Below are 85,911 nucleotides of genomic sequence, written 5' to 3'. Positions count from 1 at the left end.
TATCGCCAATAATTGAAAAACATGAAAAAATCATCGATGAAACTCTCAATGAATTTTCAGAAAGTGAATTCCTAAAAAAGGTAAATCAAGTATTGCCTGATGAAAGAATTGACACTATTTTCTCAAAAAAGACAAACGGCTTCAGCTTTGAAAATCAACAAATGGGCGAAGAACCTTCAATGGAAGAAATATTAAGAGAAGCACAGGAACTTGGAATCGACACTAAGGATCTAATGAAAGATCTAAAAGGTAGCGGTGCAACAAAAACAAAAACCGGAGGCTCAATATTTGCACCAATAACGCTATACGTTCTGGGCTTTGCCTGGCTTATATTTGCTATATTCTTTTTGATCAATAACATGGGAATGCTTCCCACAAACAATCCAATTTCTCCATTATTTAATATTTTGAGAACTGGATTTATGGGAGTTATATTCTACATTGTAATGATGGTTACCGGTATACCGCCAATACTCTTTGGAATGAAAGCAAGGACACCTTCAGGCACAAGGGGGAGTGACAACGGGGTTCTCTATATAGTCGGAACATTGTGGCTTATTTCAGGCATGTTGTTCTTAGTTTTCAAAGGACTTCCAGGACTTCCTTTACCTGACCTTGGAATATTTCTTGACTTAATACTTTCACTGATACTGATATTCTCTTCAGCTCTAGCCATAGTTATGGGAACAGAGTTCTCAAGAAAGAAAATACTGATGTAATCTTTGAGGTATTCGCAAATCAAAGGATAAATATTAAATAATCTTTTATTATTTTTAAATATATACTCAAGGGTAGTCCAATGGGGTATAAGCTATTGAGGAAAAGAGGGCCAGTATCAAGAAAGGCCCAAGTGGAAGTAATTACAGTAATGTTAATTCTAGCCATTACTGTTGCAGCTGTTTTTGTTGCATACCAGTTTGCCGCACCTCAAATTGAGAGATCAAGAGACGTTTCGAGAATTAATTCTATGCAGAATGCACTTTTAGAACTTGATAAAAAGATTAGAGAAGTGCGGTTTGAAGGGGAAGGAGCTCAGCGTTATATTGATATTAATTTTGATAAAGGGAATATACGTACGAATCAGAATGAAGATACAATTTGGTTTTACATGTCTGCGCCAGGGATTGAATCTGCACCTCAACAAACAGGCATGGAGACTTATTTTAGCGATAGAACACTTAACATCAAACTTCAATATGGGGGAGAAATAGACATCCTATCTCGATTTGAAGTTTTAAACGCTGGCCAATACAGAATATATATAAAAAATGAAGGTGCTAATGATATCCTTTTGAGTCTTTCTCCAGAAATACCTATTACAGGGGATACTTGGACTTTGCAAGGATATGTATACGATAATACTGAGGGCCAAACTGAGGGGAACGCAATAATGAATACCACAGGAGAGACAATTGACCCTCCACTCGCAAATGCAGAGATAGTTTTTATTAATGATAAATTAGAAACAATTGCTATCACAAAAACTAATTCTCAGGGTAGATATGCTGTAAAACTTCCCAAATCAGATGGCGTTAACGATTTAAAATTATATATTCGGGTTAATCTAACCTCTTATGTGATGAAGGAAAATGAAGGATCAGTTGCAATTTATACGAAGACTGACCAATATAAAGAAGGGTTTAAGAAAAATTTAGGCCCGTGGATCGTTAACATTGACGCCGGGAAAAATTACTTTGAAAATTATTATGACGCTAATGATTTTTTAAACATACCCATGTATAAACTAACTAAACAGGATATTTTTGAATCTGTTCCGATTGCCGTTGTATTATATGCAGGTGGCTCAACTATTGGAGGATATAGTATTAATTCTGGAAATGAATTAGGGCACCTGCTTTATGATGTTATGGATGCTTTTGATAGCTCTCCAAGTAATTACAACTGTAACTATTTTGTAGTATATGGCAGTGTTGGCCCTAATCCAGTCGGCCTGAAGGATAAAAATAATAATCCCATTAACTATCCTAACACTACTATTAATATTCAAATGTATCCAATCGAATGGTTACTAGATACTACTGAAAGAAGAAGCCCTTCTGATTATAGCACGCTCAATCCAATATTTCCAGATATTGCAGCCATTGACGGGAATCCGAACATATTAAATTATCGGGATTTTTCTCTAATTGTTGTAGGTTCTGGTGCAACTAATGATTCAAATTTATTACCAAAACTTAATGCCTATAGAGGAGATTTGACAAATTTCTTAACCCTTAATAGATTATCTTTCAAAGGTGTTGATTACTCAAGAGGCCTTATTACTTTAGGACAATTCTCAATAGTCGATGATATTGACCCTGATAGTGATAATTATTTTCCTTATCCTTCCTTATTCAATGACCTTGATCCACCAAAAATAAAAAATCCAAATATCGTTCCAGATGGCCAAAATCCGGCAGCAGTCCAACATCCTTATGTTTGGATAAATCAAAACGGAGGGAAGGTGAATTTTTATTGTAATATTAAAGACGTGAGTGGCATCAATCATGTTGGAGCAAATGTTTACAAACAAGATGGAACTTTAATTGGGGGTACATTTTTGTTTGATGATGGCCGAGTTCCCGATAGGCTTGCAGGTGACAGTACTTACTCGGCTGAATGGACTGTACCTGATGGCCTTTTAGATGGGCCTTATAATGTCATATTTGAATCTACGGATGAATATGGTAACTTTGTAGAACGTATTACATTTTATCCTACAGACCCTCTTTCAAACTTTGAATTTGATGTAAGAAATGATATAGTTCTACCAGACACTTCGGCGCTTATCTCTTCAAGTATAGGCAATATAACTACAAGCCCCTATACAAAAATTTCTTCTTCTGTTTCAGACGCATTAAGCGGGATTGACAGATCAACTTACGGAACACAAACTTTACAATTCTTAAGTAATCCATTACCAACTCAACCCCACACTTACTATCATTACTTGTCTCTTTCAGAAGGTAATCTAAATTATTCTGTATTAACTTATGATAAAGCTCAAAATCAAGGTACGGCCCAAGTAACTACAATATTGAAGGATACTACCCCCCCATTAATTTCAAACAAGTACCCTACTGGACTCGCCGCAAATAATACTCCAATTATTATATCAGAGTATGGGGATGCTGGCGCAGGAATCAAAATTGCAAGACTTTATTTAGACGGGGATTATAAAATTTCAAGTATTACAAATAGTGTAACATATACTCCTGGAGTTGCTTTAAACGATGGAACACATATCTCGACAGTTTATGTTGAAGATACTCTTGGAAATTTTGCAGTCGATTATTGGAGTTTTTATGTTAATAATCTTGGCCCAGCTGTTAATATAACTCAGCCTCAAAACTTTTTGACATTTACAAATAGCCCAACTGTAAGCATATCTGGTTCTACTTCAACAACAGGTAGTGTTACTTTAGAAAGAAATTCTACTTTTATCGATACAGTAACATCCCAATCATTTAATTTCCCCACAGTTAATTTAATCTCAGGATTAAACATAATGAGAATAGAAGCAGATGGAGATCCTTTTCCCATTGATCAAAATAATACTATAGTTACTAGATGGATAATTCGTGATAACGACCTTCCATCTATCACTATAAATGATCCTACTGTAATATCTCCTCAAATTGTAAAGCCATTAACTAAAGCTTATATAACTTTTACTTACGATGAAAAATACCCTGCTTCATACATAATTAAAATATATGATGGGGCAACTCTTATTGCTCAAACACCTACTAGAATAATCAATGCCCAAAATCTTAATTATATTAAAGCTGGTGGCATCCATCAAATAATGGACACAATCGATATCCCGACTAATGTATCTGACGGTGGGCTATATGATATTAACATAACAATGCAAGACCTTGCCGGAAATTCAGTTAATGTAACTGGAAATGATATTCTTAAAATAAAAAGTACTGGTCCATTACTACAGGGAGAATTGCCTTTACAAGGAAATATTGCATCAACAACTGATCCAATTGAAATATCAATAGTGGATGCTCTTGTGGGAGTTGATAAAAATTCAATTAAAATGTCCATAATAGGACAATCTTATGACAATGTAAGTGTTATTAACCTTGATGTAACAAATAATTTAAACATTACCCAAGTAGGGGCCCAGGGCTATAAGGCAATTTTCAAACCAACTTGGCCTTGGGAGAATACCTATAAAATAAATGTTTCTGTAGAGGCATCTGATAAACTTGGCAATAAATCGACTAAGAGCTGGTATTACATCACAACATCTCAATCGCCTGTAATAAAGGATTTATCTATGGAGCATAGGGTTCAAGAAGGAACCGATGTCTCTATGAATTTTAACGTAGAGCAATGTATTACAAAAATTAAAGAAGTAGATATTAGTATAGGAAAGTTGGGTAAAATAAGCTATGTAGAAACTGCTCCTGGCTCTTTAACGCTCCAAAGGTCTGCTGATTCTTTACCTGGCACCCCTGCTACTATTACAGGAGTTAATGCAGGTGCTTGTACTGGAGGAACTTTGTATAGATATAGTTTTAATAACATTACATTTCCTGTTCCTGACTATGCTGGAGACCTAAATAATAGAGTACTTATTACTTCAATTAATGAGGCAGATTGGGAATCATATTATGAATCTTATTTATTAACTTCTAAACAAAAATATACCTCGGCTCCAAATACTTACTATTTTGGAAAGTATTCTTGGCTTCCAACATTCCAAGGTTTGGATTTGTCAATTGGAAGGGTATCAAATGAGCCTGTCGGATCTAACTATAAGATTTATGGGCAGGTGAATGATGCCCATCGTAATATCCCTGTTATTTACACAGCATGGAGAAAAAGTAGGGGTCCCCCCGGAAATCCTAATGTTGTTAATTCTGAACAATGGTCAGGAGCTCTTTACATAGATGAAGTTGGAAACAAAATTGAATGGGATCATGGACATATACCCAACGCATTTTTATTTGATATTGATGCTCCGATAGGATCAACTTGGCCACCAGGAAGGCCGTTTCAAGCACAAGATTGGCTTGATTCTTTTAATCTAGATTTAGTATTAACTGACCGACAAAATAATTTACAAAAAACATCATTAGATAATCCGATTGTAAGCGTACTTCCAAATGAATTTGCAATGTGTTCTCATGATTACTTTGATATAACTGGAACTGGTTGGGGAAATACAAATATTATCATTAACCTAAGGACATTCCAAAAAATTTACGAGGTAAGAGGAGATCCTGAAGATATACCTGTTGGAGGGCCATTTACACGTACCGGCGGATCTATTCTTGTACCACAAGCTCCAGGTGGCCCAGTCTTAATGATAAAAGAGCGAAGAAATATTTTTAATAATCTCGAATCAACAATTGTGGTAACAACTTTGGATTTAGATAGGTATAAAAATAATAGAAATGTTACATATGGTAAAAATATGCACCTTAATGAGGCTTATTCTGGCGATGCAAGAAAATTAGAACAAAATATTATTGTTTATGCATGTGGTCATGAAATATTAATAGATTGAGATGTTTAAATGAAAAAAATATGTATATCCAATAATAGATTTATCTACTCTAAAAAATCTCAAATGAATGTAGTCATGGCCATCATGTTAATTGCCATCTTGTTGGCAACAACCGTATTTTTCTGGAGAACATCAGAAAACTTTTCTAAAAGTTATTCAACTAGTATAGATGAAAAAAGTTTTCAAAATATTGCCACATATGTTGAAAATACTGTTGCCCATAATGAAATTGCTTGGATTGAAAGAACTTTAGTACAGACTAATATGATTATCCCCTTAAATTTTGATGGGATAAATTATATTGGAGAAAATGAATTATTTAGGATAATTCTTCTTGATTCAAATAAGATAAAAGTGTATGCAAAGAATAAAAATGGGGCAATCAAGGAAGACTATGGAAAAGAGGTATTATTGAATACTAGATTTTATGTTGACATTGATAATAATGGAGACTATAATATTTACTCAAATCCAGTAATTCCTGCATTAAAAGACAAAAACATAATTGGTGATTTCTTTTTATATAAGATTGAACCAATGGTTACTGGAAGAGGTCAAGAATATGTAGTTTATTTGACTCCCACCTTTAAATCTGCAGTAATTGGAGATGCAGGACAACCACCTGAAGCTTTAGCAAAAACATGTTTTCTATTAGAATATCCTAAAAGTTATTGGAGTGAATATTATGATAGTAGAGATAATACTTACTCAGTCTACCCATCAAACTATTTTATAATTAACTCTGAAAAACATGGAGTTGATAGCAGATATATAAATTATTGCACCAATGTTTTCATCCCCTCCAATTCTGACATGATTGATTCCTTAAACTTAAGCCCTACTAAAGATACTCTAAACAATTACATAAAAAGTGGAGGATCTTTAATTATGCTTTCACAAAATCCAACTACAAAAAAGAAATACGAGTTTCTCCCAGTGAACATTACTTTTGATTCTGGAAACTATGATACTATCGGAGTTTCAAAACAACACAATATAACACAAAATATTGAACCGTACGAAATAGCAGGAAGTTATTTCTCTGCCGAAGGAACAATTATAGATCCTTTTTTTGACGGTCCAGCAAATGAAGTTCTATTGAGAGAGATACCCTATGGGCCTTATCTTAATAATAATCCTTCCCTAATTGTTTCAACTTGGGGAACCGGCAAAGTAGTCACAACAACAATTCCTATGGATATGTATTCAATTGTGGACAATACATTTAGCGTATGCCCGTGGTGGGATCCAAATCAAATTGGTGGCCCTCCAGATTGGCATTTTAGAAAACACTTGGAAATAGATTCTGGAAATATACTTAGAATTAATGAACCAGTTGAAATTATTATAGATCCAACAGCCGATATAAATAGGTTAGCAAAACAAGGCTTCTTAGATCTTGAAAATACTACCTTGGATTTTGATTCAATTAGGGTGGTGGAGTTAATAGGGGGTGATTGTTCAGAAACTATCGAAATTCCAAGTCAAACATACCCATATAGACCAAATATGCAAGCAGCAGGCTATAGAAATTCTCCCTTGGAATTTCATGAACATACAATATTCTTTGAACTAGATTCGCCAGCAGATATTCTACTCGAAATGGAAGTTCCTATAGGTTCGCAGTATAAAGATGAGAGCCCATCCATTAATACAGATTTTCACGTTTTTATTAATGATGTGCTTGTTACAGATGTAATAGAAGGGGGAAACACGCCACTAGCTGGGTACTGGGATCCTTTTGACGGAGGGCAAAGTGATGGCCCAAGAAGGTTTAGTTGTACTTTACCTTCAAAATATTTTAATAAAGGAGATAACAAGATTAGACTTTCAATGGAAACGCCTAACGATAAAGTTTTGACCTGGTACCAAAATGTTTTGTTTAGATTGTATGAAAAAACATCTTCTGGAAATAATCTTTTTTATAGGGAATATCCCCCTGTTTATGTATACTTTTCAATGGGCGCAACCCCTTCCAATAGTCAATCGAGAACTTTTCCGGGATCAAAAAGAACATATGACATATATTTTGATATAGAAGAAAATGAAAAGAAAGATGTTCCAACTTATAGGGTTGCAGATAATTCTTGTACTGAACAATGGTCTGTTCCAGTTGATAGTCCGATATTTTTCCCACCTTGGGTTGATGGGAGTAATAGTATTCTTTCTAGCGAGTTCCCAGTACTGCTAAATAATTCTTCACCGTCCACTGCAGATCTAAATAATAATAGCATAATTGATGTAGTCGTAGGCATGAGAAATGGAAATGTAAGGGCAATAAATGGGGCAAACGGCGCAACAATATGGGAAAAAAATGTCATTAATACCTTACCTGTAATTAGTTCAAGTAATACTAGATATCTTTTTGCCCCCACTGCAATATCTTCACCAGCAATATGCGACCTAAATAAAGACGGAGTTTTAGAAATAGTAGTTGGTGGCGGAAACTTCAGAGCACAATTTGATCGTCGTTTAAGTCAAAGAACCATTATTATTAGTACATCACCTTCTAATGTTTCTGTACTGGACGCAGCAACAGGAACAACACTGTGGAAATTTCCAATTGATGGGGCGATGCTTTCAGCACCTGTAATCGCCGATATTGATAATGATGGGTATGAGGACATTATAATTATAGATACATATTTCAATAATCTTCAATATAAACAAGGCCAAAGTAATTTTGAAAATGTAAACATTGCTTTGATAAATACTATTTATGCATATAGCGGAAGAACCCGTCAAAGACTATTTAGAATCTCTGGAACACAAATTATTGTATCTCCAAGGTTATTTGCTTACCGTCTTTCCAATTCTCCTTATACTCCATATATAATGATTCCTTCTAACTCTCCAGCAATTGAGGATTTAAATGGGGATGGACACTTGGATATAGTTTGGACTTCAGTAGATGGGAATGTATATTTAATTGAAGACGGAGCTTGGAATAATCAAGTTCTTAGAAATTTTTCAATCCCCAATATCACTCCATCTAGTCCCTTGGGATATATAGTATCTTCACCGGTGATAGCTCAAACTGACTATTTAAAAGACTATAAAGATATCTTGGTATCTGTAATAGTCAACGATAGATTGAGATCCTATCTTGTAGATAGTTCTAATGGTGCAATAACACAGTTAAACATTCAATCTAATTCTAATGATTTAATTTCTGGTAATCCAGTTGCGCACTCTCCAAACGGATTTCACTTAAGGGGGCCTCAAATGATTGTTCCAGGAGGGCAATACTTAATGATACAGCATCTTGATCTTACGCATCAAGTTAGAGGGCGTATTACTCAAACCTCTTCTCTTACATCCTCATATGGAACGCCAGCAATAGTGGAGGTTAATAATTACAGTACGTATCAAAAAAAATATGATGCTTTCTTTTTCGATTGTGTGTTAGGGGCAGAAGACGGTAAACTATATGCGTTAGCATATAGGGATACAACACAAGGAGATGACAATGATAATAACTCCCCCCCTCCCAATGATTCTAATAAAGTCGATAAATTATGGGAGTATCCTACGGGAAGTCCAATAAGAGGTTCTGTGGCAGTTGATGATATTGATAACGATGGAAAATCCGAAATAATTTTCATGACACATGATGGAAGGGTAATATCTTTAAATGTAGGATATCACTATACTCGTTGGAATTTTTCAAGGCATGACCTACATGGAACTGCAAATACTATAACGGACCTTAATCCAATCTCTTATAGTTTTTCTGAACCAGAAGCAATAGAATTTGGCGATCCTACTGATCCTTATGATGATAAATTTAGATTAATATCAAATTTTGTATTAGGATATTCAAATAATTTCCAATCCTATATGTCTGAAGATTGGATCATGATAGACACAAATAGAAATAATATATTTTCCGATGAAAGAGTTCTTTATGAAAAAGACCTTACCCGACTTAGTCTTAATACATATGAAGGGCGGCCAATAGAGTCTACTTATAGCGTAGAATCAATTTACGGAGATATAATCGATAATAATTTTATAATTACTTTTGTTGACAGAGGAATGATAAGATTGTTTAATAACATTATGGCTTACACATCAGCACCGACAAAAAATATACAAATAGAAGAAGGTATATGGGTAAATCTTGATATACCGAACACCATTGGAACAAGAGAATATGTAATCCAAGGACTAGGCGATAGACTAAGAATTTATGATCCCCAAAATCCTAATGTGGAATATATAAAAGAGCTAAGAGGAATGAATATATATGGTACTTTGTCAAGTTCTTCAGCTAACAAATACGTTGTTATAACAAGCTATGGGGCTTATTTGTCACCAAATCCACAGGAGGCTTAAAAATAAAAATTCTAATTAAATTCAAAAATTCAAGAAAAGGGCAAGATATAATAGACAATATGATTGCTCTGGGAATATTTACTATAGCTTTCCTCTATGTGGTTTACATTGCGGCAAATTCTTTAAATCCTTACCTTGAAAAAACTGAATATGTTGATGTCCAACTTACGGCAATCACTTCCATTGAAAAAATTATGTCTGATCCTACATATGGACTTGTTTCAAGAAATCATGTTCTATCTTATGATAAGTTAGTTGATTTTGTATCAAATGAAGATACTTCGAGGTATCCTTTTTGCCCTTTAGAATCCTCAACAAATAGTTACATCTCTCTTTTGAGAAAACTTGGATTGTTAAATTACTCGGATAAACAATCTATTTATGATCTTCAAATAATAATTTCTTCTACAAATACAGAAGTTAAAACTATTGCAATAATGAAGCAAAGTGACATTGATGACTACAACTATACCTTACCAAATGGTTCTTCACCAGGTAGCACTTACCCTCCACATTTTAATACAGAAACAGTATACTTAGGCGATAAATACTATGAGTTTTTAATCGTAGATAAAGATCAAAATGGAGATTATGACAGTATTTTTATCGATATAAATATGAATAAAGATTTTCAAGATGAAGTTACAAATGAAATATATGGCCGTGAAGAAAACGGCAATCCTAAATCTGGATTTGCTCAAGGAGACAACTTTATCCTTGAATCCAGAAGTTATATTGTAACAGATATATATTCGTCAGGTGAAGGCGCACAAATTTTGAATATTGATGCAGCAGATATTATATTAGGCAGGCGTAGAAGTTATTCAGATATAGTTTTAGTTATCTCTAGACTTGTATTGGTTGAAGAATTTGGAAATTTAAATGAAAAAAGACTTACTGTGATTATGTGGGAGGGAAATAGATTATGTTCATGAATAATAAATCTGTGATGAGAACATTTGAAGCCATAATCGCAGCTGTAATAATGATATTGGGAGTTTCTTTCATACTAAGTGAGTTTGGATCAACATTTTCTTCTAACCCCTCATGGGAAGTAATAAATGCAAAAAATTCTGCAGAAGATGTTTTAGTAATCTTGGAGAAAGGAGTAATCAATGACCAAAGTGAATTAGGGTATTATATTACTAATAGAGAATTCAACGCCCTTAGATTGAAATTAGGATCGTTGATAGCTCCAGAATATGCTTATAAATTTAATATATTTGAAATTGCAAATGTAGTTTTTATAAATACGCAGGGCGAGGCCGGAGAAGATACAAGCAGAGCCGGATTTCTCACAAATGGCTACAAAGTGGATACTCTAAAGAATAATAATTATATTTGGAAATTCCATGAAACTCAAACTGGATGGCCAGGAGATTATACAATATATTTTCCTGATGGAGGCAGCGTAACAATATATGGATTATTAATCGTTGACCTATTAGATGATGTTCCAGGGTATGACACTGTATATTTAAAGCTTGAAAGAGGAAATCCTTCCGCACCTTTAGATTTTTCTACTTCAACAACCAAACTTTCAAGTAATACACCTTTAAGAGTTGGAGATTTAGTTTCTTTTTCTACTTCTTCGGGAGGCGTTGAATATGAATATACTTACCAGATATCCAACATTGCAAGAGATGGAAATTCCATATCCTTTGCATTACTTGACCAAAATATGTTTATTGATTTTATCGGAACTAATATCAAAACTGTCAATATTTTTAAAGATACTTTTAGATTTACGGTTCATGACAATGGCAGCGTAGATACTCTCGATATAGAAAAAAAAATAGGTGATCCAGAGCAGTTTGCAACATATATAAAAGACTTAAAGCAAGGAGCATGGACAGTTTTTGGAGATTATTCTGGAAATATTAAAACTTTATCGTATAATGGAAATGGGCATATAATAATCAATGTTATCCCTTATAAGAAAGATATTATTAATATCGAAAATCCTGGAGAAATGGACTCAATTATTTCTGCAAAAAGGATTGTTTCTACTATAGATGCCAGTAGTAATGTAAGGGCTTATTATGTGTCTTTAGTTATGGGGAGGAAGAAACTATGAATAACAAATCTCAATTTTTCATATTTGCCGCAATTCTAGTTATACTTTCTCTTCTAGCTATCCAGTATTCTTTGCTATCCTATAGGCAGGTATCCCAGTCAGTTGAAGATATACGATATTCAGATATTCCTTTTATCTCAAGTTATATTGAAAGTTCTTTTAGAGATACCTCTAAAAATGCCTTTGAAGAAATATATAGGACGGGAAAACTAAATTCTATTCATAATGCTTTTGCTGGTATATATTCCGCACATTATGCGATAGAAGAAAAAGAATTAAACTATTATTTATCTAGACTTGATGTAGGTATCGAAGTAACTAAATCAAGCAATATAACTTTTGATGACGATGTTTTATTTATAGGGCCTTCAATCTTTGAAGTTGGAAATTTTAACAGGAAAATACTTATCGACACAAAAAAAATTTCAGATTTCCCAAAAACATATTTAATGAGCTCAGATATCGGTGAATTCGAAGTTGCGCCATTGAATAAAATATCAGATGCTACACCATCAAATCCTTACGTTATCCACAGAAATGATCAGAAAATATATAGGGAAGGCAATTATTCTTCAGGGTCAAGGATTGTATATAATAATAGAGCCTATACTATTGGAGAATATAGGGTCACGTATGCTGGTATAAATAATATTGAAAACAGAGCTCCTTTTTTAGAAAGTTACTCCTTAAATTTAGGTAATGACGGGAGAAATTATGTAAATGTTTTAAATCAAAATGGCGCACAAATAACTATTGACGGCGTGTCTAAATTTTATGAGGGTGATGTTTTCTTTTTAGAGAACTATTTGGTAAAAGTAACTGAAATTAAATATATTTCTAATGGCCAGAAAGATGACTACGTTAAGTATACAATATTCAACATACAGATATCTCTTCAAGAAACTGAAAGAAGACGACAGTGGTTTGATCCCAATGAAACACCAGGATTGAGATATGGCTTAATTGACATATTGGCAATTAAAGAAAATGGACTTAAAACAACTCAAATTATAAATGGAGATACTGTTATCATCTCTTCCTCAATTCATAATGATCTTGAAAATTCAATATCTGATAAGGATATTACTGGAGAAAAAAACCTTGGAAGTTCAATAAGGATATGGGAGATAATAAATGTATATTTAGTTCTTGACGAAGGAATTTATGAGTCTGAAGACTCAAGGTATAAAGTTAAAATTAATACTTTAACTAACAAAATAGTTGGAATTTATGAATTGAGTGGTACCGAAGAGATACTTATCGATATCCAAAGATGTTCAAGGGATTCCTTAGGAAATTTAATCTGTGAATCAGCCTATCCAATTGAGGAAGGATTTCAATTTAACTTGAAAGGCGAAGAGTATGTAGTTAGAAGTATATCTAATACTTTAGTAAGTTTTCTTAGAAAAAGTCCTGATACCTTAGATGTCAAGATTGATATTCCTGAGAATCCAGATTATGGAGAATTTAAATTAGGCAGTAACACATATCAACTTCGCTTAGTTAGGGATGGATTGGGAAATGTAGATCCTTACCAGATAATTCTTGAAGATCTTTTGGGAAATGATATAAATTTAGAGATAGGGGATCCTTTAGTATTGGATAATTATATTCTTACTTTGGAAGGTGTTAATTTCTTAAGTAAAGATGAGAAATGGCATATATATTTTAAATTTTTTGACATGTCCTCAGAAATGAAACAATTTCCTATTGGGAAAACAAGATTATTTTATGGGTGGAAGGATGGAGAATACCAAATTATAAATAAATGGACCTATGGGTATAATGAAACAACAGAAAAGATTACTATTGATTCTACTAATCCTTCTTATTCAACTGATACCAACGGTGCTGTAATAACTGAGGATGGAATACTTGCATGTTTTTCATCAATTAACACTGAAAACTTCATTGAACATGACATGTACTACCCCCAACAAGGACAATCAATTTGGCTGAGTGATAGTTTAACATTATTTGAAGAAGTAAATACATTTAACAGATATATTAAAATTAGAATAGATGAAAATAGAAATGGAACAATAGATAGTAATGAAAGCTATATTTACCACAATGGCACCAATAAACTTCGAGAAAGGGATATTTTCTACTGTGGAGGCATAGGATTTGAAATAGTTTCCATAGTTCCTTACCACCAAGATGAACCTGCAAGAGCATTGCTGAAAAAAGTTCCTTTTTACCAATATACCCCTGTATTGGAAAGATCGGGCAGATCGAATATTGAAGAGTTTACTACTTTAATATCTACTTACAAATACTATGTTAAAAGGCCAGGGGATTATTTGATAGTTTTTACATATTCATTTGAAATAGACGGAATAAAAAAGGAAACTAGTCAATATTATAACTTCAAGGTATATCAGTAGCTTTATTTGTTTTCCAATACCGATAAGTATTTATATACATTAATAGAAACTAATCTTAGAGGAATGAAATATGAGAAAAAAAGGAGCTCTCAAATTAATAAAAAAACTGAAAGAATCGGACATTGTACTAGATAGTGAACCAAAATCTAGTTATGAGAAGCTCAAAAAAAAGAGTGAAGTAGAATTTTTAGTGAAAGAAGGCGTATCAATAGGCGGAACAGCAGGCGTTATTTCGTCCTCACAACATATATCCACTGAAGCAAAAAAAGAAATATCGGAAGAAATTTCTGAAAAAATAAAAAGTGACGTTGCAGATCATGTTACAAAAGAAGTTGCATCTACAGTCGGCAGTGCAACTTTTGTTATATCAGGGCCTGTTACTATACAGGGCGGAAGACTTCCTTCACTAGAGGAAGAAAAAAAAGTAATAATGAAGGATCAGGATATCCTTGTCATACCTCAGAAATGGAAGACACAAGACTATACTGGTTTTGAGGAAAGATATCCATTAATTGAACCATATGCATATGCAAGGATAAAATGGGATGAAAAAATATCAAAATTAACTTATTTGGTAGAGGAACCTGAACTCTCTGAACAAGAAAAGAAGAGGCTCTTAACTATACAAGGAATTATCCAAGAAGAACTTGAAGTAGATTTCAAAAGCCTTCAGGAAAAAAGTGAATTAATCGATTACTTAGAAAATAAAGCCTTGGAAGTCGTTGATGAATTAAATCTAAAATTAACTCCTGATGCTTTTGAAAAGATAATGTATTACTTGAGAAGGAATTATATAGGCCTTGGTTCAATAGAACCTTTGTTTAACGATCCTTTAATTGAAGATATAAGTTGTGATGGAACGGGAATACCAATTTATGTTTATCATGCCAAATATGGATCTCTACCTTCCAATATCGTATTTAGGACAGATGATGAAGCTAACAGCATTATAATTAAAATGGCACAAAGATGTAATAGGCATATCTCAGTTGCGGAACCTTTGCTTGACGGTAGATTGCCAAATAACTCTAGGGTTCAGGCCACATTTGGAAGAGAAGTTACCCAACATGGGCCCACTTTTACCCTAAGAAGATTTAAAACTGACCCCATGACGCCTATACAGTTGATTAACTACAAATCTTGTCCTCCCAGGATATTTGCATATATGTGGCTAGCCCTTGAGCACTCTTATACTGCATCTACCCTTATTTCAGGTGGAACTGCAACAGGTAAAACTTCAATGCTAAATGCACTTGCGATATTTTTACCTCCAGAAGCAAAGATCGTAACAATTGAGGATACTCAAGAGTTAAATCTGCCACAAGAGCACTGGCTTCCTGCAGTCACAAGATCGGGATTTGGAGGCTCCACGGCCGAAGGAAAGAAGCAAGGGGAAGTAGACATGTTTGACTTACTAAGAGCCGCACTAAGGCAAAGGCCGGATTACTTAGTAGTTGGTGAAATTAGGGGTGCTGAAGCAAATGTTATGTTTACGGGTATGGCAACAGGACACCCTGGGATGGGGACAATACATGCTGATTCAATGGAAGCTTTGATTAACAGACTTACAACTAGGCCAATTAATCTTTCTCCAGCACTTCTTCAATCATTAAATATTTGCTTCTTACTAACTCATGCAAAAATAGAAGGAAAGGCTATCAGAAGGGTAAAAGAAGTAGTAGAAATAACAGGAATGGATTTGAAAAAAGGAGAGCCCATCTACCAAACTGTTTTTAGATGGGATCCTGGGTCGGATGAATTTCTTTTTGATGCAAAAGAGAGCAGTATAGTTAAGAGGATATCTATATCTCGTGGTATGACACAAGAGGAAGTATGGGAAGAAATAAACAGAAGATCTCTTGTTTTAGGATGGATGGCAGAAAATAATATAGTTAACTATAGGGATGTAGGAAATGTAATAAAAGAGTATACAAGGGATCCTGATTCAATCTTAAAAAAGATACAAAGTTGAAGTCATGTTAGGCAGAAAGAAAGAAAAGGACCTAGCAGTCCAAGAGATAGAAAGGTACGAGAAAAGGGGCTTCTTCATGAATTATGGGAAGATGGCCCATAAAAGATTTGGCTTTTTGGTAGATAAAAGACTAAAAAATTTTGAAGAACTTCACGCACCTTTAAGAAAAGGTGACATACCACTAAATTTAGGTGCTTATGCAAGTGCAATGATTTTAACTACAATTATTGCCGGGATTGCTTCTTTTTTAGTATCCTTAATACTTGTACCCTTATTTTTAGGAAATTTTGTCAATAAGCTAATCTCTCCGGAAAGTCCCCCCGTTGATTTTACTTTTAACTTGATATTGATTCTTCTAATTACTATCTTAACTGCTGTTAGCACTTTCTTAGTATTCTGGATTTATCCCTCTTTTAAAGCAGGAGAAAGGTCAAGAAAAATAAATCTTGCACTTACTAATGCTGTTAATACAATGGCAACAATAGCAGGAACAGGCGTTCCACCTGCTGTTATTTTTTGGTCACTTGTAGAGTTTAGACGATATGGTGAAGTATCAAGAGAGTCTGAAAAGATTTTGAACGATATTGAAAATTTTGGACTTGATTTGGTCCAAGCGCTCCAGAGGGCAGCCAATAGATCTCCCTCGCCCCTCTTTAGTGAACTTTTGTGGAAGATGATTGCAACAATTAGAACAGGTGGAAATCTAAAGGAATATTTGTATCTTGAAGGGAACAGATTGATGGAAATTGAGAGGATGAAGACTGAAGCTGCAATAGAAACTATTGGATTAATTGCAGAAGCTTATGTTACAGCTTTAGTTGTAGGTCCAGTTTTTGTAATTATCATGACCACAATCATGGGTATAATGGGGACCCCAATGTCCCAGGTTAATTTAATTAATAATTTAGTTGTTTATTTTGGGCTGCCGATTGGATATGCTTTATTCATAATAGCTGTTGATCAGGTGGCGCCAAAGAGATAATGTAGGTGAAAATTTGAGAAAAAGAAATTATAACATGTACATAATAATTGGCAGTATTGCCTCAGGAATAATCTTGGGGCTAATTGGATTTTTCATCTTAAATTTGAGTGAGCTAGCTATAGCAGGAATTGCTATAGCGGTGGCCCCCTACCTTATCATAAAAATGAGAGAACAAGCATGGATTACAGAAATTGAAGACCAGTTCCCTGAGTTTTTGAGAGCTTTAGCAGATTCACAAGCTGCAGGGATGACTTTACCTCAAGCTATAAAAATGGCCCAGGACGATGACTATGGAAGACTCAGTGATGAAATAAAGATTATGGCGTCAAAAATATCTTGGGGAGTGCCATTCGATGAAGTATTAACTTCGTTTGCAGACAAGGTAAAAAGTGAAAATGTTCAAGGGACAGTATCGCTTATAGTTATAGCCCATCATGCTGGAGGAAATATCATAAAGATATTGGAATCTGCAGCAGAAAGTGCTAGAATGATGAGGGGTCTTGCAAAGGAGCAGGCTTCTAAACTTGGGCAGTATACCGGCATTATTTACATTTCTTATCTAGTTTTTTTATCTGTAGTATTCTTGCTTCAAACTCAGTTCGTTGATGTATTCTCTGAGATTACACTCCCAACAGCTAAAGAAACAATTAGTAAAGAGGCATTTAAAGTTACATTCCAAAATATGCTTATTATACACGGGGCATTAGCAGGTTTAATGATCGGAAAAATGACAACAAACTCTTTATTCTCTGGAGTTAAGCACAGCATTGTACTTACAGCTATAGGTTATCTAACATTTAGGTTCATTATTGGATCTAATCTTCTATCTGGTCTTCTTGGATAGTATTTTTTTCTATCCCCCATCTTGTCCTAACAGCCATTCCCCTTTCAAAGGCTTTTACTTCTCTTGGTGAAAGCATTAAAGTTCCAGTTCCCAAAAGATTGTCTTTTGAATCCACAATTATTACTTCTTCATAAGCCCTAAGATTAGTATCAATTTTTAAAACAAATTTAGAGAATACGTTAGCACCGTCTTTTATGAAAGGTGCAGCCTCATCATCAACAACGACCCGATATCGAGGTTTAGGAATTATATCTTTTAATCTTCTTAATCCTTCGATATTTGGTGTGAATAATCCATCTCTTGCCCTTAAAGTTGCAAGCATAGTTCCATTTTTATCAAAAACATAACGTATCATGCCTGTTTTTGATCTTTTGACAACAACATCATGAAACAATTTTTCTCCAACATTAGGGCCAAACTGATAGTCAGCAATTTTTTTTACTATATCTTCATCTTTAAGTTCTGGATCTCCTTTATCTTTTCTCTCTTCTTCCATCTCACATTGACCAAAAGGATATGTAAACTCAAGCTCCTTCGGAAATTTTCCAAAAAAGAGATGCTCATCATATTTTTTAGATTTTATGTCTTTTATTCTTTCTTTAGTCCTCTTTACTACTGGCCTTAAGTTTGATTCTTCTCCGGTATAAAAAATTGAAGATCTTTTCGTGAAAGGATCATATTCTTCTAGGACATCGTAATAGTCTTTGATTCGTCTATATGCGAGTAATAATCTTGGATGCCCCCTGATTCGGCTTTCAACTAGTTCAAACAATGTCCCCTCATGAATGGCTTCCTTGATTATTTTTATTTCTTCAAATGTTGCATATAAGTTATGACTTGACAGTAGCTCTAATCTCTTCACTTCATTTTCATTAATTAGTTCCTGTGCAGTATATTTTCTGCAGACTGGACAGTTACATGGCAAATATTTCATTTCATTTAGTTTTTTTGTACCGTAGGATGTTAGATATCTTGAGTCTTGTGCATAGAGAACGTATGCAGCAGAATCAAAAAGATCACAACCCAATAAAACTGAAAGAGATAGTAACATTGGATGGCCAGCACCGAATAGATGTACAGGTCTTGAAGGCAGAAGATTTCCTTTGACTGTAAGGATTATATCTACCAATTCACTGAATCTGTACTCCATCATTAATGGCACAACTCCTCCAATGGGATTTACTGTAAATGGTAGATTGCTCATAGCTTCTGCTGATTTTTTTCTTAGATCTAGATGAGTTCCTCCCTGAATTGTGCCATTTAGATTTAGATCAAATTCAATCGCTTCTTCTGCTCTTTCTAAAGTTATTTCTAGATCTGAAAGAGTTTTCTTGCGCGATTCATCAGGGTGTGTTGGTATATCAAGAAATGTTCCAATGTCAACTCCAATGTCTTTTTGGAATTGAAGTATCTCTTTATTTTCTATTTCTATATCCCCATAGGCTGACATCTGAAAAGATCCAGAATCAGTTTCAATAATTCCATTAAAATCAAGCATTTTATGGACGCCTTTTTCAAGAGCAGTTTCTTTTAGTTTTTGAGTTCTGTAAATAATATAAGAATTTGTGATTATCATCTCTGCCCCATAATCTGGCATATCTTTTGGGGCAATTACAATCTTGTTGGGATTAATAACAGGCATTAATGTTGGAGTTTCAACCTTTTTTTTGCCTATTGGTAGTTTTCCTATCCTTCCTAATCCGTCTTTTGCTTTTATTTCAAACATTTATCCACCACCTACAGGAGAAAAAAGAGCTATCTCACATCCCTTTGAAATTAAAGTTTCATCTCCACCTGTAAAAGAATAGTCTTTCCCATTTACTATAATCCTTATCTCATCCTTTAAAAATGATTCCTCTAAAAGTGGATATTTTTCTGATAGAAGATTCTTTAGGTCTTTTATTTTAATTGATTCAATTTCGATATTTTCTTCTCTTTTCAAGGTAATATCCTTTAAATCTCCAAAATAAAGAATCTTCATGTACCAAATAAAACATGTGATTTTATAATTTTAACTCAAAAGCCATCTTTTCCGTTATAATTTTTCTCTTAAGCTCGTCTATTATTTCTACGCCATCTTTTTTTGCTAATATACAAAGACCCGATAAATCTTCTCTAGAGCAAAGTAGGTGTTGGTCTGGATGTGTTCCTGCTTCAATACAGGAATCAAGAAGTATCTTATCTCCGCATCCGTATAATAATTTTAGTCTCTTTGATGCAGGGTGCCCCTTATTTAATATTACAAGCGGAAATGAAAGTTCTCTTATTGAGTATAGTGCTGAAATCATTATGCTCTTCATTTTTATGTCATTTACTAATGATGAAACGGCTAATATATCTTCATTTCCTGTTCCAAGAACTATTTCTTCTTCGTCAGTTTCTAGAAAAAAAGATTTTCCTAAAGTTTTTACTAATCCTAAAAAAAAATCATTACGAGATATAAATAATATCTCTTCACTGCCTAAAGGAACAAATAAGCTATCCAATTTTAATAACCTTATCCGAAGAGCATTTTGGGCATTTTAGATCTTTCCCGATTCCTTTAAATTGTGCGCCGCACTCTGTACAAACATATCCTTCTGGGCCTTCAGCCATATCTACATCAAAACTTCCGCCAACACTGCAAATAATATCACCATCAAGTCTAAAATTTTTGTTTTTATATGTATTTTGATTCTATTAATTCTTACCTATTCTCAATATTACAGTCACAATAATGAATTTAGGCCTAAATTTATTTATTATTAATAATTATATGTAAATTTTATCTTATTTATTTATTATGATATCCTTATTTATTTAAATTATACTTTTATTCATATGTATTGTATCCTTATAATTGTAGTATCTTAGTGTCTATTACCCCTTTATTTCTACTGGAAATTTGTCCAATGCTTATTATAAAGCAGGGTTTGTTAATTGCATTGTTTTTTATTTGATCTATTAACGTAAAATTCTTTATCAAGGTAGTCTAAATAGATATCTTTTTCTCTTCCTTCTAGCTCATCCTCAGTTATATATAAATTTTTATTTTTCCTTATATCAACTCTAACAAATTTTAATCTCTCTTTTTTATAGAATCTTCTTTTACCAATTTCATCAAATATCTTTTCATTTATTTCCATAGAGGTACTTTCTTTATGGAATGTCATATTCTGGTAACTATTAATTGTGTATATTACGAGGAATATTATTGGGGGAAATAACATAAGCAATACTATGTTAATAAAATTTGATATTGGAACAAACAATGTTAGAACAATAATGACGGCAGCTAGAGACCCTAGGAGTAACCATCGTAAGAATCCAAATTTGTCCCTACCAAGTGAATTAAGCTTTCTTGTTAATTCATTAATTTCATTTATCTTATCATAGAATATTCTATAGTTTGTTAAATCTTTTTGATCGATTATTTTAATTTCATCTAAAAGGCAATATAGATTTCTATAGTATGGCTCTTCTATGTAACCTTCAGACCAGCTGCACAGCTCATCTATGACTGCAATGTCGTTAAGTTTTTCATATAATTTTTTTAAGAGACTCTTATTTTCTGAAAATGATTGGGCAATATCTATAAGAGAAATACACCTTGAATGCCTTGAAAGATGGTGTTCTCTTATAGAAATATATCTTTCATACCTTGAATTAAAATAGTGCCCTACAAGGAATGAGAATAAAAGAGTAGTCACCGTTAGGATGTAACCTTGGGAAGTACTCTCATGATAAGTTAAGGGAATATTTACCTTGATGTATATGAAAAATACCCAAGATACTAAAAACAATGCCAACACAACTATCGAATTTAGATGATATTTAACTCGAATAAGTTTCATTATTAATTAAGCATCTCATTGATTTAAAAATATATTAGTATTTTTATAACTAATCTTTTTTATTCCATGTAACGCTGTATAAGTCGTGTCTCCTATCCTTTAGATTTTGTACAGTTCCAGCGTTTCTAGATTCAAAGAGATTTTGAAGGCTTATATCAGATATTGCTATTGTTTCTACATTTGGAGTTGTATCAGAAGCTATTCCATCCCTTGCAAATGGAAAATCACACGGCGTTATAATACAGCTTTGTGCATAGTTTATATCCATGTTGTGGACTCTAGGCAAATTCCCAACATTCCCTGACATAATGACATAGCATTGATTTTCGATTGCTCTTGCTTGAGCACAGTACCTTATCCTATTATAACCTTGTCTTTCTTCAGTCATATATGGGACGAAAAGTATATTGGCACCTTGATCTACCAAATGTCTTGCCAACTCAGGAAATTGAATATCATAGCAGATTAATACCCCTATATTCCCACAATCAGTTTCAATTACACTTAATTTTTCACCACCACTTATGTTCCACCAATATTTTTCGTTGGGAGTCGCATGTATTTTCATTTGTTCGTAGATTGAACCATCTCTTAGGCAAATAAATGAAATATTCTTAACTTCCTCTTCAATCTTTACAGGATGTGAACCCGCTATGATATTCACATTATATTTAATTGCCATTTCACTAAAAAAGGTCTTCAACGTATCTGTATAATTAGTTAAACGTTCAATTGATTCGTGAGGGGACAACGGTTCATTTTCAATTGATAAAAGTTGCATCGTGAATAATTCGGGGAAGAGTACAAAGTCGCAATGATAGTCGGATGCTACGTCAACAAAATATCTAAATATTTGATTAAACTCATCTAATGAATTTATTCTTCTTTGAAGATACTGTACTGTTGCAACTCTTACACTTTGAGGTATTCTGGAAGGCGAAAGCGCCGATGATACGGGGGAATCTGCATATTCTGGATTTTTCCATAACATATGTGCGGCATATCCCAATGATTCTCTATCGATAGGTAAATATCCTTTAAGTATTCCTATAATTTCAAATCCATTCCTGATTTGAAAAGAAATAACCGGATCCCTAATTTTTTTATTTTTAACTTGTTCAATGTAATTTTCAACAGTTCCAACTTTTTTAATACGTTTAGAAAGCAAAGGCATTCGGCCAGCGAAAACAATCCCTTTTAGCCTATAATATTTGCATAATTTTTTTCGTTCTCTATAAAACCGCTCTCCAATTTTAAGTCCCCGATAATCGCTGTCCACAAAAATATCGATGCCATATAGATATGTTCCCTTGGGGTCATGAGTAGATCCATATCCCCCACCAGTCACTTCTTTCCAACTGTGGTGGCCCAGAGCTAACTTCTCAGGAACTCTTATAGTAGAACAATAACCCACAATTTTTCCCTCATAAACCGCAACGAAATGCCCTTCCGGAAAATTATTAATCTGTGCCCTTATAATATCAAGAGAGTACGGGGGCATCTCTTTGTATGTTTTAATTGATAGTTTATGAATTTCCTTAACATCTTTCATTGATGCATTTCTAATTACAAGTTTAGAAGATGGATTTTTGGCCATATAAAATCTCCATATGTTTTTCAATATACTGGTGAATAATGTATTGTGTTTTTCTATGTATTAAAAGTTTTTTATTAATAAAAAAACTTATTTTAAGCATATGAGCATATAGATTAGTTTTATATATTTTCCCAAGTGCCTAATCATAGATGAAGAAAGTCATTATAAGAATTAGAAAAGAAGAATTAGAAAAAATCTTACCAATTATATCCAAAAAACACCATTACATAAGAGAAGGCGATGAATTATATATAGTAACTCTCATTCTACCAAATTTTGAACTTGATGAAATTATGGACAATTTAAATAAAAATATTAATTTTAGGCATAAAAAAAATTTAATAGAAGTATACTCTCCTGATTTTGTTGTTTCACCAACTTTGAATAAACTAGAAGAAAAGAAGTCACACACGGAAAAGGAAGTTATTGAAAAATTGATATCTAACACTACACCTTATCTAAGATTTGACATAAATAAATTGGCTATGGTTTCTATTGCAGGATTAATTGCATTAGCTGGACTTTTCATGAATAACGTGGCTATAATCATAGGTGCAATGTTACTCTCTCCTCTACTTGGCCCAATTTATGCATTTGCTATTAATTCGGCAGTAGGAAAAACAAAAGATGTAATTAAAAGTTTTGTAAATCTATTGGCGATGTTAGGTGCAGTTATAATTTTTTCTTCTGCTTTTACATTAATTTTATTTATTATTAATGATCCTATTTTGACCGAAGAAATTCTAACGCGAATTGAACCTAATTATATTTACGTATTTATTTCATTTGCACTAGGATTTGCATCTATGTTAGCACTTACAAAAGGAATATCTGAGAGCATCGCGGGCGTGGCAATTGCAGCTGCGCTTGTACCGCCGGCAGCAGTTAGCGGAATTTTCTTAATTATTTCCCCAGTTAAATTTATTGGACCTCTTACCATCGTATTTCAAAATATCTTTGGATTAATGGTGGGAAGCTTATTTGGCGCAATACTATTGGATGTAGGCCCAAGAGAATACTATAAAAAATCACTTTCTAAAAAAATTATAACAAGAGTTTTCGTTATACTCTTTTTGTTAGTAATCGCTTTGATAGTTCTAACAATATAATTTGATAAATTTAAATTAATATTTTTTATTTATCGATTACTACATTCTTCCTTTAGGAGTAATTTCTGCCATTCTTTATCTATTTTTGTTTGCACTTCATTGATGAAATCTTCAGATAAGTGCCTGAATCTTCCTTGTAATTTGTAGTATTCAATAACTTGTTTTGTTTTTTTCTTATAACTAATTTTATATTTCCCATCTTCAAATTCATATAATGGGAATATTCCAGTTTCTGTTGCAAGTCTTCCTATTTCTAGGCCAAGTTCTGGCTGATATCTCCATCCCGTTGGACAGACCGAATAAGCATGAATATAAACTGGTCCATTAACTTCTTTTGCCTTTTCTATTTTTTTAATAAAGTCCATTGGATACGAAGGATTGACTGTAGCAGCATAGGGTATATCATGTGCTGCTACTATATCTATCATATTTTTCTTGTTTCTAGTTCTCCACCCACCCTTTTTACCAACGGGATTAGTTGTAGTTGAAGCTCCCATTGGGGTGAGACTAGAAGTCTGCATTCCAGTATTCATGTAAGCTTCATTATCATAACAGACGTAGATAATATCATGACCTCTTTCTATGGCACCAGATAAAGCTTGAATTCCTATATCCGCAGTACCTCCATCGCCTGCAAAGCCTACCACGTTAATTTTTTCCTTTCTTCCTTTTATTTTCAAGGCGGCTTCAACACCAGAAGCTGTTGCTGCAGTTGTTTCAAAAGCATTGTACAACAATGGTATGCCTAAACAAGTTTCTGGAAATGTTCCAGGTATAGCTGCAAAACAACAGGCAGGTATATTCATTATCGTATTCTTTCCTAACACTTTTAGAAGATATCTGGAAACTAGCATGGCCCCACATCCGGGGCATGCAGTATGGCCAGAATAAATAAATTCTTCAGTTGGTATGCCTGCTCTTTTCATGATTACACCTTAATATCAACCCATTCTACATGGGCATCAATTTTATTATTTTTTAAACAATTGAAACAATTATCAAATATTTTTTTAATTGTATCTGTTGTAATGTCCCGCCCTCCAATTCCAACAATATAATTTTTTATTGCGGGGGAAAATTTTGTTCCATATAACGATGCTTTTATTTCTGAGAACATAGCACCTTCATGACCAAATGAGAAAGATCTATCGATTACTCCAACAAATGAAACATTTGATAAAGCTTTAACTAATTCCTTTTTGGGAAATGGTCTGAACATCCTTAGCCTTATAGCCCCTACTTTAACTCCATTTTTCCTGAGTATATCTACAGTTTCTTTGACAGTTCCAGCAGCTGCGCCTGAAATAATAAGGACGACTTCTGCATCTTCAGTATTATAAAGCTCAAGGGGGCCAGTGTATCTTCTTCCAAATTGTTTATAAAAATCTTCTTCTATTTGATATAATCTAGGAATTACTCTTTCCATTGCTTCATATATTTTGTATCTAAATTCAGGATACCACTGATGGGGCATTGAAAGAGACCCCAAGCTTAGAGGATTTTCAGTATCTATCGGGTATTGAGCTTCATATTTTGGCAAGAATTTATCAACTAATTCTTGGTCAGGGATATCAACTATCTCTGAAGTATGAGATAAATAAAAAGCATCTAATCCTACCATAGCCGGCAGTTGTATTTCTTTATCTTCACATAATTTGTAGCAGATTAATATAGTATCAAGAACTTCTTGATTACTTTCGGCATAGAATTGGATCCATCCAGTATCCCTTTGAGATATCATGTCTGTATGCTCTACCCATACACTCCAAGGGGGGGCTAAAGCTCTATTGACATTTGCCATAACTATAGGGGTTCTTGCTCCAGAAGCCCAATGAAGAAGTTCATGCATCAATAATAATCCTTGTGAAGATGTTGCCGTAAAAGCTCTGGCCCCTATTTGAGATGCTGCAATACATGCGGCCATAGCAGAATGTTCAGATTCAACATGAAGATATTCAGCTTTAAGATCTCCATCTGAAACGAACTGTGCTAGTTTTTCAACAATAATCGTTTGTGGAGTTATGGGATATGCAGCTATTACTTCTGTTCTTGAGAGTCTTGCCCCCCAAGCAGCAGCTATATTCCCAGTCATTATCTTCTTCACCATTACTTTCCCTCCCTTTCCATCCTAATTGCATTTTTTGGGCATTCATGAGCACATATTCCACAACCTTTACAATAATCATAATTTATAATGGGAAACCCATCTTCATCTACATCAATTGAGATATCGGGGCAACATCTCCAACAAATACTGCATTTAATACACTTTTCTTTATCTACCTCTGGCCTAAAAACTCTCCATGTCCCAGTCTTCTGATTAAGGGAAGGCACATTTGAAACTGGGGCCTCTGGTAAATCTTTTATTGATACTAATTTTTCTAACTTTTTCATGGGATCATTACATTGTTGTTTTATCATAAGCCTCTTTTGCGGCTTTAACATTCTCTTCTTTTTTAGAAGGCGCATTTTCTTTTATTGCTAAAATTATAGATTCAAGCATTATCTCTCCTGATATCTTAGCAAAAGCACCAAGGATAGAAGTATTTACAATCGGTGACATTTTTGAGCCCAATTTATTTTCAATTGCAATAGAAGTAGCATCAACAGTTGCAGTCTTAAAGGAAAGATTGTAGTATTTTGGATCTTTATCAGAATTTATTAGAACTACTCCATCTTTATCTAGGCCAGAAGTTACGTCAGTTACATCCATCAATGTTGGGTCCAGGACGATAATATAATTTGGTGTATAAACCTGGCTTTTTATTTTAATAGGATTTTTGTCTATTCTTGTAAAGGATGTAACAGGAGCACCTCTTCTTTCCACGCCAAAGTAAGGAAAAGCCTGAACATATTTTCCCTCTCTAAAAGCTGCATCAGCTAGTAAATTTGATGCAACTACAGCACCCTGTCCCCCTCTACCGTGAAATCTTATCTCTATCAAAAAATCCCTCTAGACTATAATGATTTTGTATTTTTAAAAAGCTTTTTACTATTAAAGCAAAAAATTGAAAGTTGATCTTAAATAGAATTTATCTTCATACCAATGCTTTTTCATAATCTTGGACAATGAATTTTTTTCCTTTTTGTATTACTTTGTGACCCTCTCTTTCCAAAAGTTGTTTCTGATAATTAATGCCACCGGGATACTTTTCATTAACTATGCCTCCCGTTTTTAGAGTCCTCCAATAAGGGGTAATGTCTTTTTTACCTTCTAAAGCAGTCTCATTTGCAGCATGTGCACTTACCCAGGCAAAAATGCCTGTTGTCAAGGGGCACCCTATAGTTGCTCTATGTTTTTCTGCTAGCTTTTTCCTGATTTGATCAATTGTAATTAGTTTTCCTTCTGGAACAGTTTTCATTATGTCATTTACTTCAATTGGTGCCGGGATAACAACTGTTCCCTCGCCCCATCTTTTAGACATCTTATCTGTTATAGGTTCAACTTTGGGCAATCCTTTGCTATCTTCCAACTTTTCTTTCCAAGATTTACTTTTTGTACCCATCGAATCAAGATAATATTATGTTTTCAATATAAATATTTTATTGATTTGAATTATGTTTTTTTATTTCGTAATAGAGTGGGGAAACAAGCTGTTCAATAATATAGTATACAACAGGGAAAAATACAACTTCAGGCTCAAAAAACGAAACTACAATTATTGCGAGACTAATATTCTTAAAAAAAGAAGGGATAAAGATTGATTCTTTTTCTTCTTCTTTAAACTTCAGGAGATTAGAAATTATTCTTAAAAATCCCAGTGTAAAAATAATTAGAATTAAGGATAAGATTATTGAGACAAAAAGGTAGCCTTTTACCAAATTAAGTCTTTCAACGCTTTTAGAAACTGCAATGTATATAATCATCCCCATAACAAAAAAAGAAAGATTAGGGCTCAGACTCCTTTTCAACTTTTTTTTAAAAATAAATGATAATAAAACGGGCACAAATATTATGATTGCCATCTCTAAAAACATCTTTTGGGCATTAACGTTTATACTATCTCTTAAGAATAGATAGATATAAGAAGGCGTAATTAGGGGTGATGCCAAGATTGTCGTAATAATAAGGAGTAATGTAATTTCAAGCTTACCCCCTAATTCTTTAGACCACACTAGACTTGATCCAGCTGCCAGAGGTACACTCCCAGTTATTATGATTCCAACAAATAATGGAAAGTTGATTATACCCATTTTAAGTAGCAATATCCCTGATAGGAAAAAGATTATTGGAATAAATATATAGCAAGTGAAGAATCCTAATAAAAAAGGCTTTAGAAGTCCCATGTATTTTTTGTAGATATTAAAATCGACTTTAATTGTAGATAAAAAAATCAATATACTTTGTAGGAGTGGAACTATTTGGGATAACTCTTTTCCGAATATGGGAAAATAAACGCCAAGAAGTATTGAAGAGATAATTATTAATAAAGGGATTCCAATCATCAGAGATAATAAAATAGATTGATATTAAAGTTTATTGTAATATACACCTTTAATATCGGAACTTTTTATTTATTAGATTTCTAGCATATAGAATTCTCTCGTCCATTCTTTTTACCATGTGATCCCTTAGGAATGGGCGGAGTCTTTTTTTCATTTTAACATAATCTCCTTCTATTTCTTGGAAGGTACTTATTACTTTAGGATCCTGAACCCCTCTTGAGTTTTCAAGATATTTTATAAAGTTCTCAACCCTGTCTTCATAGGAGTCCCAGATCATTTTCATCCCAAGTAGTTCATCCTCGACTATTACTTCACCTTCTGTGTAATAGGGAACTGAAGGAACCTCTTCTCGTGGGATTGGTCTTTTAACAGGCTCTTTTGGGATCCCTTCTTTCTTTGGGCCATAAAAGAAATATATTACAAAAAGAATGGCTATTAAAACGACTGCACCTATTAAAACCTCGTAAATCATGCAATTAATTTATTTTATCCATATTTAAATATATTTAGTCAATTTCCTTTAATTCAACCTTTACTTCATTTAGATTAAGTTTGACTATCCCATAATAACCATCTTTCAATGGTCCGGGATTCAATAAGGCAGTTTTGCCCAGGTAGTCAATGGCCCTAGATTCATGAACGTGTCCTGAGATCGCCACCAAAGGCTGCTTTTTTTCTATAATAGTTCTAACTGAGTTACTTCCTATAGATTTATTATTTCCAATTCTATCTAGTTTAGTTCCATATGGAGGAACGTGAGTTACCAGTACCATGTTTTTATATGAGAGTTTTGACAATCCTGCCATAATATGATCTTCTTCGTATTCGGAAGGTGTCCCAAAAGGAGATTTATTTGAACCCCCAAAACCCCCGATAGTGTAGTCTGAGATCTTTAATTCTCTTTCATGAAGTGAAATTCCTTTTGAGGAAATATAGTCACTAACACCACTTTTATCACAGTTTCCAAAAACTGTATAAAAAGGCATATTTGGTATTAGATCTAATATTTCTTTTGCTTCAATTTCCCCCCCAAAGGAGGTTATATCTCCACAGCAGAGTAATAAGTCAAATTGCTTGATATCAATCGAATCAAAAAAATTTCTTAAAGAACTTTTTTTGCCATGTATATCTGTTATTACACAAATATTCATAAATTAAGAAATAATAATTTCTATTTAAAGATTTTGAAGGAGAAGGTAATAAGAAAGCATACTGGCGATATGGCTGAAATAATACCTTCTCCCAATTTATTCTCTGCCAATCTATTTTTAAACCTTATGTAATCTTTGCAATCTTTAATATTCTGCTATTATTAACATTTCGTAATCTTCAGTTGTTAATTTGTCATCTCTACTAAATGCGCCTAATTTACATCCATATATGTCAACTTTTTTAAACCCTAGGGATTTTAATAACCACATCATTTCTGAGGGAACGTAGTACCTTTCATTAGCCTTTATTTTTTTAGTATTTCCATCGTCATCGGTAATCTCTATTATTGATTTATCTCTAAATGTCATTAAGTCAAAAGTATTATCTTGGCTTTTTCCATCAACGGAGTTGGAATTAATAAAATCTTTAACAGAATGGTATAAAGGAAAAAGTCCATTTAAAGTAGTAAGGATCAATTTCCCATTATCTTTTAGAGATCTACTTGCACTTTGTAGAATCATATAGTTCATTTCATCTGTTTCCATTAAGGAGAATCCACCTTCACATAGTATAAGGGCAAGATCAAATTCTTTTTCAAATTTTAAGTATCTAGCATCTGCCTTAATGAATTCAACTTTAACTTTAGCTACTTTGGCTTTTTGTTTTGCCATTTCTAGCATGCACTCGGATAGATCAATACCAGTTACATTATGCCCTCTTTTTGCAAGCTCAATTGAGTGTCTTCCTGTTCCGCATCCAATATCCAAGATTTTTTTTGATTTATCTTTTTTTATTTCCTTTTCGATAAAATCTATCTCGCCTATCGTACCTTTAGTAAATACTTCAGTTTCATAAGTTTGGGCATAATTCTCAAATAATTCTTCATACCACTTTGCCATAAAATACTCATCATTGAATTCTTTATATTATTATTGTCAATTTAGTATACTCCAAATTATACAATAAAAATTTAAATAATAATGCCCTTATTATAGTTCATGACAAATACAAATGAAGCTCCATGTTGCCCAAAGTTTGATCCTAAAGAATGGGATGAGAAAACGCATAAATGGAAGGATAAACTGTTCATTCAGGATAATGTTAGGCAGATTTTGCATAAGCCTCTTAACATTAGTGATGTCATAACAAGTATGTGGAACAAAGCACAAGAGGCTCAAGCAGGACCTGAAATTAAGGATTTCTTGTTGTTGGCTTATGACCCTTCTCCATGGATTTCGGAGCTTTACATGACTGTTACGAAAGAAGTTCCAAATGTAAAAAATGTTAGATTAAGTGGAACTTTCATAAGCAAAGTTTTCGATGGCCCATATAAAGATGTTCCTAAATGGATAAAAGAAATGAATAGATACCTTGAGAACAAAGGAAAAAAAGCTAAGAAATATTACTTTTATTTTACCACATGCCCAAAATGTGCGGAATACTATGGCCACAATTACGTTGTTACTTTTGCAGAAGTTTAATCAATATTTAAATAAAAAAAATAATTTAAATTATTTTTCTTTCCTAAAACAAATAAACCAGTCAAGACAGTATTTCCCTTCTTCCTTTTTTTCTACTCTTTCCTTTGCCATTCCGCATGAACCAGGAGGAGGAATTATTACATCGTCACCCGGTTGCCAGTTGGCAGGTGTTGCTATTTGTTCCTTGTCTGACTTCTGCATTGCTATAAGTAACCTCTTAATTTCTTGCATGTTTCTTCCATTTGATAGTGGATAGTAAAGAATTGCCCTTATTTTTGCTTTTGTATCTATCAAAAATACTGCTCTAACTGCCTGTGTAGTAGACGCATTTGGTTGGACCATCCCAAATTTCTTTGCAACATCCATACGTATGTCTTCTATTACGGGAAATGTCACTTCTATGTTTTTCATTCCTTTATACTCAATCTTTTCTTTTATAGTTCTTAGCCAGGCTATATGTGCATAAATGCTATCAATTGACAATCCTATTAATTCACAATTTAAATCCTGAAACTCTTTTTGCATTGATGCAAAAGTCATAAATTCAGTTGTGCATACAGGTGTAAAATCTGCTGGATGGCTGAAAAGTATTACCCACTTGCCTTTGTAATCTTCTGGGAAATTAATTTCCCCCATTGTTGTTTTTGCTTTAAACTTAGGGGCGTCATCCCCTATTAATGGCATGCTTATCGGTTCTTTACCTTCTTCTTCCATATATTCACCAACTCAACATATTTTTTATGTTGCTATACCTTTTGGGAATCAAATATATATAACTTTATACATTTTGAAATATAGCTATAGTCAGAAATAGTATAAATAATATTATTTTTTATGTAATAATAAGTATTAATTAAAGAATTTTAGATTTATGCTAATTTACTTAGAAAAGAAAAAATATTAATTATCTAATTTATATAACATTAGTAAAATTATAAAGTTGTATAAAAGAAAGACTTTTTAATCAATATAATATGGTAAAATCATGTGTCTAGCAGTTCCAGGTAAAGTTTTAGAAATTAAAAACACCGTTGGAATAGTTGATTTTAACGGGGTTAAAAGAGAAGTTAGATTGGATCTTGTAGATGTAAAAATTGGCGATTATGTTATTGTTCACACAGGTTTTGCCATTGAGAAGATGGATGAGAAAGATGCTCTTGAATCTCTTAATATCTGGAAAGAACTCCTTAAAAGTGAGGAGGATTATTAGTGGATTTATATAAGGATCGAAGTGCTTCAGATACGATAATAAGAAAAATATCTGAAATATCCAAAGATGTAGGGGATGTAAATCTCTGCCATGTATGTGGGACACATGAGCATGTGATTACCCATTATGGCATAAGAGCTTTATTACCAGAAAATGTTCAAGTTGTTTCGGGACCAGGATGCCCAGTTTGCGTCACGACACAAGGAGAAATAGAGGCCGCAGTAAAAATAGCTGAAAAAGGTGCAATTGTAACTACTTATGGCGATATGATACGGGTGCCTTCTAAGAGATCACTTTCAGATGCAAAAGCTGCTGGGCTTGATATTAGATTAGTCTATAGCATTAACGATTCAATTAATCTTGCCATATCAAATCCTAATAAAAAAATAGTTCATTTTGCTATCGGATTTGAAACAACTTGCCCTACAACTGCAGTTGCGGTTCTTAATTCTCCAGATAATTTTTTTGTTTTATCTGCACACAGAGTTATCCCTCCTGCAATGGATTTATTGTTAAGTAGCGGTAAAATTAATCTTTCAGGGTTTATCGATCCGGGTCATGTTTCTACAATAATTGGAACTAAACCTTATGAACCTATATCTAAAAAATTTAATGTTCCCCAGGTGATATGTGGCTTTGAACCAAATGATATCCTTATGGGAATCTACCTTTTATTAAAACAAATTAAAGAAAAAAGAGCAGAAGTTGAAAATGAATATATTCGTGGAGTTAGAACAGAAGGTAACACTAAAGCACAAAAATTGATGGAAAAAGTATTTGAACCTTGTGACATTCGATGGAGGGGATTTCCAGTAATACCCGGTTCTGGTCTATCCTTAAAAAATGAATTTTCTAACAAAGATGCGTACAAAGAATTTAATATTGGAATAGAAGACATACCTGAAGAAAAAGGCTGTAGTTGTCCGGAAGTTTTAAGAGCAGAAAAAACCCCCAAGGAATGTAAATTATTTGGAAATATATGTACGCCTCAAACTCCAAAAGGCCCATGTATGGTTTCAAGAGAAGGGGCATGTTATATATCTTTTAAATATGAAAAATCTTTCAGGTGAAAAATATGACAATAAAAGAAAATCCATCTTGTTCTTTTAATAAGGAATGTAGATATCCAAATATAGATAAAGAAAGTTTCTGTGATGAGATGTCCTCAGTTATAGGGGATGTCAGAATAGGAAAAGGAGTATATGTTGCACCTTTTGTTTCATTAAGAGCAGATGAAGGAACTCCTATAGTTATCGGAGATGAAAGCAATTTACAAGATGGAGTCATCGTTCATGCTTTAGAGCATACTTCCGTTGAAATTGGGAAGAAAACTTCAATAGCACATGGTGCAGTTATCCACGGGCCTACTAAAATTGGGGATAATTCTTTTGTTGGATTTAGGGCAGTAATTCATAGTTCACAAATTGGAAAAGAATGCTTCATTGGGCACGGTGCAATAGTCGTTGGAGTAAAAATTGGAGATAATAAATTAGTTCCTCATGGGGCCGTAATAACTGAACAAGAAAAAGCTGACAAACTACAAAATTCAAATAAAGACTTATTCAAATTTAATGAAGGAGTACTAAGTGTAAATGGTGAATTCGCAAGGGGGTACAGACTTTAATGGATGTTTGCCAAATACTGGGAGAGAAAGGTCTTGAAAAAGCTTTAGAATACTACAATGAAGATGAATTAACCAGCATTATAGAAAAACTAGAGCTTGAAAAATTATTGAAAATTCCAGGATTTGGTAAAAAGAAGGTATTGCAAATACAAAAAGAAACATTTGAAGCAAAGACCGGCAAAAAGTATGAAGATATACTTTTTGGTGATGCTTGGGAAATATATGAAGAAATAATTTCCATATTGGTGTCTTACCCAAAAACTGAGAGGTCAAGGAATAGATTTTATCTTTACATGCCCTTAAGGGATAAAGAATTAATATTAAAAAGATTAAACTATTGTAACAAAGCAAAAAACTTTGTTCAGAGTTTAACTAAAGAAGAAATTGACAATATTTTAGTATTTCTTGAAGGTATCTCTGATTTAAAGATCCCTTCTCTAAAAAAATTCAGAGACAGAGTTTTAATAACTGACGATGAGGAAATTTCATCTAAGACTAAATCAGAATATTACGATTCTATCTATGTTTCTTCACCCCATGAAACAAGGGGCGTTAGAGAAGATTACCCTTTGATATTTTATCTATACGGAAAAGATTCCAAACTTTATGACACACTTTCGGAAATATCTGATTTCTCAATAAATATCGATGATTTTTCTATCCGAGATATTGTTCCTGAAATATACATTGAACGCTTTATTGAAAATGCCCATAAAATAAAAATGATACTTGAAATGTACAAAGTACTCTACCAAATCAAAAACAGTAGGGGGATAGCTGCTGACGATGGTGCACAATTAGATGATTATGTTCAAAAACTTCAAAAGATTTCCGATACTGTTGAATCGTTTTCTAAAGGTAATTTTCCAGACGAGAGACTAACCAAACTAAAGGGAGCATTGAATCTTGAGGAAATGGTAAAAACAAAAGAGAAGGAAATCAACGAGAGATTCTCTAAAATTATTGAAAATCAGGATATCGGTATAGCAGGCAAAGATATATTGTCAATGCTTTCTGATATAAAACATTCCGACCCTCTGAAAGCTTTTCAGAGTTATATCCCAAAACAACTTGAGGACGCATATAGAAAAATCCTAAAGGAATCAATTGACGAGCTGAATAATAAAACCGGGCTAGATGTTTCAGAGCTTTTCCCGGAAGAGGTATCATTTCCGATAGAGGCAAACAGAAATGAGCTATTTGAAATTAAAGAAAATATTCGCAAGGAAATATCTAAGAGAGAATTTGAAATTAAGAAAGAAATGATGGATATAGCAGAACTTTGGGAGTTTTTAATTCAGAGAGTTGAAGAATGTTATGATATTGATTTTTTTGTAGCAATGGGAAGATTTGCAGTTGAAAATAATCTCTCGATGCCCAAAATATCTGATAAAGGCCTAAGTTTTAGAAATGGTAAAAATGTGCTAATTCAAAATTCCATCCCCATTACATATAAGGTTGGTACAACGGAAGATTCCATTGGCGGAAATGAAAATGTGATAATACTAACAGGTGCCAACTCAGGAGGCAAAACTACCCTTTTGAAACTTATACTTACTATCCAGATTCTTTTTCAAATGGGATTTTTAGTGCCTGCCGATAATTCATATACTTCTATTTTTGATGAGGTCGGATTCTTATCAAAACATAGGGGTGAATCAAGAGGGGCATTTGAAACTAGCCTTAAAAGACTAGTACCATTAGCAATTGAGGAAAAAAAGAGATTATTATTGATTGATGAACTCGAAGCAATTACTGAACCCGGTTCTGCGGCTAGAATAATCGGTACATTTCTAAATTTCTTAAGAAGTTCGAATACTTTGTGTGTTATCGTTACACATCTTGGGGAAGATATTTTATCCTCTATCAAATCAATAGAGGGAAAGTTACCTGAAGATATGAGGGTAGATGGTATAGAAGCAAAAGGATTGGATGAATCCTTAGAGCTAATTGTGGATAGACAACCAGTATTCTATAAAGCTGGAAAAAGTACCCCTGAATTAATTGTTGAAAGACTTTCCAAAACAACCGAGGGAAAAGAAAAAGAAATATATCAAAAAATGGTCGAGGTTCTAAGACAAAAACCATAACCTTTTTAATTAAATAAGTTCGTGTTTTTTCATGGGAGTTTATCAGCCTCAAGACTATGTTATCTATATAGGAATTCTTTTAGTCTTATTGGCTTTTGCATTAAAGTTTCTTTTCAACAAAATAAAAATCGATAAGACTTTCATAATTGCGATTTCACCTTATATGATAATGGCAGTAGCCCTTAGGGTATTGGCAGATGTCGGATTTTACGAAAGATCAAAATTCTGGAATATTACTCCTGGAGTGTATATAGTAACCTTCATTCTTGCATTTTCCATGATATTAGTTGGATTTGAACTTGAAAAGAGAAATATTGTGGCCTATTGGAAACTTCCTTTCACAGTTGGAATTATTGGAATGATCTATTTTTTAGTAAACTTAGTTCCTTTTTTTAACTATCCTTTGAGAATATTAGTTCCTATATCTATGGCTTTAGGGATAACATTAGCAGTATACTTTTTATCGACTTTATTTTATAAACCTCTTAAAGAGTTTGAGAACACTGCAATACTATTTGGCCATTTGCTTGACGGGTGTGCTACATTTATTGCAATTGATTATTATGGCTTTGGAGAAGAACACTTGTTGCCTCTTTTTTTAATTAATCTTTCCGGTACCGCTTTAGTTATGATACCCTTAAAATTAATATTGATCCTTGTTGTAATTTACTTACTTGATACCTTATACAAAGAAGAAAGAAAAAACTTTAAGGAAAAAGAAGTTTCAATTTTTAAATATAAATTTAAGCTTACAAATTTGATGATGAATAACTTTTACTTATCTATTAAAGTATTAATCTTCATACTTGGATTTGGCCCTGGATTTAGAAATGCTCTTTTACCATCCCTTTTTTGATTCAAAAGACTTATTAATAGTATCAAAGAGTTATTCTTATGGAAAATCCTATTCACATAATTAATCTTTCAAGAATGGTTGTAATGGGCTCAGACCTTTGGAGTTCAGTTAAAACAACTGTTGAGAAATTAGGATATAAAAATCCTGTCGTCCTTGATGATTCAATTACAAGAGGGATTGTTGGGAAAAAAGTATCTGACGACTTAAATTGTGACCACCACGAAGTGAAAACTGCTACAATGGCAGAAGTAGATTTAGTTGCTGATCTTTTGAAAAAAGGAAAATACGATATAGTTGTTTCAATAGGTGGCGGGTCAGTTATAGATGTTGGGAAGTTGGCATCATTTAATATTTCTATACCGTTTATTAGCTATCCAACTGTAGCTTCTCATGATGGAATAGCTTCCTCTAGAGCATCAATTAGAGATGGCGAAAAGAAATTATCAATTGAAGCGCAACCTCCTATTGCAATAATAGCAGACACAAAGATAGTATCTCAAGCCCCCTATCGTTTCATTGCTTCAGGGTGTGCAGATCTCATATCAAATTATACTGCTGTTTTGGACTGGCAACTTGCACATAAACTGAAAGGTGAATATTATAGCGAACATGCAGCATCATTATCCTCTATGAGCGCAAAGGTGACAATTGACAATGCCGATGTTATAAAAGAGGGATTGGAAGAATCGGCAAGAAAAGTTCTGAAAGGACTTATATCTTCTGGTGTAGCTATGAGTATTGCAGGCTCCTCCAGACCTGCATCCGGAGCAGAACATGCATTTGCACATGCACTTGACATGGTTGCAGAAAAGCCTGCAATGCATGGCGAGCAATGCGGAGTTGGATCTATAATGACAATGTACCTTCATAGAGAGGACAAATACAAAACAATCAAGGAAGCTTTAGAAAAAATAAAGGCACCAACAAATGCTCAAGAACTTGGGATTTCTGATAAGGAAATTATAAAAGCTTTAACAATGGCGCATAAAATTAGAGACAGGTACACAATACTTGGGGAAAGTGGGCTTACTGAAAGAGCAGCTACTAAACTTGCCAAAGTAACGGGGGTTATAGATTGATACTTACCCTCCTGCCCAAAAATCTTGCAAAGCCAGGATTTTCTTTTGTAGCTGGGAAGGGGGGTGATGAATGCAAAGAGTGCAGATTTTTCAAGACATGTGTTGAAAATTTGAAGCCTGGAAGGATATATACTGTTTTTTCAGTAAGAAATATTGAACACCCTTGTAAAATTCACGATTCAGGCGTTAAAATAGTTGAAGTAAAAGAATCTCAAATTGAAGCGGCAATCCCTAAAAAGTTTGCAATTGAAGGTGCAACAGGAATATTCTCATTCTCTTGTGATGAAAGATGCCAATACCATGATTTATGTATCCCAGATGGTATAAACATTGGCGATAAATTTCACATTATTGCAATCAAAGAGAAACTTGAATGTCCTATAGGCAATAATATCCAAAGAGTAATCCTGAAAAGAAAAGATTAGTAACTAGATCTAGATTTTTCTCCTCTAAATAGGATATCTAATACTATTATTGGGATCATTATTGCTATTGGCATAACAGATTTAGTTTTCTTTTTCATTTTTACCACTCTTAATTATTATTGTAAAGCAATAGTATATAAATTTTTCTATTTGTTGAATTATAATATTTTAATATATTTTTTTAATTATGAATATTAATGTTCATAACCAACATGGTTGAACTTTAACTTGTATTATTAGAGGGAATACTATAATCAAATAAGAATTTATTAGTTAATAAAATTAATAATAGTATATACTTAATTCACCTTGAATTTAATTCTTATTTATCATTAACATAACAAATAAAATTCAATGGTCTGGTATATTTTTATTATTGCTTTAAAATTATTCTCTTTTTTTGAATACTGATAGTAGTAACATTTATATATATTAACGTTAGAGATAATGATGGTGAGCATCAATGGAAGAAAATGCCGAAGAGGCCATTATAGAGTATCTTAAAGGTGTGAAAATAGGTGCTACTCCTTCAGAGATTGCTGATAATCTTAATATGTCTAGGGCCACCGCTGTAAAGTATCTTGAAATAATGAGGGCAATAGGATTAGTTGACTATAGAAGAATTGGTATGGCAAAAGTTTATTTTGTTGCAACAAAGCTCTCATATGCACAGCATGTTCTTCTCCGAAAAACTAGAGACTTGATAGAATCAATTAAAACTGCAGATGAGCACATTAAAGTGTTGGAGAAAATTCTCACTATACATATTAGTATAATGCAAACCTATAATGCCGAAGATAGAGAAAAGTTCATTAAACTATTCAACGATACAATCGACAAGATAAAAAAAGGGGAAAATACGGTAGGTAAATAAACTTTTTCTTGCAAGAAATCTGCTCCAATTTTATTTATAACAATAAAATTTATAATCCCTTTATATTCATTCAGAAATGGTGGAGTCGTTGAATTATACTAAATATGAAAAAGTCAGAATTATTGGGGCCAGAGCCCTTCAAATATCCTTAGGTGCACCCATATTAATTGAAACATCTATTCTTGACCCTATTAGAATAGCACAAGAAGAAATGAAGAATGGAGTAATTCCGATAACAGTTGTAAGGGATTAGCCTTATGGGCGTAAATCTGGGCGAAATAGTTCCCAAGAAGAAAATTGATATCTCTGATTTAAAGGGTAAAAGTGTGGCAATTGATGCCTATAATGCACTTTACCAATTTTTAGCAATAATAAGGCAAAGGGATGGTACCCCTCTGAAGAATTCAAAAGGAGACGTAACATCTCATTTATCAGGACTTTTCTACAGAAGCGTTAATTTTATTGAACAGGGAATTAGACCAATTTATGTTTTCGATGGAAAACCTCCTGAACTTAAATTTCAAACAATTGAAAAAAGAAAAGAAATTAAAGAAGAAGCGAGAGAAAAATATATTGATGCTAAATCAAGAGGGGATTTTAAAGAAGCGAAAAAATATTCCCAGATGACCTCCTCTTTGAAAGGAGATATGATTACTAGTTCTAAAGAATTATTAACTTCAATGGGGATACCTTATATTGAAGCACCCTCAGAAGGAGAAGCTCAGGCCGCATATGTAGTATTAAAAGGAGATGCCGATCTCTCTGCATCGCAAGATTACGATTCAATTCTCTTTGGAGCTCCTACATTGGTAAGAAATCTAACGATATCTGGAAAAAGAAAGATTCCTGGAAAGGATCTATTTGTAGATGTCGTTCCTGAAATTATAGATAACCAAGGTGTTTTAAATAATCTAAATCTTTCGAGAAAGCAATTGATTGAAGTTGCAATACTTATTGGAACGGATTATAACCCTGGAGGGGTAAAAGGAATTGGGCCTAAAAAAGCAATTGAAATTGTAAAAGATGGGAAATTTGGTGAATATGGAGAATTTGACCAAATTATTAATCTATTTTTAAACCCAGAAGTCACGGATAACTATAATATTTCATTTGAAAAATCAGATAAAGATAGAATTATAAAATTATTATGCGACAAATATGAGTTTTCTGAACTTAGGGTAGAAAAAGGGATAGAAAGAATTGATTTTTCTCTAGAAAATACTTTGAAGCAGAAAACTCTTGATATGTATTTCTAAATCTTAAATCTCTTTAATATATTTTTGATCTCTAGAGGTTCGCTGATAGTATAATCAACTATTGTTTTCAATTCATTTTTTCTCTTAGATTCACTTTCTAGTATTAAGAAACTCACATCGGCTTCTTCAAAAGCACCTTTATCATTAATATCGTCGCCGACCATTATAACCTGTTCATAAGTCTTTTTTAGATTTGATATAATCTTCTTCTTTCCGTCGGGATCCACCTGAGGGAAAACAAAGTTATCAACTATTCCAAGCCTTTTTGCTAGTGGGTAAACAGAACAAGGATTATCTCCAGTCGCAAGATATACATCCATACCTTCTGATTGAAGAAAATCAAATAATTCAAAGACTCCGTCCTTAATTTTTCCAGATGAAGCGACTATATATGTTATCATTTCTTTTTTTGAATCAACAACAACTCCGCATCCAACTAAGGTACAAATATCAAATTCTTTTTTTAATTTTTTTATAGTTTCATTAACTTCTTCGATAGTTATCTTTTCTGACCATTCAAGTATTTTATTTTTATCAATAACGGCAGTCGATCCCTTAAAAACAACTTCAAAGCCTAATTTTTGTTCTCTTATTGATTGGCCAAGGTTTTTTTTAGGGTCTTCTTGTAAAAAAGTAAGTCTTGGGTCTGTGGCTATAGTTACAAGGAAAAGATTTGGATCATCTTCAATTAGTTCTATACAAGATTTGTGGTAAATAAACTCGTTTTTTTCCAAATCTTTTGATACTCTCTTCGTATCAACAAGTGTTCCCGATTTATCAAATACTATTGCTATCATGGTGAACGTTTATTTTTACTTTTGAAATAATTTCATCAAGTTTTTCTTGAGGGCAGCTTTGCCCTCTAATTATTCCACTAACTATATCTACTACTCTTCCCTTTGTAGTTCCATTTTCATTGTTAACAGTCTTTACACCTATCTTTTCAAAATCTTCAAACGTAACAGGGGCTTGACATGCAACTATTGCATCAATTGGAACAAGATCTAGAATAAATTTGGATTTGTAAACAACATGAGTTCTAATATTCCCAAGATGAATTATTGCTAATTTAAATTCGTGTAATATTTCAACTTCTTTTTCTTCGATTCCAAATAAAACACTAACTCCAGAAGATGGAGCTTCAGGAGGAACACCATTGCCCGCATTTAACACCATAACACTTGTCTTAATTCCTGCTTCTCTCATTGCATATGTTATCTCGCATATTGGTTTTGTAATATGCCTCCTTCCAGGGCTCATTGCTATTGCTATAATATCTCTACCTGCATCCGCAAAAGTTCCCCTTTGGGCAAGTCCACCTCCAAGGCCCATGCCCCCGCCCATCCTACATTGGACCATATGGGTATTCCTTCCGATCATAGAATCAACTATACAACAGTTTAATTTATTATTTTAAAACTTTACTGTCAATACTCTATTTTTTGAATTATTATTAGAAAAGATTTATAAACGACTAATCGTCCTTTATGCAGATTAGAAGGTGGTTTTTTGCCTGAAGAATGTAAAGATGAGAGGAAAAAAATAGATGCTGTAATGACTGTAATGAATGCATGGGTTTATGGAATCGAAAAAACGGCAAACAGTTTTTTTGGAAAACCTGAAGCATTTTATAGGCAATGGATTATTATTTCTCTTCGACCTTTTATAGCCAAATGGAAAGAACTCGGAGCAGAGTTTAAATATGATCTTGAAGGTTTTGATGCTGCTAAAATGTATGTAGAAGAAGTTTCTAAAACTGGTTTCATGGAAAGAAAAGATCATGAAATCAAAGGTGACAGTGAGAATTTTATATACACTGTTCAAAAATGTCCTTACAATGAACATTGTAATATGCTTGTTACTGATGATAAAATAGAAAAACTAGCTTGTTTAAGAGCAATGGCCATTATCGGAGCAATAGAAAACTCAAAGCCAGGGGAATCAAAAAAGTGGGAATATAAACCACAATTCAAAAACGGTGGCCCATGTGTTATTGAGTTTAAGAAGATTAAGAAGTGAATTCGATGCTTTCAAAGCAAGAGAAGATTATTCTAAAGACACTCGGTAGTTTAAAAGGAGAATCAAACCCAGAAGAAATAGCAAGTATTTCAAATCTGCCTGAAGTTGCAGTTATGAGAACGCTCCTTTATTTATCAAGTAAAAATCTAGTTATTGTCGATGAAAAAGCTGTTTCTAATTTAGTCTTGTCAAAAGAAGGGAAGAAAAGTATTGAAAAAGGACTTATTGAAAAAATATTTGTCAGGAGTATAAACGATAAAATCTCATTAAATGAAATTGGGCTTTCCGAAGAAGAAAGAAATATTGCAATAGGGATGGCTAGAAGAAATGGCTGGATATCCATTGAGAAAATTAATGATTCCCTGTCATTTTCTCTAACAGACAAAGGAAAAATCGCTTTAAATGAAAAAACTCCCGAAGAGAATGCTTTAGAAGATATATCAAATAATAAAAAAGTTAATGATAATCTAGTAAATATTCTAATTAAAAGAAAACTTGTCGAGAAGAAAATAGATACTATCAGGAAAGTACATCTTACCGAATTGGGCAAAAGTGAAGTATCTAAGGGTATAGAGATAACTGAAGAAGTTTCAGAATTAACTCCTGAAATGCTAAAAAATCAAAGTTGGAGAGACATAGCTTTAAAGAGATTCGATGTTACTTCAAATGTCAAAGTAGTTTATCCTTCGAGAAAGCATTTTGTAAATCAAGCAATAGAATATATTAGGAAGATATGGCTAGAAATGGGATTCAAAGAAATGTCTGGGCCAATGATCGATACCTCTTTTTGGGTTTTTGACGCATTATTTCAACCTCAAGACCATCCCGCTAGAGATATGCAAGATACCTTCTTTATAGATTCTCCAAGGTATGGTGCAATTGATCCAAAATTATTAGATAAAATTTGTTCAATGCATGAACATGGAGGCAACATAGGTTCAAAAGGTTGGGGTTATGACTGGAACAAAAGAATTAGCGAAGAATACGTCTTAAGAACTCATACCACTTCCTTATCTGTAAGGACTCTTAGTAGTTTAAAACCTGAAGATTTACCTGCAAAATTTTTCTCAGTCGGCAAGGTTTTTAGAAATGAAAAACTTGACTGGAAGCACCTCTTTGAATTTTATCAGACTGATGGAATAGTTGTTGATGAAGATGCAAACTTTAAGCATTTACTTGGTTACCTTAAACGCTTCTTAAATAAAATGGGACACTCTAAAATAAGATTTAGACCTGCATACTTCCCTTACACAGAACCAAGTATAGAAGTTGATATTTATAATAAAGACAAAGGTGAGTGGGTAGAACTTTTAGGCGCAGGAATTTTCAGACCTGAAGTAGTAGTTCCTCTCTTGGGTAAGGACATACCAGTGCTTGCATGGGGCCCAGGATTTGGAAGACTCATAATGGACTATTACGGATTGACAGATATCAGGCAAAAATATATGAATGATCTTGAAATGATGAAAAAATTACCTATTTGGATAAAAGGATGATAAGATGCCAACTGTTAATTTTGATAAGAATGAATTCATATCATTGCTCGGAAAAGCTGTTGATGATAAAACTCTGAGCGATAGAATCTCAATGATTGGTACAGATTTAGAGAAAGTAAATCCTGAAATTGTTGTTGAAATTTTTCCAGATAGGCCAGATATGTTGTCTATCGAAGGATTTACTAGTGCTTTGAAGGGCTTCATGGGATTAGAGAAAGGGCCTATTGAATTCAAAGTTCATAAGTCAAATTACGAAGGGTCTGTTGACCCAAAAGTAAAATCTGTAAGGCCTTTTGCAGTTGGCGCAATTGTTAAAGGAATAAAATTTGACGATGACACAATTAAATCTTTAATGCAGATTCAAGAAAAATTACATATCACTCACGGGAGGAATCGAAAGAAAGTTGCAATAGGGGTACATGACTTAGATACGATTAAATTTCCGATTACATACACTACAATGCCCAGAGATTTCTCATTTATACCTTTAGAATTTGATAAAAATCTAACTATAGATGAAATATTGAAGACACATCCTAAAGGAATAGCTTATGCACATCTATTATCAGAATTTAAAGAATGCCCAATTTGGATAGATAGCAGTGGCAAAGTATTATCAATGCCACCTATTATTAATGGAGATCATACAAAAGTAACTGAGAAAACAAAAAATCTTTTTATTGATATAACAGGCACGCATAAAAAGAGCATTGAATACGCGTTGAATATAATTTTGATGGGGCTTTTCATTAGAGGGGGAGAGATACATTCTTTTAAACTAACGGATGAAGGAAAAGAGTTGATTTATCCGGAACTTACTCGAGAAAAAATGGAACTGGATTTATCATATTCAAATAAAATCCTTGGACTAAATTTATCTGAAAATGAAACTGCAGATTTGTTATTGAAAATGCGATATGGAATATCTTCAAAGTCTAAAGGTAAAATTGTCGTAGAAATCCCCGCATATAGGGCAGATATCTTACACCCTATAGATATAGTTGAGGATATCTCTATTTCTTATGGATTTGAAAACTTCATCCCCGAAATACCTGAAATAGCGACAATTGGGCAAGAAAATCCTATTGAAATATTTGTAAGAAAAGTAGAAGAAGTGATGGTAGGATTTAATTTCTTTGAAGTCAAAAATTATATCCTTTCAAATGAAGATGTCCTGATTACCAAAATGCTTGATAATAAAAGAAAACTTGTAAAGACAATAAATGCAGTAAATACAGAATTTGATACAGTAAGATGTAGCTTGCTACCTTTATTACTAAAAGCATTAGTTTCAAATTCACATTATGAGTACCCTCAGAATATATTTGAAGTAGGAATAGTTGTACCTGATCAAAATTTAGTAGAAAAACAATATCTTTCTTGTGCAATTTGTCACCCAAATGCAAACTTCTCTGAGATAAAGGGGATAATTAATGGCCTTATTTCTTCATTTGGACTTCAGTATTCAGTTAAAGAAGAAGATTATCCTTACTTCATTGAAGGAAGGTCTTGTTCCTTAGATATTGGGGGCATTCTTATAGGAAAAATGGGAGAGTTGCATCCTGAAGTGTTGTATAATTTCAAATTAGAAATGCCAGTTTCTGCATTTGAAATAGATCTTTCAGCAATATTTGAAATTTTCAAAGAAAAGATACAAGGGTAAGTACTATTCCAGATATTATCGGTATAGATAAATTATCATTTACCTTTATTAAATATCCTTCTGCAAATGTTGCCGCAAGGGCACCAATAATTGCTAAAAATGGATTTAATATCAATAATCCAATAAGAAAACATGAAATAAAACAAGCAAAACTACCCTCTAAAGATTTCCTTCCGCCCATATACTTTGTATTCCCAAATTTTTTACCGACCATAGCTGAAAAAAAATCTCCAATAGAATTATAAGTAATCGCAGCAATAGCGATGTATTTATCAAATAAAAGAACTGCAAAAAATGAAGAAATAATAAAATAAGTTGCAGCCGACAAATCAACTTCTTCATAATCTCTTACAGTTTTTCCTACAACTTTTGGAATAAATTCAATCCCAAAATTGTATCGTAATCTTAAAAATTCTATAAATACAAAAAGTAATACTAAAATTGACATCCCAAATATTGCGTCTTTTTTATCAAAAAATATATAATAATTTATTGGAATTAATAATCCTATTTCATGGAATATTTTTCTTCTTAGTTCAGAATCCATGTAAATCCTCATTAAATATATAAATACTATAGGCAGGGGTATTTTAATGTTTGGGGTAACTAGATGAAGCTAATAATAAGTTCAGAATTAGATAAAGCAGGAGAAAATATTAGGGAAAACTTACTTCAAAAATATCCCTTTGAAAAACTTGAAAATAATTATTTTTATGATAAGAATAAAGATGCTTTAATAGTAAGAATTAAAAATGAAACTATTTACACTGATTTTCCAGAAATTATTATTCAAAAAGAAGTGGCCGATTATGAACTGACAAAAATAGATTCAATTTTTTTTGCAACAAGACATAAATCCGTTGCTAAAATTCCAACATTGACTTGCCATACCCCGGGAAATTTTGGCAAGGCCGATTATGGTGGAAAAGATGATCTAGTTTCTCCTTCCAATCCAGTATTCCAAAAAATAGTGTTAAACGAAATTATGAATTTGTCAAAAAAATTGGATATATCTTTTGAAGTATCCCTTGAAGCCACACACCATGGCCCTTTGACCGGACTTCCTACAACATTCATCGAGATAGGAAGTGATGAAACCTATTGGGGAATAAAAGAAGCTGGAGAAGTAATAGCTTCCGCAATTTATACTTCTCTTTCATATAATCAAAAACAAAAGTCTTATAGAATTGCCGCAGGTGTTGGCGGAGGCCATTATTGCCCTAAATTTACCGAGATGATGTTGAATACAGATATTGCTATAGGCCATGTTATTGCAAAGTATAACACTCCTGTAACAGATTCCATGCTTCATGAATTAATTAAAAAAAGTGAACGCCTAGACGTTATCCTTTTAGACTGGAAGGGTATTAAAGAACGGTCAGATTTAAAAGATAAACTAACTAATCTAGGTATATCATTTGCAAAAACAAGTGATATTGAAAAAGAATAAGGATTACCACTAAAGAGAAGCATTGTAATTATCATTATTAAGCAAAAGCTTTATATACTATTAACATATATAGATTACAAATAGGAGTTTTATGTTACCAATATTAAGTAGCTACATTAATAATAAGGGGGAGTTATATGAGGTCTGTTATTGAAGATGCCATTGAGAGGGCGGTAACAGAAAAAGAGATAGTTAAAGATCATCGCTATACTTCTGTAGATGAGGAACTTGAAAGAGTACTCAGAGACTCAAGGGCTAAAATTAAAGTAGTAGGAACTGGTGGAGCAGGGTCTAATGCTATCGACCGATTAATGGAAATTGGAGTTATTGGAGTTGAGGCAGTAGCCGTCAATACAGATGCCCAAGATTTATTGGACACAAGAGCCGATAAAAAGATTTTGATAGGGAAAGAAGTCACAAGAGGCTTGGGAGCAGGCAACGACCCAAAAATAGGGGAAGAATCCGCAAGAGAAGACGAGAGGACTATAAAAGATGTCCTCGAAGGAAGTGACATGGTTTTTGTTACTTGTGGACTTGGCGGTGGAACTGGAACAGGCTCTGCACCAGTAATAGCCGAAATAGCTAAAAAACTTGGGGCACTTACTGTCGCAGTAGTTACATTACCTTTTACTGTCGAAGGTCTAAGGAGACAAAGAAATGCAGAAAAAGGACTTGAAAAATTAAGAAAAGTTACAGATACGGTTATTGTTATACCAAATGATAAATTACTAGATATAGCCCCTGGCTTACCTATAAATGCAGCATTTAAAGTTTCTGATGATATTTTAATAAGGGCTGTTGGTGGGATAGCTGAATTAATTACAAAGCCCGGACTAGTTAATGTTGATTTCGCTGATGTTAGATCAGTAATGAGAGAGGGAGATGTTGCAATGATCGGAATGGGAGAATCCGATACAGAAAATAGGGCAAAAGAAGCTATTACTGAAGCATTAAGCAGTCCTCTAATAGATGTAGATGTAACAGGTGCAAAGGGAGCATTAATTAATATTACCGGAAGTTCAAACATGAAACTCGAGGAAGCAGAGAAAATCGTTGAGCATGTAACAAATGAACTTGAACCAGATGCCCAAATAATTTGGGGTGCAATGATAAACGAAGATATTAAAAACGGACTTAGAGTTATGGTAGTTCTTTCAGGGGTCAAATCACCTTACATATTCGGAAGAAAAGAAACTGAGATGCTCATTGAAAGCGAAGCGCCTGTTAGAGGAATAGATCTTGGAATAGAATACATTTAAAAAGGATTCTTATTAATTAGCCTCATGGCAGAGGCTAATCTAAAGAAAAAAGAAAGAGCAAGAAGTTGGGTTTCCGAGTACACGAGAGTACTTAAACTTGCTAAGAAGCCTGGAAGAAAAGAGTATTCACTCACCTCCAAAGTTACTGGAATAGGAATAGTATTGATTGGAATAATTGGGTATCTAATAAAATTTGTTTCAGTCATAATTCAAAATTTTGGGGCATAAATTTCTTTTCCAAAGGCTAAACTTTTTAAATCTTTGAGTACCTTTGATTTTGCTATTATTGTGGGAGAGAATGTGATGGATGATGACGAGAATCCAATCTTTGCATTAAAGGTAGCTGTTAATCAAGAACAGAATGTAGCAAAGATGATAGAGGGAAAAGTAAAAACTAACAACCTTAAAGTTTATGCAATCTTAGCACCAGAAACCTTAAAAGGGTATGTTTTCATTGAGGCGAGTGATAAAGGGGCTGTAGAAGAAGCCATTCAAGGCCTTCGAAATGTAAGAGGGATTCTTGAAGGTAAAATTGCTTTCGATGAAATTAGTCATTTCTTAGAGGCAAAGCCATCCGTATCCGGTCTTGCAAAAGGAGACATTGTTGAGTTAATAGCTGGTCCGTTTAAGGGCGAAAAAGCTAAGATAATAAGAGTGGATAAAGGTAAAGAAGAACTTACAGTTGAACTTCTTGAAGCAATGGTACCAATACCGGTTACTGTTAAAGGAGATTACGTCAGGATTATAGAGAAAAAGAGCTAGTGGTGATATAATGGGAAAAGAGAGATCTGTTACCTCACTTGTTGATGGAGGAAAAGCTACTGCCGGTCCACCTTTAGGGCCCGCTTTAGGTCCTCTTGGTATTAATGTGGGAAAGGTTGTTGCCGAAATAAATGAGAAAACTAAAGATTTTCAGGGAATGAAAGTACCCGTGAAAATATTTGTCGATGAAAAAAAGAATTTTAGAGTCGAGGTCGGCGTTCCCCCTGCTTCCGCATTAATTCTTAAAGATCTTAAATTGGAAAAAGGATCTTCTACACCATCTTCAAGCAAAGTTGGGGACATAAGTATAGATGCACTGGTTAAAATTGCCAAGATGAAGGAACCTTCTTCTTTATCTCCTACTATCGCAGGCGTAGTAAAAGAGATCCTCGGAACATGTGTTTCCATGGGGGTAACCTGCGAAGGAAAAGATCCAAGAGTAGTACAAAATGAGATAAATGAAGGAAAATACGATAATTTAATTAAATAAGGAGGAATAGTTTTGAAAGATGCCGTATTACGAGCGGTGAAGAAGGCGAAGGAAACTTCAAAGCCGAGAAACTTCACACAGTCAGTGGAGATGAGCATTAATCTCCAAGGGCTAGACATGAAAAAAACACAAAATCGTATCAAAGAAGACTTTGTTTTACCTAACGGAAGGGGCAAAGATGTTAAAATTGGTGTCTTTGCTTCGGGCGACATGGCTTTAAGGGCCAAAAAGGAAAACTTGTCAGTATTTGATCAAGAAGACATAGAAAAATTCGCAAAGGACAAAAAAATTGCAAAAAAAGTTGCAAATAGTCATGATTTTTTCATAGCGCAAACAGATTTCATGACCTTAGTTGGAAAATCTTTAGGTCCAATCTTTGCGCCAAGAGGAAAAACACCTGCACCTTTGCCTCCAACTGCTCCGCTCGAACCTATACTAAATAAATTGAAAAAGACAGTTAAAATAAAAAGTACTAATCAGTCTGTGATTCATACTTTTGTTGGCTCCGAAAAAATGGACGATGAAATGTTAGCTGAAAACATTTCAGAAGTTATTAAGTTTTTTGAAAAGAAACTTGAAAAAGGATTTGACAATATAAAGTCTATTTATATAAAGACCACCATGGGGCCTTCGGTAAAACTGGAGGATTTTAAATGAAGGGAAGAGTAGCAGTAAAAGGACAAGTAGCGGAATGGAAATCCGAAGAGGTAGATTCCCTTAGAGACATGATTAAATCTTCTCCTGTTGTAGGGGTAGTTGATCTTCAAAATATTCCTGCAAAACAGTTGCAAAACATAAGGGAAGAGCTGAGGGGCAAAGTTACTTTTAGAATGTCTAAAAATAATTTAATGAAGATCGCTCTCGAAAAAACTGAAAAAGAGCAACTTAAAGATCACATTAACGCCGGAGCAGCATTCATTTTTTCCAATGAAAATCCATTCAGAATTTATAAACTTTTACAAAAATCTAAAGCACCTGCTCCAGCAAAACCAGGTGACGTTGCAAAGGCGGATATAGTAATCTCTCAAGGAAGTACTGGATTACCACCAGGTCCACTTGTAAGTGAGCTTCAATCTCTTGGAGTTCCTGCTAAAATTGATAAAGGGACGATATCCATTGAAAGAGATACTGTATTTGTTAAACATGGAGAAACAATATCTAAAAAAGTTAGCGAGATACTTTCTCAACTTAAGATTGAACCAATGGAAGTTGGAGCAGATTTAGCAGCTGCTTATGAAGAAGGATTAATATTCAAGCGAAATGTTCTAAGTATAGACGATGTTGAAACTAGAAACAACATAATAAAAGCATTCACTAAAGCTTTAGCATTATCCTTTGATAGAAGAATATTCACAAAAGAAAGCGTAAAACTATTAATACAGCAAGCTACAATTAAATCAAAGTCCTTGGCAATTGGCGCAAATATAGTTTCCCCAGAAACAATAGGCCCAATTATGTCAAAGAGCGTTGCTCAGGCTCTAAGTCTATCTAGATTGTTAAACGGTGCAGCATTGGACGATGAACTAAAAAATAAGTTGAACGTAGTTCAATCAGCTGCTCCTGCTGAAAAAAAAGTAACTGAAAAAAAAGTTGAAGAAACTAAAGATGATAAAGATAAAGATGGGGACGCCGGATTAGAAGGTCTAGGGGCCCTATTTGGTTAATTAATGGAGGTGTGATTATGGAATATGTATATGCTGCGATGATCCTTCATGAGGCTAAGAAGGAAATAAATGAAGCGAATTTAAACAATGTTTTAAAGGCTGCCGGTGTGACAGTCGATGAGGCCAGAATTAAAGCTCTTGTATCTTCATTAGAAGGTGTAGATATTGAGGAAGCTATAAGCTCTGCTTCAATGCCAGTTGCACATGCACCTGCAGCTGCACCAGCAGCAGGCGCTTCAGAACAAAAGCCTTCTGGAGAATCAAAGAAGGAAGAAAAGAAAGAAGAAGCAGAAGAATCAGCACTTGAAGGTTTAGGCGCTCTCTTCGGTTAATTCTTTTTCAATTATTTTTAATTTTCTCTTTTTAAAACCTTTACATATGACATATGTTTCTCTACTAGCAGACCTTGAAGACTCAGGTTTTGATATTTTAACATAATGAAATTCATTTTTGAGGTCATCTATCAATTCTTTTGTACCTTCTCCTTGAAATATTTTTATCAATAGATTTCCTTTGTATTGTAATAAATTTAGAGATAATTCCAAGGCCCTGTAACAAAGGTCAATCGACTTCTGATGGTCAAGAGACCTAATGCCAGAAGTATTTGGGGCCATATCTGAAATAATCGTATTAAACTCTTCTTTAATCTCTTTAACTTTATTTATTGTTTCATCTTCAAATATATCGCCTTGGACAAAAAAAGAATTTGGAAATTTTTCTTTAACTATTTTTAAATCAACACCCACTACAAGACCTGTTTCTCCAACAAATGTAGATGCTATTTGCATCCACCCTCCTGGCGCAGCTCCGAGATCTAGAACGCTATACCCCTTTTTTATTAAATTGAATTTTTTATTGAGTTGGATTAGTTTAAATGAGGCCCTAGATTTATACCCCTCTTTCTTTGCCATCCTATGGTAACCATCTTTTTGTTGGTACATAATTAATATTCTATAAAAACTCTTTTAAATGTATATTTTCCCCTAGAAACGTGCCGAATCTTATTGAATCTTCTTCTTACTGGAATTCAAAAGGAATACTACTTGACAGAATGGGAAAACACAAGGACGCATTAGAATGTTTTGAAAAAGCTAAATCTATTGACCCTCAAGACATTGACGTTATTACTAATATTGGCATATCTTTTGATAAACTAGGAAAACCAGAAGAGGCATTAAAATTTTATGACATAGCTCTTAAAAAACAAGAAGATACTAAAACTCTTTACAATAAAGGCATTTCCTTATCAAAAATTGGGAAGTATTCTGATGCTGCAAATTGTTTTAAGAAAGTTTTGAGTGAAGAAAAAAATAATAAAAATGCAATTATTAATCTAGCAATAGCACTTCAAAAAATGGAAAGATTAGAAGAAGCCATTCAACTCCTTAAAGAATGGGGTGAATTTGACTATGTATATACAAGAGCACAATTAATGCTTGAAAATGGTAAAAAACAGATTGAAGATTCAATAAATCTATTACAAATGTGCCTCAACGAAAATCCTGAAAGTATACCTTCTCTTGAGAATATTGCTTATGCCTTAAAAATGTTGGGCATGGAGGGAGAGTCATTACGGTACTTAGAAAACGTCAGACATCTTTATTCTGAAAGAAGAAAAGTAGAAGAAAAAATTAAAACATTAAAGGATCTTTTGGTAAATTGTTTATCAAATTATGAAAAAATCGGCCTAAATTTAATGGCAAAAAAAGATTTGGGCAAAAATTATAATTTTTATAAAGATATTTTTGAAGGTCTTTACAAAGACATCTTGCAAATTGATGAAGATTATTCGTCTTTCTTAGATAATTATGGTAAAAGGTCTATATCTTCTTCTAATGTATATATTAAAGAGCTTCTTGTTCGAGTTAATAGTTTAAGTGAGAGCCTTGAAACTCTTAATGTGAAAATAGATGAAGACATTGGAAGACCAAGTCTAAGGTATATTTTTTATATTTTAGACTCATTAGAAAGAAAAAAAGAATCTGAAATTCAATTGTATTTAGTTAATAATGGGGACATGGAAGCTTTTGAGATATCTATTTTTATAGAAAAGAACAAAGATTTGAATATCTCAAAAGTTGAAGATAGAATAGATTCTCTCAAACCTATGGAGTATAGGTCATATACAATTCCAATTAAATCAAAGAATGAGGGATCTTTTGATATTAAAATATATTGTAACTATAAGGGAAAAGAGATTTATGAAACTAGTACATTATACCCCTTAGAGATCCCCTATTCTCTTGATAATGATTCTTTATATTTGATATCCTATTTGAAAGTTTTAAGATTAGATATGGATGCAACAGCAGAGGAAATTAAACGTAGATGGAAAGAGCTTTCAAAGTACTATCATCCTGATACAACTCAAGATGAAAAAGAAAAAATAATTAAAGAAAAAATATTAAAAGAAATAAATGAAGCTTACGAAGGACTAAAAAATTACTATTAACTTTCTTTGTTTACTCATCTCTATTTAAATAAAATAGCAAGACATAAAAATTAAATAACTAATTAGAATACATGAGAACTAAAATGGCTTTTATTTTTTCATTAATATTGACTTTTCAACTCTTTTTAATTTTTCCAGTTTTATCTACAGATATCCCAAGATCCTTTTTTGTCGATACGAGTAACGGGCAACCTCACTCCATAATTGTAGTTGGTAAAAACGCTGCTTCCATGGACCTAATCTCTGGTAATTTAATTATAACAAAAATTCAAAGTGAAGCTTATTATGAGAATTTTGTTTATGTTACAATATCGGGTTCAAAAATAATGGAAGCTTCAAATGATCAATTAATCACCTTAGATCCCTCTACTATGAACCTAACATGGGCAGACAATGCAGGAAATACTGGCACCTTCACATATGGCCAGTCTATTCTAGTAACAAATCTTAGATTCATTACAACAGATACAAATAATCTAAAGATATATATTGCCCAAAATCAAAATCCATTAAACATTATTAATCCAGAATTTAATAGAAATGTTACAATTTCTCCAGATTTCTCTATCGAAATATTGGACAATAATGACAACTCACTTGGATTGTACAACTCTGGAGGAAATCTAAGATTTAATACTATATTCAGAACGGAACAACCCGGCGCATTCCAACAAGTCAAAGTAAATATATGGGAACCTGAGAAACTGATAACAAATGATGAAACATTATTAGAAAATGTTGCCAAAAATAATAATATTGTACTTGTAGGGGGACCAGTTGCAAATAATATTGTTGCAGGACTTGTGCAACGAGGAAAATCAAAAATTGATTGGTATAGCTCTCAAGGAGATATTGAATTTATACAAGATGGCCTATACCCTGGACGCGATGTAATTATTGTTGCAGGGGCAGATAGGGAAAAGACAAGGGATGCAGTATTAAGATTGATTAACTCTTAAATTAATTTATTTTAATTAGCACTCTATATATAATTTTTTAAATCTCCATAGGAAATGAAGGGGTTATAATGAAAGAGGTATTAGTACTATATACGGGACAAAAATATAAATGTAGACAATGTGGAGAATGTTGCAGAGTTAGGGGAGTTCCACTTACCTTATTTGATATAGAAAGAATTGAAAAGAATACTGATAAGGAGTTTGCTTTATATGATATCACAAGAAATAAATTCGTCATTGAAAAAAGAATTTGGGATAATGGCTGTGTATTTTTGGATGATACAAGTTGTACAATACATGAGTATAAGCCTCTGATTTGTAGACTTTTTCCATTGGGAGTTTTCTATAATCCCATATCAGAATCAGACACACCACATATTTTAAATAATGGCGAAAAAGTTTACATATATGTAGATGTTTCCTGTCCCGGAATTGGGGATGAAGGGGAACCATTTGATATTGAGAAAATATTGGAATTATGCCAGAAGATTAAGATTGAAATGGCTTACACTTTAAATTTATAGGGATACTATGAAAATTGCAGATGGAAAAAAATTAGACACCATTAAAAAGACAATAGAAATGTATGGGGGAACATTTGAATTACCAGAAAATACTCTATTATCAATAATTGGAGATGAAGTATTTCTTTATAATAAACTTATTTTAGAAAAAGTTCATAATGAAAAAATAAATGAAAATCTGGTGTCACTTGGAACTCAAATTGGAAAATTTTCAAAAGGTAATTTCTTATTAGGTTTGGAAAGCTATTTAATAATGGGGATATCTACAAAAAAATCAAAACTGAATGAAAAAGGAACTTCTTTATTTTTATATGGGCGTGACGTCTTTATAAAAAATATGATAAATTCTCCCAAAAAAGGATATGTTATAGTCTCCAATATAAGGAATGAAGTAATTGGACTTGGAAAATTTGATGGAAAAATGCTTAGTAATATAATTGACAGAGGATCCTACCTTAGGACACTTGAATAATGTTTAGTTTAAAACATTGAATGTTGAATTTGTTACACCAAGGTCATCAGATTTAAAAGGCATTTTTATTTTCTTCATTCGGTGATACTTAATGGTAGTTAATATGAAAGGCAAGCATCTTGCTTCTTTGCATGATCTTACGAAAGAGGAGATATGGCAAATTTTGAAAACTGCTGAAACATTAAAAATTAGACAGAAAACTGGAGAAAAGCACGAATTATTATATGGCAAAACCTTAGCAATGATATTCCAAAAACCATCCACAAGAACAAGGGTTTCTTTTGAAGTAGGAATGAAACAATTGGGGGGGCATGCTTTGTACCTATCTTCTACTGACCTTCAATTAGGGAGGGGTGAAACAGTTGGAGATACGGGAGCAGTTCTCGCTCGTTATTGTGATGGTATAATGGCAAGGGTATTCTCACATGATAATATTATAGAATTATGCAAACATTCAACTGTACCAGTTATAAATGGTCTATCTGATCTTTTACACCCATGTCAATGCTTGGCTGATTTAGAAACAATTCTTGAGAAGAAACAGGAATTCAAAGGACTTAAATTAGCATTTGTTGGCGATGGAAACAATGTTTGTCACTCATTAATGTTTGGTTCTGCAAAAGTAGGGATGGAAATGACTGTTGTATGTCCAAAGGGATATGAGCCAGATAAACAAATAGAGAAATTGGCATTAGAAGATGGGCTTAAGCTTGAGATAACAAATGATCCAAAAGGCGTTAATGGTGCTGATGTAATATATACTGATGTATGGGCAAGCATGGGAAAAGATACAGAGCATGATGACAGGGTAAAGATATTCAAACCTTATCAGGTCAACGAAAAATTAGTTGCACAAGCTCAAGACGACTGTATAGTTATGCACTGTTTACCTGCACACAGGGGAGAAGAAATAACTGACGAAGTTGTCGACGGACCACATTCAGTAGTACTTGATCAGGCTGAAAATAGAAATCATGCACAAAAAGCAGTAATGGCACTTTTAATGTAATAGATTCATAATCTATTATATTCTTTTTTATATTAAAGTTTAATTAAACTATATATTATTCTATATAACTAAAATTAAATATATAGAAAAATATATAAACTCATATATTAAAATCCATAAAAGGGATATTCATGAGGATTTCTAAATTATATGGGCTCGAATTGTATAATACAAAGGGCGAGTACATAGGCATTATTAATGATATTATTCTTGAAGTAAAAGAAGGGGTAGTCTTTGGACTTGCAGTAGGCCAAGAAAAAGGAATAGATAACATTGCCGTCCCATTCAAAGATGTTTCTGCCATCGGGGACATTGTTATCGTAAGAGCTAAAAAAGAAGACTCAGTAAAACTTGGAATGTAAAGGTGTACTTAAAATGACAGGCAAAGTAGAAAAATATCTTTTAGATAAATTACAGAGGGAAAAACTTCATTTTTCTTTAGTTGATCCAGATAGCTTCTCTATAGACGAAGCTAAGAGCGCCGCCACAATATCTGAAGAAGCGGGGAGCGATGCAATATTGATAGGTGGTTCTACTCATACTTTAGGGAATTATCTTGATCTCTTGATAGAATCAATTAAAGCTAATACTAAACTTCCAGTAATAATTTTTCCTGGAGGTGTTGCGCAAGTGTCTCCCAAAGCCGATGCAATTTTATTCATGTCTTATATGAATTCAAGGAATCCATATTTTATTACTAAATCTCAAGCGTTAGGCAGCTTCTTAGTAAAAAAAACAGGAATTGAACCAATACCAACAGGTTACTTAGTAGTCGAACCAGGAGAAACTGTAGGCTGGATGGGCGAAGCTGATCTAATTCCAAGAAAAAAACCACAAATTGCCGCTGCTTATTCTTTAGCAGCACAATACCTAGGTATGAGGTTAGTTTATCTTGAAGCTGGATCGGGTTCCCCAGATACAGTCACACCAGAAATGGTAGGGCTTGTAAAAAAAGTCATAGATATACCGCTAATAGTAGGTGGGGGAATAAGATCTCCTGAAGCTGCAAAGAAGCTCGCAATGGCGGGAGCAGATATATTCGTAACTGGAACTATAATTGAGAAAGAAAAAGAAAAACTTTATGACATAATAAAAGCCATAAAAAGTTAAAGTGGACGGACTATAGCCCATCTTTTGTAATATTGGCATTGAACTAAGCGACCTACCACAAACCTCAGGCCAAGTTTCATCGGTTTTAGTTTGGTCTTGCACCATGTGGGAAGGTATTCCACCGTTTCCTATGTCTTCTCAGTAGTTTTAGAATATGTTGCCATATTCTGTCTACATCATCTTCATCAGACAAAGGTCGTTTTTTTCTGTTCCTTTACCTTGGATTTACCCAAGCATCTTTTGATGCCACATCTTGGCCGGGTGGATGGAGCTTCCTCCCCGAAGGGAAGCCAATAATCCGCCCACACAATAACTTAAAAAAGTTTAAGATATAAATTTTTTCATGAATATCTTGATGATTGGAGAATATCCTCCCAAAATTGGTGGCATTTCAACCCATATATATCAACTTAAAAAAGAATTAGAGAAACTTGACCAAGATGTTTATGTGCTAACTTATTCAAATTCTTTAGAAGAAAAAGTCTACTCATCTAAATTACCTAAAAAATTTAGAGGCTTTTTTTTTGTTCTCTTTGGGATTTTCAAGGGAGTTAGTGTTATTAGAAAGAATAAAATTGAAGTCATACATTCTCATTTTGCAACAACTCCTGGATTATTGGGATTTTTTTTATCAATATTTACAAGAAAGAAAAGGATTCTAACTGTTCATGGAAGCGATATTAATGTATACTTAGAAAAAGGAATAATGGGAAAGTTAGTCAAGTTTATATTATCCAATTATCCTACAATCATAGCCGTTTCTCCAGATCTAGCAGAAAAAATTGAAACTTTATCAAAAGGAAAAATTTTTTCCATACCCAACGGAGTTGAGCATTCTAAATTTTTACCAGAAAACTCAGAAAAAAAAGGTATTGGGTTCATTGGAGCATTAGTCAATGAAAAAAATCCTAGAGAATTTATTGAATTAGTAAAAGAACTTAGAAGAAAAGGAATTCTTGAACCAGCTTATATTATTGGAGATGGATATCTAAGAACGGAACTTGAGAAAATTTCAGAAGGACAAAATATTTTTTTCTTGGGAGAAATAATTGAAACTGAGAAATATTTGAAAAAACTTCTTTGCGTTGTATCTACATCAAAAACAGAAGGATTTGGACTTTCTATTTTGGAATCCATGGCGTGTGGCATCCCTGTCGTAGCTTTAGAAAGCCCTGGGTCTAATTATTTATTGGGCGATTTAGATCTGGCAGTTCCAGATAAAAGTCAACTAATTGAGTTAGTAGAGAAAATAATAAAAATTCCAGAATTTAGGGAAAATATCTCGAATAAAGTCATTGGCAAATCAAATCTATTTTCATGGGAAAAATGTGCAAAGGCAAATTTGGAGGTTTATAAAAATACTTTATCTAAATAATGGTATGTAAGGATTAATTCTTATTAGAACAAGAAATGAAAAACCAATCCCAAGAACATAAGCTAATATGTCATGGGCAATAAGCCAGGTGTAACCTTGTTCGAAAAGATATATTGTTATTATCAATCTTAATATATTAAGGAATAATAGACTTATAAGGAATAGTGATAAGTATATGATCTTTTTGACTAGTTTAAAAGAAGATAAAATAAATAAAGCAGTAAATATAGCCCCTGAAGCCAATCCAATACATCGTTTAGATATCTCATAATTTCCAACGGCCACAAATTTACCAGATATAATTAGTGGCTTTTGTATATCAAAAAAAGTTATCCCTTCTTTAACAGCCTGCGCAGTAAATATTCTAATGGGGGTATAATCACTTATAACATAAAGAAATATAGATATTAACGCCCCTTTGATAAAAAATAATAACTTGATATAATTTTCTTCGCCATATTTTTGAATTATATTATTTTTTATCATTGATTTTTCAATATTAAAGTCTGTTTTAAGTTTTTCCTTATCTTTTTTGTAGATTTCGTAATAATCAGGGATAATTTTATATATTAATTTACTTTTTACTTTATAAACAATGGAGGAGTTTTATTGGGAGAATCACTAGTCATATCCTCAGGAAAGGGCGGAGTAGGTAAAACAACAATAGCCGCCAATTTAGGAATTGCTCTTTCTGAGGTTGGGCTTAACGTTCTAATTTTTGATGCAGATATAACTATGGCCAATCTTGAGCTAATATTTGGAATGGAGGGATTGCCCAAAACAATACAGGATGTATTGGAAGATAAAGCAAGACCTGAAGATATAGTATATGATGGCCCTGGAGGAGTTAAAGTTGTTCCAGCTGGTTTATCATTAAGAAGACTAAAAAAATCAGATCCCGATAAAATTAATCAAATATTCAAAGTATTTGTTGAAAAAGTTGATTTGTTGATAATTGATGGGCCTCCTGGACTTGAAGTAGATGCAGTTACTTCTATAGCAGCTTCACAAAACATGCTTTTAATAGTAAATCCTGAAATTACTTCCTTGTCCGATGCATTAAAGATAAAATTGGTAGCTGAAAAATTGGGCACAAGGATTCTTGGAGTTATTGTAAATAGAGTTAGAGGAGATCCAACAGAAGTTTCAGGTCCGGAAATAGAAGCAATACTTGAACTCAGGATAATTGGTAACATCCCAGAGGATCAAATAGTAAAGAAATCAACAACACTAGGCAAACCTTTCGTGTTATTGGATCCAAAATCTCCTGCTTCACTAGCTATTAGAGATATTGCTAAAAAAATTGCAGGAAAGAAGTCAGAATTTGATTCTTCTACCAAATCCATGAATAAATTAATGGGAGGACTATTTGGGAGATGATATTATGGCACTAGTAGATGTAATGATTAATAGCTGGATAATAATTTTTATTATAGCCATAATTAGTATAATAATTAATGTTATCTTAGGAGTTAGAGTGTACCTGCAAAAAGAAGAACTTGAAAGATTACGTGGTGGGAGATTGTCAAGAGAAGAACTTGAGATATTAAGGGCACGTCTTGCCAGAATTAAAAAACTTTCTAAATAATACAATATTCTTCTCAAAAATATATTTTTCTATTTTATTATTACAAGAGTTATTTACTAATTCTAAAAATTAAAAATATCTATTGTTAATCAATAATACCAAAAGCTTTATATAGTTATTAAATCATAATTGGTAGTGGATATTCACAACTAGGTGGAACAATGCAAAAATCCAATTATTTATACTTACTAAATATATTTTTATTATCGATATTCATGGTCAGCGTTGTTGCAACTCCAGTTTTGGCGCAAGGCGTAATTTCTGGTCGAATAACAGATACTAATGCAACTCCACAAGGAATCAGCGGTGCAATCGTTGATGCCCATTATGCTAACGATAATAATGCTTGCCCCACCATAAAAGGGATGACAACAACAGATGTAAATGGTACATTTTATATATATCCATTAGAACATGGTAAGTATATAATAAGGGCATATGCTCCGGGCTATACTTCGAATTCTACATTGGCAGATACATGCATCACATCTTGTGGGCCCGATTATAATTTAACGCTCCAAGATACAAATGGCAGTGTCGTGGGACATGTTTTCCAGCCCGATGGCATAACACCAATTGAAGGTGCAACTGTAAATGCTTACTATCCTGGAACGGAAAATGTTTTAGCAACTTCTATAACGTCTACTGATGGTAATTACTCACTTTCCGGTCTTGGGGGGCTCTACGATATTGAAGCTTCTGGAGTAGGATGGCTTCCTAAAAAAATAAGTGTCAACGTGCCTTATCCTTCTGGAACTATTACTCAAGACTTTGTCCTTTTACCGGGGCCCTATTATGATCCCGATGCCGTATTCATGGGATGGATAGAGATTGGAGATCTCACAGTTGTAGGAGATTATACAATATTGCTTAAAGATCTCCAAAGAAGGCATCCTGTAATGCCTCCAGAAAGAGGTATTCTAGAAGTTTATCGAAAGGGTACCTTGGTAATCCAGCAGGTGGTAGTTCCGGGAGATACATTATACATAGATGAAATTCTTAAAATTAAAGTAAATGAAATTAATGATCACGAAAATGCCAATTACTTTGGTAGATATAAACTCAACATAACAGTAACTAAAAGAAAAGAACCCGAACTATCAATTAATTCAACAACACTATATAGGGGAGAAATAGATGATACCAACAGAACTTTCTTGAGAGGAAGTAAGGAAGGGATTAAAACTGTTCTTTTAGGAGATGTAGATATTAATGCAAGCTCCGGCTCTGTCGAGTTCGATGAAAAAACTTACAATTTCAATGTTTCCATGATAAATGGAAATATCCAATATGTCTATAACTTTGAAGAGACAAATGGATCATTTGTTCAACTTGGTGAATTGCGCCAGGGAGATATTGTTACTATCGGAAAAGATAGTACCTGTAAAAATATTAGACAACTAACAATTTATGAGATGGGTGGAGGTACAGTAATTTGGACTCCAATAATACATTCAATAATGAGGCCTGAAGATTTTGAATTTGAAACTGAAAATGAAATTGAAAAGCCTCAATCAGATACAACATTTTGGTATGTAACTGAAATTCAAAATACTGGGGATATACCTGCAAAAAATGTAAAAATACATATAACAGCTAAAGATTTCACTTTTTTAACAGGTAACAATTGTTATTGTGGTTCAGACAATGAAGCATGCCTTGAAATAAAATCTATGGAACCTGATGAAACAAGATTGATTGTATTTAAATTTAAATCTCCAAAAACTGACTATCTAAAGGTATCACCAATCCAAATTGATTTATCCTACCAAATGGGATACTTTAATGAAAAAGAACAGGAAGTAATTCAAGATTATTCAAAAAGTGATAAAACATTAGTTACAATTGTACCAAAACAACCAGAATTTCAAATTACAAGAAATATTGTAAAAGAAAAACTTTTTGTAGGAGAAACTACTGACGTTGAAGTTAGAATTAAAAATATAGGAGATATAACTGCCACAAAAGTAAATCTAATTGATTATATTCCTGACGGATTCGAGTTAATTGATGGCAGTGCAACAACAAATATTCCAAAAATGGCAAAAAATGAAACATTTACATTAATCTACAAAGTTAAAGCTTTAGAAATGGGAGAATTTGAATTTAAAACTCAACTACTTTTTGAAGATGAAGCTGGGAAAAAATACAAAACAACTTCTAAAATTGAGCCTGTTACCGTAAGCAAGGAATTTCCTAGACTTGAAATTCTTAAAAAATTGGATAGAGTTACCATATCTAGGGGAGATTCTGTTATAGTCGTGCTAGTTGTAAGAAATACTGGAAATAAAATTGCAAGAGATGTGCAGGTTCTTGATTATGTCCCTGAAGGATTTAGATTGATTGACAATCCTAAAATAAAAAGAATAGAATATACAATTCCTGAACTAAAACCAGAACAGGAAAAAATGTATAATTATATCATAACAGCGTCGTATCCAGGCGAATATAAAATTGGGGATACTAAATTATTATATTATGATCTAGAAGGGCATAGTTTTGAACATATAGCATCAGGTACATCAGTAAGAGTAAACGGAGAACCTAAGATTACAATTTCCAATATCCAATATTTCAATGAAGATTATTCTTTTGCAGATTATAAGTATGTCGATGTTGTCCTAACTTTAACTAACACAGGAGATGGTCTTGCAAAGAAAATAAGCTATATCAACTCTATTTCTGGGGATATAGAGCTTGTAGACGGAGAACTTGGAGGGTTTGTTGATAGTTTAAAACAAGGAGATTCCAAAACAACTAAATTCACAGTCAGAGTTCTTCAAGAGAATAAGGATAAGATATTCACTATCAATACTTCATCAGAATTTGAAGATATTGCTGCGAAGAAGGCTAAATCTGAAGCATCTACAAATATAACTGTTGGTGGAAGGACTCCAAATATACAGTTGATTAGACAAGAATCTGAATATGAATCGGATATTGTTAGAATTGGGCATATCATCCCTGTTACAACAATAATAACTAATACTGGCGATGGCGATGCTAAAAATGTAAGAATCGAGGACAGGATACCTTCAAATCTTCAATTGACAACAGGTATTAATTATTGGGGAGGCCAACTGAAACCAGAAGAGCGAGTTACTTTAAGATACACATTAGTTCCTTCTCAAGGCGGAGAATACCAGATTGGCCAAACAGCTTCTACTTATGAAGACGAGTGGGGCGTCAAAGGAACTAAATCTCTATCCCCTACATTAGTTACAGTTTGGGGACCTTCAATTTCTAGAACTATCTCTACTAATGAAATTGAAGAAGGAGAAGTATTGAAAATTATATATAATATCAAAAACTGGGGCAAGGACGATATATACGAAGTTAAAATAGCTGAAGCACTTCCTTCAGAATTTGAAATAATTTCTGGAGATAAAGAAATTATAATTGAAGAAATTAAAGGTGGGGCTGAGGTATCAAAAGAAATACAAATAAAAGCTACAAAGTCTGGCTCCTTTATCTTAGAAGACTCAAAGTTCTACTGGATGAACGCCTTTGAGGAGTTAAAATCTTTTGATATTGAAAGAACAGCAATCAGTGTTAAAGCAAAAGTAGCTCCTCAATCTAGCGTACCAAGTGTCCCTCAAGCCGTAACTCAAACAATAGAGGATATTAAGTCTTCCCCATATGCGCCATATATTATAATTGCAATTATTGCACTACTTTTGTCCGTAGTAGGATACTCGGTCTATAGATCAACCAGATCGAAAGGGCCATCTACTAAATCTATGATCCAAAAAGGTGGAACACCTCCTCCCGGCCCAGAGATAGTTAAGAAAAAAACAACTAAATCCGAAAAAGGATTTGGAGTTTTCTCAAGACAAAAAGAAAAATCTGTTAAATCTGAACAACAGGCTCCAATAGCTCCCTTCGGAACTCAATCTAAATCACTAGATGGAGGCATTAAAAAAGAGAAGAAAAGTTTTGACCTGTTTTCTAAGAAGGAAAAAATACCCTCCAAAGAAAGAATGCAACCACCTCCCTCTCCAAGTCTTGAAATTGAAAATAAGTTTAAAGAGTTTGCAACACGTGAAGATAATATACTAACTAAAGATCAGATTGGTCATGAATTACTCGGTAAAAAAGTTGCGCCTCCTGCAATTAAACAGAAACAAAAGAGTAAATTTTCATTATTTTCAAAGAAGAAAGAAGGCATACCTCAAGAAAAGAAACCTTTTTCCCTATCCCATTTATATGAATCTCAAGAATCCAAAGGTCTAAAAAATGAATCTTTAAGAAAAGAATTGGAATCTGCAGGGGTCATTAATAAAGAACTACCTTCACAAAAAGAGGGAATTAAAATTAACAATGCAAAGGCCGAAATGAAATATTCTCCACAGGTCATGCCAATAGCAGAAGAGGATATTAATATAAGGCCCCCAAGGATAGAATTTGGCCCTCCGGAAGAGATTAGAAAAGATATAGAAGAATTAAAATCAACTTTACAGGATCAAGATAAGCTGGCCTCTCTTGATTCTTTTGAAATAGAATCATTAAGATCTGAAATTACTAAAACTTTAGAAGAAATTGAAAAAAGAAAAGAGAATATAGCAATAGCAGAGCAGAGAATTGAATCAGAGGATGTTAGTCATATAGAGTTAATGGATAGAAAGGAACTTGACGAATTTCAGACTAAAATATTAAATGAAATTAACGAAATTGAAAATAAAAAACATGTTGAGTTTGAAGAAGAGCAATTGAAAGAAATAAAAGGAAGAGTGGTTCCCAAAAATATCGACCTAGATCTTCCTCCATCGGTAGAAAGGGCATACAAAGACTTCAAACAAAAGAAGAATAACGGTGCTCCAGAGAATCCCTTTAAAGAAGGCGACAATGGATCAAGTAAAAAGGGAAGCTCTTGGACAAACAACTTTAGATACAACAACACCTCCCCCGAAATACCCTCTTCAATTAAAGAATTATTAGAGAAAAGGCCTTCTAGTTCAAATGATTCATATGTTCCTGTACCAGATATAAAGGAAGTTATTAAAGGCAAAAAGGAAGAAAATATTCGTCGATTCTCCTCTAATAACTCTAATTCCGTGCCTGATCCAAAAGAAGTAATAAAGGGAAAGAAGAAGGATTCAATATAAGTATTTAATAAACTTATACGAAAATCTTTTATAACTATTTTTATAAACTTATACGTGTTTTAATGTCCCGCTTCATATCCAGTGATATATCATCTATTAAGCAAGTAATTGAATCAATATCTGAACTTACGGGAGAATGTCTTTTTACAATAAAAAATAATGGGATCTACATCGAGGGGACAGATCCTTCTCTTATATCAAAAGTTGAATTTTTCATGCCTGCTAAAACTTTTGATACTTTTCAAATAGATGTTGAAGAGTCTATTGGGATTAATATAGATTCCTTTGCGAGAATATGTAAACGAGCAAGTGCTGGTGAATCATTGATAATTGATGTCAATTCTAAAGCTGGCAAGATTGAAATTGTTTTAGAAAGTGATTTTAAAAGAAATTTTGAATTTACTTTACTTTCAACAAGTAATTTTAACATACCAACATTAAATCCAAAATACTCAACTTTCATTGAAATTGATAGTAAGATTTTTAGAGATATTATAAAAGATATGGCCATAATTGGAGGCACTATCCTTTTTTCAGTACATAAAAATAATATTTCTATTCTATCTGAGGATTACACATCAAAAGCTTTGGCTGAAATCTCTTCAGATTCAAGTTCTATAAGAAAATTTGAAACAAAAACTACTCAGCGTTCAAAATATAATCTAAACTATATTTTAAGTTTTTTAAATGCATATGCTCTCTCAGATTACCTTAAAATATCTGTTGGAGGAACAAAACTTCCCTTAAAACTTGAGTATCCTACAAAAGACGAAGGTCGATTTACTTTGTACCTTGCTCCAATGGAGATATAGATGAAATTACTATTTTTTTTGTCTGGGGGCAACACTTTATTTGCTAAAGAAGAAGTTGTTTCATTGCTAGATTCTTATGGTGCAATCTATAAGATAGAGCATTCTGAGGGGCAACTGCTACTAGTTAACATTAATAAAAAAAATATTGAGTTCCTTTATAGATTGGGCCTGACCCATTTTGTTTTGGAAATTATTTCTGATTCAATTATTGATGAAAAAATGGATAGAATTTTATCCGGAATACAATGGGATTCTGTACTTGACTTTAATAGAACTTTTAAGGTTAGAGTTAAGAATAAAGATGTTAAAGATTATGGGGACCTCGAAAGTATCATTGGAAAATCGATATCTAATTTTTTTCAAAATAAAATAAAGGTAGATTTAACGAATCCAATGGATGAAATAGTTGGGGTCATTTTAAATGATAGATTAGTTATTGGGAAAAAAATATTCGAAAGAAACAAGAGTGACTTTAACAAAAGAAAACCACAGCTTAGACCCTTTTTTTCTCCAACATCAATTGATCCACGTATAGCAAGAGCTATGATCAATATTTCTCAGGCACAATCAGAAATCTTGGATCCCTTTGCTGGAACAGGGGGGATTTTAATTGAAGCAGGATTAATAGGCCTGGAAACTTATGGTCTAGATATAGAAGAAAAAAGCGTATTGGGAACAAAAATGAATCTTTCAAATTATGGAATACATAATTTTGATATTCGTGTGGGCGATGCAAGAAAGATATATGGGACCTTTGGTAGAAAGTTTGAGTCTATCGTTACCGATGCACCTTATGGCCGTTCAACTAAAATAGATAAAGATAAAGAGAAGATGTATAAAGATTGTTTCTTTTCAATGTTAGAATCTTTCAAAAAAAGATGTGTAGTAGGCTTGGATAAAGAATATCCTTTTGAAGAAATAGGATTTAGAATTGAAAGTATCTATAGTTTTAGAGTTCATAAAAGCCTTACTCGATATCTTCATATCCTATCCCATCGATAACATGATTGCTAATTTTAGAATAAATTAATTTCAATAATTAATCAATTATTGTTATTAATGAAAATAATATATAATATTATTGTTAATCAATAGTTTAATATTATTGCTTTTCAAAACTTTGTATTTTGAAATATTAATAATGTAAATAAATAAAATATATTAGAGAAAAATTAGCTATTCATTTTCAGGTTCTTTAATAGATATCATTCGTTCTTTTATTTCTTCAGGCTCCCCTATAAGAACTACTTTTCCATCTTTCATGTAACATGCCCTATCGCAAACATCCACGATAAAATCAGAGTCGTGCGTGACTATTAAAAATGTTTCACCCAATACTTCCCTAGCTTTTCTTATAGACTTTGCAACAATTTTTCTTGTGAATGGGTCCATAGTACCTGTAGGTTCATCAAGAATAACTATCCTTGGCTCCTTGATTAATACTTGGGCCAATGCAATCCTATGTTTTTCTCCAACAGAAAGAGCATCTGGCATTTTAAGTAGTATTTCATCAAGTTCAGTTGGGTCCTCAAAGCCAACACCTTCAAGGACAGAAATAACTTTCATTTTTCCTAATTCCTTTGGAAGTTTGATTCCTATAGAGTCAGTTAAATTTTGTAGTACGTTTTTATCAGGATACAAAGTATATTCTTGGTGAAGCATTCCCATGTAGAGCATTGCCTTACCTTTACCTAAGAATCCGGGTTCTTTCATATCTATCCATTCATCACCGATTCTTATGTTTAGTTCGCCATCAGTAAACGGAGTAATCCCAGCAATAATTCTTGAAACTGTAGTTTTGCCAGCTCCGCTCTTGCCCACTAATCCAAAAATCTCTTTTTCATTAACGGCAAAAGTAACCCCATCAACAGCTTTAACAACTCCACGAGATATAGAATAGTAGTGTTTTTTCACATCCCATAGTTCAATTATACTACTTCCAATGCCTGGGAATCTTATCTTCTCTTCAGGCATTAGTTTTTGCATAAAGGATTTAACAACTTCTTTTGAATCTCCAGATTGGATTACTTTTCCATTTTCAAGCCAAACAGCTTTTTGAGTCAACAACTCAATAGCTTCAGGCCAGTGTGATGTGACTATTAGGGACATCCCTTGTTTTACCGAATCTAGAAGGACATTATGAACCGTACTTGCAGTTAAAGGATCCAATGTTCCTGTAGGCTCATCAGCTAGAAGTAACATAGGATTTATGGCAAGTTGTCTTGCAAGAACTATTCTTTGTTTTTCTCCACCCGATAAATCCCTTGCAATATGTGTCATCCTTTGGACCATATTCACTTTTTGTAGAAGTTCTATAATCCTTGGTATGACCATGTTTCTTGGGATTTCAGTTCCAGTAAAAGCATCCTGCATATTCTCCATTACCGTTTTTTCACCATAAAGTGAAAATGTACGCTGTAACATAATAGCAGTTCTTTTTCTTATTTGATTAAAGAGCGTTTTATCTTCCCAGAAATCAACTTTTTTTAGAATCATTTCTTCATTGCATTTAGTGCATTTAGTGCCCTTTTTGCTTGGAAGGTCAACTTTCAGACACTTTGGGCAATAAGAAACATTGTAGAAGATTTTACCTTCTGTTGGCCTATATTCTTTAGTTCCCCTCAATATGTTGATAAGGACAGATTTACCGCTACCACTTTTACCCAATAAACCTAAAGATTCCCCTTCTTTCAATTTGAAGGATACATTATCAAGAATTTTTCTGCCATCAAAAGTTATTGTTATATTTTCAACTTCCAAAAGATATTCGCTCAATTTAATCCCCTTTGTTGTTTATGTTGATGTTAAATCATCTAACTATATTTAAGTTTTTGGATTACGAATATAAATTCATACGATTGTTTACATCAAAAATTGATTTAAATCTATATCGTTAGAATATTTTAAGGAGTTGCACATGAAGATTCTTGACTCTAAAAATAGAGAATTACTTTCTATTTTTCTCATTTTTCTTAAGATATCCGGATTTACTATTGGGGGCGGATATGCAATGGCCCCTGCAATAGAGAGAAATTTGATTAATAAAAAATTGATATCAGAAAAAGAATTTTTTAATTTACTCTCAATAGCACAATCTATGCCGGGACCAATTGCATTTAATTTGTCAATATTATTAGGAAGCAAAATAAAGGGATTTTGGGGATCTTTATTTGCTTCACTAGGAGTCTTAATACCGCCTTTTTTTGGGATATTAATCGTTTCAACTATTATCCAAACCTATTCTGATAGCATCTATATACAAAAATTTTTTATACGATAAATATTTACATTTTTATATAAATATTGACACTTTAAAAGGAAATTTGATAAATACAAAAGACATTGATAGCATTGACGTGTACCGTTATTATCCTAATTATGAAAAACGCACATTCAGTATAGCTTATGAGAATATATATAATTCCTCCAAAATAAATAATGATAAAATTGTATTTGATAATTCATCAATACATATAAAATTAAATCAAGATATATTTAATCCCAATAATTATTCTTACCTTTATATTAAGATAAAATTTAAGAGAAATATGAATTTTGATTTAGAAAAAGATTATCTTTTGAGGGCATTTTCGTATCATTATCCTTATAGTATTTTATGGGACTCTGATTTTGAATTGAGAAATAAATCAAATGATATAGAATCTTTAATTGGTGGGGCCAAAATAGCTGATTATGAAAATTTTCAAACTACTGACATATCTCTATATAATAAGAATAGAGATCGAATTAACTTATTTTTAGGAATTTTATTTTCGGCTTTTATTGGTACCTTAAGTTCTATTTTTATTGTTTCATTAGTAGGAGATAAAATAAATTTCTTTAAAAAATAATTATACTTATTTTTCTTCAAATAGGGAAATATTTTTTCATTGAGAAATTCACCAAAATAAACTCGCATTATATATACATTTATATATTCCAACTTGAGATTTCTAATAATGGAAATTAATTATAAGACTCCTTTATTTATTGGATTATTCACGATTATTTCTTTTATAATTTTGTTTAGATATGCGCCATACTATTTTTTTGTTAATAGATTGAGCATATTAGATACTCAAATGACCATAGCCCAAATAATTGCAACTTCTCTCATAACCATTTCATGAAGGTACTTGTCGTATGTGGAAGCCCTATAGAACCAGTCATATCTAGCGGACCAGCGTGAGAGAAGCGACTTGCTTTTCTTGAGATTCTTTGACAACTTTGATAGGCTTCTATTTGGGCCCAACTCACAATAGGAGAGAAATGCATCGTAGGCCTTAGGAGTTTCGTATTCCATTTTATCCCAGACACGCCTTACATTGGTAGTCATCGTCCTTATATATTGGCGTTTTATTTAAATACCTTCTTCTAACTAAAATAGGATTATTATACGTAAATGATTTTGTGGCTGTTTAGGGCGGGGTAGTTAGGGAAAATAATGGGGATTTAGAGGAGTTAGTAATTAATTTTCTCTACTAGGGTCTATATTCATGCTGTTGACGAAGTTCAAAAAGTGAATTATAAAAAAAATATTGTTTTTCGTTATCTAATCTTAAAGAATCAGACAAATAATCTTTTAAAAAATGAGATTATGGTTTTAAAAAATCTAAGTATCTTATATCTGTTCTTTTTCCATTTGGCACTGCCATGGCCGTAATGATCTGAAAGTTTACAATCTTCTTTTTTAATAATTTTCTCTGTTTTTATATCTTTTATAACTTCTAAATAATGATCATTTTCTCTATCAATAATTCTAGTCAGATAGTTCCACTTGTTATCTTTTTTAAAAAGATCATGCCCTCCTTCCAATTCTAAAATAGGTCTTTTTTTATTTATTCTTTTTTGTTTTACTTTTACTTTTGCATGAAGTCCTATTCCCAATATAATTCCTTCTATCATTTTTATAATTATTTTGTTTATTTATTTAAATAGTTTAATAATTCTTCTCTCTACTCTTTCGAGTAATACTGTAGTCCCTCGCACTTGTTAAGGAGCCAAGCGCATACAGATAAAGAATTCATTAAAGGCGTCAAAAGATGATTTTTAGGTCTTTTTATAGGCCATTAAAAAAATAAAGTCAATAAATAAACGTGCCCCTAGGCCTAAAAGATGTAAATAAAAGGAGAGTCTTTTAATCTTTTTACACTCCTTTATTTAACCTTATTGACTTTATTTTTGGATAATTATATTTTTACTAATTAAACTAAAATCTTAACCATTATTATTTTTTTCCTAGTAGATACTTCCCTGCAGAAACAATTACAACTGAAAATGCAAGAGCATTTGCTAGAAATTGGATATATAGGTTCCAATCATTTTTTGTTTTGTCTCTAATTATGGTAGTTTCTATTTTTGTATTCATTGGTGAAATATTTGTTGGTGAATAATAAATAACATTGTTGTTCGTTCTCCCAACATTTGAACTAATATAAACAAACTCATCAGCATTCCACCCAAAATAATAATTTATATCCCGTATACAATTCTGAATTATTATTTCATTTGTTTTTATTGGCATAGGTTCCATAAGTATTTCTATTGTATATTCGTCGAATTCTGAATTAAACATTTCATGATCTAATTTTAGATTACCATTTGTAAACCATTTATCTACTAAATCTTCTTTGTCATATGTTTTTTCTTTCCCTTCTTTATTTTTTATTTTTATAGATTTTATTTCATCTATTCCAAAAAAATAATATGAGTAGTAATTGTTTATATATAAATAAAGCCATTTGTCCTTTACTTTTCTCAATGTATGAAATTCAAGAATAAGTGATGTTTCAGTTTTACCAAAATTCACGCGAAGAGATTTATAACTGATTATACTAGAATTAAAGATATTTTTATTATATGGATCCTTTTGATAATAGTCATAATCGAAACTTAAATCTTCTGAATATGAATCGTTATTAATACTATAAAAACTATTTATTTTTACTAAGTCTTTTTCTAAGTTCTGGTTATAATTATTAACCTGAACAATAAATAAAGTGCCGATAATTAAAAAAAATGGTAATACTATTAATATTATCTTATTATTTTCCATCGACAGTCAATAATTTGTTTAATAGATAAATCATTCTATTTTATAGTCGATTTCTATTTCTTTGAAAATATCCAGATATAACAACATATATCCTGGGCGATACTATTCGAACTTCTCCATTTTAGCCCCTTAAATCAGCCAAAACTCAATTAAAATTTCCTCTATCACCAATTTTTAAAAACATGAAAAAATTCAAAAATTCAATTTTGTAACAATATATATTATATATGATATATATTATAATAATTATTGCAATTATTTTTATGCTCTAAAATGGAATTTGGTAACGAATTACCAGCATTTGAATTTAATGAATTCGACAATAGAATTTAGTAACGAATTACCAATATTTTGATTTAATGTATTAATATTCATTAAAATATAATTTTTTTCAAAATAATTTAATAAACGAAACACTTAAATATGCCAATTTTATATAATTTATATGGTAAATCTGCCAATAATACTAATTATTATAGGCGTACTTTTATTAGCTCTTGCGCTTTTTGTGGCATTTACTGGCCCAAAAAGATCTTCGGCCCAGAATAAAGGGAATATCCATAAGAAAAGGGCGGCTATCCAGTTCATAATAGGGCTTTTCTTGTCATTGATAGGGGCTTTCTTGATGATTAATGGCGCTTTGCTTGGGGAGAATACTGTATCAATTGCGAGAGTGATTGGGATAATCGGGATTGCATTAATAGCGACCTCATATACTACTTTGCCCTTCATGATGAATAGGGAAAATAAAAACAAAGAAGAATTGCAATAATTTTATAAAAATATATTTTGCATAATATTATATTGAAAGATAATTGCAATTTATCTTTTGCAAATATTATTTAAAATTATATACTCAATAATATAATAATGTAAATTTATTGCAATTTATCTTAAGTTTGGAAGTGGAATCGATATTCAATTCCCAAAGTTTTAACGGGTAGATATAAATAGTTAAGATTCTTATATGATGGGGCGATCTTAGGGGATTGGATTCCTATATCGATGAGAAAGGGAAGAAGTTAAATGTGTGGGATATCGGCTTAGTTAAGTTTGCTGCAATGTTTTTTGGGATTATTGTCGGTGCTTACATATCTCCCTTTGTGAGGCAGTATCTGATAGTATTCATAATACTTACTTTGCTATTTTCAATAAAACCCGTCTATGATGCATTTCGCTAAAACATACTTTATTTTTATCTAAGCTACCCTAAACAAATAAAAAAGCGCTTTTTAGTAATACTAAGATTTTTATAGTTAAACGGTAATATCTTGTTTATAGTCGAAATGGGTAGAAATATGGAAAAAGGCTCTTTTTGGCCTACTTTCGACCCACTTTTGACCTACTTTTTGTGCTTGAGTTATATCCAAATATTGCGTATAATGTATATTATACGTAGTAATGACGGTTTTCGCGTAAATTTCGCTAAAAAAGGACGATATTAGGACCTTTTTAGGGATAATTAGGACTCAAACTAAAGGCGGTTTTAGACATAAGATCGCGCAGTTATTTTCAGCGTTATTCAATTAGGATATACTCTAGTTTACTTATTATTAAGGTATCTAAAGTCCTTCTTTTTATTCAAATAAGCCCGGGGTAATAGGATAAAAAAGTATTTCCGTGAATTTATTTGAAAGCAGCATAAACAGGTTTCGCGGAAAATAGTATAAAAAGCACTATAAGCAGTACAACGTATTGTTTTATTAAAACTGGGAAGTAAGCTCCAATAATAAGGCCAAAGATCATTGCGCCAATTTTAACAAATGCAATATCCCAGGCGCTTAATTTTCCTGATTTTTTATCTATCCAAGACATTAATCCCATATTCTCACCTTATTACTTAGGGCGGCAAAGTATTTATTTTTATCCCCTATAAAAAGTTGGTAAATGAATTCCGATTCCATTTTCATTTTAAAAATTCTGTAAAAAATTTTTGGTAATCCAATTTCAATAATAATCTTTAACTTAATGTTAATTGGTAATTGCAATTATTATTCATTATTATATTCTATATTATATAATTTTATAAAATTATTGCAATTTATGCTAATTGTTATTATATGAATATAAAGCAGAGTGTTTGCATTTTTCTCACGTTACTCGATTATTCAAAGAAACTAGGGTACTTTGCACAAGTAAAATACGACTAGGAAACAGTGAGTTCAATGGAGTAGCTTTGCAAGAAGAAACTACAAAAAAACATGGTAATTGGGTTTCAATCTCAAGATCCTTAGATAATTTAAAATTAGGAATATCTAAAATTTTAATTAGTGCAATAATTATTCAAAAATATATTATATGGCATATATATTGTTATTTTCATGATTTTTTGAAATTTTTATGGCTCGGCTTCAGGCAATTTTTAAGCTGATTTTTCAAAAATAGCAATTTTAGTATAGCCTAAAATTTTTAAAAATAAATGCAATAATTATTTAATCATATATAATAAATAATATATATTGTTACAAAATTGAATTTTTGAATTTTTTGAGGTTTTTAAAAATAGAGTGATGAGGGTTTCTAGAATAGAGTATTTTAGTTGAATAGCCCGCCCTAATTGAGTTAAAAGCCGGTATAAGAGCAGGACGGATCTTCAGCAAGTATGTTTTTTGAGTTAATATAGGCTCTAGCCCTGCATCCGCCACAAACTATTTTGTATTTGCAAGTTCCACACTTGCCTTCCCATCTTTTTCTGTCTCTCATTTGAGTCAATGCAATGTTATCTCTCCATATTGAATCAAGATCCACTTCTAGAACATTGCCCAAATCCATTCTAAGAAAAGGGCAGGGCATAATAGCTCCTTCATTAGATACTGCCAAAAGAAATCTTCCTGCAGAGCATCCCCCAACATATTCTATAAATCTGCCCCATCCGGGTTTATCAAATTTAGTAAATCCAATCTGCATGAGTTCTTTATTATTTTGTTTTTCAAAATGGAGCTGAGAAATTTCTGGGGCTTGTAGCACTACAATTTTTCTAAAGTATTGATCATATTCATTGCGCTTGTTTAATATTTCAATTAGAACTTTTTCTTTGTCCCCATTATTTAGGGCCAGAGGGTCATTTCCATTTCCATGTGGGACATAATTTAGGAATATACACACATCAGTGCCCGTATTTTTTGCAAGTTCTAAAAAGCTTGATACCTCATCTTTTACGAGGCTAGTAAGAGTCAGAGATAAGCCAACTGTAATACCTTGTTCTTTACAGAATTTAATAGCATTTATAGATTTCATAAAAGAATCATTTTTCCTGTGGGCATCATTTGTTTCTTCAATAGAACTAAATATGCTTATTTCTACATAGCTTATTCCAGATTCTTTGATATTCTTAGCCATATCCTCATCTAATAGCGTTCCATTTGTTGCAAGAGACGTCGCAAAACCCAGTTTATTGGAATAACTAGCAATTGTAAAAAAGTCATCTCTAATTAATGGTTCGCCTCCTGAAAAAACAAGAGAAGCTACTCCTGTTTCTTTTAGAATATCTATTGCCTTAAACCATTCCTCAGTTGATAAATCTAAGTTATATTTTTGCTTATTTAAATCAGAATTAAAAGTGTTGACATAACAGTAGTTACAATTAAGATTGCATAATCTAGTTAATTCTAAAACAACAGATATTGGCGAATTAAATATCAACGGTTTCCTGTACCCAAAAGATGACACTCCTTTTAAGAAAGAATGGGCACCCAAGGAATATGACTTAAGTGAATATCCTTCATTAAAAGTCGGAACATTTTCAAAAGACTCCCTGCTAACTGCAAAACCAAAAAGATGTAAAATAGGAATCCATGGCACGTAAAGTCGAAATAAAAGAGAGCATCTATTGCACAATTTAGGATCTTCTCCAGTTTCTATACTGTTTATTATTTGTTCTAAAACTGTTTTATTACATTTGGCGCACTTAGTTGTTATTTGATTAATAGAATATTTAATTATGGGATTTAAGGTAAGAGAGTATAACCCAATATCCATTAATTTATTTCTTATCATCCAATCTATCTAGGAACTTTTACTATATATATTTAATTTAAAAATTAAAAATTAATAAATTTATGGAATTACTAGATCCATGATTATTGTATCAAGTATTCCATTTTGAGAATAAGCGATCAGAGATATCTTGTATGTACCTGAAGGTACATTTGGTTCAACGGTAAAAGTAGTTTCATAGGTGCCAATATTATGTGCTTTAATCTTTTGTAATTCTGGCATTGTGCTGGCTTCTATCCCTTCTGGCAATCCGACAAACTTAATGTAAACGTTGTTTTGGGTAAAGAATCCTCTGTTCTCAACACCTATAGTTGTATTTTGAACTCCAGGCGCAACAGTAAATGAGGAGATTATCTTCCCATCTTTTACAATTGCATCTCCGTTAGTTAATGTAAAGCTTTCTATGTCAACTTTTGGATAAAGGATAGTTGCAGGAAGTGAAGGTTTTGGATTACAGTGCCAGCAGCATTCTCTGTAAAGAAATACATTTGTAGTAGGCTGACCTTCCCATTTATCGTATGTAATATTGATACTTGAAGGGATTTCGTTATAGGCATAAACTCCAGATAAATCGAATGGACCCGAGGGATAATTTGCTAGAAAATCATCAATTAAAGCTTTGTCCCAACCTGAATAGAAATATAATATGTATGTATAGTAACTACTAGTTTCATCTTCCAGTGGCTTTATTCCATTTCCGTTAAGGATTAGGTTTGGAGATTCTGAAGTAATAACCAAAAGATAATCTTCTTTTAGTTGGCATTTGCTATTGGGTGGAAGATTTTGATTTTTAAAGGAAGTTGGAATACACCCATTCTCTGTTATGGGTATATCTATGTATTCAAGGGCATACGGTAAGAATGATGTATAAGGTAAAGAATATATGCTAAGGCCAGAATCATTGATATTCATAGTTAATTCAGGACATTTTCTGATGTCCATACCTAAATCGGCATTATTAAGGCGATAATGCTGAGAAGGTGAGCACCTATCAATGTTATAAGAAAATGGTAGGGTTACTCTCTTACCTAATAGCCCCGGTATCCATACATCTGCTAATCCCATAAAAGTTTCTATCTTTGCATCAGCTTCACAGTTGCAGGTAGGGCATTCTTGCTGGCATTCAGCAAGGTATCCTTCATATATTTGATTTAGCCCGTTTTGCAGTTCTTCATCCATTACAACAGGCTCTTGAACGCAGCCGTAGAATTCACTATTATTGACAAAGACCTCAGAAGTCGTACATCCTGATATAAAAGAAACAACAATTAATAAAGAAATTAATATAGCAATTTTTCCTTTCATAATTGACACCATTATTACAAATTAATGATAGTAATCGATATTTAAAACTATCGGATTCTTTCAAATTGAATAAAATCTCTTAAATAACCTGCAAATTGCCAGGGTAATCCATAAATCGTTTTCATCGTCCTTTGGAAGCCCATAATATACTTTCCATGTCCCATCAGGTCTTTGATTTTCAATTAAATAATCTAGCCCCCTCTTGACGTCGTAGTCTTCTTTAGTAAATTTGAGTTTGGAAAGGGAATCAAGAGAGGAAACAATATCTGTCCACCAGAAAGGGTAAGCTAGCTTCCCCCAGTACTCGGGTGAGCCGTGATCATTATAGTTGTCTTTCTTAAAAAATTGTGATTTGAGAAACGCTCCGGCTTTTCTTATTTCATTTGTTTTTCTGTAGTGCCCATGTGCTGCAAAGGCCCTTAAAACTATCCCAGTTACTAAATGAGAAGACGGCTTAGTTGGATCATTTTTGATTGGTTCAATTCTCTCATCTTTATAGAATACTTCAGATATCTTGCACTTTGTAGTCCTAAAAGGTATGGCCCATCCCCCATCATTTTGCCTCATCGACAAAAGCCAATTGATGCCAAGATCAATCCTGTCATCTTTTCCATAGCCTGCCTTTATCAACATCTCCATTATGCCTGCAGAGTAATTTGGGGTGTATTCGTTCCCGTATATGCCTCTAAAATCCCCTTCGTCAGTTTGGAATGAAAATAGAAATTCACAGGCTCTTGAAATTGCATTATTTGTGCTGTTTAGGCCGTACTTTTCGATTAAAACTCGCATTATTCGATAGGTTTCAAGCTGATTGTAATTCATCTGTGAGCGGATCTCCTCTTTACCTCCAGAATATTTCCACGATCCATCTTCCTGTTGTTTGTTCAATAGGGATACTGCACCTGGAAGTTCCCATAACGCTTCAATAGTTCCAGGATCTTCATCAAACAACTCTATCCTTGTGAAATAGTTTATCGCTTTACTATTTGATAGGATAAGATTGCTAACTGGGCTAAATTTTAGACATACCTTCCAGTTGTTAGAATAGCTCGGCATAATATCAATTAAAGTAATTTTATTATACAGTCAACAAAGTCAGATGTGAATTTCCTGAAAGGAAATATGTATAACACTACCCACAGCACTTCAGTTATCCCAAGGGCGTATAGATATTTGATTTTATTTTTATTTTTTACAAGGGATGAATAAACAATTAGAAGCAAAACAAAATTGGCTATTGCAATATACAGGTACACAATAGATGCCATTTTTCTCCCAATATAATGTTTGGAACAACTAATATATAAATTAATCGATTAGTAAAGACTTTTATAATTAGGAACAATTTTTCAACTGGTGAGTACTTGACTATAGTCCTTGAGGCCAAAAATCTTGAAAAGAAATTCAGTGATGTTATAGCTGTCAATAAGATCAATTTCAAGGTAAATGAAGGGCAGGTTTTTGGCTTTTTAGGACCAAATGGGGCAGGTAAAACGACAACAATGAAGATGATCCAGTGTGTTTCGCCGAAGACGGGTGGAGAATTAAAGGTATTTGGCCTTGATGTTGAACGCAATCAAAAAGAAATAAAGAAGCTTATGGGCGTCGTTCCTCAGATGGATAATCTTGACCCGGATTTCTCAGTTATTGGAAACCTTATCCAGTATTCCAGGTATTTTGACATACCCATAGATGAAGCAAAGAAACGTGCTAATGAACTTATCGAGTATGTGCAACTAACAGAAAAAAAGGATAGTTCTGTTGAAAAGCTTTCTGGGGGGATGAAGAGAAGGCTTGTACTCGCAAGAGCAATGATCAATGAGCCCAAGCTATTGATTTTGGATGAGCCAACTACAGGCCTTGACCCTCAGGCAAGGCATCTGATCTGGGAAAAACTAAAGGATCTTTCCTCAAAAGGGATAACTGTTATCATAACAACTCACTACATGGAAGAGGCTGCACGTCTCTGCGATAGGCTTGTTATTATGGACAATGGAGAAATACTAGTTGAAGGTGCCCCAAAGGATCTTGTTAAGAAATATGTTGGGGAACACATCGTAGAGGCAGAAAATACTCTAGAGATAAAAACATGCCTAGAAAAAAATAATATTAAATATGAAGTTGCAAATGAAAGTGTAGAGGTATACAGTGAAAATGTATCAGATATAACTAATCTAATACTTAAAGAATGTGTGGATAGTGGCGTCACGGCAAGACCTGCAACACTTGAAGATGTATTTTTGAAACTAACAGGGAGAAAACTAAGGGAATAGATATGTTTGGATTAAGCTATAGACTTCTAAAACCTTGGAGGAGGAACATCATAACATTCTTCAAAACCTGGAAGCTAAACTTTGTTCCACCTTTCTTAGAACCAATCCTATACCTAGTGGCATTAGGATTTGGATTGGGTGGATTCATAGAAAGTGTTGATGGAGTCCCATATGCAAAATTCATTGCCCCTGCACTTGTGTCTATATCTGTAATGACCGCATCCTTTTTTGAGTGTACGTATACCTCATTTGTCAGGATGTATTACCTAAAGACATTTGATGCCATGATAGCCACCCCAATATCAATAGAAGAAGTTATTGCAGGAGAATTATTCTGGGGGGCAACTAGAAGCACCATATATGCTACAATAATGCTTCCTGTACTCTTGGCATTTGGTGTTGTAGAAATGCCTTCATCTCTACTTATTATTCCATTTGCATTTCTTGGAGGGCTATTGTTTTCCTGTATTGCCATGTGCTTTACTGCATTAAGCCCGACAATTGATGCTTTAAGCTATCCAAATTTCCTATTTATTACGCCAATGTTTTTGTTCAGTGGCACTTTCTTTCCTATGACAGTTTTACCAGAAGCAATACAATACGTAGCTTTAGCCATACTACCCTTGGCCCATATAGTCATAATAAATAGGTCATTAACATTGGGTGTTTACAGTTTTTCTATAGTAACAAGTCTACTCTGGATTTTAGCAACAACAACAATATTCTTCTTTGTTTCAATAAAACTGATGAAAAGAAGACTAATCGTTTGATTCTAGAGAGTTTAATTCTTTTAGTAACTTTCTAACTTCTTTGTACGATTCAACATTGTACTTAGCTTGAGAAGGCTCAATACCAACTTTTATAGAATATGCATTTTCCGGAACTACTTTGAAGATATCTTCATCTGTGAAATCGTCTCCAATTGCAACTATAAAGTCCCATTTATTTTTATTAAGCCAGTTTGAAGTTGCATGCCCTTTATTTATATTTATGTTCTTAACTTCAATAATTTTATTACCTTCAAAGACCCCTACATTTAGATTAGAAGTTAGGTGCATTAAAGCGGCTTTTAGTTCTCTAGATCGTATAGCTGCTAACTCTGGATCTACTTTTCTATAGTGCCAAACAAGAGAAAGTTCCTTACTTTCAATTAATGATCCCGGCGTTCTATCAACATACAGTTCTAATAAAGGCAATATTTTTCCTTTCCATTCTACTTCCTCTGGTTCAGTCAAAATCCAATTGTTTCCTTTTTCCTTAATTTGCCCACCATGCTCAGCTATAAGACTCAAATTAATATCTTTAAACCAATTCTCAAGAGTATTTTTATCTCGCCCACTTATTATGACAACATTATTTTTATTATCATTTGATAGATTTTTTAGAACAGAGATTAATTCAGCATCTGGCAATGCTTTATGGGGGGCATTTGAAAAAGGAACTAAAGTCCCATCATAATCGAGTAAGAATAAACGATTTTCACTGTTTTTGTAGCTATTTATCATGCTAAGTTTAGTTGAAGGTAGGATAAGTTTTACTTCAAGCGTTTTCTGTTCATTTTTTACTTCATCGAGTTTTTCTATAAAATCTTCTGCCCATCTGGTCACATTATATTTTTTTAATCTTTTTTGCATGATTCTATTTCTTTCAATCTGTTCATCAATTGGCATTTCCAATGCTTTTTTAATTGCATCTGCAATTTCTTCTACATTATTTGGATTAACTATCAATGCTTCTCCAAGTTCAACTGAAGCACCGGCCATTTCACTAAGAATGAGTACTCCTTTTCCATCACTTTTTGAAGCGATTAACTCCTTAGCAATTAAATTCATACCATCTCTTATGGGCGTTATTAATCCCACATCAGAAAGATTGTACAGTGAAAGAAGAGAATAATATGAGATATAACGATATAGATACCTAATCGGAGTCCAGTTTACTCTACTATATTTCCCATTTATTTTTCCGACAGTTTCATCAATCTTGTTTTTAAGTTTTTCATAATGTTCAACTTTAGTTCTTGATGGAACCGTTACAAGGATTAGTTCGACCTTTCCCCTATACGCGGGGTATTTATCTAGAAAATAGTCATATGCTTCAAGTCTTTGGAGAATTCCTTTTGTATAGTCAAGCCTATCTATAGAAAAAATAGTTTTATATTCCCCTATTTTCTCCCTTATCTCATTTATTTTTTTCTGAACATTTTCATCTTTTATCATACTTGAGAATTTATCATACTCTATCCCCATAGGAAATGCATCGACTTCAGAATAATGTTTCCCTGTGAAGACCTTGCCTGCAACGTTTTCATATCCCAATATCCTTAATACCCCAGATAAGAAATGCCTTGAATAATCAGATATATGAAACCCAATCAAATCGGCTTCAAGTATCCCTTCAAGGATTTCTCTTCTCCATGGCAGTAGCCTATAGATCTCAAAAGAAGGGAAAGGAATATGTAAGAAGAACCCTATTGAAGTATGTGGCAATTTCTCCCTAATTAGTTTTGGAAGTAGCATTAAATGGTAATCATGGACCCAAATTATATCCTCATTATTTGCAATCTCACATATGGCTTCACAGAACTTCTCATTTACGTTTTTATAAGCCTCCCAATTCTTCTTTATATATTCTGTATACTGTGTGAATCCATGAAAAAGTGGCCATAAAGTACTGTTACAGAATCCATTATAATATTGTTCAATATCTTTTTTTGACAAGAAAACAGGGTAATTTTGGTATTCTTCCAATAACTTTGACTTTATATATTTATTTTCATCGATATTTATTTTATCTGAAGAAAGTCCACACCAGCCTATCCAAGCACTATCATAATTTTTATAGAAAGATGAAAGCCCTGTAGCAAGACCCCCCACGCTGTGCTTAAAATTTAAATCTTCATTGTTTTTTTCTATAGTAATAGGCAGTCTGTTTGAAACTATTAATAATCTTTTCATTTTACCAAGTCATTTACTATATGGGCTTTTAGTTTAAATTATTAATCATAAAATTACTAAGCTATTTAAACGTAAAAATTAATATATAATTTAAAGAATTTTTTGGGTGGTAAGTTGGTAAATGAAAAAGGAATAGAATACATTTCAAAAAATGATCTTTTTTATAATAAACATGTTCTTGTCGCTGACATTGGAGGGACCAACGCCACTATAGGTATTTGCGGGATAAGTGAAAATATCCCTTATTTACTTTTTTATAAACGCTATAATAGCAAAAAAATTAACTCAATAATATCACCTATGAAAGAAATACTAAAATTTGGGAAAGAGAATCATGATATCGAAATAAATGTTTCATGCTTCGGGTGTGCGGGGGTAAATTTTAAAGAGAATATAATAAATTTAACAAATTTAAACTGGAAAATCGATATAAATGAGATTAAAAAAGAAACTGGTTTAGGTATAGTACATATAATAAATGATTTCCAAGCAATAGGTTACGGAATAAATTACCTTACTAAATACAGACCAGAGGATATTTTGATTATTAAGCCGGGGGTTAATGAAAAAAATATTGAAAAAACTAAAGCAATTATCGGTGCAGGAACTGGGCTTGGAAAGTCAATACTTTACTTCAACAGTCATAAATGCATATATGAGTCACTCCCTAGTGAAGGAGGCCATTCAGATTTTCCCATTAAAGATATTTTTGAATTTGAATTAATTAATTATGTAAAAGAAAAAAAGAATCTTGAAGTCCCCGTAAGATACGAAGATATACTGTCCGGACAGGGCATAGAAAGTATATACTCATTCTTAAAAAATACTAGAAATTATGAAAAAACAAAATACGATGAAATAATAGAAAAATCCAATGATAGACCTTCCGCTATATCAAAATACAAAAATATAGATCCTAAATGTAGAGAAACTTTTAGACTATTCAGTAAGTTTTATGGCAGATGCGCAAAAAACTTTGCTTTAGATTCTCTTTCATTAGGTGGTGTTTATATTGCGGGGGGTATAGCAATGAAAAATAAGGATATACTTGAAAATAAAGAGTTTTTAGATGAATTTATCGATTGTCAGACTCAGAAAGAAGTTCTTAATTCTATCCCAGTATATTTAATCCGTGACTATAACGTTAGTTTATATGGGGCTGCATTCTACTCAGTTGTAAATTCTAAGTAACATATTATATCAAAATACCGATAAAGTTATATTAGATAAAAAGAAAATATTATTGGGTAGTTTGGGCAATAGATTCATATTTTTATCTCAATGATAGTTTTGGTGCTATTTTTGTTATATTTTTGATAATGGAGGTATAAAATATGGATATTTTAAGTAATTTGGACCTAGCTTTAGGAAAAAGAGTTAGATTGTATAGATTATTATGCAGTCATGGATTGAGAAACGGAACAATGAATCTATTGCCCATTGATCACGGTTTAGAACATGGGCCACGTGACTTCTTTTCAAATCCTGGAAGTCTAGATCCTGAATATGTTATTAATCTAGCCGTAAGTCTTGGAGTCTCCGGGATTGTAATGCATATTGGACTTGCAGAAAAATATATGAAAAAATATGCTGGCGTCATCCCTCTAGTTTTAAAATTAAATGGGAAAACTTCAATACCTGATGATGAGGCGCCAGTTTCTCCATTGACAGCTAGTTTAGAAGATGCCATTAGACTGGGTGCAGATGCTGTTGGATATACTCTATATGTTGGGACTCCCAATCAAAAGGAAGATATTGCCCAATTTAGGAAAGTAAAAAGAGAAGCAGATAGATATGGAATGCCAATAATAGTTTGGTCTTATCCTATGGGAAAAGCCATAGAAGAAAAGGGAGGAAAAGAATCTCTGTACGCTGTAGACTACGCTGCACGTGTAGGGTGTGAATTGGGCGCAGATATTATAAAGATTAATTTTCCTGTAATCGACAATTCAAA

General features: G+C 32.9%; 83 protein-coding genes and 1 other RNA gene. 53 read left to right on the top strand and 31 right to left on the bottom strand.

The window, feature by feature from the left end:
* From HPY60_05680 to HPY60_05640, 9 genes are all read left to right on the top strand, one after another.
* The coding region (locus HPY60_05680) for a hypothetical protein (GenBank protein NPV50671.1) at positions 1–719 on the top strand (719 nt) is incomplete at its 5' end.
* A gap of 80 nt (positions 720–799) precedes the next feature.
* The gene (locus HPY60_05675; GenBank protein ID NPV50670.1) at positions 800–5,530 is read left to right on the top strand and encodes a hypothetical protein; all 4,731 of its coding nucleotides are present in this window, start codon (positions 800–802) and stop codon (positions 5,528–5,530) included.
* 9 nt (positions 5,531–5,539) lie between these two features.
* Positions 5,540–9,868, top strand: a complete 4,329-nt coding sequence (locus HPY60_05670; GenBank protein NPV50669.1) for a PQQ-like beta-propeller repeat protein — start codon at positions 5,540–5,542, stop codon at positions 9,866–9,868.
* Between the two features lie 59 nt (positions 9,869–9,927).
* Positions 9,928–10,803 carry a hypothetical protein gene (locus HPY60_05665; protein NPV50668.1) on the top strand — a complete coding sequence of 292 codons (876 nt, stop codon included), beginning with the start codon at positions 9,928–9,930 and terminating at the stop codon, positions 10,801–10,803.
* On the top strand, positions 10,794–11,945 hold the full coding sequence (locus HPY60_05660) for a hypothetical protein (protein ID NPV50667.1): 1,152 nt from the start codon (positions 10,794–10,796) through the stop codon (positions 11,943–11,945). Before HPY60_05665 ends, HPY60_05660 begins: the two co-directional genes overlap by 10 nt.
* Positions 11,942–14,332 carry a hypothetical protein gene (locus HPY60_05655; GenBank protein NPV50666.1) on the top strand — a complete coding sequence of 797 codons (2,391 nt, stop codon included), beginning with the start codon at positions 11,942–11,944 and terminating at the stop codon, positions 14,330–14,332. The genes HPY60_05660 and HPY60_05655 overlap by 4 nt, the downstream gene beginning before the upstream one ends.
* A 70-nt stretch (positions 14,333–14,402) precedes the next feature.
* Entirely contained in the window at positions 14,403–16,304 is a 1,902-nt protein-coding gene (locus HPY60_05650) for a type II/IV secretion system ATPase subunit (GenBank protein NPV50665.1), read from the top strand.
* A 4-nt stretch (positions 16,305–16,308) separates the two neighbouring features.
* Positions 16,309–17,286, top strand: coding sequence for a hypothetical protein (locus tag HPY60_05645; GenBank protein NPV50664.1), 978 nt, complete (start codon positions 16,309–16,311; stop codon positions 17,284–17,286).
* A 13-nt stretch (positions 17,287–17,299) separates the two neighbouring features.
* On the top strand, positions 17,300–18,130 hold the full coding sequence (locus tag HPY60_05640) for a type II secretion system F family protein (protein NPV50663.1): 831 nt from the start codon (positions 17,300–17,302) through the stop codon (positions 18,128–18,130).
* Here the strand turns inward: HPY60_05640 and tgtA are convergent.
* The 5 genes from tgtA to HPY60_05615 all read right to left on the bottom strand — a co-directional run bounded on the left by tgtA (position 18,102) and on the right by HPY60_05615 (position 23,560).
* Entirely contained in the window at positions 18,102–19,856 is a 1,755-nt protein-coding gene (gene tgtA, locus HPY60_05635; protein NPV50662.1) for a tRNA guanosine(15) transglycosylase TgtA, read from the bottom strand. The genes HPY60_05640 and tgtA overlap by 29 nt on opposite strands.
* The gene (locus HPY60_05630) at positions 19,857–20,111 is read right to left on the bottom strand and encodes a MoaD/ThiS family protein (GenBank protein NPV50661.1); all 255 of its coding nucleotides are present in this window, start codon (positions 20,109–20,111) and stop codon (positions 19,857–19,859) included.
* A 22-nt stretch (positions 20,112–20,133) separates the two neighbouring features.
* Positions 20,134–20,616, bottom strand: a complete 483-nt coding sequence (locus tag HPY60_05625; protein NPV50660.1) for a hypothetical protein — start codon at positions 20,614–20,616, stop codon at positions 20,134–20,136.
* Between the two features lie 429 nt (positions 20,617–21,045).
* On the bottom strand, positions 21,046–21,963 hold the full coding sequence (locus HPY60_05620; GenBank protein ID NPV50659.1) for a hypothetical protein: 918 nt from the start codon (positions 21,961–21,963) through the stop codon (positions 21,046–21,048).
* A 49-nt stretch (positions 21,964–22,012) separates the two neighbouring features.
* The gene (locus tag HPY60_05615; protein ID NPV50658.1) at positions 22,013–23,560 is read right to left on the bottom strand and encodes a GNAT family N-acetyltransferase; all 1,548 of its coding nucleotides are present in this window, start codon (positions 23,558–23,560) and stop codon (positions 22,013–22,015) included.
* 149 nt (positions 23,561–23,709) lie between these two features.
* Between HPY60_05615 and HPY60_05610 the strand changes: the two genes are divergently transcribed.
* Positions 23,710–24,669, top strand: a complete 960-nt coding sequence (locus HPY60_05610) for a TIGR00341 family protein (GenBank protein ID NPV50657.1) — start codon at positions 23,710–23,712, stop codon at positions 24,667–24,669.
* A gap of 29 nt (positions 24,670–24,698) precedes the next feature.
* On the opposite strand, the gene HPY60_05605 is transcribed toward HPY60_05610, so the two are convergent.
* The 9 genes from HPY60_05605 to HPY60_05565 all read right to left on the bottom strand — a co-directional run bounded on the left by HPY60_05605 (position 24,699) and on the right by HPY60_05565 (position 31,166).
* Complete coding sequence (locus tag HPY60_05605) at positions 24,699–25,595, bottom strand: pyruvate synthase subunit beta (protein ID NPV50656.1); 897 nt, start codon at positions 25,593–25,595, stop codon at positions 24,699–24,701.
* 2 nt (positions 25,596–25,597) lie between these two features.
* A complete protein-coding gene (porA, locus tag HPY60_05600) occupies positions 25,598–26,776 on the bottom strand; it encodes a pyruvate ferredoxin oxidoreductase (protein ID NPV50655.1) in 1,179 nt (392 codons plus the stop codon).
* A complete protein-coding gene (locus tag HPY60_05595) occupies positions 26,776–27,090 on the bottom strand; it encodes a 4Fe-4S binding protein (protein ID NPV50654.1) in 315 nt (104 codons plus the stop codon). The genes porA and HPY60_05595 overlap by 1 nt, the downstream gene beginning before the upstream one ends.
* Positions 27,071–27,613 (bottom strand): pyruvate ferredoxin oxidoreductase subunit gamma, encoded by a 543-nt coding sequence (locus HPY60_05590; GenBank protein NPV50653.1) that lies wholly within the window; start codon positions 27,611–27,613, stop codon positions 27,071–27,073. Before HPY60_05590 ends, HPY60_05595 begins: the two co-directional genes overlap by 20 nt.
* Positions 27,614–27,707: 94 nt before the next feature.
* Positions 27,708–28,175 (bottom strand): MGMT family protein, encoded by a 468-nt coding sequence (locus tag HPY60_05585; GenBank protein ID NPV50652.1) that lies wholly within the window; start codon positions 28,173–28,175, stop codon positions 27,708–27,710.
* Between the two features lie 37 nt (positions 28,176–28,212).
* Positions 28,213–29,115, bottom strand: coding sequence for a hypothetical protein (locus tag HPY60_05580; GenBank protein ID NPV50651.1), 903 nt, complete (start codon positions 29,113–29,115; stop codon positions 28,213–28,215).
* 49 nt (positions 29,116–29,164) lie between these two features.
* Positions 29,165–29,587: a hypothetical protein gene (locus tag HPY60_05575; GenBank protein NPV50650.1), complete on the bottom strand. Its 423-nt coding sequence runs from the start codon at positions 29,585–29,587 to the stop codon at positions 29,165–29,167.
* A gap of 34 nt (positions 29,588–29,621) precedes the next feature.
* Entirely contained in the window at positions 29,622–30,266 is a 645-nt protein-coding gene (locus HPY60_05570) for a YfcE family phosphodiesterase (GenBank protein NPV50649.1), read from the bottom strand.
* A gap of 144 nt (positions 30,267–30,410) precedes the next feature.
* Entirely contained in the window at positions 30,411–31,166 is a 756-nt protein-coding gene (locus HPY60_05565) for a methyltransferase domain-containing protein (GenBank protein ID NPV50648.1), read from the bottom strand.
* Positions 31,167–31,265: 99 nt separating this feature from the next.
* On the opposite strand from HPY60_05565, the gene HPY60_05560 reads away from it, so the two are divergent.
* A complete protein-coding gene (locus HPY60_05560) occupies positions 31,266–31,748 on the top strand; it encodes a hypothetical protein (GenBank protein NPV50647.1) in 483 nt (160 codons plus the stop codon).
* A 30-nt stretch (positions 31,749–31,778) separates the two neighbouring features.
* Here HPY60_05560 and HPY60_05555 read toward each other — a convergent pair whose 3' ends face one another.
* A complete protein-coding gene (locus tag HPY60_05555) occupies positions 31,779–32,462 on the bottom strand; it encodes a peroxiredoxin (GenBank protein ID NPV50646.1) in 684 nt (227 codons plus the stop codon).
* Between the two features lie 271 nt (positions 32,463–32,733).
* Between HPY60_05555 and HPY60_05550 the strand changes: the two genes are divergently transcribed.
* The 10 genes from HPY60_05550 (at position 32,734) to HPY60_05505 (ending at position 41,162) form a co-directional block, all read left to right on the top strand.
* Entirely contained in the window at positions 32,734–32,958 is a 225-nt protein-coding gene (locus HPY60_05550) for a HypC/HybG/HupF family hydrogenase formation chaperone (GenBank protein ID NPV50645.1), read from the top strand.
* Positions 32,958–34,028: a hydrogenase formation protein HypD gene (gene hypD / locus HPY60_05545; protein ID NPV50644.1), complete on the top strand. Its 1,071-nt coding sequence runs from the start codon at positions 32,958–32,960 to the stop codon at positions 34,026–34,028. The genes HPY60_05550 and hypD overlap by 1 nt, the downstream gene beginning before the upstream one ends.
* Positions 34,029–34,033: 5 nt before the next feature.
* Positions 34,034–34,582: a carbonate dehydratase gene (locus HPY60_05540; protein ID NPV50643.1), complete on the top strand. Its 549-nt coding sequence runs from the start codon at positions 34,034–34,036 to the stop codon at positions 34,580–34,582.
* Positions 34,582–36,672, top strand: a complete 2,091-nt coding sequence (locus tag HPY60_05535; GenBank protein ID NPV50642.1) for a hypothetical protein — start codon at positions 34,582–34,584, stop codon at positions 36,670–36,672. Before HPY60_05540 ends, HPY60_05535 begins: the two co-directional genes overlap by 1 nt.
* 31 nt (positions 36,673–36,703) lie before the next feature.
* A complete protein-coding gene (locus HPY60_05530) occupies positions 36,704–37,528 on the top strand; it encodes a DUF63 family protein (GenBank protein NPV50641.1) in 825 nt (274 codons plus the stop codon).
* Between the two features lie 50 nt (positions 37,529–37,578).
* Complete coding sequence (locus tag HPY60_05525; protein ID NPV50640.1) at positions 37,579–38,607, top strand: NAD(P)-dependent glycerol-1-phosphate dehydrogenase; 1,029 nt, start codon at positions 37,579–37,581, stop codon at positions 38,605–38,607.
* Complete coding sequence (locus tag HPY60_05520; protein NPV50639.1) at positions 38,604–39,032, top strand: UPF0179 family protein; 429 nt, start codon at positions 38,604–38,606, stop codon at positions 39,030–39,032. The genes HPY60_05525 and HPY60_05520 overlap by 4 nt, the downstream gene beginning before the upstream one ends.
* A gap of 463 nt (positions 39,033–39,495) precedes the next feature.
* Positions 39,496–39,906, top strand: a complete 411-nt coding sequence (locus HPY60_05515; protein ID NPV50638.1) for a helix-turn-helix transcriptional regulator — start codon at positions 39,496–39,498, stop codon at positions 39,904–39,906.
* A gap of 76 nt (positions 39,907–39,982) precedes the next feature.
* The gene (locus HPY60_05510) at positions 39,983–40,159 is read left to right on the top strand and encodes a DNA-directed RNA polymerase subunit K (protein ID NPV50637.1); all 177 of its coding nucleotides are present in this window, start codon (positions 39,983–39,985) and stop codon (positions 40,157–40,159) included.
* 4 nt (positions 40,160–40,163) lie between these two features.
* Entirely contained in the window at positions 40,164–41,162 is a 999-nt protein-coding gene (locus HPY60_05505) for a flap endonuclease-1 (protein NPV50636.1), read from the top strand.
* Here the strand turns inward: HPY60_05505 and HPY60_05500 are convergent.
* A complete protein-coding gene (locus HPY60_05500) occupies positions 41,159–41,959 on the bottom strand; it encodes a cation-translocating P-type ATPase (GenBank protein NPV50635.1) in 801 nt (266 codons plus the stop codon). The genes HPY60_05505 and HPY60_05500 overlap by 4 nt on opposite strands.
* Positions 41,940–42,542: a methyl-coenzyme M reductase I operon protein C gene (gene mcrC, locus HPY60_05495; protein NPV50634.1), complete on the bottom strand. Its 603-nt coding sequence runs from the start codon at positions 42,540–42,542 to the stop codon at positions 41,940–41,942. Before mcrC ends, HPY60_05500 begins: the two co-directional genes overlap by 20 nt.
* Before the next feature lie 129 nt (positions 42,543–42,671).
* Between mcrC and HPY60_05490 the strand changes: the two genes are divergently transcribed.
* The 3 genes from HPY60_05490 to HPY60_05480 are packed head-to-tail and all read left to right on the top strand — an operon-like array spanning position 42,672 to position 46,340.
* Entirely contained in the window at positions 42,672–43,181 is a 510-nt protein-coding gene (locus HPY60_05490; protein ID NPV50633.1) for a hypothetical protein, read from the top strand.
* Positions 43,182–43,186: 5 nt separating this feature from the next.
* On the top strand, positions 43,187–44,677 hold the full coding sequence (locus HPY60_05485) for a phenylalanine--tRNA ligase subunit alpha (GenBank protein NPV50632.1): 1,491 nt from the start codon (positions 43,187–43,189) through the stop codon (positions 44,675–44,677).
* A 4-nt stretch (positions 44,678–44,681) separates the two neighbouring features.
* Entirely contained in the window at positions 44,682–46,340 is a 1,659-nt protein-coding gene (locus tag HPY60_05480; GenBank protein NPV50631.1) for a phenylalanine--tRNA ligase subunit beta, read from the top strand.
* On the opposite strand, the gene HPY60_05475 is transcribed toward HPY60_05480, so the two are convergent.
* Complete coding sequence (locus HPY60_05475) at positions 46,318–46,887, bottom strand: phosphatidate cytidylyltransferase (protein ID NPV50630.1); 570 nt, start codon at positions 46,885–46,887, stop codon at positions 46,318–46,320. The two genes, HPY60_05480 and HPY60_05475, sit on opposite strands and share 23 nt — an antisense overlap.
* A gap of 63 nt (positions 46,888–46,950) precedes the next feature.
* Between HPY60_05475 and HPY60_05470 the strand changes: the two genes are divergently transcribed.
* From HPY60_05470 to rpl12p, 8 genes are all read left to right on the top strand, one after another.
* Positions 46,951–47,790, top strand: a complete 840-nt coding sequence (locus tag HPY60_05470; protein NPV50629.1) for a hypothetical protein — start codon at positions 46,951–46,953, stop codon at positions 47,788–47,790.
* Positions 47,791–47,927: 137 nt separating this feature from the next.
* Complete coding sequence (ftsZ, locus tag HPY60_05465) at positions 47,928–49,049, top strand: cell division protein FtsZ (protein NPV50628.1); 1,122 nt, start codon at positions 47,928–47,930, stop codon at positions 49,047–49,049.
* Between the two features lie 24 nt (positions 49,050–49,073).
* Positions 49,074–49,277, top strand: a complete 204-nt coding sequence (locus HPY60_05460; protein NPV50627.1) for a protein translocase SEC61 complex subunit gamma — start codon at positions 49,074–49,076, stop codon at positions 49,275–49,277.
* Positions 49,278–49,352: 75 nt separating this feature from the next.
* Positions 49,353–49,811, top strand: coding sequence for a transcription elongation factor Spt5 (locus tag HPY60_05455; protein ID NPV50626.1), 459 nt, complete (start codon positions 49,353–49,355; stop codon positions 49,809–49,811).
* Positions 49,812–49,821: 10 nt separating this feature from the next.
* Positions 49,822–50,301, top strand: coding sequence for a 50S ribosomal protein L11 (locus HPY60_05450; GenBank protein NPV50625.1), 480 nt, complete (start codon positions 49,822–49,824; stop codon positions 50,299–50,301).
* A gap of 12 nt (positions 50,302–50,313) precedes the next feature.
* Positions 50,314–50,958 (top strand): 50S ribosomal protein L1, encoded by a 645-nt coding sequence (locus HPY60_05445; GenBank protein NPV50624.1) that lies wholly within the window; start codon positions 50,314–50,316, stop codon positions 50,956–50,958.
* Positions 50,955–51,965: a 50S ribosomal protein L10 gene (locus HPY60_05440; protein NPV50623.1), complete on the top strand. Its 1,011-nt coding sequence runs from the start codon at positions 50,955–50,957 to the stop codon at positions 51,963–51,965. The genes HPY60_05445 and HPY60_05440 overlap by 4 nt, the downstream gene beginning before the upstream one ends.
* Positions 51,966–51,982: 17 nt before the next feature.
* Positions 51,983–52,297 (top strand): 50S ribosomal protein P1, encoded by a 315-nt coding sequence (gene rpl12p, locus HPY60_05435; GenBank protein NPV50622.1) that lies wholly within the window; start codon positions 51,983–51,985, stop codon positions 52,295–52,297.
* Here the strand turns inward: rpl12p and HPY60_05430 are convergent.
* Positions 52,277–52,906, bottom strand: a complete 630-nt coding sequence (locus HPY60_05430) for an RlmE family RNA methyltransferase (protein NPV50621.1) — start codon at positions 52,904–52,906, stop codon at positions 52,277–52,279. The genes rpl12p and HPY60_05430 overlap by 21 nt on opposite strands.
* A gap of 50 nt (positions 52,907–52,956) precedes the next feature.
* Here HPY60_05430 and HPY60_05425 point away from each other — a divergent pair, with 50 nt between their 5' ends.
* The 7 genes from HPY60_05425 (at position 52,957) to HPY60_05395 (ending at position 58,491) form a co-directional block, all read left to right on the top strand.
* Complete coding sequence (locus HPY60_05425; GenBank protein ID NPV50620.1) at positions 52,957–54,417, top strand: tetratricopeptide repeat protein; 1,461 nt, start codon at positions 52,957–52,959, stop codon at positions 54,415–54,417.
* Positions 54,418–54,488: 71 nt separating this feature from the next.
* Positions 54,489–55,376, top strand: coding sequence for an S-layer protein (locus HPY60_05420; protein ID NPV50619.1), 888 nt, complete (start codon positions 54,489–54,491; stop codon positions 55,374–55,376).
* A 68-nt stretch (positions 55,377–55,444) separates the two neighbouring features.
* Positions 55,445–55,900 (top strand): YkgJ family cysteine cluster protein, encoded by a 456-nt coding sequence (locus HPY60_05415; GenBank protein ID NPV50618.1) that lies wholly within the window; start codon positions 55,445–55,447, stop codon positions 55,898–55,900.
* Between the two features lie 7 nt (positions 55,901–55,907).
* Entirely contained in the window at positions 55,908–56,372 is a 465-nt protein-coding gene (locus tag HPY60_05410; GenBank protein NPV50617.1) for a hypothetical protein, read from the top strand.
* A gap of 91 nt (positions 56,373–56,463) precedes the next feature.
* A complete protein-coding gene (gene argF / locus HPY60_05405) occupies positions 56,464–57,381 on the top strand; it encodes an ornithine carbamoyltransferase (protein NPV50616.1) in 918 nt (305 codons plus the stop codon).
* A gap of 131 nt (positions 57,382–57,512) precedes the next feature.
* Entirely contained in the window at positions 57,513–57,743 is a 231-nt protein-coding gene (locus HPY60_05400; GenBank protein NPV50615.1) for a hypothetical protein, read from the top strand.
* A 13-nt stretch (positions 57,744–57,756) separates the two neighbouring features.
* Positions 57,757–58,491, top strand: a complete 735-nt coding sequence (locus tag HPY60_05395) for a geranylgeranylglyceryl/heptaprenylglyceryl phosphate synthase (protein ID NPV50614.1) — start codon at positions 57,757–57,759, stop codon at positions 58,489–58,491.
* 1 nt (position 58,492) lies between these two features.
* Here the strand turns inward: HPY60_05395 and rnpB are convergent.
* An RNA gene (gene rnpB, locus HPY60_05390) (RNase P RNA component) lies at positions 58,493–58,797 on the bottom strand.
* Between the two features lie 37 nt (positions 58,798–58,834).
* On the opposite strand from rnpB, the gene HPY60_05385 reads away from it, so the two are divergent.
* The gene (locus HPY60_05385; GenBank protein ID NPV50613.1) at positions 58,835–59,866 is read left to right on the top strand and encodes a glycosyltransferase family 4 protein; all 1,032 of its coding nucleotides are present in this window, start codon (positions 58,835–58,837) and stop codon (positions 59,864–59,866) included.
* On the opposite strand, the gene HPY60_05380 is transcribed toward HPY60_05385, so the two are convergent.
* Positions 59,855–60,352: an archaeosortase/exosortase family protein gene (locus HPY60_05380; GenBank protein NPV50612.1), complete on the bottom strand. Its 498-nt coding sequence runs from the start codon at positions 60,350–60,352 to the stop codon at positions 59,855–59,857. The two genes, HPY60_05385 and HPY60_05380, sit on opposite strands and share 12 nt — an antisense overlap.
* A gap of 123 nt (positions 60,353–60,475) precedes the next feature.
* Between HPY60_05380 and HPY60_05375 the strand changes: the two genes are divergently transcribed.
* The 5 genes from HPY60_05375 (at position 60,476) to HPY60_05355 (ending at position 68,373) form a co-directional block, all read left to right on the top strand.
* The gene (locus HPY60_05375) at positions 60,476–61,246 is read left to right on the top strand and encodes a P-loop NTPase (protein NPV50611.1); all 771 of its coding nucleotides are present in this window, start codon (positions 60,476–60,478) and stop codon (positions 61,244–61,246) included.
* Positions 61,236–61,454: a hypothetical protein gene (locus tag HPY60_05370; protein NPV50610.1), complete on the top strand. Its 219-nt coding sequence runs from the start codon at positions 61,236–61,238 to the stop codon at positions 61,452–61,454. The genes HPY60_05375 and HPY60_05370 overlap by 11 nt, the downstream gene beginning before the upstream one ends.
* A 161-nt stretch (positions 61,455–61,615) precedes the next feature.
* On the top strand, positions 61,616–66,559 hold the full coding sequence (locus tag HPY60_05365; GenBank protein ID NPV50609.1) for a hypothetical protein: 4,944 nt from the start codon (positions 61,616–61,618) through the stop codon (positions 66,557–66,559).
* Between the two features lie 62 nt (positions 66,560–66,621).
* Positions 66,622–67,371 carry a proliferating cell nuclear antigen (pcna) gene (gene pcn, locus HPY60_05360; protein NPV50608.1) on the top strand — a complete coding sequence of 250 codons (750 nt, stop codon included), beginning with the start codon at positions 66,622–66,624 and terminating at the stop codon, positions 67,369–67,371.
* Positions 67,372–68,373 (top strand): N-6 DNA methylase, encoded by a 1,002-nt coding sequence (locus HPY60_05355; GenBank protein NPV50607.1) that lies wholly within the window; start codon positions 67,372–67,374, stop codon positions 68,371–68,373.
* A gap of 174 nt (positions 68,374–68,547) precedes the next feature.
* On the opposite strand, the gene atwA is transcribed toward HPY60_05355, so the two are convergent.
* Positions 68,548–70,146 carry a methyl coenzyme M reductase system, component A2 gene (atwA, locus tag HPY60_05350; GenBank protein NPV50606.1) on the bottom strand — a complete coding sequence of 533 codons (1,599 nt, stop codon included), beginning with the start codon at positions 70,144–70,146 and terminating at the stop codon, positions 68,548–68,550.
* 142 nt (positions 70,147–70,288) lie between these two features.
* On the opposite strand from atwA, the gene HPY60_05345 reads away from it, so the two are divergent.
* Entirely contained in the window at positions 70,289–70,651 is a 363-nt protein-coding gene (locus HPY60_05345) for a chromate transporter (GenBank protein NPV50605.1), read from the top strand.
* 43 nt (positions 70,652–70,694) lie between these two features.
* Complete coding sequence (locus tag HPY60_05340) at positions 70,695–71,222, top strand: hypothetical protein (protein NPV50604.1); 528 nt, start codon at positions 70,695–70,697, stop codon at positions 71,220–71,222.
* A 227-nt stretch (positions 71,223–71,449) separates the two neighbouring features.
* On the opposite strand, the gene HPY60_05335 is transcribed toward HPY60_05340, so the two are convergent.
* From HPY60_05335 to HPY60_05325, 3 genes are all read right to left on the bottom strand, one after another.
* Positions 71,450–71,674: a hypothetical protein gene (locus HPY60_05335; GenBank protein NPV50603.1), complete on the bottom strand. Its 225-nt coding sequence runs from the start codon at positions 71,672–71,674 to the stop codon at positions 71,450–71,452.
* Between the two features lie 263 nt (positions 71,675–71,937).
* On the bottom strand, positions 71,938–72,276 hold the full coding sequence (locus HPY60_05330) for a zinc ribbon domain-containing protein (protein ID NPV50602.1): 339 nt from the start codon (positions 72,274–72,276) through the stop codon (positions 71,938–71,940).
* A gap of 322 nt (positions 72,277–72,598) precedes the next feature.
* The gene (locus HPY60_05325) at positions 72,599–73,426 is read right to left on the bottom strand and encodes a hypothetical protein (protein NPV50601.1); all 828 of its coding nucleotides are present in this window, start codon (positions 73,424–73,426) and stop codon (positions 72,599–72,601) included.
* 445 nt (positions 73,427–73,871) lie between these two features.
* Between HPY60_05325 and HPY60_05320 the strand changes: the two genes are divergently transcribed.
* Both HPY60_05320 and HPY60_05315 read left to right on the top strand, forming a co-directional pair.
* Positions 73,872–74,198, top strand: coding sequence for a hypothetical protein (locus HPY60_05320; protein NPV50600.1), 327 nt, complete (start codon positions 73,872–73,874; stop codon positions 74,196–74,198).
* 217 nt (positions 74,199–74,415) lie between these two features.
* Complete coding sequence (locus tag HPY60_05315) at positions 74,416–74,607, top strand: hypothetical protein (protein ID NPV50599.1); 192 nt, start codon at positions 74,416–74,418, stop codon at positions 74,605–74,607.
* Positions 74,608–75,052: 445 nt separating this feature from the next.
* On the opposite strand, the gene HPY60_05310 is transcribed toward HPY60_05315, so the two are convergent.
* The 5 genes from HPY60_05310 to HPY60_05290 all read right to left on the bottom strand — a co-directional run bounded on the left by HPY60_05310 (position 75,053) and on the right by HPY60_05290 (position 79,995).
* Positions 75,053–75,250 (bottom strand): hypothetical protein, encoded by a 198-nt coding sequence (locus HPY60_05310; GenBank protein ID NPV50598.1) that lies wholly within the window; start codon positions 75,248–75,250, stop codon positions 75,053–75,055.
* A gap of 738 nt (positions 75,251–75,988) precedes the next feature.
* Entirely contained in the window at positions 75,989–77,422 is a 1,434-nt protein-coding gene (locus HPY60_05305) for a radical SAM protein (GenBank protein ID NPV50597.1), read from the bottom strand.
* Positions 77,423–77,482: 60 nt separating this feature from the next.
* Positions 77,483–78,727, bottom strand: a complete 1,245-nt coding sequence (locus tag HPY60_05300) for a hypothetical protein (protein ID NPV50596.1) — start codon at positions 78,725–78,727, stop codon at positions 77,483–77,485.
* 60 nt (positions 78,728–78,787) lie between these two features.
* The gene (locus tag HPY60_05295; protein NPV50595.1) at positions 78,788–79,783 is read right to left on the bottom strand and encodes a terpene cyclase/mutase family protein; all 996 of its coding nucleotides are present in this window, start codon (positions 79,781–79,783) and stop codon (positions 78,788–78,790) included.
* Between the two features lie 8 nt (positions 79,784–79,791).
* Positions 79,792–79,995, bottom strand: a complete 204-nt coding sequence (locus HPY60_05290) for a hypothetical protein (protein ID NPV50594.1) — start codon at positions 79,993–79,995, stop codon at positions 79,792–79,794.
* A 96-nt stretch (positions 79,996–80,091) separates the two neighbouring features.
* Between HPY60_05290 and HPY60_05285 the strand changes: the two genes are divergently transcribed.
* Both HPY60_05285 and HPY60_05280 read left to right on the top strand, forming a co-directional pair.
* Entirely contained in the window at positions 80,092–81,000 is a 909-nt protein-coding gene (locus HPY60_05285) for an ATP-binding cassette domain-containing protein (protein ID NPV50593.1), read from the top strand.
* A gap of 2 nt (positions 81,001–81,002) precedes the next feature.
* Positions 81,003–81,770, top strand: coding sequence for an ABC transporter permease (locus tag HPY60_05280; GenBank protein NPV50592.1), 768 nt, complete (start codon positions 81,003–81,005; stop codon positions 81,768–81,770).
* On the opposite strand, the gene HPY60_05275 is transcribed toward HPY60_05280, so the two are convergent.
* Positions 81,759–83,957, bottom strand: a complete 2,199-nt coding sequence (locus HPY60_05275; GenBank protein NPV50591.1) for a bifunctional alpha,alpha-trehalose-phosphate synthase (UDP-forming)/trehalose-phosphatase — start codon at positions 83,955–83,957, stop codon at positions 81,759–81,761. The genes HPY60_05280 and HPY60_05275 overlap by 12 nt on opposite strands.
* A 114-nt stretch (positions 83,958–84,071) precedes the next feature.
* Between HPY60_05275 and HPY60_05270 the strand changes: the two genes are divergently transcribed.
* Positions 84,072–85,148, top strand: coding sequence for a hypothetical protein (locus HPY60_05270; GenBank protein ID NPV50590.1), 1,077 nt, complete (start codon positions 84,072–84,074; stop codon positions 85,146–85,148).
* Positions 85,149–85,291: 143 nt separating this feature from the next.
* Positions 85,292–85,911, top strand: a 620-nt coding sequence (locus HPY60_05265; GenBank protein ID NPV50589.1) for a fructose-bisphosphate aldolase, incomplete at its 3' end; no start/stop codon positions are given.

The organism is Methanofastidiosum sp., from assembly GCA_013178285.1.
Lineage (GTDB): Archaea > Methanobacteriota_B > Thermococci > Methanofastidiosales > Methanofastidiosaceae > Methanofastidiosum.
Note: the sequence above shows the minus strand (reverse complement) of the source record. Positions and strands in the feature narration are given on the sequence as shown.

What these genes read in the sequence shown, in the direction of transcription:
- HPY60_05675 (NPV50670.1), top strand. Translation starts at nt 800, where the DNA reads ATGGGGTATAAGCTATTGAGGAAAAGAGGGCCAGTATCAAGAAAGGCC.
- HPY60_05670 (NPV50669.1), top strand. Translation starts at nt 5,540, where the DNA reads ATGAAAAAAATATGTATATCCAATAATAGATTTATCTACTCTAAAAAA.
- HPY60_05665 (NPV50668.1), top strand. Translation starts at nt 9,928, where the DNA reads ATGATTGCTCTGGGAATATTTACTATAGCTTTCCTCTATGTGGTTTAC.
- HPY60_05660 (NPV50667.1), top strand. Translation starts at nt 10,794, where the DNA reads ATGTTCATGAATAATAAATCTGTGATGAGAACATTTGAAGCCATAATC.
- HPY60_05655 (NPV50666.1), top strand. Translation starts at nt 11,942, where the DNA reads ATGAATAACAAATCTCAATTTTTCATATTTGCCGCAATTCTAGTTATA.
- HPY60_05650 (NPV50665.1), top strand. Translation starts at nt 14,403, where the DNA reads ATGAGAAAAAAAGGAGCTCTCAAATTAATAAAAAAACTGAAAGAATCG.
- HPY60_05645 (NPV50664.1), top strand. Translation starts at nt 16,309, where the DNA reads ATGTTAGGCAGAAAGAAAGAAAAGGACCTAGCAGTCCAAGAGATAGAA.
- tgtA (NPV50662.1), bottom strand. Translation starts at nt 19,856, where the DNA reads ATGTTTGAAATAAAAGCAAAAGACGGATTAGGAAGGATAGGAAAACTA.
- HPY60_05630 (NPV50661.1), bottom strand. Translation starts at nt 20,111, where the DNA reads ATGAAGATTCTTTATTTTGGAGATTTAAAGGATATTACCTTGAAAAGA.
- HPY60_05620 (NPV50659.1), bottom strand. Translation starts at nt 21,963, where the DNA reads ATGAAACTTATTCGAGTTAAATATCATCTAAATTCGATAGTTGTGTTG.
- HPY60_05615 (NPV50658.1), bottom strand. Translation starts at nt 23,560, where the DNA reads ATGGCCAAAAATCCATCTTCTAAACTTGTAATTAGAAATGCATCAATG.
- HPY60_05610 (NPV50657.1), top strand. Translation starts at nt 23,710, where the DNA reads ATGAAGAAAGTCATTATAAGAATTAGAAAAGAAGAATTAGAAAAAATC.
- HPY60_05605 (NPV50656.1), bottom strand. Translation starts at nt 25,595, where the DNA reads ATGAAAAGAGCAGGCATACCAACTGAAGAATTTATTTATTCTGGCCAT.
- porA (NPV50655.1), bottom strand. Translation starts at nt 26,776, where the DNA reads ATGGTGAAGAAGATAATGACTGGGAATATAGCTGCTGCTTGGGGGGCA.
- HPY60_05595 (NPV50654.1), bottom strand. Translation starts at nt 27,090, where the DNA reads ATGATAAAACAACAATGTAATGATCCCATGAAAAAGTTAGAAAAATTA.
- HPY60_05585 (NPV50652.1), bottom strand. Translation starts at nt 28,175, where the DNA reads ATGGGTACAAAAAGTAAATCTTGGAAAGAAAAGTTGGAAGATAGCAAA.
- HPY60_05580 (NPV50651.1), bottom strand. Translation starts at nt 29,115, where the DNA reads ATGATTGGAATCCCTTTATTAATAATTATCTCTTCAATACTTCTTGGC.
- HPY60_05575 (NPV50650.1), bottom strand. Translation starts at nt 29,587, where the DNA reads ATGATTTACGAGGTTTTAATAGGTGCAGTCGTTTTAATAGCCATTCTT.
- HPY60_05570 (NPV50649.1), bottom strand. Translation starts at nt 30,266, where the DNA reads ATGAATATTTGTGTAATAACAGATATACATGGCAAAAAAAGTTCTTTA.
- HPY60_05565 (NPV50648.1), bottom strand. Translation starts at nt 31,166, where the DNA reads ATGGCAAAGTGGTATGAAGAATTATTTGAGAATTATGCCCAAACTTAT.
- HPY60_05560 (NPV50647.1), top strand. Translation starts at nt 31,266, where the DNA reads ATGACAAATACAAATGAAGCTCCATGTTGCCCAAAGTTTGATCCTAAA.
- HPY60_05555 (NPV50646.1), bottom strand. Translation starts at nt 32,462, where the DNA reads ATGGAAGAAGAAGGTAAAGAACCGATAAGCATGCCATTAATAGGGGAT.
- HPY60_05550 (NPV50645.1), top strand. Translation starts at nt 32,734, where the DNA reads ATGTGTCTAGCAGTTCCAGGTAAAGTTTTAGAAATTAAAAACACCGTT.
- HPY60_05540 (NPV50643.1), top strand. Translation starts at nt 34,034, where the DNA reads ATGACAATAAAAGAAAATCCATCTTGTTCTTTTAATAAGGAATGTAGA.
- HPY60_05535 (NPV50642.1), top strand. Translation starts at nt 34,582, where the DNA reads ATGGATGTTTGCCAAATACTGGGAGAGAAAGGTCTTGAAAAAGCTTTA.
- HPY60_05530 (NPV50641.1), top strand. Translation starts at nt 36,704, where the DNA reads ATGGGAGTTTATCAGCCTCAAGACTATGTTATCTATATAGGAATTCTT.
- HPY60_05515 (NPV50638.1), top strand. Translation starts at nt 39,496, where the DNA reads ATGGAAGAAAATGCCGAAGAGGCCATTATAGAGTATCTTAAAGGTGTG.
- HPY60_05510 (NPV50637.1), top strand. Translation starts at nt 39,983, where the DNA reads ATGGTGGAGTCGTTGAATTATACTAAATATGAAAAAGTCAGAATTATT.
- HPY60_05505 (NPV50636.1), top strand. Translation starts at nt 40,164, where the DNA reads ATGGGCGTAAATCTGGGCGAAATAGTTCCCAAGAAGAAAATTGATATC.
- HPY60_05500 (NPV50635.1), bottom strand. Translation starts at nt 41,959, where the DNA reads ATGATAGCAATAGTATTTGATAAATCGGGAACACTTGTTGATACGAAG.
- mcrC (NPV50634.1), bottom strand. Translation starts at nt 42,542, where the DNA reads ATGATCGGAAGGAATACCCATATGGTCCAATGTAGGATGGGCGGGGGC.
- HPY60_05485 (NPV50632.1), top strand. Translation starts at nt 43,187, where the DNA reads ATGCTTTCAAAGCAAGAGAAGATTATTCTAAAGACACTCGGTAGTTTA.
- HPY60_05480 (NPV50631.1), top strand. Translation starts at nt 44,682, where the DNA reads ATGCCAACTGTTAATTTTGATAAGAATGAATTCATATCATTGCTCGGA.
- HPY60_05475 (NPV50630.1), bottom strand. Translation starts at nt 46,887, where the DNA reads ATGGATTCTGAACTAAGAAGAAAAATATTCCATGAAATAGGATTATTA.
- HPY60_05470 (NPV50629.1), top strand. Translation starts at nt 46,951, where the DNA reads ATGAAGCTAATAATAAGTTCAGAATTAGATAAAGCAGGAGAAAATATT.
- ftsZ (NPV50628.1), top strand. Translation starts at nt 47,928, where the DNA reads ATGAGGTCTGTTATTGAAGATGCCATTGAGAGGGCGGTAACAGAAAAA.
- HPY60_05460 (NPV50627.1), top strand. Translation starts at nt 49,074, where the DNA reads ATGGCAGAGGCTAATCTAAAGAAAAAAGAAAGAGCAAGAAGTTGGGTT.
- HPY60_05455 (NPV50626.1), top strand. Translation starts at nt 49,353, where the DNA reads ATGGATGATGACGAGAATCCAATCTTTGCATTAAAGGTAGCTGTTAAT.
- HPY60_05450 (NPV50625.1), top strand. Translation starts at nt 49,822, where the DNA reads ATGGGAAAAGAGAGATCTGTTACCTCACTTGTTGATGGAGGAAAAGCT.
- HPY60_05440 (NPV50623.1), top strand. Translation starts at nt 50,955, where the DNA reads ATGAAGGGAAGAGTAGCAGTAAAAGGACAAGTAGCGGAATGGAAATCC.
- rpl12p (NPV50622.1), top strand. Translation starts at nt 51,983, where the DNA reads ATGGAATATGTATATGCTGCGATGATCCTTCATGAGGCTAAGAAGGAA.
- HPY60_05430 (NPV50621.1), bottom strand. Translation starts at nt 52,906, where the DNA reads ATGTACCAACAAAAAGATGGTTACCATAGGATGGCAAAGAAAGAGGGG.
- HPY60_05420 (NPV50619.1), top strand. Translation starts at nt 54,489, where the DNA reads ATGAGAACTAAAATGGCTTTTATTTTTTCATTAATATTGACTTTTCAA.
- HPY60_05415 (NPV50618.1), top strand. Translation starts at nt 55,445, where the DNA reads ATGAAAGAGGTATTAGTACTATATACGGGACAAAAATATAAATGTAGA.
- HPY60_05410 (NPV50617.1), top strand. Translation starts at nt 55,908, where the DNA reads ATGAAAATTGCAGATGGAAAAAAATTAGACACCATTAAAAAGACAATA.
- argF (NPV50616.1), top strand. Translation starts at nt 56,464, where the DNA reads ATGGTAGTTAATATGAAAGGCAAGCATCTTGCTTCTTTGCATGATCTT.
- HPY60_05400 (NPV50615.1), top strand. Translation starts at nt 57,513, where the DNA reads ATGAGGATTTCTAAATTATATGGGCTCGAATTGTATAATACAAAGGGC.
- HPY60_05395 (NPV50614.1), top strand. Translation starts at nt 57,757, where the DNA reads ATGACAGGCAAAGTAGAAAAATATCTTTTAGATAAATTACAGAGGGAA.
- HPY60_05385 (NPV50613.1), top strand. Translation starts at nt 58,835, where the DNA reads ATGAATATCTTGATGATTGGAGAATATCCTCCCAAAATTGGTGGCATT.
- HPY60_05380 (NPV50612.1), bottom strand. Translation starts at nt 60,352, where the DNA reads ATGATAAAAAATAATATAATTCAAAAATATGGCGAAGAAAATTATATC.
- HPY60_05365 (NPV50609.1), top strand. Translation starts at nt 61,616, where the DNA reads ATGCAAAAATCCAATTATTTATACTTACTAAATATATTTTTATTATCG.
- pcn (NPV50608.1), top strand. Translation starts at nt 66,622, where the DNA reads ATGTCCCGCTTCATATCCAGTGATATATCATCTATTAAGCAAGTAATT.
- HPY60_05355 (NPV50607.1), top strand. Translation starts at nt 67,372, where the DNA reads ATGAAATTACTATTTTTTTTGTCTGGGGGCAACACTTTATTTGCTAAA.
- HPY60_05345 (NPV50605.1), top strand. Translation starts at nt 70,289, where the DNA reads ATGAAGATTCTTGACTCTAAAAATAGAGAATTACTTTCTATTTTTCTC.
- HPY60_05335 (NPV50603.1), bottom strand. Translation starts at nt 71,674, where the DNA reads ATGGAATACGAAACTCCTAAGGCCTACGATGCATTTCTCTCCTATTGT.
- HPY60_05330 (NPV50602.1), bottom strand. Translation starts at nt 72,276, where the DNA reads ATGATAGAAGGAATTATATTGGGAATAGGACTTCATGCAAAAGTAAAA.
- HPY60_05325 (NPV50601.1), bottom strand. Translation starts at nt 73,426, where the DNA reads ATGGAAAATAATAAGATAATATTAATAGTATTACCATTTTTTTTAATT.
- HPY60_05320 (NPV50600.1), top strand. Translation starts at nt 73,872, where the DNA reads ATGGTAAATCTGCCAATAATACTAATTATTATAGGCGTACTTTTATTA.
- HPY60_05310 (NPV50598.1), bottom strand. Translation starts at nt 75,250, where the DNA reads ATGGGATTAATGTCTTGGATAGATAAAAAATCAGGAAAATTAAGCGCC.
- HPY60_05305 (NPV50597.1), bottom strand. Translation starts at nt 77,422, where the DNA reads ATGATAAGAAATAAATTAATGGATATTGGGTTATACTCTCTTACCTTA.
- HPY60_05300 (NPV50596.1), bottom strand. Translation starts at nt 78,727, where the DNA reads ATGAAAGGAAAAATTGCTATATTAATTTCTTTATTAATTGTTGTTTCT.
- HPY60_05295 (NPV50595.1), bottom strand. Translation starts at nt 79,783, where the DNA reads ATGCCGAGCTATTCTAACAACTGGAAGGTATGTCTAAAATTTAGCCCA.
- HPY60_05290 (NPV50594.1), bottom strand. Translation starts at nt 79,995, where the DNA reads ATGGCATCTATTGTGTACCTGTATATTGCAATAGCCAATTTTGTTTTG.
- HPY60_05280 (NPV50592.1), top strand. Translation starts at nt 81,003, where the DNA reads ATGTTTGGATTAAGCTATAGACTTCTAAAACCTTGGAGGAGGAACATC.
- HPY60_05275 (NPV50591.1), bottom strand. Translation starts at nt 83,957, where the DNA reads ATGAAAAGATTATTAATAGTTTCAAACAGACTGCCTATTACTATAGAA.